Annotated in this window: 107 protein-coding genes, 1 tRNA gene and 1 pseudogene (2 of these 109 running past the window's edge); 61 read left to right on the forward strand and 48 right to left on the reverse strand. The window is 64.0% G+C overall.

Going from position 1 to position 114,071, the window contains the following annotated elements; all coding sequences use genetic code 11:
* Positions 1-97: the 3' end of a sensor histidine kinase gene (locus tag MC45_RS07160; protein ID WP_052075552.1), read on the forward strand. Its footprint begins 1,436 nt before the window's first position; 97 of the gene's 1,533 nt are visible here — the last part of the coding sequence; its start codon lies beyond the left edge, outside the window; the stop codon is at positions 95-97.
* Positions 94-471 (forward strand): response regulator, encoded by a 378-nt coding sequence (locus MC45_RS07165; protein WP_245640867.1) that lies wholly within the window; start codon positions 94-96, stop codon positions 469-471. Before MC45_RS07160 ends, MC45_RS07165 begins: the two co-directional genes overlap by 4 nt.
* A gap of 165 nt (positions 472-636) precedes the next feature.
* On the opposite strand, the gene MC45_RS07170 is transcribed toward MC45_RS07165, so the two are convergent.
* A complete protein-coding gene (locus MC45_RS07170; RefSeq protein ID WP_038661277.1) occupies positions 637-939 on the reverse strand; it encodes a hypothetical protein in 303 nt (100 codons plus the stop codon).
* Between the two features lie 124 nt (positions 940-1,063).
* Here MC45_RS07170 and MC45_RS19245 point away from each other — a divergent pair, with 124 nt between their 5' ends.
* Positions 1,064-1,213 carry a hypothetical protein gene (locus MC45_RS19245; protein WP_156143792.1) on the forward strand — a complete coding sequence of 50 codons (150 nt, stop codon included), beginning with the start codon at positions 1,064-1,066 and terminating at the stop codon, positions 1,211-1,213.
* A gap of 184 nt (positions 1,214-1,397) precedes the next feature.
* On the forward strand, positions 1,398-2,831 hold the full coding sequence (locus tag MC45_RS07175; RefSeq protein WP_038661280.1) for an NAD-dependent epimerase/dehydratase family protein: 1,434 nt from the start codon (positions 1,398-1,400) through the stop codon (positions 2,829-2,831).
* A 12-nt stretch (positions 2,832-2,843) separates the two neighbouring features.
* Here the strand turns inward: MC45_RS07175 and MC45_RS07180 are convergent, their stop codons facing one another.
* From MC45_RS07180 to rhmD (MC45_RS07220), 9 genes are all read right to left on the reverse strand, one after another.
* Positions 2,844-5,261: an alpha-L-rhamnosidase-related protein gene (locus tag MC45_RS07180; RefSeq protein WP_038661283.1), complete on the reverse strand. Its 2,418-nt coding sequence runs from the start codon at positions 5,259-5,261 to the stop codon at positions 2,844-2,846.
* A gap of 31 nt (positions 5,262-5,292) precedes the next feature.
* Positions 5,293-8,157, reverse strand: coding sequence for a glycosyl hydrolase (locus MC45_RS07185; RefSeq protein ID WP_038661285.1), 2,865 nt, complete (start codon positions 8,155-8,157; stop codon positions 5,293-5,295).
* Between the two features lie 17 nt (positions 8,158-8,174).
* Positions 8,175-10,385 (reverse strand): beta-glucosidase family protein, encoded by a 2,211-nt coding sequence (locus tag MC45_RS07190; RefSeq protein ID WP_038661288.1) that lies wholly within the window; start codon positions 10,383-10,385, stop codon positions 8,175-8,177.
* Complete coding sequence (locus tag MC45_RS07195; RefSeq protein WP_038661292.1) at positions 10,385-12,739, reverse strand: TonB-dependent receptor; 2,355 nt, start codon at positions 12,737-12,739, stop codon at positions 10,385-10,387. The genes MC45_RS07190 and MC45_RS07195 overlap by 1 nt, the downstream gene beginning before the upstream one ends.
* A gap of 134 nt (positions 12,740-12,873) precedes the next feature.
* Complete coding sequence (locus MC45_RS07200) at positions 12,874-14,103, reverse strand: sugar MFS transporter (RefSeq protein ID WP_052075553.1); 1,230 nt, start codon at positions 14,101-14,103, stop codon at positions 12,874-12,876.
* A complete protein-coding gene (locus MC45_RS07205) occupies positions 14,103-15,023 on the reverse strand; it encodes an amidohydrolase family protein (protein WP_038661295.1) in 921 nt (306 codons plus the stop codon). The genes MC45_RS07200 and MC45_RS07205 overlap by 1 nt, the downstream gene beginning before the upstream one ends.
* A 48-nt stretch (positions 15,024-15,071) precedes the next feature.
* Positions 15,072-15,821 carry an SDR family NAD(P)-dependent oxidoreductase gene (locus MC45_RS07210; RefSeq protein ID WP_038661297.1) on the reverse strand — a complete coding sequence of 250 codons (750 nt, stop codon included), beginning with the start codon at positions 15,819-15,821 and terminating at the stop codon, positions 15,072-15,074.
* Positions 15,818-16,675 carry a 2,4-didehydro-3-deoxy-L-rhamnonate hydrolase gene (locus MC45_RS07215; RefSeq protein ID WP_038661298.1) on the reverse strand — a complete coding sequence of 286 codons (858 nt, stop codon included), beginning with the start codon at positions 16,673-16,675 and terminating at the stop codon, positions 15,818-15,820. The genes MC45_RS07210 and MC45_RS07215 overlap by 4 nt, the downstream gene beginning before the upstream one ends.
* Positions 16,676-16,685: 10 nt before the next feature.
* A complete protein-coding gene (gene rhmD, locus MC45_RS07220; protein ID WP_081974368.1) occupies positions 16,686-17,867 on the reverse strand; it encodes an L-rhamnonate dehydratase in 1,182 nt (393 codons plus the stop codon).
* A 155-nt stretch (positions 17,868-18,022) separates the two neighbouring features.
* Between rhmD (MC45_RS07220) and MC45_RS07225 the strand changes: the two genes are divergently transcribed.
* The 7 genes from MC45_RS07225 to MC45_RS20005 all read left to right on the forward strand — a co-directional run bounded on the left by MC45_RS07225 (position 18,023) and on the right by MC45_RS20005 (position 23,831).
* The gene (locus MC45_RS07225; RefSeq protein WP_425423997.1) at positions 18,023-18,763 is read left to right on the forward strand and encodes an IclR family transcriptional regulator; all 741 of its coding nucleotides are present in this window, start codon (positions 18,023-18,025) and stop codon (positions 18,761-18,763) included.
* Entirely contained in the window at positions 18,753-19,514 is a 762-nt protein-coding gene (gene lra1 / locus MC45_RS07230) for an L-rhamnose 1-dehydrogenase Lra1 (RefSeq protein ID WP_038661300.1), read from the forward strand. The genes MC45_RS07225 and lra1 (MC45_RS07230) overlap by 11 nt, the downstream gene beginning before the upstream one ends.
* Positions 19,515-19,525: 11 nt before the next feature.
* Positions 19,526-20,431 (forward strand): alpha/beta hydrolase, encoded by a 906-nt coding sequence (locus MC45_RS07235; protein WP_156143901.1) that lies wholly within the window; start codon positions 19,526-19,528, stop codon positions 20,429-20,431.
* Positions 20,428-21,570 carry an FMN-dependent L-lactate dehydrogenase LldD gene (gene lldD, locus MC45_RS07240; RefSeq protein ID WP_038661302.1) on the forward strand — a complete coding sequence of 381 codons (1,143 nt, stop codon included), beginning with the start codon at positions 20,428-20,430 and terminating at the stop codon, positions 21,568-21,570. Before MC45_RS07235 ends, lldD (MC45_RS07240) begins: the two co-directional genes overlap by 4 nt.
* 40 nt (positions 21,571-21,610) lie before the next feature.
* On the forward strand, positions 21,611-22,255 hold the full coding sequence (locus tag MC45_RS07245) for a TetR/AcrR family transcriptional regulator (protein ID WP_169742527.1): 645 nt from the start codon (positions 21,611-21,613) through the stop codon (positions 22,253-22,255).
* A 92-nt stretch (positions 22,256-22,347) separates the two neighbouring features.
* Complete coding sequence (locus MC45_RS07250; RefSeq protein WP_245640869.1) at positions 22,348-22,677, forward strand: hypothetical protein; 330 nt, start codon at positions 22,348-22,350, stop codon at positions 22,675-22,677.
* A gap of 785 nt (positions 22,678-23,462) precedes the next feature.
* Positions 23,463-23,831 (forward strand): LysR substrate-binding domain-containing protein, encoded by a 369-nt coding sequence (locus MC45_RS20005; protein WP_169742528.1) that lies wholly within the window; start codon positions 23,463-23,465, stop codon positions 23,829-23,831.
* Between the two features lie 172 nt (positions 23,832-24,003).
* Here the strand turns inward: MC45_RS20005 and MC45_RS07260 are convergent, their stop codons facing one another.
* From MC45_RS07260 to MC45_RS07270, 3 genes are all read right to left on the reverse strand, one after another.
* Positions 24,004-24,900: a LysR family transcriptional regulator gene (locus MC45_RS07260; protein WP_245640870.1), complete on the reverse strand. Its 897-nt coding sequence runs from the start codon at positions 24,898-24,900 to the stop codon at positions 24,004-24,006.
* Between the two features lie 80 nt (positions 24,901-24,980).
* Complete coding sequence (locus tag MC45_RS07265; RefSeq protein ID WP_218916704.1) at positions 24,981-25,490, reverse strand: alpha/beta hydrolase family protein; 510 nt, start codon at positions 25,488-25,490, stop codon at positions 24,981-24,983.
* A gap of 92 nt (positions 25,491-25,582) precedes the next feature.
* Entirely contained in the window at positions 25,583-26,299 is a 717-nt protein-coding gene (locus MC45_RS07270; RefSeq protein WP_038661312.1) for an IS6 family transposase, read from the reverse strand.
* 187 nt (positions 26,300-26,486) lie between these two features.
* Between MC45_RS07270 and MC45_RS07275 the strand changes: the two genes are divergently transcribed.
* Positions 26,487-27,182 carry an aspartate/glutamate racemase family protein gene (locus MC45_RS07275; protein ID WP_038661314.1) on the forward strand — a complete coding sequence of 232 codons (696 nt, stop codon included), beginning with the start codon at positions 26,487-26,489 and terminating at the stop codon, positions 27,180-27,182.
* Between the two features lie 304 nt (positions 27,183-27,486).
* Here MC45_RS07275 and lldD (MC45_RS07280) read toward each other — a convergent pair whose 3' ends face one another.
* The 3 genes from lldD (MC45_RS07280) to MC45_RS07290 all read right to left on the reverse strand — a co-directional run bounded on the left by lldD (MC45_RS07280) (position 27,487) and on the right by MC45_RS07290 (position 30,302).
* Positions 27,487-28,641, reverse strand: a complete 1,155-nt coding sequence (gene lldD, locus MC45_RS07280) for an FMN-dependent L-lactate dehydrogenase LldD (protein WP_038661317.1) — start codon at positions 28,639-28,641, stop codon at positions 27,487-27,489.
* Between the two features lie 76 nt (positions 28,642-28,717).
* Positions 28,718-29,479: an L-rhamnose 1-dehydrogenase Lra1 gene (lra1, locus tag MC45_RS07285; RefSeq protein WP_038661319.1), complete on the reverse strand. Its 762-nt coding sequence runs from the start codon at positions 29,477-29,479 to the stop codon at positions 28,718-28,720.
* A gap of 10 nt (positions 29,480-29,489) precedes the next feature.
* Positions 29,490-30,302, reverse strand: coding sequence for an IclR family transcriptional regulator (locus MC45_RS07290; protein WP_081974370.1), 813 nt, complete (start codon positions 30,300-30,302; stop codon positions 29,490-29,492).
* A gap of 82 nt (positions 30,303-30,384) precedes the next feature.
* On the opposite strand from MC45_RS07290, the gene rhmD (MC45_RS07295) reads away from it, so the two are divergent.
* The 7 genes from rhmD (MC45_RS07295) to MC45_RS07325 all read left to right on the forward strand — a co-directional run bounded on the left by rhmD (MC45_RS07295) (position 30,385) and on the right by MC45_RS07325 (position 40,019).
* Positions 30,385-31,569, forward strand: a complete 1,185-nt coding sequence (gene rhmD / locus MC45_RS07295) for an L-rhamnonate dehydratase (protein WP_038661322.1) — start codon at positions 30,385-30,387, stop codon at positions 31,567-31,569.
* Positions 31,570-31,579: 10 nt separating this feature from the next.
* The gene (locus MC45_RS07300) at positions 31,580-32,437 is read left to right on the forward strand and encodes a 2,4-didehydro-3-deoxy-L-rhamnonate hydrolase (RefSeq protein WP_038661327.1); all 858 of its coding nucleotides are present in this window, start codon (positions 31,580-31,582) and stop codon (positions 32,435-32,437) included.
* Positions 32,434-33,183: an SDR family NAD(P)-dependent oxidoreductase gene (locus MC45_RS07305; RefSeq protein ID WP_038661329.1), complete on the forward strand. Its 750-nt coding sequence runs from the start codon at positions 32,434-32,436 to the stop codon at positions 33,181-33,183. The genes MC45_RS07300 and MC45_RS07305 overlap by 4 nt, the downstream gene beginning before the upstream one ends.
* Positions 33,184-33,267: 84 nt before the next feature.
* Positions 33,268-34,185, forward strand: coding sequence for an amidohydrolase family protein (locus MC45_RS07310; protein ID WP_038661331.1), 918 nt, complete (start codon positions 33,268-33,270; stop codon positions 34,183-34,185).
* Positions 34,178-35,266, forward strand: a complete 1,089-nt coding sequence (gene rhaT, locus MC45_RS07315; RefSeq protein WP_038661334.1) for an L-rhamnose/proton symporter RhaT — start codon at positions 34,178-34,180, stop codon at positions 35,264-35,266. The genes MC45_RS07310 and rhaT overlap by 8 nt, the downstream gene beginning before the upstream one ends.
* An 11-nt stretch (positions 35,267-35,277) precedes the next feature.
* Positions 35,278-38,703 (forward strand): glycosyl hydrolase, encoded by a 3,426-nt coding sequence (locus MC45_RS07320; protein WP_081974371.1) that lies wholly within the window; start codon positions 35,278-35,280, stop codon positions 38,701-38,703.
* Positions 38,700-40,019, forward strand: coding sequence for a glycoside hydrolase family 1 protein (locus MC45_RS07325; RefSeq protein WP_081974372.1), 1,320 nt, complete (start codon positions 38,700-38,702; stop codon positions 40,017-40,019). Before MC45_RS07320 ends, MC45_RS07325 begins: the two co-directional genes overlap by 4 nt.
* A gap of 31 nt (positions 40,020-40,050) precedes the next feature.
* Here the strand turns inward: MC45_RS07325 and MC45_RS07330 are convergent, their stop codons facing one another.
* From MC45_RS07330 to MC45_RS07340, 3 genes are all read right to left on the reverse strand, one after another.
* A complete protein-coding gene (locus MC45_RS07330) occupies positions 40,051-41,985 on the reverse strand; it encodes a glycoside hydrolase family 3 protein (RefSeq protein ID WP_052075557.1) in 1,935 nt (644 codons plus the stop codon).
* A 25-nt stretch (positions 41,986-42,010) separates the two neighbouring features.
* Positions 42,011-44,305, reverse strand: a complete 2,295-nt coding sequence (locus MC45_RS07335) for a glycoside hydrolase family 3 C-terminal domain-containing protein (RefSeq protein WP_038661337.1) — start codon at positions 44,303-44,305, stop codon at positions 42,011-42,013.
* A gap of 87 nt (positions 44,306-44,392) precedes the next feature.
* Positions 44,393-47,041 (reverse strand): TonB-dependent receptor plug domain-containing protein, encoded by a 2,649-nt coding sequence (locus MC45_RS07340; protein ID WP_169742529.1) that lies wholly within the window; start codon positions 47,039-47,041, stop codon positions 44,393-44,395.
* Positions 47,042-47,694: 653 nt separating this feature from the next.
* Here MC45_RS07340 and MC45_RS07345 point away from each other — a divergent pair.
* Together MC45_RS07345 and MC45_RS19915 are read left to right on the forward strand one after the other, a co-directional pair.
* Positions 47,695-49,884, forward strand: a complete 2,190-nt coding sequence (locus tag MC45_RS07345; RefSeq protein ID WP_081974374.1) for a xanthine dehydrogenase family protein molybdopterin-binding subunit — start codon at positions 47,695-47,697, stop codon at positions 49,882-49,884.
* A gap of 252 nt (positions 49,885-50,136) precedes the next feature.
* A complete protein-coding gene (locus tag MC45_RS19915; protein WP_281177491.1) occupies positions 50,137-51,333 on the forward strand; it encodes a GGDEF domain-containing protein in 1,197 nt (398 codons plus the stop codon).
* A gap of 687 nt (positions 51,334-52,020) precedes the next feature.
* On the opposite strand, the gene MC45_RS20050 is transcribed toward MC45_RS19915, so the two are convergent.
* Positions 52,021-52,278 (reverse strand): DUF6894 family protein, encoded by a 258-nt coding sequence (locus tag MC45_RS20050; protein WP_425423998.1) that lies wholly within the window; start codon positions 52,276-52,278, stop codon positions 52,021-52,023.
* A gap of 139 nt (positions 52,279-52,417) precedes the next feature.
* On the opposite strand from MC45_RS20050, the gene MC45_RS07360 reads away from it, so the two are divergent.
* Both MC45_RS07360 and MC45_RS07365 read left to right on the forward strand, forming a co-directional pair.
* Positions 52,418-52,660, forward strand: a complete 243-nt coding sequence (locus tag MC45_RS07360) for a hypothetical protein (protein ID WP_038661343.1) — start codon at positions 52,418-52,420, stop codon at positions 52,658-52,660.
* Positions 52,661-52,741: 81 nt separating this feature from the next.
* On the forward strand, positions 52,742-53,137 hold the full coding sequence (locus tag MC45_RS07365; protein ID WP_038661346.1) for a hypothetical protein: 396 nt from the start codon (positions 52,742-52,744) through the stop codon (positions 53,135-53,137).
* Between the two features lie 29 nt (positions 53,138-53,166).
* Here MC45_RS07365 and MC45_RS07370 read toward each other — a convergent pair.
* Positions 53,167-53,793: pseudogene (locus tag MC45_RS07370) on the reverse strand (SOS response-associated peptidase family protein).
* Positions 53,794-54,299: 506 nt separating this feature from the next.
* Between MC45_RS07370 and MC45_RS19920 the strand changes: the two are divergent.
* Together MC45_RS19920 and MC45_RS18585 are read left to right on the forward strand one after the other, a co-directional pair.
* The gene (locus MC45_RS19920; protein ID WP_038661352.1) at positions 54,300-55,337 is read left to right on the forward strand and encodes a methyl-accepting chemotaxis protein; all 1,038 of its coding nucleotides are present in this window, start codon (positions 54,300-54,302) and stop codon (positions 55,335-55,337) included.
* A 180-nt stretch (positions 55,338-55,517) separates the two neighbouring features.
* Positions 55,518-55,712 carry a hypothetical protein gene (locus MC45_RS18585; RefSeq protein WP_052075559.1) on the forward strand — a complete coding sequence of 65 codons (195 nt, stop codon included), beginning with the start codon at positions 55,518-55,520 and terminating at the stop codon, positions 55,710-55,712.
* A 198-nt stretch (positions 55,713-55,910) separates the two neighbouring features.
* Here MC45_RS18585 and MC45_RS18860 read toward each other — a convergent pair whose 3' ends face one another.
* From MC45_RS18860 to MC45_RS07400, 5 genes are all read right to left on the reverse strand, one after another.
* On the reverse strand, positions 55,911-56,528 hold the full coding sequence (locus MC45_RS18860; RefSeq protein WP_081974377.1) for an energy transducer TonB: 618 nt from the start codon (positions 56,526-56,528) through the stop codon (positions 55,911-55,913).
* Between the two features lie 307 nt (positions 56,529-56,835).
* A complete protein-coding gene (locus tag MC45_RS18865; RefSeq protein WP_081974378.1) occupies positions 56,836-58,389 on the reverse strand; it encodes a recombinase family protein in 1,554 nt (517 codons plus the stop codon).
* Between the two features lie 816 nt (positions 58,390-59,205).
* Positions 59,206-59,712: a hypothetical protein gene (locus tag MC45_RS07390; RefSeq protein ID WP_156143795.1), complete on the reverse strand. Its 507-nt coding sequence runs from the start codon at positions 59,710-59,712 to the stop codon at positions 59,206-59,208.
* The gene (locus tag MC45_RS07395) at positions 59,709-59,948 is read right to left on the reverse strand and encodes a helix-turn-helix transcriptional regulator (protein WP_038661358.1); all 240 of its coding nucleotides are present in this window, start codon (positions 59,946-59,948) and stop codon (positions 59,709-59,711) included. Before MC45_RS07395 ends, MC45_RS07390 begins: the two co-directional genes overlap by 4 nt.
* Positions 59,949-60,412: 464 nt before the next feature.
* Positions 60,413-61,573: an FAD-dependent monooxygenase gene (locus MC45_RS07400; RefSeq protein ID WP_038661360.1), complete on the reverse strand. Its 1,161-nt coding sequence runs from the start codon at positions 61,571-61,573 to the stop codon at positions 60,413-60,415.
* A gap of 51 nt (positions 61,574-61,624) precedes the next feature.
* On the opposite strand from MC45_RS07400, the gene MC45_RS07405 reads away from it, so the two are divergent.
* Both MC45_RS07405 and MC45_RS07410 read left to right on the forward strand, forming a co-directional pair.
* Positions 61,625-62,287 carry a TetR/AcrR family transcriptional regulator gene (locus MC45_RS07405; RefSeq protein WP_038661363.1) on the forward strand — a complete coding sequence of 221 codons (663 nt, stop codon included), beginning with the start codon at positions 61,625-61,627 and terminating at the stop codon, positions 62,285-62,287.
* A gap of 11 nt (positions 62,288-62,298) precedes the next feature.
* Positions 62,299-65,112 (forward strand): M1 family metallopeptidase, encoded by a 2,814-nt coding sequence (locus MC45_RS07410; RefSeq protein WP_245640871.1) that lies wholly within the window; start codon positions 62,299-62,301, stop codon positions 65,110-65,112.
* A gap of 103 nt (positions 65,113-65,215) precedes the next feature.
* Here MC45_RS07410 and MC45_RS07415 read toward each other — a convergent pair whose 3' ends face one another.
* Positions 65,216-65,791: a TetR/AcrR family transcriptional regulator gene (locus tag MC45_RS07415; RefSeq protein ID WP_245640872.1), complete on the reverse strand. Its 576-nt coding sequence runs from the start codon at positions 65,789-65,791 to the stop codon at positions 65,216-65,218.
* Between the two features lie 117 nt (positions 65,792-65,908).
* Here MC45_RS07415 and MC45_RS07420 point away from each other — a divergent pair, with 117 nt between their 5' ends.
* Positions 65,909-66,607: a glutathione S-transferase family protein gene (locus tag MC45_RS07420; RefSeq protein ID WP_038661370.1), complete on the forward strand. Its 699-nt coding sequence runs from the start codon at positions 65,909-65,911 to the stop codon at positions 66,605-66,607.
* 50 nt (positions 66,608-66,657) lie between these two features.
* Positions 66,658-67,056, forward strand: coding sequence for a VOC family protein (locus MC45_RS07425; RefSeq protein ID WP_038661373.1), 399 nt, complete (start codon positions 66,658-66,660; stop codon positions 67,054-67,056).
* Between the two features lie 268 nt (positions 67,057-67,324).
* Here MC45_RS07425 and MC45_RS18595 read toward each other — a convergent pair whose 3' ends face one another.
* Positions 67,325-68,554, reverse strand: coding sequence for a hypothetical protein (locus MC45_RS18595; protein WP_156143797.1), 1,230 nt, complete (start codon positions 68,552-68,554; stop codon positions 67,325-67,327).
* Positions 68,555-68,769: 215 nt separating this feature from the next.
* Here MC45_RS18595 and MC45_RS07435 point away from each other — a divergent pair, with 215 nt between their 5' ends.
* Together MC45_RS07435 and MC45_RS07440 are read left to right on the forward strand one after the other, a co-directional pair.
* Positions 68,770-69,651 carry an AraC family transcriptional regulator gene (locus tag MC45_RS07435; protein WP_038661376.1) on the forward strand — a complete coding sequence of 294 codons (882 nt, stop codon included), beginning with the start codon at positions 68,770-68,772 and terminating at the stop codon, positions 69,649-69,651.
* A gap of 69 nt (positions 69,652-69,720) precedes the next feature.
* Positions 69,721-70,287: a recombinase family protein gene (locus MC45_RS07440; RefSeq protein ID WP_038661380.1), complete on the forward strand. Its 567-nt coding sequence runs from the start codon at positions 69,721-69,723 to the stop codon at positions 70,285-70,287.
* Between the two features lie 26 nt (positions 70,288-70,313).
* Here MC45_RS07440 and MC45_RS07445 read toward each other — a convergent pair whose 3' ends face one another.
* Genes MC45_RS07445 through MC45_RS07455 form a run of 3 tightly spaced genes read right to left on the reverse strand, consistent with a single transcriptional unit; the run spans position 70,314 to position 71,567 of the window.
* Positions 70,314-70,844, reverse strand: a complete 531-nt coding sequence (locus MC45_RS07445) for a P-loop nucleotide/nucleoside kinase family protein (protein ID WP_038661383.1) — start codon at positions 70,842-70,844, stop codon at positions 70,314-70,316.
* The gene (locus MC45_RS07450) at positions 70,841-71,233 is read right to left on the reverse strand and encodes a glyoxalase superfamily protein (RefSeq protein ID WP_038661386.1); all 393 of its coding nucleotides are present in this window, start codon (positions 71,231-71,233) and stop codon (positions 70,841-70,843) included. Before MC45_RS07450 ends, MC45_RS07445 begins: the two co-directional genes overlap by 4 nt.
* Positions 71,226-71,567, reverse strand: a complete 342-nt coding sequence (locus MC45_RS07455) for a MarR family winged helix-turn-helix transcriptional regulator (RefSeq protein WP_245640873.1) — start codon at positions 71,565-71,567, stop codon at positions 71,226-71,228. Before MC45_RS07455 ends, MC45_RS07450 begins: the two co-directional genes overlap by 8 nt.
* Before the next feature lie 188 nt (positions 71,568-71,755).
* Here MC45_RS07455 and MC45_RS07460 point away from each other — a divergent pair, with 188 nt between their 5' ends.
* The 9 genes from MC45_RS07460 to MC45_RS18875 all read left to right on the forward strand — a co-directional run bounded on the left by MC45_RS07460 (position 71,756) and on the right by MC45_RS18875 (position 80,693).
* On the forward strand, positions 71,756-72,115 hold the full coding sequence (locus MC45_RS07460) for a VOC family protein (RefSeq protein WP_038661392.1): 360 nt from the start codon (positions 71,756-71,758) through the stop codon (positions 72,113-72,115).
* A gap of 513 nt (positions 72,116-72,628) precedes the next feature.
* A complete protein-coding gene (locus MC45_RS07465; RefSeq protein WP_052075562.1) occupies positions 72,629-74,953 on the forward strand; it encodes an AAA family ATPase in 2,325 nt (774 codons plus the stop codon).
* Between the two features lie 428 nt (positions 74,954-75,381).
* Entirely contained in the window at positions 75,382-75,795 is a 414-nt protein-coding gene (locus MC45_RS19805; protein WP_425424002.1) for a Tad domain-containing protein, read from the forward strand.
* Complete coding sequence (locus tag MC45_RS18870; RefSeq protein WP_245640874.1) at positions 75,678-77,318, forward strand: vWA domain-containing protein; 1,641 nt, start codon at positions 75,678-75,680, stop codon at positions 77,316-77,318. Before MC45_RS19805 ends, MC45_RS18870 begins: the two co-directional genes overlap by 118 nt.
* On the forward strand, positions 77,315-77,911 hold the full coding sequence (locus tag MC45_RS07475; RefSeq protein ID WP_038661398.1) for a TadE/TadG family type IV pilus assembly protein: 597 nt from the start codon (positions 77,315-77,317) through the stop codon (positions 77,909-77,911). The genes MC45_RS18870 and MC45_RS07475 overlap by 4 nt, the downstream gene beginning before the upstream one ends.
* 56 nt (positions 77,912-77,967) lie before the next feature.
* A complete protein-coding gene (locus MC45_RS07480) occupies positions 77,968-78,561 on the forward strand; it encodes a TadE/TadG family type IV pilus assembly protein (RefSeq protein WP_169742531.1) in 594 nt (197 codons plus the stop codon).
* Positions 78,562-79,033: 472 nt separating this feature from the next.
* The gene (locus MC45_RS07485; RefSeq protein WP_038661403.1) at positions 79,034-79,468 is read left to right on the forward strand and encodes a globin family protein; all 435 of its coding nucleotides are present in this window, start codon (positions 79,034-79,036) and stop codon (positions 79,466-79,468) included.
* The gene (locus MC45_RS19260) at positions 79,465-80,001 is read left to right on the forward strand and encodes a hypothetical protein (RefSeq protein WP_156143798.1); all 537 of its coding nucleotides are present in this window, start codon (positions 79,465-79,467) and stop codon (positions 79,999-80,001) included. The genes MC45_RS07485 and MC45_RS19260 overlap by 4 nt, the downstream gene beginning before the upstream one ends.
* 332 nt (positions 80,002-80,333) lie before the next feature.
* Positions 80,334-80,693, forward strand: a complete 360-nt coding sequence (locus MC45_RS18875) for a hypothetical protein (protein WP_245640875.1) — start codon at positions 80,334-80,336, stop codon at positions 80,691-80,693.
* 209 nt (positions 80,694-80,902) lie between these two features.
* Here the strand turns inward: MC45_RS18875 and MC45_RS07490 are convergent, their stop codons facing one another.
* Together MC45_RS07490 and MC45_RS07495 are read right to left on the reverse strand one after the other, a co-directional pair.
* Positions 80,903-81,415: a PAS domain S-box protein gene (locus tag MC45_RS07490; protein WP_245640876.1), complete on the reverse strand. Its 513-nt coding sequence runs from the start codon at positions 81,413-81,415 to the stop codon at positions 80,903-80,905.
* A 434-nt stretch (positions 81,416-81,849) separates the two neighbouring features.
* On the reverse strand, positions 81,850-82,353 hold the full coding sequence (locus MC45_RS07495) for a Ros/MucR family transcriptional regulator (protein ID WP_038661409.1): 504 nt from the start codon (positions 82,351-82,353) through the stop codon (positions 81,850-81,852).
* Between the two features lie 241 nt (positions 82,354-82,594).
* Here MC45_RS07495 and MC45_RS07500 point away from each other — a divergent pair, with 241 nt between their 5' ends.
* From MC45_RS07500 to MC45_RS19265, 7 genes are all read left to right on the forward strand, one after another.
* A complete protein-coding gene (locus MC45_RS07500; RefSeq protein ID WP_038661412.1) occupies positions 82,595-83,146 on the forward strand; it encodes a hypothetical protein in 552 nt (183 codons plus the stop codon).
* 43 nt (positions 83,147-83,189) lie between these two features.
* Entirely contained in the window at positions 83,190-83,897 is a 708-nt protein-coding gene (locus MC45_RS07505; RefSeq protein ID WP_038661415.1) for an NUDIX hydrolase, read from the forward strand.
* Positions 83,884-85,392 carry an ADP-ribosylglycohydrolase family protein gene (locus MC45_RS07510; protein ID WP_245640877.1) on the forward strand — a complete coding sequence of 503 codons (1,509 nt, stop codon included), beginning with the start codon at positions 83,884-83,886 and terminating at the stop codon, positions 85,390-85,392. Before MC45_RS07505 ends, MC45_RS07510 begins: the two co-directional genes overlap by 14 nt.
* A complete protein-coding gene (locus MC45_RS18880) occupies positions 85,389-86,006 on the forward strand; it encodes a DUF2924 domain-containing protein (RefSeq protein ID WP_081974379.1) in 618 nt (205 codons plus the stop codon). Before MC45_RS07510 ends, MC45_RS18880 begins: the two co-directional genes overlap by 4 nt.
* A complete protein-coding gene (locus MC45_RS07520; protein WP_038661421.1) occupies positions 85,999-87,612 on the forward strand; it encodes a recombinase family protein in 1,614 nt (537 codons plus the stop codon). The genes MC45_RS18880 and MC45_RS07520 overlap by 8 nt, the downstream gene beginning before the upstream one ends.
* A 288-nt stretch (positions 87,613-87,900) precedes the next feature.
* Complete coding sequence (locus tag MC45_RS07525; RefSeq protein WP_156143799.1) at positions 87,901-88,260, forward strand: hypothetical protein; 360 nt, start codon at positions 87,901-87,903, stop codon at positions 88,258-88,260.
* Positions 88,251-88,619, forward strand: coding sequence for a hypothetical protein (locus MC45_RS19265; RefSeq protein ID WP_156143800.1), 369 nt, complete (start codon positions 88,251-88,253; stop codon positions 88,617-88,619). Before MC45_RS07525 ends, MC45_RS19265 begins: the two co-directional genes overlap by 10 nt.
* A 34-nt stretch (positions 88,620-88,653) precedes the next feature.
* Here the strand turns inward: MC45_RS19265 and MC45_RS07535 are convergent, their stop codons facing one another.
* The 3 genes from MC45_RS07535 to MC45_RS07545 form a co-directional block, all read right to left on the reverse strand.
* On the reverse strand, positions 88,654-89,349 hold the full coding sequence (locus MC45_RS07535) for a hypothetical protein (RefSeq protein ID WP_038661429.1): 696 nt from the start codon (positions 89,347-89,349) through the stop codon (positions 88,654-88,656).
* A complete protein-coding gene (locus tag MC45_RS19270) occupies positions 89,336-89,797 on the reverse strand; it encodes a hypothetical protein (protein ID WP_156143801.1) in 462 nt (153 codons plus the stop codon). Before MC45_RS19270 ends, MC45_RS07535 begins: the two co-directional genes overlap by 14 nt.
* Positions 89,798-90,214: 417 nt before the next feature.
* A tRNA-Ser gene (locus MC45_RS07545) sits at positions 90,215-90,304 on the reverse strand.
* Positions 90,305-90,429: 125 nt separating this feature from the next.
* Between MC45_RS07545 and hspQ the strand changes: the two genes are divergently transcribed.
* From hspQ to MC45_RS07565, 4 genes are all read left to right on the forward strand, one after another.
* Positions 90,430-90,810 (forward strand): heat shock protein HspQ, encoded by a 381-nt coding sequence (gene hspQ / locus MC45_RS07550; RefSeq protein ID WP_038661436.1) that lies wholly within the window; start codon positions 90,430-90,432, stop codon positions 90,808-90,810.
* A gap of 137 nt (positions 90,811-90,947) precedes the next feature.
* The gene (rplU, locus tag MC45_RS07555; RefSeq protein WP_017979337.1) at positions 90,948-91,244 is read left to right on the forward strand and encodes a 50S ribosomal protein L21; all 297 of its coding nucleotides are present in this window, start codon (positions 90,948-90,950) and stop codon (positions 91,242-91,244) included.
* Between the two features lie 29 nt (positions 91,245-91,273).
* A complete protein-coding gene (gene rpmA / locus MC45_RS07560) occupies positions 91,274-91,543 on the forward strand; it encodes a 50S ribosomal protein L27 (RefSeq protein ID WP_037534549.1) in 270 nt (89 codons plus the stop codon).
* Between the two features lie 174 nt (positions 91,544-91,717).
* Positions 91,718-92,260, forward strand: a complete 543-nt coding sequence (locus tag MC45_RS07565; RefSeq protein WP_038661444.1) for a GNAT family N-acetyltransferase — start codon at positions 91,718-91,720, stop codon at positions 92,258-92,260.
* On the opposite strand, the gene MC45_RS07570 is transcribed toward MC45_RS07565, so the two are convergent.
* Both MC45_RS07570 and MC45_RS07575 read right to left on the reverse strand, forming a co-directional pair.
* Positions 92,257-92,913: a YoaK family protein gene (locus MC45_RS07570; RefSeq protein ID WP_038661447.1), complete on the reverse strand. Its 657-nt coding sequence runs from the start codon at positions 92,911-92,913 to the stop codon at positions 92,257-92,259. The genes MC45_RS07565 and MC45_RS07570 overlap by 4 nt on opposite strands.
* Before the next feature lie 51 nt (positions 92,914-92,964).
* Positions 92,965-93,816 (reverse strand): metal-dependent hydrolase, encoded by an 852-nt coding sequence (locus tag MC45_RS07575; RefSeq protein ID WP_038661449.1) that lies wholly within the window; start codon positions 93,814-93,816, stop codon positions 92,965-92,967.
* A 67-nt stretch (positions 93,817-93,883) separates the two neighbouring features.
* Here MC45_RS07575 and MC45_RS07580 point away from each other — a divergent pair, with 67 nt between their 5' ends.
* Positions 93,884-94,468, forward strand: a complete 585-nt coding sequence (locus MC45_RS07580) for a TetR family transcriptional regulator (RefSeq protein WP_038666803.1) — start codon at positions 93,884-93,886, stop codon at positions 94,466-94,468.
* A 439-nt stretch (positions 94,469-94,907) separates the two neighbouring features.
* Here the strand turns inward: MC45_RS07580 and MC45_RS07585 are convergent, their stop codons facing one another.
* Positions 94,908-95,894 (reverse strand): helix-turn-helix domain-containing protein, encoded by a 987-nt coding sequence (locus MC45_RS07585; protein WP_081974380.1) that lies wholly within the window; start codon positions 95,892-95,894, stop codon positions 94,908-94,910.
* Positions 95,895-96,016: 122 nt separating this feature from the next.
* Here MC45_RS07585 and obgE point away from each other — a divergent pair, with 122 nt between their 5' ends.
* The 8 genes from obgE to lptG all read left to right on the forward strand — a co-directional run bounded on the left by obgE (position 96,017) and on the right by lptG (position 105,480).
* Positions 96,017-97,063, forward strand: a complete 1,047-nt coding sequence (gene obgE, locus MC45_RS07590) for a GTPase ObgE (protein ID WP_038661452.1) — start codon at positions 96,017-96,019, stop codon at positions 97,061-97,063.
* Positions 97,064-97,342: 279 nt separating this feature from the next.
* Entirely contained in the window at positions 97,343-98,446 is a 1,104-nt protein-coding gene (gene proB, locus MC45_RS07595; RefSeq protein WP_038661455.1) for a glutamate 5-kinase, read from the forward strand.
* 190 nt (positions 98,447-98,636) lie between these two features.
* The gene (locus MC45_RS07600) at positions 98,637-99,539 is read left to right on the forward strand and encodes an NAD-dependent epimerase/dehydratase family protein (protein WP_038661458.1); all 903 of its coding nucleotides are present in this window, start codon (positions 98,637-98,639) and stop codon (positions 99,537-99,539) included.
* 43 nt (positions 99,540-99,582) lie between these two features.
* Entirely contained in the window at positions 99,583-99,831 is a 249-nt protein-coding gene (locus MC45_RS07605) for an acyl carrier protein (protein ID WP_038666809.1), read from the forward strand.
* Positions 99,828-101,090 carry a serine palmitoyltransferase gene (gene spt, locus MC45_RS07610; RefSeq protein ID WP_038661461.1) on the forward strand — a complete coding sequence of 421 codons (1,263 nt, stop codon included), beginning with the start codon at positions 99,828-99,830 and terminating at the stop codon, positions 101,088-101,090. The genes MC45_RS07605 and spt overlap by 4 nt, the downstream gene beginning before the upstream one ends.
* Before the next feature lie 144 nt (positions 101,091-101,234).
* Positions 101,235-103,115 (forward strand): ATP-binding protein, encoded by a 1,881-nt coding sequence (locus MC45_RS07615; protein ID WP_081974537.1) that lies wholly within the window; start codon positions 101,235-101,237, stop codon positions 103,113-103,115.
* 80 nt (positions 103,116-103,195) lie between these two features.
* Positions 103,196-104,392, forward strand: a complete 1,197-nt coding sequence (lptF, locus tag MC45_RS07620) for an LPS export ABC transporter permease LptF (RefSeq protein ID WP_171009336.1) — start codon at positions 103,196-103,198, stop codon at positions 104,390-104,392.
* Positions 104,389-105,480, forward strand: coding sequence for an LPS export ABC transporter permease LptG (gene lptG / locus MC45_RS07625; protein ID WP_038661466.1), 1,092 nt, complete (start codon positions 104,389-104,391; stop codon positions 105,478-105,480). The genes lptF and lptG overlap by 4 nt, the downstream gene beginning before the upstream one ends.
* A gap of 292 nt (positions 105,481-105,772) precedes the next feature.
* Here the strand turns inward: lptG and MC45_RS07630 are convergent, their stop codons facing one another.
* The gene (locus tag MC45_RS07630; RefSeq protein ID WP_052075565.1) at positions 105,773-106,309 is read right to left on the reverse strand and encodes a hypothetical protein; all 537 of its coding nucleotides are present in this window, start codon (positions 106,307-106,309) and stop codon (positions 105,773-105,775) included.
* Between the two features lie 55 nt (positions 106,310-106,364).
* The gene (locus MC45_RS07635; RefSeq protein WP_038661469.1) at positions 106,365-107,456 is read right to left on the reverse strand and encodes a fatty acid desaturase family protein; all 1,092 of its coding nucleotides are present in this window, start codon (positions 107,454-107,456) and stop codon (positions 106,365-106,367) included.
* A 155-nt stretch (positions 107,457-107,611) separates the two neighbouring features.
* Between MC45_RS07635 and MC45_RS07640 the strand changes: the two genes are divergently transcribed.
* Positions 107,612-108,763: a hypothetical protein gene (locus MC45_RS07640; RefSeq protein WP_038661472.1), complete on the forward strand. Its 1,152-nt coding sequence runs from the start codon at positions 107,612-107,614 to the stop codon at positions 108,761-108,763.
* Positions 108,764-108,809: 46 nt separating this feature from the next.
* On the opposite strand, the gene MC45_RS07645 is transcribed toward MC45_RS07640, so the two are convergent.
* From MC45_RS07645 to sufB, 7 genes are all read right to left on the reverse strand, one after another.
* On the reverse strand, positions 108,810-109,163 hold the full coding sequence (locus MC45_RS07645; RefSeq protein ID WP_038661475.1) for a HesB/IscA family protein: 354 nt from the start codon (positions 109,161-109,163) through the stop codon (positions 108,810-108,812).
* Positions 109,163-109,621, reverse strand: coding sequence for an SUF system Fe-S cluster assembly protein (locus MC45_RS07650; protein ID WP_038661478.1), 459 nt, complete (start codon positions 109,619-109,621; stop codon positions 109,163-109,165). The genes MC45_RS07645 and MC45_RS07650 overlap by 1 nt, the downstream gene beginning before the upstream one ends.
* Positions 109,618-110,820, reverse strand: a complete 1,203-nt coding sequence (locus MC45_RS07655; RefSeq protein ID WP_245640879.1) for an aminotransferase class V-fold PLP-dependent enzyme — start codon at positions 110,818-110,820, stop codon at positions 109,618-109,620. The genes MC45_RS07650 and MC45_RS07655 overlap by 4 nt, the downstream gene beginning before the upstream one ends.
* Positions 110,817-111,890, reverse strand: coding sequence for a SufB/SufD family protein (locus MC45_RS07660; protein WP_038661485.1), 1,074 nt, complete (start codon positions 111,888-111,890; stop codon positions 110,817-110,819). Before MC45_RS07660 ends, MC45_RS07655 begins: the two co-directional genes overlap by 4 nt.
* Positions 111,887-112,201, reverse strand: a complete 315-nt coding sequence (locus tag MC45_RS19275; RefSeq protein ID WP_156143802.1) for a hypothetical protein — start codon at positions 112,199-112,201, stop codon at positions 111,887-111,889. Before MC45_RS19275 ends, MC45_RS07660 begins: the two co-directional genes overlap by 4 nt.
* Positions 112,198-112,941: a Fe-S cluster assembly ATPase SufC gene (gene sufC / locus MC45_RS07665; protein ID WP_038661487.1), complete on the reverse strand. Its 744-nt coding sequence runs from the start codon at positions 112,939-112,941 to the stop codon at positions 112,198-112,200. Before sufC ends, MC45_RS19275 begins: the two co-directional genes overlap by 4 nt.
* 71 nt (positions 112,942-113,012) lie before the next feature.
* Positions 113,013-114,071, reverse strand: partial view of a Fe-S cluster assembly protein SufB gene (gene sufB / locus MC45_RS07670; protein WP_038661488.1) — the 3' portion only. It continues 426 nt past the right edge of the window; 1,059 of the gene's 1,485 nt are visible here — the last part of the coding sequence; its start codon lies beyond the right edge, outside the window; the stop codon is at positions 113,013-113,015.

Raw genomic sequence — 114,071 nt, forward strand, 5'->3', positions numbered from 1 at the left:
CGGCCTGGCGGGGACCGGCGGCGTCGACCTGCGCTTCGAACCCGACGGACTGCAAGCCGACCTGCGCGCGTCGGTCCGCCAGTTGGCGCAGACGTGATCGGGACAGCTATCATCGAACGTCCCGTCGTACTCGTCGTCGAAGACGAACCGCTTCTCCGCCTCTTCGCCACCGACATGATCGAGGATGCCGGCTTCGCGGTGATCGACGTCGGCAGCGCCAGCGCGGCGATCGCCGTGCTGGAGAGGCGCCCGGACATTCGCATCGTCTTCACCGACATCGACATGCCCGGCGGGATCGACGGCATCAAACTCGCCGCGTGCGTCCGCGACCGATGGCCGCCGATCAAGATCATCATCACCTCGGAAAAGCCGTGGCCGACCGGCGTCACGCTGCCGACCGATGCGATCTTCTTCTCCAAACCCTATCGTCAGGATCGCGTCATTAGCACGATCCAGCAGATGGCGGCCTGAGCCGCTCGACATCCATTATTGCAGCGGCTCTTGCTCTGGCGGTCCGTCACCCCGGACTTGATCCGGGGTCCCGCTACGTCCTTCACGGGTTCCCATCGGGAAAGCGGGAGCCCGGGGTGACGGCAGGGAAGGAGAAGTCGCGGCGCCGACGAGCGTCGATCCGGCCTATTCGACGGCGGTCAGGGCCTCTTCGTGATAGGCGTTCATCCGCTGCAACGCCGTCTCGCTCAGCGCCACGACATCATCGTCGACCTCGATCATGCCTTCCGCCCGCAGGTGCTTTATCCAGCGGTCGCCGATCATCTTGTTCTTCGACGTGAGATTGACGGCATTGTCGATGTACATCGTCTGTCGCCGCAGCGCGGCAATGTACATGTGAAGCATCATGTCCCACGCATATTCGTCGAAGATGTCGGCGGGAAAATGGCCGTAGCGCAAGGCCCTCAGCGCGACCTGCGTCTTGGCCATATCAAGACAGCTTTCGAATGACGCCATTGTTGACCCCTGATCCACCCGCATTTCGGTAGTCGCCACCGGGCTGGCGGTGTATCGATCGTCCGCGGCACGCGTCCAATGCCACAGGGAGACGCGAATGACGAGCCAAATGGATAACGGTCGGCTGCTTGCATTGCTGGATGCGGCCCTGGTCGAAGCCGATCTGATCGGACACACGCTCGCTGCCGCGCTGCTTACCGAATGCATTGCCACGGTGCAGCACAATGGCCGAATGCGCGGTCATTGACCTGAGCATCCACACTATCACGACCGGCATCCTGCCGTCAGAGCGGCAGCAGGACCCGCACCTGCCTCGCTGAACGCCTCTCCGCCTGCCGGCTCACGACACCACCGTACCGCTGCGAACGACCGGTTGATTAAGATACGATAGCGTACTAATCAAAAGCGAACGTAGAACGAGGGGCGTCAGGATGGTGTCGTTGTCGACGAAGGTCGTGTTTCTCACCGGGGCGACCGGCAATATGGGTCGCGAGGCGGTCAAGCGACTGACCGCGAAAGACGATATCACGCTCCGAGTCCTGCTCCGCGCGGAGGAGCGCGACGGAAAATTTGCGCGGCAGATGATGGGCATGAAGGGCGTCGAGATCGTCACCGGCGATCTGACCGATGCGCGCTCGATCGAGACCGGCGTCCGTGGGGCGGATGTCGTGCTGCACGTCGGGGGACTGGTCTCCCCGCTGGCGGATCATCTGCCGCCCGCGACGGTGAGCGCGGTGAACGTCGGGGGCGCGCGCAATATCGTCGCGGCAATCAAGCGTGTCGGCGATCCGGATCGTACCCGATTGGTCTATATCGGCACGGTCGCCCAGACCGGCAGCCGCAACGCGCCGATCCATTGGGGCCGGACCGGCGATCCGATCAAGATCAGCACCTACGATCATTATGCCGTGACCAAGACCCAGGCCGAAGCGATCGTGGCCGAAAGCGGCATCCGGCACTGGGTATCCCTGCGCCAGAGCGGCATGGCGCATTTCGACATGTGGCGGATGTTCGATCCGATCATGTTCCACAATCCGCTCAACGGCGTATTCGAATGGTCGACGGCCAACGACAGCGGCCGGCTGATGGCGGCGGTATGCGACGACGCGGTTCCCGACAGCTTCTGGCGCGGCTTCTACAATATCGGTGGCGGCGCCGCGTCGCGCGTCGTCAACCATGAATTCATGGCCGGCAGCATGGCCGGTTACCGTGACGTCCTGCGCCCGCACTGGTTCGCGACGCGCAATTTTCACGGCCAATGGTATGCCGATAGCGACCGGCTCGAGGCGCTGGTGCCGTTCCGCGAACAGTCGGTGCACGATTATCTGGCGGAAGCGCCCCGGCATATTCCGGCGCTCGCCCGGCTCGTGCCGAAGCTGCTGCCGAAGATGGTGCGCAAGCGCATTGAAAACCTCGCGGCCGCGCCGGGCGGATCGCTGCACTGGTTCGCAACCGACGACGCGGCGCACATCGCCGCCTATTTCGGCTCGCGCGCCGCGTGGGAAGCGATCCCGCGCGACTGGGCGGCGTTCGAACTGAAGCAGCCGTCGCGCACGCCGACGCTGCTCGACCACGGCTATGACGAGACGATCGCGCCCGCCGACTGGCGGCTCGCCGATCTGCAGGACGCGGCGCATTTCCGGGGCGGCCAGTGCCACGCGGAGAGCTGCGACGGACCGGATCGGCCGGTGGACTGGTCTTGCGCGCTCGGCCACCGCTTCGCGATGACGCCCAACCTGCTGCTGCGCGGCGGCCATTGGTGCCCGACCTGCCAGATCGACAGCATGTGCTACGATCGGGCCGCCGAGCGCAGCCCGTTCTTCCGGCAGGTCTGGACCGAACCGACCGCCGCCGCCGACGCATGACGGGGCGTCGGGTCAGCGCAGCGGCAGCGTAAGCCGCGTCGTCGGCCTGCTGAGCGAGTAATTGCGCCCGCGCCAAGCGAAGCTGCCCGGCAGGGACGCGGGCCGGGTGATCTCCGCCGTCATGCTGCTGCCCTTGACACGATAGCGGACACGCACCGGGCCGGCAGGCGTCGCCGCGGTCGCATCGACCCGCTTCAGATCGCCGAGCGCCGGCGCGATCCGGACGGACCGGTACCCGGCCTCGCCCGGCCCGATGCCGGCAACGATGCCGAGCAGGTCCGCGGTCGGATGCGCGCTCCAGGCGTGACTGTCCGAGCGCGTGTCGCCGCGTTCCTCCGGCCAAGTCGTATAGTTGAGCTTGAGCAGATCCCGCCACGTATCGAGCAGGCGCAGATACCGGTCCCCCTGCCCGGCGTGGACGAACGCCTGTGCGAGATACCAGGCGAAATAATAGCTGGTCGTGAACAGGCCGGCGGGCGCGTCGATCCCCTTCCCCGGCGCGACGATCCGGTCGAGGATCGCTCTCGCTTCCTCCGGCGTCGCGACATCGTACAGGATCGCCAGCGCGTTCATATGCTGGCTGAAGACCGTGCCGTCGGGATTGTCCGCGAACAGGCCGCGGGCGGGCACCCAGCAGCGGGTGCGGATCGCCTGCTTGACCGCTTCCGCCTTCGCCGCGTCCGCCTCGCCCCGCGCCCTGTCGCCCAACGCCGCTTCGATCCGCGCACCCTGTTGCAAGGCGCCCAGCCAGCTGACGCTCATCAGGCAGCTTTCATTGGTGCTGCCATAGGACGGGAAGATCTTGCGGTCGGTGGCGGGCTGGCCGACCCAGTCGATGAAATTCCATTGCGGGTTCTTGCCGAGCAGGCCGCTCGGCTGCTGCCACGGCTGGAACCAGTCGATCACCTGCCGCATCCGGTCCAGATGGCGGACGATCGGGGCCGTGTCGGGCTGCCGCATCCGCCAGTCGTCGAGCATCGCGACCCAGATCAGCGAAAACGGCGCGATGACGTTGCTGGTCCGCTGCGGATAGGCACCGTCCATCAGGCCGCCGTCGACGTTCGATCCGGCATAGGCATCGATCGCCTGTTCGGCGAGGCGGGGATCGCCGGCGACCGCGTAGGAGATCAGCATCTGCAACCGAGTATCGCCGGTATATTGCAGCTGCTCCCAATAGGCCGTGTCCATATAGGTTTCGTGCGCGTCGATCCGCGCCGTCCGCCAGCCGACGTCGAAGATGCGGGTCAGCGTCGGATCGTCGCTGGCGAAACGGCCGACCTGACGGAACGGATAGCCGGTCTCGAACGCGCGCAGCCCGGTCAGCACGAGCGGCTGCGCCTTGGTGGTCACCGCGATCTCGGCATAGCGCCACGTCCGCCACCACAAGGGTGCGAAGGTCCGCGGCCGGCCATCGGGCAGGAAGGTGTCGTGGATACCGAAGATGGCGCGATCGCCGATCAGGTTGCGGTCGCCCTTCTTGCGGTTGGCATCGTACAGCGCCTCCGACCAGGTCAGCGTGATCGTCGATCCCGCCCCGCCGCTCACGTCGAGTTCGGGATAGGCGGAGACCATCGCGTCGCGCTGGATCAGCAATTTGACGCTGCTGTTGGCGGGCACCGTCACGGCTTGCCGTGGAAAACGCGCGCCGCCGGCAAGGTCGGTGCGGACGACCGTACCGGGCGTGGTGGCGTCATAGGATTGCAGCGGCAAGCGGTCAGCGACGAGCGTGCGCCCGGCCGCCTCCGGCGCCGCCACGGTGTCCTGCCAGCCGGCGCCGCGCTCGACCGGGCCGGTCCAGTCGACATCCGCCTTGGCCGCGTCGATCGTTTCGGGATGACCGGCGACATAGAACCAGCCGCCCTTGATGATCTGTCGCCAGCCGTTCTCGAAGCCGTGCCCCGCATCGCGGCGCACCCGCCAGCCGGGACGGTCGGTCGACAGCGCCGCCGCCTCGCCATCGCCCGCCAGATGGAAGCCGGTCGCGACGCTCTGCTGGAAATTGGGCGCGGTCTGCGTGAAGAGCGCGGCCCCCTCGGCGTTCCGGACCTGTTGCGGTGTCGGGTCCGGCGGCAGCTTCAGCGGCTTGACGCCGTTCCATACGACCGCGGCGACGACGTTGCGGCCGCGCGTCAGATAGGGTGCGAGATCGACCGCCGTCTCGCGCCAATGTGCGACGTCGCCGGTCGATGGCCCTGCCGCCACCCGCCGGCCGTTGACGTAGAGGATGAAGCGATTGTCCGCGCTCACCCGCACCGGATAGCGGCGGGGCTGCACGGCAAGATCGACCGTGCGCCGGAAATGCAGAACCACCGGATTGGCGGCTGCGGGCAGATCCGCCTGGGTGATCCAGCCCTGCGCCGCCGGCTGGGCGATGGCTGCGCCACTGACGCCCGCGAGGATCAGCGCGATCGATGCCGAGGCTTTCATCATGGACTCTCCGTCGCGCACCATTGTGCCGGCATCATCGCCGGATCTCGATCGTCACCGGCCCGACGAGGCCGGCGGGTACCGGCTTCAACATCTTGTACCCCGCCAGCTTCGGGTCGATCATCGCATTCTGCGGCGTATTGGCGATCGCGATCGCCAGATCGTTCGGTCCGGCGCGGACCGCGTCGGTGATATCGACGCGGAACGGCGCGGTGATCGCCGGTTGCAGCGCACGGCCGTTGACCGACACAGTCGCCATGTCGTGCACCGCGCCGAGATCGAGGATGATCCGCGGCTTGCCCCCGGAAAGCCAGCCCGGCTCGACCTGCATCCGCCGCCGGTAGGTCCCCGTTCCCGAAAAGGATGAAAGGCCGTCGATCGAACGCCAGTCGCCGAGCGCGATGGCATCGATCGTGCGGTCGAACGGCTGTCGTCCGCTATGTCCGGCCGCGCCGAACGTCCAGCCCGAGGCGGGCAGCGCGATCCGCTCGACCGCGACCGGCGGGGTCATATCCCGTGGCCCGGTTGCCGGATCGGCCACCAGCAGGGCGCTTTCGCCCCCCGCCAGCGGCAGCGCGATGCGGACGCCGGCACCGCCGGGCTCGGCCGCGACGGGGGCGATCGACCCGTCCATCGCGTTCCAGCGCGACACGTCGCGCGCGCCGGGCAGGATCATGCCGGCATCGCGCGGGCTGTCGGCGAGATTGTGGACGAAGGTCACCGTGCGGTCGCCGACGCGCCGCTGGACATAGACGACATCCGCGACATCGCCGGCGGTGAAGGTCAGATTGGCCGGCACGCGCGCCGTGCGCAGCGCCGGCACGATCCCGCCGAGCGGCAGGACCCGGCCGCCGGCCTTCAGCGTCGCGGCGATCGCGGTTTTGACGCGACGGTCGCGCCGGACCGCATCCGCCAGGCCTTCGTCGCGATCCGGCGTGCGATCGGTGAAGATCACCGGCAATCCGGCCTTGGCGAACCGGGCGATTGCCTCGGCGGTTTCGGCGCGGATGCCCGCGATCGGCGGCAGCACCAGCGCAGGATAACGCGCGCCGCCGCGGGCGACGAGCTGGCGCCGCTCGACACGGGCATCGGCGATCGCATCGGGATTGATCCGGTCGAAATCGTAACCGCCCGCGATGAAGGCCTTTTCGGCGGCCTGCTTGCCCGCCCCCCCATCCTCGATCCCGACATAATAGCCGGTCTGCCCGTAGAAATAGGCGAGCGGCACGACGGGCTGCCCCTGCTGCAACACCGACTGCATGCGGCCGAGATAGCGCGCGAGCGTCGGCACGCCGGCCCAGATCGGATTGCTTTCGGTGAACATCGTGCTGAAGCCGAGCGCGAAGGGACTGGGCTGGAAGGCGTGCCAGCCCGGCCACGCGCCATCGGTCAGGCGATAATCATGGCCGTGCACGACCAGGCTGTTGACCCCGCCGGCGAAGATCAGGTCGGCGCGGCGGCGCAGTTGGTCCGGCGTCACGTCATACGGGTGATCCTTCCACACCAGACTTTCGGCGGAGACGATCCGGTGGCCGTAGAGGTCGGCACCGGAGCGCGCGAACCGCATGAAATAGGGATCGCCTTCGTGGACCAGATCCTCGGTCTCGGGAATATCGACGATGCCGTAACCGCGCACGATGTCGATCGCGCCGCCGTGCGCCTGGAACTTGGCTTGCAGGCCGTGCGCGTGGTTCCACGCGACATAGGGTTTGATGAAGCCGTCGAACATCAGGTCGGACACGGTCCGGCGATAATCGCTGCGGACGCGCTCGGCGGTGGCGTCGCCGGCCTTGAAATAGGGCGGCGAGAAATGCTCGTTCCACGCCTGCATCCAGCCCGGCTGCAAGGTCAGCGGCAGATATTGCGTCAGGTCGTAGCCGCGCCGCTTGCGGAACTCGGTGAGGAACTGACGCCCCCACGGCAGGTCCTGCATCAGCTCCAGACTGTCGACGAAGGTCGAGCGGATGCCGACGGGCTTCGTGCCGAGCGGATCGCCGACGCGCGCGGCATGCGCGGCGAAGGCGGCCGGGTCCATGTGATCGAGGATGAGCTGCGGCCCCTGCCCGGCCGAACCCAGCACGCCCATGTTCGAGGCATATTGCTTGAAGACGAAGACCTGCCATGTCCCCGCCGGCGCCTGCCAGTCGAGCGTGCCGTCGGTCCGGAGCTTGTCGGTCAGGATGACCGCGCTGGCCGTGTCGAGCGCACCCGAAGCGATGACGTCCTTCCACGGGGAAAGCTCCACCCCCATCATCGTGCTCGCATCGGTCTTCAGCTGCGGCGCGGTGCCGCGCATCGCCACGACCGCGACGATCCTCGCCTGCGCGTCCATCCGTGCCGGCCAGTCCGCCACGCGCGGGTCCTTCACGCGCGCGTCGAACATCGAAAGCGCGCCGAGCCGCTTGGTCCGCGCCGGCATGACCAGCTTGACCGGCGCCCCGGTGCCGCCGGTCACCTGCGTGCGCGCCATGGTCAGCTCGACGAACGCCTTTTCGGGCGGAATGGCGAACCCGCCGCCCGACGGCCATGCCGATCCGAGCGTATAGTCGAGCGTCAGCCCGCGCGCCGCTGCGGCCTTCGCCGCTGCGCGGACATGGCCGAAGAAAGCGGGTTCGGCATAATCGTTGACGCGCGCTTTTTCGTCGGGCGTCAGCGTCGCGAAATTGGGGGCCAGCGCCTGGATCTCCGCGCCGCCGAAGCCCGCCGCGTCGATGACGCCGATCTCGCGCTCGATCTCGGCATCGTTGACCGCCCCGCCCGGCCACCACCAGCGAAAGCGCGGGCGCGCTTCCTTGGGGGGATTACGGAACCCGTCCTCCAGCGACTGCGCCACCGCGGGCGCCCCCGTCAGCATCAATGCGGCGAGACACGCCCCGGTCATCATCGCGTGGAGCCGCATGGCGGTTCGATCCTCTATCAGGGCTTCAGGGTTTGTTTCGAGAGCCTGACCTGCGCACGCAGGCTGGTCTGCGTCGCCGAAGGCCCGACCTCGATGCCATAGGCTCCGGCCGGCACGATCCAGCGGCGCGCCTTGGCGTCGTAATCGCCGATCACGCGCGGGTCGGCGACCACCGACACCTCGCGGGTCTCGCCCGGCGCCAGCATCGGCTTGCCCCAGCCGATCAAGCGCTTGGCCTTGCCCGGCCGGGTCACATAGACCTGCGGCACGTCGGCGCCGGCGCGCTGCCCGGTGTTGGTGACGGAGAAGCGCACGGTCAACGCCTTGCCGCCGGTCGCGGCGAGCCGGTCGTAGCGGAAGCTGGTGTAGCTGAGCCCGTGCCCGAACGGATAGAGCGGCACGAGCCCCTTGGCCGCATACCAGCGATAGCCGGCGTCCGCGCCTTCGGGGAAGGTCACCGCGAACGGCTTGGTGCCGGCCATCAGGCCATAGGTCGCCCGCGTCGCCGCATCGGCCGGCACCGCATCGCTGCCCGGCAGCACCGGATTGGGCAGTTGCGCAAGCGACGCCGGGAAGGTGACGGGCAGATGCCCCGACGGGTTGACCGCGCCGGTGAGCACGCGCGCGATCGCTTCTCCGCCGCGCTGGCCGGGGAACCATGCCGCGACGATCGCCGGCACCCGGTCGCGCCACGGCATCGCGACGGGGTTGCCCGTCTCCAGCACCACGACGGTGCGGGGATTGGCCGCAGCCACCGCAGCGATCAGCGCGTCGCCGTTGCGGTCGAGCGACAGGTCCTTGTTGTCCGCGGCCTCGGTCGACCATTTCTCGCCGAAGACGATCGCGACATCCGCGCTTCTGGCGGCGGCCGCGGCGGCGGCCGGATCGCTGCCGTCGACGAAGGTGATCTGCGCGTCGGGCCGGATCGCCTTCAGGGCCGCGAGCGGCGCGGTGCCGCCGTAGCTGCGCTTGGCGAACGATGCCGCGCCGCCACCCGTCTGCCGTTCCTCCAGCGTGAAGCCGCCGACCGGGCGAACCTGACTGGACCCGCCGCCCGACAGCACGCCGATATCGGCATGGCCGCCGATCACCACGATCGTGCGCGCAGTCGCGGCGAGCGGCAGCACCCCGCCCTCGTTGCGCAGGAGGACGATCCCCGCCTCCGCCGCACGCAGCGCGACCGCGCCGTTCCTCGCATAGTCGATCGTCGCGCCGCCGGTCGCCGGATGGTCGACGACGCCGCTGGCGTACATCGTGCGCAGAATACGGCGCACCGAGGTGTCGATCGCGCCCTGCGGCACGCGGCCCTCGCTGACCGCGGTCTGCATCAAGTCGGAGAACCAGCGCTTGCCGTCGATCTGCTCGCCCGATTGCTGGTCGAGCCCTTTCAGGATCGCCTCGGACGAATGCACCGCCCCCCAATCCGACATGACGAAGCCCTTGAAGCCCCAGTCCCGCCGCAGCACGTCGTTGAGCAGGAACGGATTCTCGCAGGAGTACACGCCGTTCACGCGATTGTAGCCGCACATCACCGCATGGGGATCGCCCTTCTCCATGCCGATCTCGAAGGCGAGCAGGTCGCTCTCGCGCAACGGCGCCTCCGCCATGTCGACGGTATGGACGCTACGCCCGGTCTCGATCGCATTGGCGGCGAAATGCTTGATCGTCGCGATGATATGGTTGGACTGGACGCCGGCGATCTGCGCGCCGACCAGCGTACCGGCAAGCAACGGGTCCTCACCGAGATACTCGAAATTGCGGCCGGCGCGCGGGTCGCGGACGATATTGACCCCGCCGACCAGCATGACGTTGAAGCCCTTGTCGCGCGCCTCGCCGCCGATCATCGCGCCGCCCTCGCGCGCGACGACCGGGTCCCAGCTCGCCGCCAGCGCCATGCCCGAAGGCAGCGCGGTCGCGACGTCGCCCTTGCGCAGGTCGTTGAGGTTGGACACGCCGAGGCTGGCATCGGTCTCAGTGAGATCGGGGATGCCGAGCCTCGGCACCCCCATGATGATCCCCGCGCCGATCGGCACGCCGGCCGGACGTTTGGCGGCGGGGAGCAGCGACGGCATCGGGCCGTGCAGCAGCCGGATCTTCTCTTCCGGCGTCATCGCCTGCACCGTCGCGGCCGCCCGCGCCTCCGCAGACCGTGTGCGATCGACGGATTGCGCGGTGGCGATGGACGACGTCGCGAGCAGCGCCACACATGCGATCCGCCGCATCGTCATCAGTAGGTCACCCGGAAGTTGAGGCCGAATTCGCGGGGCCGCACCGCCGTGCCGACCGCATAGCCGGTCGGGAACGCGCTATAGTCGACCTGGGTCGACCCCCGCGTCGTCAGCACCGCGACGTTGGCGAGGTTCTTCGCGAATACCGAGAATTCATAGCTGTCGTTGGGTCCGCGCACGCCGAAGAAGACGCTGTTGTTGAGCAGGTCGCCATATTTGACGTTGATGAACGGATCCTCGCGCTTCGGTACGTAATTGGCGAGACCGCGCAGGAACAATTCGCGATTGCCGCTGACCGGCACGCGATATTCGGCGTTGACGCTCACGCCCCACGGCGCCTGATCGCTGAGGCGACCGTTCAAGCGGCAGAAGGCGACGTTCTGGCCGACCGGCACGCGCTGCGCACCGACCGAATCGGGGATGCCGTCACCGTTGAAGTCGTTGCAGGGCGCGGTCGCATTCTTGAACTTGGCATCGTTGTAGGTGGCGCTGAGCCCGAGCTGGAGCTGCGTGCCGATGCGCGTCGACAGCGTACCCTCGACGCCGCGCACGCGGGCATCGCCGTTGAAGGTGAGCGCGGCATTGTTGTCGACCACGCCGTCCTTGCCCGTCGATACGGCGAGGTAGGAGTTGGTATAGGCCAGGTAATTCTTGAAGTCCTGCTGGTAGAGCGCCAGCGTGAACTGCACCTTGCGGTCGGCGAACGCGCCCTTGATGCCGACTTCGTAATTGTTCGACGTTTCCGGCTTGGTGACCAGCAGGCTCTCGTCGAGCCGCGCCGTAGTCGTGTTCAGGCTACCGGGTCGATACGACCGCCCGTAGGTCGCATAGGCGGTCAGGTCGCGGCTGAATTCGTGCCGGAAGCTGGCGCCGCCGGTGAGCTGACGGAAGGTCCGGTTGCGATTGTCCGGGCTGACCCCGGAACTGACGATCGGCACCGGGCCGAGGATCGCGCCGCTCAGCGTCTGGACGAAATCGCTGCGGACCTTCGTCTCCTGATAGCGCAGACCGACCTGCAGCTGATCCTTGCCGGTCACCTGAAAACGGTGATCGGTGAAGACGGCATAGGTATCCGACTTGCTCGGCACGAGTACGCCGACGTCGAGCTTGGGAACGAATTGCGGCGGCGTCCCGGCCGGCACGAACTGGAACAGATACTGGTCCTGTGCCACCGTCGTGTTCGAGGTGCTGTGCTCGTAATAGCCGCCGACGAGGAAGTTCCAGAATCGATTGCCCTGCGAGGTCAGGCGCAGCTCTTGCGAGATCTGCTCGTTCTTGGTCTGGAACGACTGGTTCTGCGAGAAATTGGGCAGCGATCCGCCATAAGCGATGTCGTTGACCCGGCCCTGATCGATATTCTGATACCCGCCGATATAGTTCACGGCGACGCCGCCGAGATCGAGCCCCGCGGCGAGGCTGACGATATGCCCCTTGTAATTGTAGCGGCCCGGCTTGGTCACCAGCGCGCTGCGGTCGGACGGGGTGAGGACGGGGTTCGTGGTCTGGCCCGGCAGCGTGAACAGCATCGGGCTGGTGAGCGTCCGGTTGTTCAGATACTGATAGGTCAGATCGAAATTGAGCCGCGAGGTCGGCTGGAACGCGACGCTGAGACGGCCGCTCTCGGTCTTGTCGCGATCCTGATCGCCGGTGCGCAGATTGGTGACGCCCGTCCCGATGTTCCGGTCGAACAGGCCCGCGGCGCGAACGGCAAGAACGCCGGGGATCAGCGGTACGCTGACCGCGCCCTGCGAATTGATGCCTTGCTGCGTGGTCAGCGTCTGCTGGAAATAGCCGTCGATCTCGTTGAGGTCGGCGCGCCGCGTCGCGATCGTGATCGCGCCGGACGGCGACGTCCGGCCGCGCAGCGTCCCCTGCGGGCCGCGCAACACCTCGATCTGGCCGACGTCGTATAGCGCGCGGAAGGCGCTGCTCGCGTCGAGCGGGGTCTCGTTGAAATAGATGTCGACGGTGGGCGACGTGCCCGAATTCGGATCGAAGCCGACGCCGCGCAGGGTGACCGAATTCGTCGTCGGCTCCTTCGCCGTCAGGCTGAGGCCGGGCGCGAGCTGATCGATCTCGGCGAAGCTGCGCAGGTTGAGCTTCTGGATCGTATCGCCCTGCACGACGTCGACCGATTTGGGCACGTCCTGCAGCCGCTCGGCGCGCTTGTTGGCGGTGACGATGATGTCGCCGCTATCGCCCGGCGCGGGCGGCGTGGTCGCGGTATCGGTCGCCGACTGGGTCGCAGCAGGCGCCGGCGTGGTCGCGGAGTCCGCGGCCTGCTGCGCGAACGCAGGCGCCGTCATCAGCGCGATGCACGATACCGACAAGATCGAAACGGTTTTCAGACGCATGATCGTCCTCCCCTAAACGAATGGCCGCGCCTTACGTGGAACGTACCATATTGTGGGATCAGTTCTTACAGGCTGATCTATCGAGAGTCAATATATAGTTCGGTCTCGTATCATATTATCCCGTGACGATGGGCTCAGCGCTCGTTCTCGAGCTTCGAGAAGCGCCAGCCGTAGAGGGCGACGATCGCGAACGAGACGGCCGGCAGCACGAACGCCGCGGGTGCGCCGTAGCGCTCGGCAAGCAACCCCATCGGATAGGGCAAGGCGACGCCGCCGCCGATCGCCATCACCATCGCCGACGCGCCGCGTTTGGCGCCGCGGCCGAGATCGCGGACGCCGAGCGCGAAGATGGTCGGGAACATCGTCGACATGAAGAAGAAGACGCCGATCATCGCGATCAGCGACACGCGGTCGATACCCGCGGCGACGACGAGAGACAGGACGACGTTCGCCACCGCGAACACGGTCAGCAACTGGCGCGGTCCGACGCGGGCGAGCAACGCGGTCGAGGCGAACCGCCCGACCATATAGGTCATCAGCGCGAACGACAGGAGATAGGCTGCGCCGCGCGGTGTCAGCCCGTCCCAGGTCGTCACCGCGACGTTGATGAACAACGCGCCGATGCCGACCTGCGCGCCGATGTAGATCGCCTGTGTCGCGACGCCGAGCACGAAGTGACGGCGCGCGAGGATGCCGCCGCTGCGCCCGCCCTCGACGGCGTGGCTGTCTTCTGAAATCTCCGGCAGATGCGCGCGCGCCACGAAGAGCGCGAAGACGACGATCGCGACGCCGATGCCGGCATAGATCATCCGCACGCTGTCATGCGCGCCGCCCGCCGCGGCAGGACCGTCGGCGAAGAACAGCGTCCCGCCGATCAGCGGCCCGATGAACGTGCCGAGCCCGTTGAACGACTGGGCGAGGTTGAGCCGACGCGAGGCATCCTCGGGCGGGCCGAGCACCGCGACATAGCTGTCCGCGGCGGTTTCGAGACAGGCGAGGCCCGCGGCGAGCACGAACATCGACAGCACGAACGGCAGGAACGTACCCGACGCCGCCGCCGGGATGAACAGGAAGGCGCCGATCGCCGTCACCGCCAGCCCGGTGAGGATGCCGATCTTGTAGCCCGCCCGCGCCAGCCACAGCCCCGCGGGCAGGCTGACGACGAGATAGGCGCCGAAATAGGCGATCTGGAGCCACGTCGATTCGGCCGTGCCGACGTGCAGCGTGTCCTGGAAATGCTTGTTGAGCACGTCGAGCAGGCCGTAGGCCAGCCCCCAGATGAAGAAGAGGCTGATCGCGAAGGACAGCGCGACGCGCAGGGTGCGCCGCGGCACCTCCGCCGCATGGACGGGGACGGGAGGCATCACGGGCGGGTCTCCAGATCGAGATTGAGGCGGTAGAGGCGATTGGCGTTGCCGCCGAACAAGGCGCAGCGTTCGGCGCGGCTGAAATCGGCGACGATGGCATGATAGGCGGACAGATGCCGGTCGACCGTCCCGAACAATCGATCGGTCGGCAGGTCGCTGGCGAACATCACGCGGTCGGTGCCGAACAGCTCGATCGCCTCGCGGATGAGCGGGCGGACGCGATCCTCGGTCCAGTCGCGCCACGCAAAGCCCATGCCGGAGATCTTGATCGCGACGTGCGGCAGCGCCGCGAGCTGGCGCATGCCCTCCCGCCACCGGGCGAGGCCATCGACATCGGTCAGCACCGGCATCCCCATGTGGTTGAGGAACACCGGCACGTCGTCGTGCCGCGACAGGACGGGGACGAGGCCGGCGACCTGGCCGGGATAGCATTGCAGGTCGAACGACAGGCCATGTACCGCCAGTCGTGCGAAGCCGCGGCGCCATTCCGGCGTCAGCGTCATATCCTGCAACGTGTAGGTCCGCCGGGTCTCGGCATGCCAGTTGACGATCTGGCGGATGCCGCGGACGCGCCGCGACTGCGCCTGCTGGTGCAGCGCATCGTCGACGCAGGGCGCGGTCAGGTCGGCGAAAGCGACGATAGCCGTCGGCAGACCGCCCGCATCCGCCAGCCGGTCGAGCCAGGCGGTCTCCGCCAGATCCTCGTCCGGCCGCGCGCCGGCATCGATATGGACGACGCCGGCGACGGTCCACGCGGCGGTCTCCGCCCGGTAATCGGCGGGCAGATAGGTTCGCGCGATCGCCGAGACGTCGCCGTTCGGCCCGCCGTCGCCGAACGGCGGGGCGAGCCAATCGTAGCGCAGCTGCGCGAGGTCCCAGAAATGGACGTGCGCGTCGACGAAGGGGATGTCGTTCATAATCCTCTCCCCGGGGCGCCCGGCGTTCCGGGTCACCGCGATTTCGTATCAGAAGGTCGTGCGGCCGCCCGACGTGTCGAAGGTCGCCGCGGTGGTGAAGCTGCACTCTTCGGACGCCATGAAGCACACCATCGCGGCGCTCTCGTCGACCTCGCCGAGCCGTCCCATCGGGATCCTGGAGCGCATATAGTCGACCTGGCTTTGCGGCAGCTGCGCGAGGATCGGGCTTTCGAACGTCGCCGGCGTGATCGCATTGGCGACGACGCCCTTCCCCGCCAGTTCCTTGCCGAGGCTCTTGGTTAAGCCGATCACCGCCGCCTTCGATGCCGAATAGGCCGAGGCGTTGGGATTGCCTTCCTTGCCCGCGACCGAGGCGACGTTGACGATCCGGCCATAGCCCTGCGCCAGCATCGCCGGCACGATCGTGCGGTTGCAATAGAACAGCCCGTCGACGTTGACGCTCATCACGTTCAGCCAGCTCTGCACGGGATATTCGTGCACGGGCGCGGTGGCGCCGGTGATGCCGGCGGAGCAGACGAGCACGTCAACCCTGCCCAGCGCCGCATGGCTCTCGGCGAAGGCGCCCTCCACCTCGGACAGTTCGGCGACGTTGAGCGCGGCGACATGCGTCGCGCCCACCTCGGCCGCCGCGGCCTCGAGCATGCTGGCGTTGAGATCCCACAGCGCGACCGTGCCGCCCTCGGCGACGATCCGTTTGGCGACCGCCTTGCCGAGGCCGGAGGCGCCGCCGGTGACGATCGCGGCGCGGCCGGCGAAGCGGCCGGGGAAGATCGTCATGCCGCCTCTCCCGTGCGCGGGTGCCGCCAGGCGACGACGGTCTGCGTCTGCGTGCCCAGTTTCGCGATCGACAGCGTCATCGTGTCGCCGGCCGCGAGGTAGATCGCGTCGGGCTTCTTGCCCTCGCCGACGCCGGGCGGCGTGCCGGTGATGAGCAGATCGCCCGGCTCCAGCGTGACATATTCGCTGACGTAGGAGATCAGTTCGTCGACCGCGAAGATCATCGTCTTCGTATTGCCGGTCTGCATCCGCACGCCGTTGACGTCGAGCGACATGGCGAGGTCCTGCGGATCGCCGATCTCGTCCGGCGTCACCAGCCACGGGCCGACCGGACAGAAGGTGTCGTGCCCCTTCCCCTTCGACCATTGCGTGCCGCGCTGCTTCTGGTTGAACCGCTCCGACACGTCGTTGACCAGCACGTAGCCGGCGACGTGCTCCAGCGCCGCGGCGCGATCGACGTAGCGGCAGGTATTGCCGATCACCACGCCCAGCTCGACTTCCCAATCGCCGTGCGTCGCGCCTTTCGGCAGCATCACGTCGTCGTCCGGTCCGTTCAGGCTCGACAGCGCCTTCATGAACATCATCGGTTCGGTCGGGATCGGCAGGTTCGATTCGATCGCATGGTCGCGATAGTTCAGGCCGATCGCGACGATCTTGCCGATCCCGGCGAGCGGCACGCCGTAGCGCCGTTCGCCCCCGACCAGCGGCAGCGTCGCCGCGTCGACGCCGGCGAGCGTTCGCAGCGTCTCGACGGTGATGTCGGATACGATGCCGGACAGGTCACGGATGTGGCCGTCGGCGTCGACGATACCGGGCGTCTCGTCGCCCTTGGGGCCATAGCGGCAAAGCTTCATGGATCGATCCTCAATGGGTGTAGGGGCGGTGGAGCGGCACGGCGCGGTTGAGCTCGACGCCGAAGCCGGGTTTATCCAGGGCACTCGCCTTGAGGCGGCCGTTGACCGGCACCGGCTCGCCGAGCAGCTGCGGCGCGAACATCGGCACGACTTCGGTCGGGCCGGGATGCATCATCAGGAATTCGGCGAACGGCGAATTGTGGCGCGTGACGACGAAGTGATAGCTGTAGACCGACGAGCCGTGTGGCACGACCATCTTGCCCTTGGCGTCCGCCAGCGCGGAGATCTTGAGCAATTCGGTCACGCCACCGCACCAGCCGACATCGGGCTGGATGATGTCGCAACAATCCATCTCCAGCAGCATGCGGAAGCCCCAGCGGGTCGCCTCATGCTCGCCGGTGGTGACCAGCATCCCCTTGGGGACGTTGCGCTTCAGCTCGGCATAGCCCCAATAATCGTCGGGGCTGATCGCCTCCTCGATCCATTTGAGGCCATGGTCGTGGCAGGCGATGGCGAGGCGGGTGGCGTAATCGACGTCGAGCGCCATCCAGCAATCGTACATCAGCCAGAAATCGGGGCCGACCTTCTCCCGCATGTCGGCGAGCAGGGCGACGTTCTTGTGCAGTCCCTCCAGCCCCTCGGCCGGACCATGGTGCAGCGGCAGCTTGCCGCCGATGAAGCCCAGTTCCTTGGCGACATCGGGGCGCGCGCCGGTGGCGTAGAATTGCAGCTCGTCGCGCACCGCGCCGCCGAGCAGGTGATAGACCGGCTCCTGCCGCAGCTTGCCGAGCAGGTCCCACAGCGCGAGGTCGACGCCCGAGATGGCGTTGATGACCAGCCCCTTGCGCCCGTAATATTGGGTCGAGAAGTACATCTGGTCCCAGATCTTCTCGTAATCGGCCGGGTTGCGGCCCTCGAGAAAGCGCGCGAGATGCTTCTCGACGATATAGCAGGCGGGCTCGCCGCCGGTGGTCACCGCGAAGCCGATCGTGCCGTCGTCCGCCTCGATCTCGACCACCAGCGTGCCGAGCACGTTGATCCCGAAGCTCTGCCGCGACTGGCGGTATTCGGGATAGCGCGCCATCGGCGTCGCGATGTGATCGTCGATCCAGTGGCCCTCCTCCTGGTCGTGATAGTCCGCGCCACCGCCGCGTACGACGAACGCCCGCACGTGCTTGATCTTCGCCAGCATGATTCCTCTCCTGCGTTGCCCCTCGCATACCGAAAGGATACGACTACGTACAATAAATATTTTCCACATGATGAAACATGGTGTAAGCCCGTGGGATGGAACCGGAGAGAAACGCGGCCCAGCCCCAGACCGGGGCGGGCGGCAGCCAGACCCTGATGCGGGGCCTCGACGTGGTCGAGGCGGTCGCGCGCGGCGCGACGACGCTGACGCCGATGGCGGCGCAGCTCGGGCTCAGTCGCAGCACGACGCATCGCCTCGCCTCCTCGCTGGTGGAGCGCGGCTATCTCGCGTTCACGCCGCGTGCCGGCTATCGGCTCGGGCCGAAGCTGCTCGAACTGGGACAGCTTGCGCACGAGCAGGCGGACATCGTCCAGGTCGCGCGGCCGCATCTCGAGGAGCTGTCCGCCAGGACCGAGGATACGGTGCATTTCGGCGTGCTCGACGGCGACCGCGCGCTCTACCTCGACAAGATGCCCGGCCGGCGCCGCATCACGATCTCGTCGCGGATCGGCGACCGGCAGCCGCTCACCTCGACCGGGCTCGGCAAGGCGCTGATGATCGACCGGCCCGCCGCCTTCTGGATCGCGCAGCTCGACGCCGATGCGCGCGACGGCGGCCTGCCGGTCGATCGCGACCTGTGGCTGGCGCGGATGCGCGACTATGCCGCGACCGGCTGCGCCTTCGACCTCGAGGAGAACGAAGACCAGATCCGCTGCGTCGCCGCGCCGGTGCGCGATGCCGGCGGGGCGATCGTCGGCGCGCTCAGCGTGTCGAGCGCCGCACAATATATGAACGACGCGCGCATGCGGGATCTGGCCGATCTGGTCGTCACGACCGCGCACGACATCAGCCGGGACCTCGGATGGTCCGACAAGGAGAGCCCCATTGTTGCTTGAAGGGAAGACGGTCCTCATCACCGGCGGGTCGTCGGGGATCGGCGCCGCCGCCGCGGTCGAGGCGGCCCGTCAGGGTGCCGATGTCGCGATCAACTATATCGGCGCGGATGCAGGCGCGCACGACGTCGTCGCCCGCATCGAGGCGCTCGGGCGTCGCGGCGTCGCGTTGAAGGGCGACGTCGCCGAGCCCGATACCGCGACGGCGTTCGTCGGCCGGGCCGCGGATGCGCTGGGCCGGGTCGACGTCTTCGTGTCCAACGCCGGCATCTGTCCGTTCCATGCGTTTCTCGACATGCCGGCCGCGACGTTCGAGCGGACCATGGCGGTCAACCTGCACGGCGCCTTCTATATGGTGCAGGCCGCCGCCAACCGGATGGTCGCGCAGGGCGGTGGCGGCGCGATCGTCGCCGTTTCGTCGATATCGGCGCTGGTCGGGGGCGAATATCAGACGCATTACACGCCGACCAAGGCGGGCGTGCATTCGCTGATGCAATCCGCCGCGATCGCGCTCGGCCGGTACGGCATCCGCTGCAATTCGGTCCTGCCGGGCACGATCCTCACCGAGATCAACCGCGACGATCTGGCGGATACCGGCAAGCGCGAGCGGATGGCGGCGCGGGTTCCGCTCGGCCGGCTCGGCGAACCCGAGGATCTCGCCGGTCCGATCGTCTTCCTCGCTTCCGACATGGCGCGCTACGTCACCGGCGCGGCGCTGCTCGTCGACGGCGGCGCCTATGTGAACCTGCAATGATCGGCAGACCGATGCGCGCCGCCGCCCTTCTGGCCCTCCTCCTCGCGCCGCTCGCGGCTCCCGCGCAGACCGTGCCGCCGTCGCTGCCCGTCCCCGCGGAATTCGCGACCGCATTGCCGCTCCGCACCGGCGATGTGCCGAACGGCAACGGTCCCGAACAGTGGAACGGCAAGCCGGGGGCGATGTCGGTCCGGAACACCGTGTCGGCGAGTCTGGTGCCGGTGCTCCCCGATGTCGGCAAGCGCACCGGCGCCGCGGTGGTGATCGCCCCGGGCGGCGGCTTCATGACGCTGTCCTGGGACCACGAGGGGATGGAGGTCGCCCGGGTCATGGCCGATCATGGCATCGCCGCCTTCGTCCTGAAATACCGCGTCGACCCGACGCCGCGCGACCCGGCCGGCTTTGGTCGCGCGATGTCGGCGCGGATGACGAACTGGATCGGCAAGCCCGGCGAGGGACTGAAGATCACGACGCCGTCCTATGCCGTCGCCGACGGCATCGCCGCGCTGCGCCTGGTGCGCGCGCGCGCGGGCGAATGGGGAATAGATCCGACGCGGGTCGGCATGATCGGCTTCTCGGCCGGCGCGCGGACGACGCTGGGGGTCACGCTTCAGGCGGCGCCCGCCGATCGGCCCGCCTTCATCGCGCCGATCTACCCGCCGATGGAGCGGATCGCGGTACCCGCCGATGCGCCGCCGATGTTCGTGGCGATGGCGACCGACGATCCGCTGTCCGGTCGCGCCGGCTACGGTCTGCTCGAAAGCTGGGCCGCGGCACGCCGTCCGTTCGAATTCCATGCCTATCAACGCAGTGGACATGGCTTCGGATTGGGCGTCAAGGGCACCACGACGCAAGGCTGGATCGACGGGCTGTTGCGCTGGATCACGTTCAACGGCTTCCTGAAGGCAAGACCATGAAGGCTGCATCGGCTCTCGACTACCGCGACCTCGCGCGCCGCAAGCTCCCGCATTTCCTGTTCGAATATATCGACGGCGGCTCCTATGCCGAGGTGACGTTGCGGCGGAACATCGCGGATCTCGAGGCGATCGCCTTGCGGCAGCGGATCCTCACCGACGTTTCGGCGCTCGACCTGACGACCGAATTGTTCGGGCAGAATCTCGCCATGCCCATCGCGCTGGCGCCGATCGGCCTCGCGGGCCTCAACGCGCGACGGGGCGAGGTCCAGGCGGCGCGCGCGGCAAGCAAGGCGGGGATACCCTTCTGCCTGTCGACGGTCTCCGCCTGCCCGATCGCCGAGGTCGCGGCCGGCACCGATGCGCCCTTCTGGTTCCAGCTCTATATGATCCGCGATCGCGGCTTCATGCGCGACCTGATGGCACAGGCGAAGGAGGCGGGCTGCTCCGCGCTGATCTTCACCGTCGACATGCCCGTCCCCGGGTCGCGCTATCGCGACTATCGATCGGGGCTGGCGGGGGCGTCGGGGTTCATGGGGTCCGCCCGGCGCACCGTCCAGGCGATGCTGCGCCCGGCCTGGGCCTATGACGTCGGCGTCCGCGGGCGTCCGCATCAGCTCGGCAACGTCGCCCCCGTGCTCGGCAAGAACACCGGTCTCGAAGACTTCTTCGCCTGGATGCGCAACAATTTCGATCCGACGGTCTCGTGGCGCGACCTCGAGTTCATCCGGGAGAGCTGGGACGGGCCGCTCGTCATCAAGGGCATTCTCGACGTGGAGGATGCGCGCGCCGCGGCGACGCTCGGGGCGGACGGGATCGTCGTGTCCAATCATGGCGGGCGCCAGCTCGACGGCGTCCCCTCGACCGCCGCGGCCTTGCCGATCATCGCCGATGCGGTGCGGGATCGGCTCACGGTATTGGCGGATGGTGGCATCCGCTCCGGCCTGGACGTCGTCCGCATGCTCGCGCTCGGCGCGCACGGCGTACTGCTCGGCCGCGCCTGGGTCTACGCGCTGGCCGCGGCCGGCGAAAAGGGCGTCACCCACATGCTGCAGCTCATGGAAGCGGAGATGCGCGTGGCCATGGCGCTGACCGCGCGCACGACGATCGCCTCGCTCGACCGCAGCGCGCTGGTCCGCTGACGGCTTGGTATCGCGGGGCCAGTCTTATATGGGCGACGCCATGACCAAGGCTGCTCCGACATTCGTACCCCGCCGCGGCCGGCCGACGGCCAAGCAGGTCGAGGCGATCGACAATGCGCTGATCGCCACCGCGCGCCGCCATTTTCTGGAAAACGGCTTCGATGCGGTCGCGATGGAAGCGATCGCCTTCGAACTCGGCGTGTCCAAGACGACGCTATACGGTCGCTTCCCCTCGAAGGAGGCGCTGTTCCACGCGATCGTCGAGGATGCGGTCGCGCGATGGTCGGCGGAGGCGTCCGAGGCCGATAGCGAACTGACCGACGACATCGACCAGCGGCTGCGCCACCATGTCCGCGTCATCGCCCGGTCGCACGACAATCCCGAGGTGCAGGCGTTCCAGCGGATCATCGTTTCGACCGCCGGCCGCTTTCCGGAACTCGCCAAATCGATGCACGACGTCGGCTCGCTCTACATCATCAACCTGATCGCTCGGGACATCCGCGACGCCGCCGCAAGAGACGGCATTCCCGCGCGCGATCCGGAAAGCATCGCCACGCGCATCGTCGCGTCGATGACGGGCTGGTATCTCCAGCAAAGCCTGATCCGGACCGTCAGCAACGCGGAATTCGACGCTTACGGCGAGCGGACGGTGGACATCATCATGGCCGCCCGCGCGATCTGGTGACCGGGCGGTCATTGACATAGATACGGTACCGTACGATATAACTGTTGGCAGCCCCGACGCTGCGTGATGAGAGGATATCTATGCGTACGTTGATGGCAGCTGCCGCCCTTCTTCTGGCCCCCGCGACGCTCGTGAACGCGCAGGCCGCCAAGCCGCCCGCCGCGTCGGCGACCGCGACGACGGCCCATTATTCGACGTCGACGACCGAGATCGGTACGCTGCTCGACGATCCTGCCGCCAAGGCGGTGATCGAGAAGCACGTCCCGGGGATGACGACCAACGACCAGATCGACATGGCGCGGGCGATGACGCTGAAGGACATCCAGCAATATTCGCCCGATGCGGTGACCGACAAGGTGCTGGCAGCGATCGACGCCGACTTCGCGAAACTGCCCGCCAAACCGGCCGCAGCGGCGAAGTAACGCCTGACCCTTATCCGATGCCATGGGCTGCCGAGACATCATCGGCAGCCTTTTTTTTGGCGCCTGCTGATCCGCTCGGGCAGTATCGACCATCCGGTGGCCGATGCATTGACAGCGGCCGCGCAGCAGGCGTCATTGGCGATCTACGCGCAACGCCATCCGAAATGGGTGTTCCGGTATTTGCCCCGGTTAGCCGGGCAAGCCCCGTAGATCGGGAAATGTCGCGTATCATCGACGGTAAGTGGCGGGCCACGCCAGACCCCGATGAGCACTACGTCTACGCCATAGCCGTCTAAATCCCTCCCCAGGGCGTCGTTCCTGTTTCTAATGAGGTACGACGCCTCAACTCAGTCCCTCGGGCGGAGGACAAATCCGATAGGCGGGTTTCGAATTTTGAGCGTGCGATAGTAGCCGCTTGCCGCAGTGCTGCCATCGCGCAAATGATGGTTGATCGGGATGAGCATGGGCTGTCAGGTCCATCTCTCGCGAGTTCGGCCGCAAGATGCGGGAGGCCGGCGATCTTCGATCGTGGCAGGATCACACCGGGTCACGAACAGAAGCACCATGAATCCTGAAGCCGCCGTGTGACGCGCGCCTGCCAGCACGCCACCGGATATCTGGAAGGGCTGGACAGCCGCCCGGTCACAACGACTATCGGCCCTGCCGAACTGCCCCGCCGCCTCAACGTCGAGCTGGGGGCCGTCGGCACGCCTGCGATATCAGTCAGATTGTCGTCGACGGCGAGTTCTACGCGGACATGCGGGTGTTCGGCGAGGAAGGACCTCGTGGACCGCTTTTTCGACCGAGCCAACGGCGCCTTGGCTCTGCGGCACGATGCGCGCCTGCTTCATTCGAAGTCGCGCCCGGAAGCTTGGGAGACTTGGAGCACGTGCAACGGTGTGGCGCTCCCGGTTAGGCCATGGCAAATGTTGGAGCACGTCTATCTCATTCTGCAAGCGGCGGCCGCCGGCCTCGGCGTCGCGATGGGATGGTGGCACATGGCACGCGATGAGATCGCCAGCGGCGTGCTGGCAGCACCAATCGGCTTCGTGGCCGATGGATCGCGCTATCTGCTGCTGTCGTCGGAAGCTGCGTCACCGCGTGTAATTCGATCGCGCGAGGCGTTGCTGGATTGGATGCACCGCTTCGGCTGACAGTGGTATTGAGCGTACAATGCGAGCATTCAAGATCGACACTTTTATATGTCGACCTTCAAGTATATTCCTGAGGCAACCTATGCCCGATACGGATTTATATGTCCAAAACGCCGTCGGCAGATCAAATATTGGTTAGGAATTATGCCTCCATTAGAGTGATTTGGAATCATTAAAAGGCGGTAGCGTCAATTATGAACTGATCGTAGCTACTCATCCGTCCTGCAAGTTCGAGCAGATTTCGAAGTCCTAGACCTCGGTTGTGTGGAGACCAGACTACCGAGCAGGAGAGTGTTTCCGGCTCGTCGAAGATTGGCCGAAATATCACACCGGAAGTATGAAGAAGCGTTTTCGCCTCGCCGACAATGCTCAAACCATACCCCTGCGCGACCATCGTCATCAGTGTGATGTGCTCGACGTCGAAGCGCCGGATGGACATATCCACTGCCGCGCCGGCGAGGCGCATAATGATATGGTCGTGCACCTGCTGCCCGGCGCCTCTGTGCCGAACGATGAATGCTTCGTTGGCAAGTTCGGCCCATGTCACGCCCGCTTCATCCGCAAGTCTATGGTGTGCGGGCAGCGCGACGAGAAGCCGTTCGCTCCACAGTCTGCGTGCATGGCAGTCGGGAAACGCCGGTGAACCTGCCACGAAGGTCGCATCCAGCCTGTCCGCTCGAAGCCGCATCACGTTCTCGCGCGCGGCCCCCTCAATGATCTCTACCTCGATTCCTGAATGCTGCTCCCGGTAACGCTCGATCAAGGTGGCTAGGAAGCTCCCTTGGATGAGTGCGTGGACGCCGACGCGCAGGCGACCGTGCTCCCCGCGCGCCACCATGCTGGCGGTCCTGACTGCCTGGTCGAGTTGATCGATGCCGACACTCACCCGCTCGACGAAATGCCGGCCGGCTTCCGTCAGGCGGACACCTCGCGCATGACGCTCGAACAGGAGGATGCCCAGGGTTTCCTCCAGCGCTTTGATGCGTGCGCTGACGCTGGACTGGCTAACTCCTATTGCGCTCGCGGCGTGGCGGAAGTTGAGATACTCTGCAACGGCAAGCGTTTGCACGAGTGACGCAAGCGGGATGCGCGATCCAAGTAGCGCTGGGGCTCTCATGGGTGCGGTTGAACGGCGTCGCCGCATCGAAATCAGCGAGCCAGAAGGTCGGTTATGGCCTGCTCGATGAACTTGGTGTCCGCATCGTTAAGACCTTCGCCCGCGACATGGCCCCAAGCCGATTCCAAGACGCGCAATTCCGCCCGCGATATCCGCGCGGCCTCGGCGGCGGCATCCTCGACCGGAAAGTAAAGGTCGCTCGACGAAGGCATGACGATCGTGTCGGCACCGATCGCAGACAGCGCTTTGTCGAGATCGCCGTGATAGAGAGGATTGGCACCGACATCCGCGTGCTGCCCGGTCCAGAGCTGGGCGAGCAGATTGTTGGCGTCGCGCTTCAAGAACCAGCCTTCCCAGAAATCGACGAGGAAGTCGTCGATGGAGGCATAGCCCAGCGCACTTTCGTCCAGCCTTTCGCGGAAGAAGGCTGGCGAGAAGCCCCATGCTGCATAGATGCGGGCGGCCACCCGCAAACCGCGCTGGGGCTGCCGAACGTAGAAACCTTCCCGGAAGTCCGGGTCCAGCTCGATCGCGGCACGCACGCTGTCGAAGAACAGGTAGAAGTGGCGGGGGAGCTGTCAGTTTAATGCGGACGCGTCTCGGCAGGCTGGAGCTGGTCTTTTGAGGGCAAACCTTAGCTGACAAGCGCCTGCCACTCCGCCAGCGCGGCGGAGCGTCGCTCTCGATAGGCTTGTCGGTCGATGAGGTGTCGTTCCAGGCTGAAGTGGTTGTGGACGTTAGCGTGCACAGAGGCGAACTTTTGCAGCGTCTTCATCTGCCGGAACCTCAGCATCGCCCGCTCTCGTCGTCGGAACGCCAAGTGGCTGTTCTCAACCCGGTTGTTGGCCCAGCGACCCACCTCCTGCCGATCGCGGCAGCCCAGCTCATTCATCGCAGCGCCGTAGCTGCGCAGGCCGTCGGTGGTGATCTTATCTGGCGATCCATGACGCTTGAGCGCTTTCCTCATGAAGGTCAGCGCTGCCGCCTTGTCACGGGCCTTGGTGACGTAGCTTTCTAGCACCTCGCCTTCATGATCGACCGCCCGCCACAGGTAGACCATCTCGCCATTCAGCTTCACGTACATCTCGTCCAGGTGCCAACGCCAATGGCGAAAGCCGCGCATTCGGCTCACCCGCTGTTGGCGGATATCGCTGGCAAATATCGGCCCGAACCTGTTCCACCAGAGGCGCACTGTCTCGTGGCAGATGTCGATTCCCCGCTCGAACAGCAGGTCCTCTACGTTCCGTAGCGACAACGGAAAACGCACGTACATCAGCACCACCAACCGGATCACCTCAGGTGACGAGTTGAAGTAGCGAAACGGGCTGGCGGGCTTGCGCGGGCGGGGCATATGCCCGCCCTACCCGCTTTCAATTACCAGCCGGTGCATTTGCTTTGACGGAGCCTGTAGCCGGGATCAGCGCGGGCCGGGCGGTCGTTAGCTGTCTTAAGAACGATAATGGAAAGAGGACGTGACAGGGTTCTGAAAACTCATAGGTGTTGTCGAACAGGGGGATGAGAGCGGAGCATATTGAGGCATGAAGATGATCGGCCTGATCGGTGGCATGAGCTGGGAAAGTTCCGCCGCGTACTACCGCATCGTCAACGAGGGAGTGCGGGACCGGCTCGGCCCGACCGCATCTGCCCGGTGCCTCCTGTGGTCATTCAATTTCGCAGAAATCGAGGATTTGCAACATAAGGGCGATTGGCCGGGCCTGACGACGCGTATGGTCGACGCGGCACGGCGCCTTGAAGCGGGCGGTGCGGGCGTGCTGCTGATCTGCACTAATACCATGCACCGTATGGCGTCCGACGTGCAGGCGGCGGTGAGCGTGCCCCTGCTCCATATCGCCGATCCCACAGCCGAACGCATAAAAGCGGCCGGCTTCAGGAAGGTCGGACTACTCGGTACCGCGTTCACAATGGAACACGCCTTCTACAAGGGACGGCTCACCGATCAGCACGGTCTTGATGTCATCATTCCGAATGAAGAGGATCGTGCCATTGTACATCGCATCATCTATGAGGAACTGGTCGCGGGTAAGGTCCTGCCGTCATCCCGTGAGGATTACCGCGCGATCATTGCCAGACTGGTCGAGAATGGCGCGGAGGCGGTGATCTTGGGATGCACCGAAATCATGTTGCTGATCCAACCGGAAGACAGTCAGGTGCCGATCTTCGACACTACCGCTCTACATGCGGCAGCGGCGATCGAATTAGCGTTGTCCCGCTAATTGCTACGTTTCCAAACACGACTTCATAGGGGATTGAGCTCAAGCGTCCCCCGCCCCTACTGTTGCAACGACCCACTTGCGGACACTCGGGAGGCTTTGCAACGCCCCCACTTACGGACACTCGTTCAGGTTCACGCCGCAATCTCGGTTAACTGGTATTTACGAGCAACTGACGCTAAGATTGTAGATATTACCGCGATATTGCAGGTTGCTTTGTCAATTTGCGCGATCCTACCGAGCAAATACCGCGAGCTGGTTGACCGATCACTACTAGATCGATCCGAATAAATCCTAATTTATTTAGCTACCGACGAGTATCGACGACGAGTTTTTCTCTCGTTATGCGATCGATACTCGTCGAACTCGTCAATGCCATTGCAACGCGCATTTCGGCTTCGATCAGCTTCAACATGTGGTCGACGCCCTTTTCCCCTGCTGCTGCCAACGCATAGACCCACGCTCGCCCGAGCAACACGCCGTGCGCACCAAGCGCGAGCATTCGAACAACGTCCAGACCAGATCTAACGCCTCCATCGGCCAACACCGTCAACCGATCGCGCACCGCGTCAGCGATCGGCGGCAGCGCTCGAGCCGTCGACGGAACGCCGTCGAGCTGCCGGCCACCGTGATTTGAAACCACGATCCCGTCCGCGCCAAGATCAGCCGCAGCTCGCGCATCCTCGACGTCCAAGATGCCCTTGATGATCAACGGTCCGTCCCAGGTATCTCGAATGAACTCCAGATCTTTCCACGAGACAGTCGGGTCGAAGTTATTTCGCATCCAAGCGAAGAAATCTTCCAACCCGGTATTCTTGCCCAGGACGGGTGCGACGTTGCCTAGTTGATGTGGTCGTCCCCTTATACCGACGTCATAGGCCCAAGCAGGCCGAAGCATCGACTGCACTGCACGTCGGGCGCCACCCATGAAACCCGACGCTCCCGCCAATCCAGAGCGATAGTCGCGATAGCGGGAGCCTGGGACCGGCATGTCCACCGTGAACACCAACGCGGAACACTGGGCTGCTTTTGCCTGAGCTAACAAATCACGCATGAAGCCACGGTCGCGGATCATGTAAAGCTGGAACCAGAAGGGCTGCGACGTGGCAGCGGCAACCTCGTCTATCGGGCATGCTGAAACCGTAGAAAGGCAGAATGGCACGCCTGCCGTCTGCGCAGCACGAGCAGCTTGGACCTCACCCCGGCGCGCGTTCATCCCTGCCAACCCGATCGGCGCCAGGGCGATCGGCAGACGTTGGCTGCGTCCGAACAGCGTCGTCGACAGGTCCAGCGTCGAGACGTCGGTCAGCACGCGCTGTCGCAACGCAATGTCTTCCAGATCAGCGACATTCCGCCGCAACGTGACCTCTGCGTAGCTCCCCCCGTCGATGTACTCGAACAGAAAATGCGGCAGGCGGCGTCGCGCCAGTTCGCGATAATCGATCGCGGAAGCTGCCTTCATGACCGAGCCTGTTCAAAATCATGCGTTGAGGAAGACGGTGCGGACCGAAAAACGCCTCGAATGATACGCGGCCGGATCATTGCAGGTTCACAAATGCGCCGCCATCCACCAGCAACGCCGCGCCGGTGACGTAGCGGGCTAGGTCGGACGCAAGGAACACGATCGGACCTGCGATGTCGTCCGGTTCGCCAAGCCTCCCAAGCGGTATGCGCTGCGCCATCCGCGCGCGCTTCTCCGGATCGGCAAGATCTTCCTTGTTGATGTCGGTGAGGATCGTCCCCGGCAATACCGAGTTACACCGAATACCGTGACGACCAAGCGCGATTGCCGTCGACTGCATCAGCGAATGCACGCCCGCCTTGGTCGGCGTGTAATGGGTCTGATACTCGCCTCCGACGAGCGCGGAGATGGATGACACGGCGACGATGGCACCCCCCTGCCCCTGACGCATCATCTGGTTGGCCGCAGCCTGCACCATGAAATAGGCGCCGTGAAGATTTACGCGCATCGTTCGTTCGAACGTCTCCACGGGCATGTCGAGAAACGCATGGAACGGGCAGATGCCGGCATTGTTGACGAATACATCGACCCGCCCCAGCGCTTCGGCAGCGCGGGTCACGAAGTCGCTCGCGGTCGCCGGGTCGGCTACGTCGCCCGCCACCGCGATAGCCTTGCGCCCCAAGGCGGTAATCGCCGCCACGCACGATGCCGCCTCGTCCTCGCTGCCAAGAAAATTGATCGCAACGTCAGCACCGTGTCGTGCGGCGGCAATCGCGGTCGCCCGTCCGATCCCAGCCGATGCCCCGGTCACGAGTACGGTCTTTCCTACTAGCAGCATCTCTCTTTCCCTAATTCTTCGGTAGCGAGGCGGTCCAGCCAAGGTCGCGGCTGACGGCGTCGGCTGCATCGGATACCGTTTTCGATAGTTCGCCCATTCGCTCGTCGCTCATGTACTGCGCGGCACTCGATACGCTGATCGCCCCGACGATGACGCCCTTCGCATCGCGAACCGGCGCCGCAACGCAGCGGATCTGGTCCTCATTTTCTTCGAGATCGAACGCGCGGCCGGCATCCACATAGCTTCGCATCCGGCTCTCCCACACCGTCCAGTCGGCAGGGTGCGATCCCTCGGCCTGATCGGCATCGAAGCGAGCGCGCCAGTATTTAGGGGGATGATCGAGCATCAGCGCCTTGCCGAGCCCGGTCGATGTCAGCGGCTGTCGATCGCCCACTCGGCTAGAAATGGTTATCCGGCGCCGGCCCGGCATCTTGTCGAGATACAGCGCACGGTCGCCTTCGAGAACACCGAGATGGACGGTGTCCTCGGTCGATGCGGACAGAGCTTCCAGATGGAGTCGGGCAACCTGGATGATGTCAGCCTGGACATGGGCCAACGCGCCGAGTTCGAGCAGCTTCGGTCCAAGCCGATACCCGGCACGCGGCGTGAAGGCGAGATAGCCGCGCTCCACCAGCGCACTCGCCAACCGATGCGTCGTACTCTTGGTCAGCGCCAGACGGTCAGCCAGCTCAGGGAGCCCCAGGACCTCCTGTGCGATCGCCTCGATCACATCGAGACCGCGCATCAGGGTCTGGCTACCCGCCCCGACCGTGGTTTCCTTGTCCGTGTTCGTGAGCGGTTCTGTTGACGCCATGATTTTCATTCCCTAGGATACTATTCCATAATATGGCAATAGGTGCTGCGGTTCTTATAGGGAACAACGCAGAATAAGGGCAGGATGAACCGTGGCGCTACCAAAGATCAAATATGTGCGAGCCTTCACTGCGACCGGTGGCGGCGCTGACTATCACGACCAGACCGGGGCGCATTGGATCGACGATCATATCGCAACGCCGATGAGCCGGTATCCCGAATACCGGGAGTCACGACGCAGCTTCGGGATCAACGTGCTTGGCACTTTGGTCGTTGAGATCGAAGCTGACGACGGCACCATCGGGTTTGCGGTCACGACCGGCGGGGAGCCCGCCTGCTACATCGTTGAGAAGCACCTCGCGCGCTTTCTGGAGGGTCGAAATCCCGCCGACTACGAGAAGATCTGGGACCAGATGTACTTCTCGACGCAATATTACGGGCGCAAGGGGCTGGTCGTAAACGCGATCTCCGGAGTCGATCTGGCCCTATGGGACCTGCTGGGCAAATTGCGGGGCGAGCCGGTGCATCAACTGCTCGGCGGTCCCGTCCGCGACGAGCTGCAGTTCTACGCGACCGGCGCTCGCCCGGATGTTGCGAAGGAACTGGGCTTCATCGGCGGCAAGATGCCGCTGCACCACGGCCCGGCCGAGGGGTTGGAAGGACTGCACAAGAACGTCGCGATGCTGGCCGACATGCGGGCGAAGGTCGGCGACGACTTCTGGCTGATGTACGATTGCTGGATGGCGCTCGACGTAGATTATGCCACGCGTCTGGCGATCGCGTGCCACGAGCACGGCCTGAAATGGCTCGAGGAAGCAATCAGCCCGGATGACTATTGGGGCTATGCCGAATTGAAGCGCAACGTGCCCAAGGGCATGCTGGTCACGACCGGCGAACATGAGGCGACCCGCTGGGGCTTCCGCATGCTGCTCGAGATGGACTGTTGCGACATCATACAGCCCGATGTCGGCTGGTGCGGTGGCGTGACCGAGCTGCTCAAGATCAGCGCACTGGCCGATGCCAAGGGCAAGATGGTCGTGCCGCATGGCTCGTCGGTCTACAGCTATCATTTCGTCATCACGCGCCACAATTCACCGTTCGCCGAGTTCCTGATGATGCATCCGGGGCCGACCGAAGTGGTGCCGATGTTCGCACCGCAACTACTCGGCGAACCCGTACCCGTGAACGGTCGGATCAAGGCCAGCCAGCTCGACAAACCTGGGTTCGGTGTCGAGCTCAACCGCGACGTTCCTCTCAACCGTCCCTACACACACTGAGGTTCTTCCCATGAAATTCTGTCGTTACGGCGCCAAGGGCGACGAGAAGCCGGGTCTGGTCGACGATGAGGGCCAGATCCGTGATTTATCGGGGCATGTCGCCGACATCTCGATCGCCGCGCTTAATCAGCTGAGCTCCGTCGACGTCGCGTCGCTACCGATCGTCGATGGCACGCCTCGCTACGGCGTACCGATCGCCGGGATCGGCAAGATCGTCGCGATCGGTCTCAACTACCGTGACCATGCGATTGAATCGAACCTGCCGATCCCGACCGAACCGATGATGTTCATGAAGCCGCTGTCCAGCCTGACCGGCCCGAACGACGCCGTCATGCTGCCCAAGGCAGCAACGCATGGCGACTGGGAGGTCGAGCTCGGGGTGATCATCGGCAAGACTTGCCGCTATGTCGACAAGGTTGAAGCCCTCGACCATGTCGCCGGCTACGTTCTTGCGAACGACGTCTCGGAACGGTTCAACCAGAAGCAGCGCGGCACGCAGTGGTCGAAGGGCAAGGGACATGACACGTTCTGCCCGGTCGGCCCATGGCTGGTCACCCCCGACGAAGTCGGCAGTCCGCAGGATCTCGACATGACTCTCGAGGTCAATGGCGTACGGATGCAGACGGGCAACACCAGGACGATGATCTTCCCGGTCGACGAATTGATCGCCTATGTCAGCGAGTATGTGACGCTCGAACCCGGCGACCTGCTCATCACGGGCACGCCCCCCGGGGTCGGCGAGGGCAAGAAGCCCGAAGCGATCTTTCTGAAGCCCGGCGACACGATGCACCTGAAGATCGCCAGGCTCGGCGAGCAGACGCAGGATGTGGTCGCTTGGCAGCATCCCCGTACAGGCGCCGCGGCGTGACCGTCTTTGCGGGTCGGTTCGCAGGGCGGACCGCGATCGTCACGGGCGGTGCCTCGGGGCTGGGCAAGGCCGTCGCGGCACGCATCGTTGCGGAAGGCGGGACGGTCGCGCTGTGGGACCTGAATGCGGAGGCCCTGTCGGCGGTACGCGACGAAATCCAGGCAACGCATGTCGAGGCCGTGGACGTCGCCGACCTCGTTGCTGTCGAGGCGGCCGCACGCGCGACGCACGCGGCACTCGGGAAGATCGACATCCTCGTGTGTTCGGCTGGGATCACGGGCGCGACCGCTCCAGTGCACGAGTTTCCCATCGACAGCTGGCTTCAGGTCGTGGGCGTCAATCTTAATGGCCTGTTCTACTGCAACCGGACGATCGTGCCGATGATGCTCACGAACGGCTATGGCCGGATCGTCAATCTGTCGTCGGTCGCCGGCAAGGAAGGCAACCCCAACGCCAGCGCCTATTCGGCGACCAAGGCGGCGGTGATCGGCCTGACCAAGTCTCTTGGCAAGGAACTGGCTGGCAAGGGCGTGATTGCGAACGCGCTGACGCCCGCCACGTTCGAAAGCCCGATCCTTGCCCAGCTGCCGCAAAGTCAGGTCGATTACATGCGGTCGAAAATTCCGATGGGCCGCCTTGGCGAGATCGAGGAATCCGCTGCGATGGTCTGCTTCATGGCCAGCGAGGAATGCAGTTTCACCACCGCATCGACGTTCGATACGTCCGGAGGCCGCACAACTTTCTGAACGGCACCATTTCAAGGACGGCGCGGCCGTCCGAGCAAACGTATCGCGACCCGGCATACCGGGCGTTCCGGGAGAGGATACACCATGCACGACATTCCCTTCGTCGATGCCCATGTCCATTTCTGGGATCTGGCACGGCTTCGTTACCCCTGGCTGACACCGCCCTTTGCGGACGACGGCCCCAACGGCTCGGTCGAGGCGATTGCGCAGACCTACCTACCGGCTGATTATCGCCGCGACGCCGCCCGGTGGAACGTCGCTGGCGTCGTTCACGTCGAGGCGGGCGCCGACCCCGCACATGCCGCCGCGGAAACCACTTGGCTCGAGCAGCTCGACGACGGCCCTGCCGGTATCGTCGCCTATGCGGCGCTGAACGATCCCGACCTGGAACCGCTGCTCGAAGCCCATCGCACGCATGGCCGGGTCCGCGGCGTGCGCCATATCGTCAACTGGCACGCGAACCCGCAGCTCAGCTACACCGATCGCGAGATGACGGACGACCCGGCGTGGCAGCACGGGTTCGCCCTGCTCGCGAAATACGGTTTGTCGTTCGACCTTCAGGCGTACCCCGCACAGTTTGCCGGGCTGGCGCGTACCTTGGCAAGATCGCCCGACACGCAAGTCGTGATCAATCATCTGGGCATGCCCGTCACAAGCGATCCGGACGGACGCGCAGCCTGGGCAAATGGCTTGCGTCAGCTCGCCGATCTTCCAAACGTCGCGATCAAGATTTCCGGGTTCGGGTTCGTACAGCGACCCTGGACGACCGACGAGGCGCGTCCCTGGATCCTGGAGGCGCTCGACCTGTTCGGCACGGACCGCGCCTGCGTGGCCAGCGACTTTCCGACCGACGGGTTGTTCGGCACGTTCGACGCAACCCTGGGCGCCTATGCGGCAATCCTCGCGCCGTTTTCGGCGGACGAACGTCGCGCGCTGTGGGGCGGCAACGCCAATCGCATCTATCGCCTCGGACTCGAACTCAAGGATCGCGACAATGGGTAATCCACTCGTCGGCGTCGCCTATCACTGGCTTGGCGGACTTGCATCCGCGAGCTTCTATGTTCCCTATCGCGGCGTGCGCCGTTGGTCGTGGGAGATCTTCTGGCTCACTGGCGGACTGTTCTCATGGCTGTTCGCGCCCTGGCTTTTCGCAAGCGTGATGACCAATGACCTGCTCGGCGTCATCGCCGCGACGCCGCCCATGACGATCTTCTGGTGCGTCGCGTTCGGCGTGCTGTGGGGGTTCGGCGGACTGACCTACGGCCTCACGATGCGCTACCTCGGGCTCTCGCTCGGCATGGCGGTCGTGCTGGGACTGTCGACGGTCTTCGGCACACTCATCCCGCCGATCTTCGCAGGCGATCTCAGCGCGAAGCTGTTCGATACGGTATCCGGAAACGTCATCCTCGTCGGTTTGTTCGTGACGCTTGCGGGCATCATCGTCGTCGCGCTTGCCGGGGCGTGGAAGGACGCGTCGCTGCCCGCCGAACAGAAGGCCGCGACGATCGCGGAGTTCGCTTTCCACAAGGGCGTGGCGGTCGCCATCTTCTCAGGCATCATGTCGAGTTGCTTCGCCTTCGGGCTGGCGGCGGGTGAGCCTGTAAAGGCGCTGTCCGCTGCGGCCGGCACGGGGCCATTGTGGACGGGCCTGCCCACGCTGTGCCTCGTCATGTTCGGCGGCCTGCTGACCAACGCGGTATGGTGCACGATCCTGATCATCCGCAATCGTTCGGCGGGCCAATGGGTCGGCCGCTTCGGTGCAGCGCCGGACGATGCAACTGCCACCATCGAAGGCGCTCGACCTCCGTTGCTAGCCAACTTCCTGCTCTGTGCGCTGGGCGGGACTCTCTGGTACTTTCAGTTCTTCTTCTACACGATGGGCGAAAGCCAGATGGGGCGCTTCGGCTTCTCGTCATGGACGCTTCACATGGCCTCGATCATCATCTTCGGCACTTTGTGGGGCTTTGCCCTGCGTGAGTGGCGCGACGCGGCCACTCGAATTCGTGCCACCGTCTGGGCGGGCGTCGCCCTGCTCGTCCTCGCCACCGTCATCATCGGCTACGGCAACAGCCTCGCGTCCTGAAGGAACGAACCATGCGCCTGCGCTCCTCTCTTCCCGTGTTCCTGCTGCTCGCAGGGACGATATTGACCGGCACGGCGAGCGCGCAGGACGTGGCGTCGCCCACGCCCGTCGCCCTGCCCGCTTCCCCTACTCCTGCGGGCGACACGCTGCGGCAGGGCTTCCTTGCCCCTCCGGAGTCGGCGCGCCCTCGTGTCTGGTGGCATTGGTTGAGCGGCAACGTGTCGCGCGACGGGATCACGAAGGATCTCGAATGGATGAAGCGCATCGGCGTCGCCGGGGCCATGATGTTCGACGGGGACATGGGCGCGCCCAAGATCGTGCCCGAGCGTGTGACGGTGCTGAGCCCGCAATGGTTCGGCAATTTGCAGTTCGCAGCCTCGGAGGCCGACCGGCTGGGCCTGGAGTTCGCCATGGCTGCCGCGCCGGGGTGGAGCGAGACCGGTGGTCCCTGGGTCAAACCCGAATGGGGCATGAAGAAGTTCGTCTGGAGCGAGACGCGGATTGCCGGCGGCCGGCACCCCGGTAAGCTTGCCCCGCTTCCCGCCAATGCCGGACCGTTCCAGGCGATGGCAAAGCATGATTTCACGGGCAAAGCGCAGACGGGCGGGCCGGTGTTGGCGCGTGACGTCGCCGTCCTCGCCTTCCGCACACCAGGGGGCGACGTGTCGCTTGGCTCGCTTGCGCCCAGCATAACCACGAATGCCCCTGCGATCGAAACCGCGAAGCTGGTCGATGGTGATACCGAGCACGGCATCACCCTTCCCTCGCCCACGCCCGGCGCGCCGACCTGGGTGCGCTATGACTTTGCGGCGCCGGCGACGATCCGCGCGCTCACCTATGTCGGTTCGGTCGGTGGACGCTTTGCAGATGGGCCGCAAGGTCGGGTCGAGGCGAGCGACGACGGCACGACATGGCGTTCGATCCGCACCTTGGTCGGGCAGGCGCACAACCCCGCGCCGCAGCGTACCTTCGCGTTCCCTGCGACGACCGCCCGGCATTTCCGCGTCGTATTCGACCGCGCCGAAGTGTCGCGCAATCCCTGGCCGCAGGCTCCCGGCATCACGCTTGCCGAACTCGCACTCGTACCAGGCGCGCGTGTCGATCTCTTCGAGGATCGAGCTGGTTTCGGCGTGATCGCGGATGCCGATGCAGTGCGGACGCCCGACGTCGCGGCATCGGCAGCGATCCAATCGGCCGACATCCTCGATTTGACCAACCGACTGCGCCCAGACGGTACACTCGACTGGACGGCACCCGCCGGTAACTGGACGATATTGAGGGCCGGCTGGTCACTGACCGGCGAGGTCAACCATCCTGCCACGCCAGAGGGCACCGGGCTGGAAGTCGACAAGCTGAACGCCACCCATGTCCGGGCACATCTCGACGCGTACATGGCGCCCGTCATCAAGACCTTGGGACCACTTGTCGGTGACCGTGGCCTCCGGTATCTGCTGACCGACAGTTGGGAGGCCGGTCAGGAAAACTGGACCGAGCCGATGCCGGACGAGTTCATGCGTCGTCGCGGCTATACGCTGACCCGGATGCTACCGGTGCTGGCCGGTCATGTCGTCGACAGTGCGGAGCGCAGCGATGCCTTCCTGTGGGATTTCCGTCGCACGCTCGCGGACCTTGTCGCCGAGAACCATTATGGAACGATCACTCGCTTCGCCAAGGAGCACAAGCTCGGCTATTATGGCGAGGCGACAGGCGCCGCCTGGCCGACGGTTGCAGACGGCATGCTGGCTAAGAGCCTCACCGACATCCCGATGGGTGAGTTCTGGGCCATGCCGTTCGGCGGCAAGCCTGCCGCGTACCAGGGGGTGGTAGCCGATGAATTTCCGGCCGACATCATCGAGACCCGGTCGACGGCACACGTCTACGGCAAGCCGCTGGTCGCCGCGGAATCGCTGACCTCGTCGCTGCCGCAATGGACGTCGACTCCGTGGTCGTTAAAGTGGGTGGTCGACAAATACATGGCGATGGGTGTGAACCGGCTGGTCCTGCACACGTCGCCACATCAGCCCGACGACACGCACAAGCCTGGCTTGACCCTGGGGCCGTTCGGCCAGGTATTCACGCGTCATGAAACCTGGGGTGAATTGGCCAAGCCTTGGATCGATTACCTCTCGCGCAGCTCGTACATGCTGCAACAGGGGACGCCGGTGGCAGACGTGCTCTACTTCTACGGCGAAGGGGCGCCATCGGGGGTGCCGTATCGCGACGCGGGCGGCGCGCTCGATCTACCGGGGCACGGGTTCGACTATGTCAACGCCGATGCATTGCTACGGCTGGCAACGGTGGATCAGGGTCAGGTCGCGTTTCCTGGCGGTGCACGCTACCGCCTGCTCGTGCTTCCCGAAGCACTCGATCGGATGACGCTGCCGATGATCACGAAGCTGCGTGATATGGTCGCGGCGGGTGCGGTGCTGGTCGGCCCCAAGCCGACGGGCTCGCCGAGCCTCGGCTCCAGCGACGATGCCATTCGCACGATCGCCGACGATCTCTGGGGCCAGACCGATGGCGGCTCACTGACCGTCAATACATACGGCAAGGGGCGTGTCTATTGGCGACGCGATGTGCCGGCTGTGCTTGCCGCGGAACGGGTCGCACGCGACTTCGACTATGCGGCGGCCGATCCGACGATGGACCTGCGCTTTGCGCATCGTCGTCTTGGCGATGGCGAACTCTATTTCGTGACGAACCAGAGTGACAGGGCTGCCACCGTGCCGACGTGGTTCCGCACGTCCGGCCATGCGCCCGAGCTATGGCACGCAGATACGGGCAAGTCGGAACGCGTCAGCTATGCCGTCGAGGGCGAACGGACGCGAATCCCGCTGACGATCGGGGCGTATCAGTCGGTATTCGTCCTGTTCCGCACGCCGGCCGACGCCGCGGGCCTGACCTTGCCTCCCCCGCAAATGCGCACCGTCGGTACGTTGGCGAAGGACTGGAGCGTGCAATTCCCGACAGGCGCCCCGATCACCACCAGCGTTGGATCGTGGACCGCCAACGCCAATCCGGAGATCCGCTACTTTTCGGGTGTCGCTACCTATAGCCAATCCTTCACCGCTTCAGGCGGATGGTTTGCCAAGGGCGAGCGCCTGTATCTCGACCTGGGCCATATCGGCGATGTCGCGGAGGTCCGGATCAACGGCATCCTTTCGGGAACAGCGTGGGCGCCGCCCTATCGCCTCGATGTGACCGACCAGCTGCGACGGGGTCAAAACAGGCTGGACATCAAGGTCGCAAACACATGGCAGAACCGTTTCGTCGGTGATCTGCAGCCAGGCGCGACGCAGCATGCCTGGACCAATGCCGCATCGGGCGGCGGTTTCGCCATGCTCGGCAAGGGGTTGTCCGCTTCGACTGCACTGACCCCGTCCGGACTGCTCGATCCAGTCCGGATCATCGCGGTCCGGGACGAAGCAGCGCGATGACCGTCTCCAACTGGACCCGGCGCAATGTGATCGCGGGCGGCACCGCACTGGCCGTGACCGCCTCGATCACGGCGTCGATCAACGCTGCGATCGCCGGTGCGCCACGCCGATCGTTCCCCAAGGGCTTCATCTGGGGGACGGCGACTGCCGCGCATCAGGTCGAGGGGAACAACACGAACAGCGACTGGTGGCTGCTGGAGACCGTCCCCGGCACGATCATCAAGGAGCCATCCGGGGCCGCGTGCGATCATTATCATCGCTACCCTCAGGATATCGCAACGATCGCGAAATTGGGTTTGGGCAGCTATCGCTTCTCGATCGAATGGGCGCGCATCGAGCCGACCGCCGGGCACTACGACATCCGTCAGCTCGATCACTATCGCGACATGCTACGGGTTTGCCGCAGCCACGGCCTGCACACGGTGGTCACGTTGCATCACTTCACCTCGCCCGCGTGGCTGGCCGCGCGCGGTGGGTTCGAGGACCCGGCGACCGTGGCTGCGTTCACCGCCTATGCCGAGGCGGTGGTACGACACTGCGGGGACCTGATCGACACGCTCTGTACGTTTAACGAAGCCAATCTCAGCTTCTCGGACTTCATCCCGGCAACGGCGCTGGCGCCGATGCTGGACGCAGCGAAGCAGGCGAGCGGTTCCCCAGCCTACCGCTCCTATCTTTTCGATGACAGCGCACGGTCGAAGCCGATCGTGCGTGCGTGCCACGTGGCCGCACGCCGAGCGATAAAGACGATTAGGCCAAACCTGCCCGTCGGCCTGACACTCGCCATGTCCGACATCCAGGACGCGCCTGGCGCACCGGGAGCGGGCATTGCCGAGCGATCGAAACGCTATGACGTATGGCTGGAACTCGCGCGAGGTGACGATTTCGTGGGGGTGCAGAACTATACCCGCGAGCGCTTCGATACGAAGGGCTCGATCCCGCCGCCTGCGGGAACTGTGCGCACCCAACTCGACCAGGAATATTATCCGGCCGGGCTGGCTGGGGCGGTACGCTACGCCGCAAGCGTCGCACGGAGGCCAATCCTCGTTACCGAGAACGGCATTGGCACACAGGACGATACCTTGCGAGCCCGCTACATTGCCGAGGCGTTGTCCGGACTGCAGGGGTGCATAGCCGCCGGCATCGATGTGCGGGGATATTGGCACTGGTCGGCAATGGACAATTTCGAATGGCTTTTCGGCTACGGTCCAAAGTTCGGACTGATTGCCGTCGATCGCGTCAGCCAAGTCCGCACCGTCAAGCCGAGCGCTGCCGTATTTTCGGCCATCGCGCGGGCTAACGTCCTGCCAGTCTGACGCTACCGAAAACGGCGGTTGCGCGCCGCGCTTACTCGACGATTCCGGCTCCCGCTTTGAAGAGCGGCGAGACGGAATCGTCGGATCCCGCAGGGTTCTGCCGTGCCACCGCTGCCATCGAGGACGGCAGTTCGAACGGCAGTCTGCCTCGCGCCTTCGCCTTGCCCGTAACGACGTCCAACACCGCCGCATCGCTGGCACCGAACACCGCCAGCATAGCCGCAGCGCGATCGCGGATGTTGGTCAGGATCGCAGGACGGTCCATGTCTACCGCAACGATCGTAGGCACCACTGCTGTCGCCCTCAAGATGGCGACATAGCCGGGATCATCGGCACGGAAATCGAGCCTGCCCTCGTTCTGCCGGCTTCCGAAGAAGGCATAGGGATGGAGCTTCTCGGACGGTGTGCCCACTCGGACCAGCGCGAGCTCGGCCTTCGTCGGATCATCGACGACGATGAGCCCGGCTGCCCGTGCGGTCGCCGCAGCCACGCCGTACAACCAGACCCTGCGCCCCGATTGAACCGGGATGAGCGCATTCCTGTTCTGCAGCAGTACCTGAGCCGCTCTTTGAGCCGCTTCGGCCGCGGCGAGATCGGTGGCATTGCCGACCGTGGTCGCTGCGGCTCTCGCGTCAACATAGGGATTGTCGAAAAGCCCTTGTTCGAATTTCAACATCAGTATTCGCCGGACGGATTCGTCGAGACGTCCTGGCGTCACCTTGCCAGCAGCCACCGCGGCGACGAGCGGCGCGGGATCATCGACCCCACCGAATTGATCCATTCCAGCGTCCAATGCCTTGGCGAAGCGATCAACCTTGGTCATCGCCTCGACACCCCATGGCATTGCAATCGCGGCAGGCGTCTGCGGCCGCTCGCGCGTCGGTGCCGAACATGCGGTTGGGCAGTCGTTGGTGATCCCCCAGTCCGACAGGATCAGCCCGTTGAATCTCTTGTTGCCGCGCAGCAGTCCCGTGAGCAGTTGTCGGTTGAAACCTGCGCCGACCTGTTCCAGCGGCCGACCCTTCAGGGTGACACCGGCGATGATCGGATAGGTCGGCATGACGCCCGCGACGTGCGCGGCGAACGCGCCGTCGAACGCCGCGACGTGGCGGGCGAAACTGGCGTCGTCGTGCCGGACGATGCGGCCGTAGTAATTATGCGCGTCGAAGCCCTGCGGCTCCGCGCCGTAGCCAACCCAGTGTTTTACGACCGTCGCGACACCGTCCCTCGCAACACCCGCGCTGCCGTGTTGGAAGCCTTGAATATAGGCGCCCACGAGCGCGGAGACCTTGATCGGATCGGACCCGAAGGTCGCTGTGCCGCGCGGCCAGCGCGGTTCACTGGCGAGGTCGGCCTGCGGCGACAGAGCCATGTGTATGCCGACCGCGCGATATTCACGCCGCGCGACGTCGCCGAACCGCCGCACCACGCTGGGATCGCCGAGCGCGGCCAGGCCGAGCGTCTCGGGCCAGAGCGTGAACCCGCCCCCGCGGGTACTGGCGCCCAATACGGCCTGGAAATGGTTGCGCGGATCGGTGCTTATGGTGAGTGGTATGCCGAGCCGCGACTGCTCGGCGAGCCTCTGCAACCTGTTGTTCTGGTCGGCGAGGTTGGCAGGTGCCATCGACAGACGTGTGATTAGGCTCGTGACGCCGTTGTCGACGATGATCGCTCGTGCTTTCGCCAGGTCGTAGCCACCGTTCGAATGTCCGACCGCGTCCCCAATACCAGGTGCGGTGCCGTGCATCATCGTGCCTGCCTTCTCGGCCAGCGTCATACGCCCAAGCAGATCCTCGACCCGCCGCTCGGCTGGTAGCTTGGTGTCCTCATAAGGGTCGAGCCGGCCGTTGTGGTTGAGGTCACGATAGTCGCTCGGTGTAGTTCGTGCAGCAACACTGGCTGCGATCGCCAGCGCAGACGCGCCGCACAGGATGAGCAACGGCCGTGTGGCGCAGATGAAGGGCATATCGAACCTCGAACGAAAAAATGAGCTATTGAGTCCAGCGCCGATCCTTGATGCTGGCGGTGCCGTTCAGCGCGATGTCCGAGACGCTATGCCCGACCGATATCGGCATCGCGCCGGCACGAACATGCCAGCCTTTGCGAGCAGGATCATAGTCGGCGATCAGGCGCGGATCGACATCGACCTCGACGGTCCGGCTCTCGCCAGGAGCAAGCTTCACCTTCTCGAAGCCGACCAGACGGCGAACTTGCACGCCGTTGAAGCCGGGCCGTGTCGCATAGACCTGCGGCACGTCTGCACCCGCAACCCGACCCGTGTTGGTCACGGTGAACGTGACCCGCGGTGCGTCGCCACCCGTTACTCTAAGGCCGCGATAGGCGAACGTCGTATAGGAAAGGCCGTGGCCGAACGGAAACAGCGGTCTGGCACCCGTTGCCTGGAACCAGCGATAGCCCGCGTCGGCACCTTCGGGATACTCGACCGGAAAGCTCGGCACGCCTCCGGTGAGGTCGACCGTGCTGATGTCCGGGTTGACCGGCTTGCGCGCGGCCTCCGCGGCGGCGGCCTTGACCAGCTGCAGGCCAGGAATATCCGGACGCGGCGCCTGTGTGTCACTTGCCGGAAAGGTGATCGGCAGGCGCCCTGACGGGTTCACGTCGCCGAACACGACGCGGGCGATCGCCTGCCCGCCACGCTCGCCCGGATACCAGGCCGCCAGCACCGCGCCGACGCGGTCGATCCACGGCATCGACACAGCGCCGCCGGTCTCGAGTACGACGACCGTCTTCGGATTAGCCGCGGCCACCGCCGAGATAAGGGCGTCCTGTGCGTCGGGTAATGCGAGGCTTTCGACATCGACCGCTTCCGACCGCCATTGCTGCGCGAACACCAGGACCAGATCGGCGCGCTTCGCTGCAGCGGCGGTCGCGGCAACGTCTGAGCCGTCGAGATAGGTAACCTCGGCACCCGGTGCGCGGGCTCGTATCGCCGCGAGCGGTGATGACGCATGATAGGTGATCTTGATGAAGCCGCTGAGCGGGCCCCCTCCCGGCATCGGCAGTTCGAGCGCGACGCCGCTCGCCGGGCGGACCTGCGACGATCCGCCACCGGACAGCACCCCGATATCTGCGTGTGCGCCGACGAGCAGGATGTGCTTTGCGGTTGCCGCGAAAGGCAGGACGCTTCGGTCGTTCTTCAGCAGGACCATCCCGGCTTCGGCGGTTTTCTGCGCGACATCGGCATGCGCGCGATAATCGATCGGCTGCGGCGCGGCCGGTGTGGGGTTGTCGAGCAGACGATGGGCAATCATCGTGCGCAGGATCCGCCGGACCATGTCGTCAAGCCTTGCAGACGATACTTGTCCACTCATGACGGCAGCCTTGAGCGGCCCGCCGAAGAAGACCTGTTTGTCGAGCTCCTGTCCCGATTCCTGGTCGAGCCCCGCGTTCGCCGCCTTCGCCGTTGAATGCACCGCGCCCCAATCAGACATCACCCAGCCCGTGAAACCCCAATCGCGCTTGAGGACGTCGTTCAGCAGGACCGCGTTCTCGCAGGCATAATGGCCGTTGACCTGGTTGTAGCCACACATGACCGATCCCGGCCTGCCAACCTCCATCGCCATCTGGAACGCGAGCAGATCGCTCTCGCGCAGCGCCGCCTCGGACAACCGAGCATCGAGGACGTTGCGGCCAGTCTCCTGCGCGTTCAGCGCATAATGCTTGATCGTTGAGACGATGTCGTTCGATTGGATGCCGCGGACGCTTTCGCCCGCCATCCGTCCCGTCAACAGGACGTCCTCGCTGAGATATTCGAAATTGCGGCCGTTGCGCGGATCGCGCACCAGATTGGCGCCGCCAGCGAGGAGGACGTTGAAGCCCTTGGCCCGCGTTTCCGCCCCGATCATCGCGCCGCCAGCATAGGCTATTGGCGGATCGAACGTTGCCGCGGTCATCAGACTGGATGGCAGCGCCGTGGCGACGTCGCCCTTTCGCATCTGTCCGCCATTCGCGACGCCCAGGCTGGCATCGCTCTCGAACAGGTCCGGCACACCGAGCCGGGGCACACCGGGCACGTGCCCGGCGCCGGTGCGCTTCTCGGTCGGGCTCGTTCTCAGGATCGTAGAACCGAAAGTGCCGTGCACCATCGCAATTTTCTCATCGAGCGTCATCTGCCGTACGATGGCGTTCGCGCGAGCCTCGGAATCAGATGCGATAGTCGCGTCAGTATCCGTCGTCTTGGCTCGAGCGACCGCAGGCGCCGCGCCTCCGAGCATCAGCCCCAAGCCCGCCGTCCCGATGAGCAACTGTCTGGCGAAGCGGATCATACGGGTCTCCGGAAGGCAAAAATGTGTAGCGCCGGCTGCGCCGACGAAAAAAGGGTGGCGACACCGTCGCCACCCGAGGGGAGAGCTTTAGAATCTTCCGCGCAGCCCGACCGAAACGATGCGACCGAGCGCAGACGCATTCGCTGGGTCGAACCCGTAGGCAGACGTGCTGGCATCGTAGTAAAACGGTGGGTCCTTGTCGAAAAGGTTGGTCACGTCGACCGTGATCTGCGGGTCCTCGACGATGTTGCCCAGCGGCAGTTTCAGACCGAGATGAAGATCGACTGTCGTATTGGCCTTCACCCGGCTGTTGTCGACGACGTTGCGGTACTTGTTGATGTAGTTGACGAATATGGCGCCATCGACGGGGCCGTTTGCATAGGCGACCCGTCCGCGTGCCTTGAAGTTGATCGCATAGCCGGTCCGCAGGCGGCTCGTGACGACGTCGCTACCGTTGATCTGCTGATCGAAACCCCAAAGCCACGTGCCGGATGCGCCGACGTTGAAGTCTCCGGCCGACGTGCTGCGTGCATACCCGACATCGAAGTCGAGCCCGTCGATCTTCTGGCGGGCAAAGTTCTGGCGACGTAGATCGTAGATCGCGGTCGGCAACGCGGCGACGTCCGGATAGGATAGGCCGTCATGCCTGATCCCGCTGGTCGCAGCTAAAACCTGGGCAACGCTTGGTCCGTAGGTACGATAACGATCGTAGAGTGGGTTGTTGGGCTCGCTAACCGGATTGAAGCCCGGGAAGGTTATGACGTTCTTGTAGTCGATATTGAAATAGGTCGCAGTGAGCTTGAAGCCAGGAAGGAATACAGGCTTAAAATCCGCACCCAGCGACCATGTCGTAGCAGTCTCGGGCTCGAGCCTATTCCCGCCCGCTAGAATAATCGAATACGCGCCGGGCGCGGTCGAACCGGTGAAGTCCGCGAAGCGGATGACGCGGGTGTCGATAGCGGTTCCGGCGTCGGCGAGGCTCGGCGCATGGAAGGAAGTGCCGTAACTGCCATGCAACACCAGCCCGCGGACGGGCGTCCAATTCACGCCGATCTTGGGGTTCGTCGTTCCGCCAACATCGTTGTAATGGTCGTAGCGTGCCGAGAGCGAGACATCGAGCGCCTGGAACGCGGTCGTCGCGTTTGTTTCGCCGAAGATCGGCACGAACAATTCGCCATAAGCCGAATAGCTCTTACGCTTGCCGAGCGCTTCGGTTTGGATCGCGCCTCCATCGGGGCCGGTATCGGTATTAGCGTAGAAGCGCTCTTCACGCAGGCTGCCCCCGACCGCCGCCTTCACTGCGCCGCCTGGGAGGGAGAAAAGCGATCCATCGACTTTCGCGATGGCTTCCTTCACCTCCTGCTGGCCGAAGTAACGTGTGCGGTAGTTACCCACCCGCTGCACCAGCGCCCGATCGTTGGCGGTGCCAATACCGTACGGATTGTAGGTACCTGCATTCACGAGACTGGTGACCAACGCCTGATCGATTCCACGCTGAGTGATGTCGTCGCGTTCACGACCGTAGTTCAAATCGATCGCACCGCGCCAACCACCACCGAGATCCGCACCGATGCCTGCATTGGTCGACCAAGTCCGCGTCGAAATCTGGTTCTTCACGGAGGCGCCCAGATCGTTCGACGGGTTGTACGTCACTTGCTGAGGGCCTGCAGGTACGCCGGAAGCGACTACGGCATTATAGAAAGGTCCGCCCGTCACCGTCAGGTTAAGACCGCCACTTGCTACGTTACCGCCGGAGATCGCCTGGCGCGAGCGCAGTTCACGTGCTGAGTAGAGCGTGCGTGCATGCACTTCGATCCCGCTGCCCAGTTCTTGCCGGATGGAGACTAGGCCCTGATGACGATGCTGCTCGGGGTACAGGTCGTTCGCTTTGTTGATGTCGCACTGGTTCGGCACACCGGCACGAGCGCCTGTCGCAGACAGACCATAGATCACGCCGTTGACGGTCACGTTTGCCGGGCTGCACAGCGTCGACAAGGTCCTCATGCCGAAATAATCGCGTTCGGTGCCGTTGACCGACGTGTTCTGCGAATATTCGTAGTCGGCGAGGATCGAGCCCGTGTCCCACTTCTTGCCGGCAAGAATGCTGCCGTTGTAGGTGCGATAGCCGTCTCCGAAGCCGACCCGTCCTGCAGTCTCCACGCCGTCCACATTCTTGCGCAGGATGAAATTGACGACGCCCGCCACAGCATCCGAACCGTAGATCGATGAAGCACCGTCGGCCACAACCTCGACACGCTCGATCGCGGATGGCGGTATGGCACTGGGGTCAGGCGCGGTTTGATTGATGCCGGCACCCGGCAGTCGCAGTCCATCGACGAGAACGAGCGTCAGCCCGCCGCCACCGTTGCCCACGCCGACGCCGTGAATGGCAGGCTGATCGACGAAGTTAGCGGAGTTTTGGCCGTTGTTTGCGCCACTTCCCCCAAAGCTGCCAAGTTGGGGAACAGTGCGGAGCAGTTCGGTCGTCGTGCTGGCGCCGGTCGCGACGATGTCCGCACGTGTAACGCTGACCAACGACGAACCGGTGGGGGCGACACCGCGAATGCTGGACCCGGTGACGACGATGTCGGCAGCCTCTTCGGTCGGCGCAAGAGCCTCCTGGGGACCGACTTGCTGCGCATCCGCGGCCGAAGCCGATGGCGCCGCGTTGACCGACGGGCCGCTGACCGGGACATCCTGCTGAGCTTGTGCAAAAGCCGGTACGGCAATTGCCATACCGCTAGTCGCCAGTAACGTAGCCATGAGATTCCGGGTATTCATGTACATCCCCTCGTCTTCGGAACACGCGCAGATCCCTGCGTCGCGGAAGTATTTATTTTAAGCAGTGATGGAACTGGAAGTGCTCAGACCGCGCCGCGAGCCAACTTTTCTAGGTAATGCGTCTCATACAGCATCGCTCCCCGATATTTGGCTAAACGTGATTTAGCACGACAGTCTTTGCTATCTGAGCTTGGCCTAACCCGAGCATTCAGACTCTGCAAGCGTTTTTTTCATCACCTGCATTGGCATCCCGCATTGTGGAATTTGAAATGTGAGAACGCTGTTGTGGCGGGAAATGCGTATAAGGTTCGTTCGCTGCGTCTGGTGGGCGGCTCGCGCCTAAGTGCCCCTGATATCGCGGCCCGTCGCTGCAGAGATCACTGAATTAGCAGCCAGATAAACTGACGCGATGGCGCGGGTCGCGGGATCTGACCCAGAAGCAGTCATCCGAACCGCCCTGCCCGCTTCCTAACTCCAGACATTCATTAATTTCCGCGTATACGCATCAATCCATCGCGATAAATTGAGGACACCGCTGCTTCGCTACTCTCCGCGGAGCATCCGCGTGCTCCGGCACGTTGAACCCTCAGGCCAGACAAGGTGCTGAGATGGCAGCTAGAATACTCAACAACCCCACCACATCCGGCATTCGGCAACGGAGCGCTTCGGGTGTTACCCGGATCGGTGCGCCGCACACGCGCGTCGATGGGCCAGAAAAGGTCTGCGGGTTTGCCGAATTTCCTGGCGACGTATCGCTACCCGGCGTGGCGCATGCGGCATTAGCGGTAAGCGCCATCGCCCGTGGCCGCGTCACGTCGATTATACGCGACGCCGCGGAGGCAATGCCAGGTGTTCTCCTGATCCTGACTTACAAGGACGTAGGCGACGCCATTGGTCCCGTCGGCCATTTGATGGAAGGCGGCTATGCGAACAGCAGTTGGCGTCCGCTTGCCTCGCCTGAGATCCGCTACGCCGGCCAGATCGTCGCGATGGTCGTGGCGGAGACGTCCGAGGTCGCTATTGCGGCTGCGGCGGCCCTCCGCATCGGTTATGCGGGGCAATCACCGGTTGCGGCCTTAGCCGATCCGCGCTGTACAACCGAGCGGCTCGCGGATGTGAGCAATGAGCACCATGACCGCCGCAAGGGCGACCTTGATGCGGCCCTCGCCGGCGCAGCGGTCCGGGTGGAGGCGCGCTACTCGACGCCAGTCCAGCACCATAATCCGATCGAATTGCCGAGCACGACCTGTCGCTGGGACGGTGACCACCTTACGGTGTATGAGCCGACGCGGTATCTCGGCGCAGCACAGCACGGGCTTGCCGCACAGCTTGGCATCGCTCCTGATCAGGTGCGCGTCGTTTCCCGCTTCATCGGTGGCCATTTCGGCTCCAAGCTGGCCCTGTCGCAGCACACCGCAATTTGCGCCCTCGCCGCGCGCCGGCTCGACCGGCCGGTCAGGCTCGAAGTCAGCCGCCGTGATCAATTTACGGTCGCCAACCATCGCACGGAAACGCAGCACCGTATCCGCCTGGGCGCGGCGGCCGATGGCCGCCTGCTTGGTGTCGGGCACGAGGCCGCGACCGTCAGCTCGCGCTTCGACGATTTCGCGATGGAAGGGACGGATGTATCCACGGCGCTGTACGCGGCGGACGCGGTTGCAGCCGAGGAGCGGCTCGGGCGGGTGGACCGGAATACGCCCGGTCCGATGCGCGCCCCGCCGGAGGTGCCGTTCCTGTTCGCGCTGGAGAGCGCGATGGACGAACTGGCAGATGCGCTGCAGATGGACCCCATCGAGCTGCGACGCCGCAACGACACGGCGACCGATCCGGTCACGGGCAAGGCGTTCACGACGCGGCCGCTGATGCGCTGCTTCGACGCGGCGGCCGCCGCGTTCGGCTGGTCCGAGCGGTCGCCCCGGCCTCGCGCCACGTTACGGGACGGATGGTGGATCGGCCATGGCTGCGCAGCAGCAGCGCGACCGGTCAAGATCGGGCCGGCGTCGATCCGGGTCGCACAGGATAGCGAGGGCAACATCCGCGTTGAAACCGCGCATCACGAGATCGGCAACGGTCTGTACACGCTGCTGGCGACGATCGCGTCCGAGCGGCTGGACGTCCCGCTCGACCGCGTCACGGTCGTGCTCGGCGATACCGCATTGCCCGCGGCCGGGATATCGGGAGGCTCGGCTACCACCACCAGCCTGGCGAACGCTCTGGCCGAGGCTTGTGCGGCGCTGCTCCGCAAGCCTGAAGGCGCGCGAGAGGTCCGTCTGGATTATCTGCCGGCGGGTGCGAAGCCAGATGCGCTGGCGGCGCTGCAAGCCGGCCATATCAAGCTCCTGACGCTGCCGGAGGACGGACTTGCCTGGGCCTTCGGTACGCATATGGTCGAGGTTCGCGTACATGCCTTGACCGGCGAGGTGCGCGTGCCGCGCCACGTCGGGGCCTTCGCGGCGGGGCGCGTGCTCAATCCGATGACCGCCCGAAGCCAGTATCTCGGCGGCATGGCCTGGGGTCTGAGTTCGGCACTGCTCGAGAAGACCGAACTGGACCCGCGCACCGGCATCTACATGAACCGTGATCTCGCCGAATATCTCGTCCCGACCTCCGCCGATATTGCCGGACAGATGGCGATCATGGTGGCTGATGACGACGCCGCAGTGAATGCCGAGGGGATCAAGGGGCTGGGCGAGATCGGCATCATCGGTGTCGCCGCGGCCGTGGCCAATGCCGTTTTCAACGCGACCGGAGTGCGCCTGCGCGACCTGCCGATCCGACCTGAGGCGATGTTAGGCTGAACAACCAGGCGCATTTCTATCCGCAAGCGCGTGCCTTCCACGCCACTACGACCCGCTGCCCGCGCTGACGCAGAACCAGACACTAAGCCGCCACGTGCCGCTCGCCAAGTTTGGCCGTCCGTGTATCTCAGCCGCTCCACCGATGTGAGGCGCCCAGCGGCGCAGTAAACCTACTCGATTGACCAAAATTTAACCCCAGAACGGCATGCATTAGAGGCGCTCCCCGGGGGGGGATGCCTGGGAGGGATGTTGATGCCGCATGGTATTGGTGTGCTGCCACGTTGGGCTGTCACACGCTGGCTGGTTGAGTGCGCTGGAGAAGTTCCCGCTGAAATCCGCCCTTCACTCGTTCAGGGGCTCTATGGATCACTGCCGATCTTTATAGGCGGTGTGTTCAACACCATTCTGGTCTCATCGATTGTAGCTACTCGTCTCCCCAAGCCAGCGTTCCTGTTCTGGGCGCTGCTCGAAGTCGGCTTGGCGGCATTACGCCTGCCGCTGCTCATCAAAGGGACCCGCGCCACGAAGAGCGGAGGCCGCGCACATATAGATCTCTACATATTTGCTGCGGTATGTTGGGCTGCCTCGGTAGGCTATGGATGCTTCATTACGGTGCTCAGCGGTGACTGGCTCGCCGCGACGCTCGTCGTCCTTTCCGCAGCGGCTATGGCGGGCGGCGTGGCATTCCGGAATTTTGCGGCCCCTCGGCTCGTGACGATCATGATCTTTCTTAGCCTCGGGCCGTGCGCCATGGCCGGGGTCATATCCGGCGAGCTGATTATGCTCGCGACGGCCCTCCAAATTCCGATGTACATCTACGCCATGAGGCACGCCGCCTATCGTTTAAACGCCATGCTGGTCCAGACCATGCGGTCGGAGCGCGAGAACGGACGTCGCGCACGGCACGACACCTTAACAGGCTTGTTGAACCGCGCGGGTCTCGAAGAAGTCGTTGCTTGCCGCGCCGGCACGCCTACTGGCACCACGCTATTTTATATCGACCTCGACGGCTTCAAAGCAATCAACGACAGGCTCGGCCATGCGGCCGGCGATCAACTTCTAGTCGAAGTCAGCAAGCTGATGAGGCAGGTGACCCCTGCAATGGACGTCATCGCCCGGATGGGAGGCGACGAGTTTATTATTCTTGCCGAAGAGATGGACGCTGCCACCGCTGGTCGAACGGGACAGCGTCTCATCGACACGCTGTCTCGCACATCATTCGTGTTGAACGAAACCGCGGTGACGGTCGGTGCGAGCGTAGGCATCGCGATCGAAATGGGTGCCCAGTCGGACTTTCCGAACTTGCTGCTTGAGGCGGACAAAGCCCTGTACGATGCTAAGCTCAAAGGACGCTCTTGCGCTGTGCTCGCTCCCGTCAAGTCGCCGAGGCTATACCTCGCCTCCGATCAAGGCCTACAGGTGCAATCCAGCAGATCAGCGGCACACTGAAACGAAAATCTGCAACAACTTATCGACTATAAGTTCGCGCTTACAGAACCCGCACCTATTAGCGCGCGTCGAGGGCTTCGACCCACAAGTGGACATTCAGCCCACCCTTCCCGCTCCCAACTTCGGACGCTTGTTCATCGTCGCGAACGACCAGCTTGCTACCTCGGCCATCCACTGACGAATATCGTGATCTGGGGGGGGGGGTGGAACAGCCGCTTTCGGGTGTCGACCGACCGTAAGCGGTCGTATATTCAGGCGGGCGGGCCGATCTCAGACAATGGCGACCTCGTTCCACGAGATGATTCGGCAGTTCGGCCATACCGGAGCGTGGTCGGACGGCTTGGTTAGTCGCGGTGACGGCCTACCGATCCTACGCACGGCGATGATGGAAGCCGGGGAGCGCCGCAGCGACACGGCGCCCGTCCGCCTCGCGCTGCGCACGTTGTGGACGCATTGCTCCGAGCGGTGGCCGCTGGTGAGTTCGGGGACTCGTCGCAGCAGTCGAACGAGATAGGCCGATCACACGGTGTGACGGCGGCGTTCAACGGCATAATCCGGCAGCTTCGGCGATCGGGTGCATGAACCGACGAGGTACAGACATAACAAAGGGAGCGAGCCCCCCCTTTGCGATCACCGAGGCGTTCCCGTTCAGCCTAGCGGACGATGAGGGGAGCCGATGAACCCGGTCTAGTTGGTCTGGCCTTCTAGCCCCCTGCTAGCCGCCGTTGACTGCCCATCAAGATGGATCTCCCACATGATCAATCCTGTCTCGTCGGTGACGGTAACACTCCACGGGCGAGATCCCCAAAAGATCTCCGGCGCATCCTGCATCATCTGACCACAGGTTTGAATCGCTGCCTTTCGAGCCTCGGCATATGATCCATACTCGGCGCCGTCCGTGTCTGTGTGGCGAGCGTCGGTCTGTGTGTGGAAGAAAAAGCGCACTATCTGCTCCGTCGTGTGACGCGGTGGGAGTTGGAGAAGAAATCACTTCGTTACCCAGTTGATCCGACCCGATCTCCCGTATCGCCAGCACATGCGAGCTGGGATGCAATTATTAAGGTAGCGCGCGGATGCTGAAGCGATGGCGACTTACATCCACACGCCCGACGAACTTGGCGACCTGCTGACGACGCTGCTGGCTGGTGCTGCGGGAGGGACGAAGGAGGCATGGGCGGAAAAGGTCGGCGTCGTCGAGAAGCTACCTATTGCGATGAACGTTCGTTCGAATTGGCAGGTCGCGCCGTCGGGAAAAGCCGCCGACAAGAAGGCTATCGGCCAAGCGGTCGACATCGTCCGTGCGCAGCATCCTTACGTAGCGGGATAGTTAGCCCGGCCGGGTCCGATGTGGCTAGCAGACCGTTAAGCCTTCCCAGTGCGATCATGCGCGCGGACACGGAGCCAGGATATGTCACTGAAGGATCTCATTGATGGCGCTGCCAGCGCTGCTGGTTCCGTTGCTGCGGTCGCCGCTGATCCGGTCGATCCGGCCGCAGAGCGATCAGCGTTGCTCGACAAGCTCCATCAGGCTCGAACCGCGTTTGACATGAATCAGTCCACACAGTCCGGCGGGCAGTGGCTTGCCGCTGACGACGCAGGACGCGTGGCATTCACACCTACGCGTCCCGATTGCCAGCCCATGGTCATAGGTGGGCAGGCGGTGACGTTCTGGAAGGTTGAAGAGCTCCCGGAGGTGCTTGATGCGTTCGAAGCGGCGATCAACGCCGGTGAACTCGATCCGCAGCTTACAGGTTCGACGCCCGCGGGACATTCGCTTCCACTGGAGCGTCTTGCGCCGCGGTGAGCGATGCTTGTTCATCGCGTTTCTGAGCGTCAGCGTTGCGATCGCGTTGGAAACGCCGGTCCGCGAACAGTCATCTTCTCGGCCGGATATGGCCGCTGCAGCGCGAGGACATCCTCATAGCTGCCGCGCAGCCACCGATCCCAGTCCCCTTCATGTAGGATCGTTATCATCGCCTTGGGATGGATGGGGGAGATTAACTCGTTCGGATCTCAGGTCACCATCGTGAACCCCGATCCCTTCGCTGTCTGCTGCCAGAACCCGGCGACAGCAAACATCGGCTGGTCCGGCACATCGAACCACATCTCGCCCTTGATCACCGGCCCGTCGCCAACCTTGTGCTTGTCGGGCGTCCATTCGCAGAACTCCGTCAGCGGGATGAGGCAGCGATTATGCGGTTCCGCCGCTAAGCGGCGCCATTGTGGCAAGCCGAGGTTGCGGACGTTAGTCATCGGCCACGCAGCGCCCCCGCCAAGGACATCCCACAGCATGAGGTCTACGGCACGGCGGCCGCTCTCCTCGCGGATGATGAACGCCTTGCTCTTCGGAAACAGCTCGACCGGGTCCTTGTTCGGCCGGGTTACGTTCTGCGCCCAGCTCGCCCCGAAGCGCTCGAACAGCGTCTCTGGCTGGCTCGACAGGCGGGCGCGGTTGCACATGCAATCAGCCTATACCTTCACGCCTCGAGATCGTCATCGTCGTTGGCGAAAGTCTGACCTGCGCCACGAGCGACCAATATCGCGGTGAGCTGCTTCTTGATGCTCATCCCGGAGATATGGCTCAAGACGTTCGCATGTCCCTCCCGCAACAGCCGCTCGCGAATGTCGTTTACCGAATGGCAGGCACCCGCTCGGGCTAGCTGAAAGGCACGCTCGATTGTGCTGAGCTCAGAGCCTTCGCTCACTGAGTTCTGCCGTAATGTGAGTCGATCTTCGTTGTCATTTGCGCAGCGTGGCGATTCAGTGCCCCTCTGGCAAGCCGACCGCGCGAGAGGCGCGCCGCACTTTACAACCCGCTTTTGGATGGGCTCCGTCCGTGTCAGGCTGGAAACGCCCGCGGCTTCGTAGCCGGGCTATCGGCGTCTTCCCTGGCTAACCCAAGTTGCCGGCTAACGGTGATTTAACGATCAAGCAGTAGGTTCTTTCAGTCTTCCTGAAAGTCGATCATGCCCCGTCGGATCCGCTCATTGTTGCAGTCACTCAGCAACGAAGTCACTGCGCACGCGACGAAGGCAGAGGCAATAGCCGGACAAACCAACCTATTAGCACTTAACGCCACTATAGAGGCTGCGCGCGCGGGCGATGCAGGCCGGGGTTTCTCCGTTGTCGCTCAGGAAGTGAAAAGCCTGGCAGGCGTCGCCCGGTCATCGGCCACCAAGTTCCGCGACGAAGTCCTCGAATACCTTCATCACGGCTCCGCGATTGCGGATGAACTGGCGCGAGACATCGAGGGTGGGCGCCTAACAGATCTGGCACAATCGATAGCTGACACCCTTGCTCGGACGCTTTACGACCGATCAATTGATATTCGCATGCTTGCGACAGACTACAGCGTTTGCGAGGCCTTACTGCTCAATCGATCATCGGCGCGGGCGGAAGCGCGAGCATTGAGCAGGCTCCGCAAGTTGCTCGAATGCTCGCCCTATTTTCTAAATGCCTTTGTGGTGGACGCAGAGGGCGACGTTGCCGTGTGCGCACACGACAACGCCGCCGTCAAAGGTGTCAACTTCAAAGGGTACGTACAGTATCAGCGTGTCATGTCTGCCCCGCCAGAAGTCGACTGGATTACCGACGAGGTTTGGAAGAACCCTTGGTCTCACGGCCGTTGCGTCTTGGTGTATGTCGCACCTGTACGCGTTGACGGAAAGACGATTGGCGCGTGTTATTTGGAATATGACTTCGAAGGGCAAGCTGCCAGTATCATGAACGTCGTCAATCGAACCGCCCGCGACGCGATAGCGTCAATTGTAGATGCGCAGAACCGGGTAGTCGCGACGACAGGCGCATACCGTTATCATGCCCCCTATTCTTACAAAGCTGCCGATGGATCGGGAGAATTGATGGATGGGTTGAACTTGGCGCAGGCGGCGGTGAGAGCCGAGCATGAAATAAGCGGCCTTGATCTGCGCTGCGTCATCGAAGAGCATGTCGACACCGAGGAGCAGATCGCACGGACGCTTCAGGAGCGCGCACGGTCGAGTTGATGACTAAGCCAGCAGTGTATCACGTCGACACGGTAATCAGAAACAGGCGAGGTCCTGGCCGCAATAGAAATGGAATTGCTCCGTCCCCGTCACTAGAATGGAGTTTGGGCCAGACCCGATTGACGCAGCCTTGGCGCGGATGCAGCTTGAACGTCCCGATAATCGAATGGAGGATGTTTCATGCGCAAACATGTGTTCGCTGCGATCAGTGTCGGCCTTCTCGCTACCGCCGCACCATCGGTCGCGGCACCCTGCCGCGATGCCAAGGGGAAGTTCATCAAATGCCCGGACAAGGCCCCGACGAAAGCGATCCGTTGTAAATCCGCCAATGGTAAGTTCGCGAAGTGCGGCACAGCTGGTGCAAAGCCGGTCTGACGAATGGGTTGAGCTGATCGGTTTTCAGCGACGGGCATCAATTAGGATGAAGGGTGACATACCGTGGCGGTGCCCGTCGCGCCTATGGCTAAGGATCAGCGTGTTGGTTGACGCTGCGGAGCGGGGCGGCAGAACAGCGGCGTAGGCGACAGGCACCGCAGACTACCCGCCACCTGGCAAACGTCACCTCGGCAACGTTCAGCGTCGGTCTGTCGGGGGCGCGATGTCGAACGCCACGGTTTGAGTTCGCACCACACGCCAGGCGTTGCCTACTTTGTCGCGAGCGGGTGCAAATACGTATCGTGCGGACATCGCTTGGCATGCGGCAACGTCAAACGCGGGGAAGCCGCTGGATACTAGAGGCGCACATTTCTCAATGTAGCCTTTGACATCAACGATGTACCGCAGCGTCATCGATATGCTTTTCTGATTGCCTGGTAGCTTTGCCACATAGAGCGTTACGTCAGCGGGATATGTGTCCGGCTTTTTGCCGTGCAGCGTCCAGGCGACACCAAATCGATAAATCCCCGCGATCGGCGCGCCGGCCTCATCATTCGCGGCCTTGAACTTGCCACGATGCATCGCAGCAGCGCACGTCTGTCCGTCAAGATCTGGCGCTCCGCTGGAAACGACGACGTAGCAGGCTTTCGGCCGTCCAGATTTGTCGACGAATATGTCTGCTTGGGTCAGCCCTGACGCCTCTGCGAAAATCGCCACGTCAGGATACTCGACGCCGGTCAACCAGTCCGCCTGATTGACAGGACTGGGCGGAGCAAAGTCCAGCTCACTGGCAATGGCGACTAAAATCCAGAGCACAGATTAGCCCCCCCCAATTTCGCGATGTGATTGTGCCAAGGCAAGGGACTGACGGCAATATCCTGAAGCTCGGCCTACGACATGCACCGGATACGGCCTACCTACGCCAGAAACAAAAGAGCGACGACGAACGCGGCTGCGAACGGGAGGAAGACGGTAGATTTTGCTGGCACGCCGCGTCGGCTATCGGAACATCGCGCTCCGCGCAAAGCCTGCTGGCGTGAACTGCGAGCTATCGCCAACAAACCGGATCAGCTTCACCCCTTCAGGCCGACAAACGTTGTCACCGGTATAGGATGAGAGGTGCCTACCATGACAGGACTACGTCGCAGTCGGTATGGATTTGCCCTAGGCAGTTGCGTGTATCGACAACCGCTACGGAAAAAGTCTTTTTGAGCCACCTGTTGAGTTCACGCCTTTCGGCCGGCGACGAGATGCCATCATCAATCGCAGCTAGAATTTTGCTCTTTTGAGCCCTATCCAAGGTAAGCTTCGTTACACCATAATCTAAGAGGTAATCTAGCCGATCTTCTGCTTTCGCCAATACGAGATAGCGATTGTAGCTGATGCCTCCACCGCCGGTGATAGCGTTGGCCTGCACCGCTTTTTGCGCCTCATAAAGGTCTAAGATCGCAGCGAGTATCGCCTTCTTCTCGTGATGATAAACGGCTTTCGGCTCGATCGTGCGCAGCCAAACACGCAACGCTTTGAGGAATTTACCCTCATGCAGGCTGTAATCAACCTCTGGGGAGGTGCATTGATACTTTACTAACGCTGCTTGGCATCGAAGCACCGGCGTACCATTTGCACCGAAGGCTTGGTAACGAACCACGGCGCCGCATTCCGCGCAGCGCATTAGGTCGGCTAGGATGCTATTGCGAGCAACACTGCCACCTCGTCGACGCTTACGTAAAATCTCTTGTACCGCTAAAAACCTGTCTGGTTTTATCACTTGCGGGAAATATCCGGCGATCAACCTCGCTGGCCGTGCGTATCGAGCGTGCGTATCGTCATTCGCGACGAATAGGGGAAGCACACCGGTCACGCGGGGGTTTCGCAACAGGGTGGACACGGTAGGACCACTCCACTGGTGATCGCCCCGCCATCTCCGAACCCCACTTTCATTAAGCGCTTTTGCAATCTCGGCGGCAGATTGCCCTTTCAACGCTGCCGCAAATACCTGCTTCAGTAACGCTGCCCTGCCTTCATGCGGAGCGATCTTCTTTGTAGCAGCATCCACTACAAGCCAGTCAGGGACATGGCTGGTGATGAGGTCCCCTTTAGGCGTCTCGCGCTTCCTCTTCCACGCCTCGCAAGCACGCACCGACTTCATTGCGCTTTCTTCATTAGCTCGGGCGAAGACGATCAATGCATATAGAAGGGAGATAGGCTCTTTCGCCAACGTTTCCGTCGAATAAATGCGACGATCTACCAACGATACAACATTAATCCCGGCCAGTATCAATTGGGATAACAGACTTTGTGCCATAAGTATGTGGGCACGGCTTAGCCTATCAAGGCACTCTATAAGCAAAAAGCTACCACTTGGCACATGCTCGCTCCGCACAGCTTGTAGAAATTTGGCAAGCGCTCCGGTCTCAGCGTTCTTTCCACGAAAGCCAGACACGCCAAGATCTCGTATTGTGAGGCTTTCGTCGAGGTGCAGATCGTGCGCTTTAGCATACTCCGTAGCCATTAAATGCTGGCGGGTAATGCTATCGCCCGACCACTGCGCCGGACTGCTGAAGCGCTGATACGAATAGGCGATGGGACGCGCTGCGGTAGTTGGGTCGCCCATACGATCCTTCGATGCTGCAAAGGCATTATGCCGGATCACACCGTCATTCCCAAGCTCTTGCATTTTGTCCGTTTCGGACTATGCGGCATTTGTGAGACAGGATGATGATGCCCAGCTTGCTGTACGCAGAGCCGAGAGTGAACGACAGAAGCTGCAAAGGCGAGACGAAATCTTCCGTCAATTCCCGTTGGATCACGGTGCATGGAACATTCTCCTCTTTGCGTTCGTGACACAGGGTAGCCGGTTTTCGGTCGGGGATGCTTGCGCCCATAGCGGCTTGCCAAGAACTACCGCTCTACGGCGTATCAGTGAGCTAGAGGCCGCAGGTTTGATGAGTCGACAGACAAACGACTTTGACCGGCGCGTTGATTGGCCAGCCCTCACACCCTTGGCGTTAGATTTGCTAACGACGTATTTCAAAGCAGATTGAGAAAACCATCGGCCTGTCGCTATGCCTGATCTACGGCGTCCAACCTGTGGCAACATGACGAAGCTTACACACCGTTCCAGAAAGGCTTTGAGCCTCCTGCCGTCAATGCGCGACAGCTTCAACTGAAAGCGAATAGATGGTCCACAACCCAACTTTTTTGCCGTTCTATGGCACCTGAGCCAATAGCAGCTTCGAAGCGGGTACGAGCGCCTCCGGGTGGCCGGGTTTCGGCAAAGGATGACGCTCAAGCAACGACGCTAAATGTTTTGAGTTGGTTGAGAGCCGCCCTGCCCGAGCGGAGCTGACCCACAAGTGGACATTCAGCCCATTCTTCCCGCTTCCAAACTTCGAACGCTTGTTCATCGGCGCGACCGACCAGCTTACCCCGGCTATCCACCGACGAATGTCGTGATCTGGTGGGGAGAGCGGTCCAACGGCTTTTCGGAACGCTAGTCCTCGTCGTTGAGCGGCCGTGTGTGCCAGCTTGCGTGAAGCGTCGGCACGGCGCTGAACAGCGCCATCATGTAAAACGCGAATGCGGTAAGTTCTTGTTGAGCGACAAGGGCTGACCACACTTGCATCGCGAGGAGGCCTACGGTTAGCCATATGCCTGCGAATGCCGCCACCGCCACCGTCGCCAGTCCGACTAGGAACGAGTCGCGCCGCTGCTGCCGCTCGAATTCGTCTGCGCGCTCGCTAAAGCGGCGCAGCGGACCCCAGATTGGCATGAGGTTGGCGATGAAGAAGCCCACCATGATCAGCGCATAGCCGATCCAGTAGCTGCGGTCCGGATTCACAACGCACCAAAACAGTCCTGCACTCGCCACGACCAGCGCCACCACGGGCGGCCAGCGCAAATGCCGCTTGCGCTGCATGCCCGCAGCCATTGCAGGCACGCCGGTCCACATCACTGACTGATCTAGCCAAGCTAGAAAACGGTGCTGTCGGTTGCTCATTGTTCCACTCCGATCCGCCGCAAGCTGGCGCCGATTGCTTCGAACGGGGTCAGCGAAAAGAGCAGCTCTACCGGTACGGAGAACACCGCGGCGACCTTCAGCGCCAACTCGAGGCTTGGCTTGTAGTCGCCGCGCTCAAGGTAGCCGATCGTCTGCGGATTGACGTCCACCGCCTCTGCAAGCTGCCGGCGTGACAACCCATGCTCAGCGCGAAAGACAGCAATCCTGTTGTGCATAATCTCATTCGAGCCCCGAATCACTACGATTCGTTGTCTTTACACAACATTTTGTGAATGCCGTCAACACCGTTGGTGCGGTTGGGTACCGGTCAGGCCGCCTTCGCGTCGATGTGATGCAAAACGTTTGCCTTTAGGATCTGGAATGGCCGACATCGCTTCATCGTGATGAACGGACGTCCGCTTTCCAGGGTGCGAATTACCCACCGGAACGTCCGAAGATGGGCGCGAGCGGACGATAAGCTGAACTAAGTTCGTGCTTTCGAGTATATCATCCTCGGCATGATCCGGCGCTCTCATGACCCAATTGCGGTCGTTCCCGCCCCTGGCCGCCTCGCAGACCCCGGCTGTTTTTTAATTGTGAGGAGATGATCAGCGGCGCCAACCTCGTCCGTGGGCGGCGAGAGTTCGAGCCAATCACGCGCGCGATTGATCGGAGCGCTACACGCCGCCTGGCGAGCAGGCTACCAACCCATATCGCCTGCCGCGATCTCTCGATCACGCTCGGCAAGCTCTGCCTCGTCCGCCGGGCACATGGTCGACATGCCTTCGCTGGCCGCACGCTCCTGAATCTCTTCGACGAACGGCCGCAACCCGTCTTCATAATGACGGAACGCGGACGCATGATTGTCGGGATAGCGCTCCAGCGCGGATGCCAGACGACCGGCACCGATGATGGCCATCGAACCGCCGAGGCCCGCTAGCGGCGAGACGCAATACCCCGCATCCCCCACCAACACGACCCGCCCGCGAGACCAGCACGGCATCCGGATTTGATTGATCCGGTCAAAATAGAAATCGTCGTCCCCGGCGACGGATGCAAGCATGGCCGGCACCTTCCAACCCAGCTCGCCGAACTGTTCCTCGATCAACTGGTGCTGCTGCGCGCGATCGCGATAATCATATGCGATCTCGCTCTCCGTACGGAAACCGAAGCCGATGTCAGTACGATCATCATAGCCGTTAAGCATCGCCATCCGCCCGGGCGTCCGGAAAACCTCTGTCGTATCGGCGGGGAGCAACCCGGTGTCCGGTACGACCTTCAGGAAGAAGTACCCGCCCATGAAGTAGGTGAACTGATCGCCACCACCGAACACCAGCCGCCGCGTGTTCGACCGGTTGCCATCGCACCCGACGACCAGCGCGACGTCACGCCGCTCGCCATTGTCCAGGGTCACTTCTACCCCGTCGCCGCGCTCTTCAAGCCCCGTCATCGACCGGCCAAATAGCAGTTCGACATCGTCCGCCACCGCATCGAACAATATGTCCAGGAGGTCGTCGCGATGGATTTCATAGCGTACCTCGGAGGCTTGATCCCCGCTCACGCCCATGGAACCCAACGTGGAGTCATCCGCATTCTTGAACGCAAAGCGGCGAGACGGCAGCGCCCTGGCCCTGACACGGTCAACGAGGCCCATCCGCTTGAGGATATCGATCGTCTCACCCTCGATGTCGACGGGCGTTCCACCACGCCGTAATCCCTGCGCCGCCTCAATGAGGGTGACGCGATAGCCAAGCCGGTTCAACCCATAGGCGGTTGCAAGACCGGCAAAGCTTGCGCCGCTGATGAGGACGGCACCACGATCGGGAAGAAGCTCAAGCGTGTTGCGGGTTGACGGAACCATAAGGGCATCTCCAACATGGATATGTCACAGACATATACCGGGTATACTTAGATGAGCAATACAACGAATGATGCGCAGATGGACCGTCGGACCCGGAAGCGCCTGGCGACCCGCCAAGCCATATCCGACGCTGCGACGTGCCTCTTCATGGAGCGTGGTTTCGATCAGGTGACGATCGACGAGATCGCGAACGCTGCCGATGTCGGGCGCATGACGGTGTTCAATCACTTTCCCCGCAAGGAGGACATGTTCTTCGATCGAGAAGAGGAGGCACGCAATCTCGCGTTTGACACGATCCGTTCGCGCCCATCAGGAACCTCGCCGATCGAAGCCCTGGGCGCACTGGCCCACCAGATGATTGAACAGCCGTCTGAGGCCTTTCCTCTATTCGAACATACGCAGGCCTTCGTCGAGACGGCACTGGCCAGCGAGACGTTGAAGGCGCGCGGGCGCCAGATGCGCGACCATTTCGTTCAGGATTTGGCCGCCCTCTTTGAAAAAGAGCACCCCGATTGGGACGATGATATGCTCGCCTATTTGGCCGCCGGGCTGATCGCCTCGGCATGGAGCACGGCGTTCCTACGCGCGCACGCCGAGCTCAGCCGTACGGGCGATGTACAGGCAGCGAAGCGCGTGTTCCTCGCCATCATCGACCGAGGCATCGTTGGCACGCTTGCCGCGCTTGACGGCAGACCCCTGTTAGGCACGACCTGACCAAGTTGCGGATGTTCAAGCCGGATAAGGTAAAGCTCGATATCGGACATCGAAAAAATCGTGAAGCAGCGATGGGGTTGAGAAGAGACGGTTCGATCAATCGACACGCGGCGCGCTATGGCCTTAGGATCGCCGCTCCACCGCGACAGGGGGCCGAACTGCATTTCATCGACACGCGCCGCACACTTTTACGCTCGGCGATGCTCGCCCCAATAGGGTTTTGGACCCCAGGAAAAGCCCTCGCCGCCGGCATGGCGGCGGATGGCGACATCGGACGGGGCATTTCGATCGAACTCGCGCAGCGGCGCGCGGCGCAGATCTCAGCGATCCACTACGACTTGTCGCTCGACCTGACCGCGGCGGACACCGCAACGGGCACCGTCACGATACGCTTCGATCGTGTGCAGAACGGCAGTGATCTGGTCTTAGACTTTCGCGGACCGGTGTTGGCCGATTTGACCGTCAACGATCGCCCGCTGTCCACCACAGGGCGGGTCGACGGCCATCTCGTCCTGTCCGCAGCGCTCTTGAAGACCGGCGCCAACGTGGTCGCCGCGCGGTTTGCAACGCCGATTGCGGCATCGGGGGCGGCGATCATCCGCTATCACGACGACAAGGACGGCCAGACCTATCTCTATACGTTACTTGTCCCCTCCGACGCCAACCTGCTATTCCCGTGTTTCGACCAGCCCGATCTGAAGGCGCGGTTTCGCTGGACGCTGACAGCGCCACCAGCGTGGACGGTGATAGCCAACGGCCCGCTCGACACGCAACAGCCGACGACCGGCGTCACGCGTTGGCGCTTTGCTGAAACCGAGCCGATACCCACCTATCTGGCCGCCTTTGCCGCCGGGCCCTGGACGCACTGGACGTCGGCACCAGCGGGGGAGCGGCCGATCAACCTGTACGCGCGGACCTCGCGTCGTGCCGAGGTTGACGCCGAGGCGCAGATCGCGACCAACCGCGCTGCCGTACGCTGGCTCGGCGACTGGTTTGGCGTCCCCTTCCCCTTCGCCAAGCTCGACCTGCTGCTCGCGCCGGCCTTCCCGTTCGGCGGCATGGAGCATGTGGGCGCGGTCTTCTACAACGAGGATCGCTTCATCTTCCGCGAACCCCCGACGCTGCCGCAGCGGGTCGGCCGCGATGCCACCATCTATCACGAGATCAGCCATCAATGGTTCGGCGACGATGTCACGATGCGCTGGTTCGACGACCTGTGGCTGAAGGAGGGTTTCTCGACCTACATGGCCGCGCGCATCCAGGCCGAGCTTCAGCCCGACAGTAACGCCTGGACCACCTTCTTGCTGTCGACCAAGACGCCCGCCTATCGGGCCGATGCCACCAGCGGCACGCAGGCGCTGTGGCAGCCGCTAGACAATCTCGATGCCGCAAAGAGCAATTACGGTCCGATCGTCTACAACAAGGCACCAGCGGTCATCAAGCAGCTCGCTTTCCTAGTCGGCGAGACGGGGTTCCGCCGCGGCCTCAACCGCTTCCTGAGCGACCACGCTTATGGCAACGCGACCTGGCAGGACTTGCTTGGCGCGGTCGGTCGCGCGTCGGAGTTCGATCTGACCGCCTTCGGCAGCCAGTATATGCTGCGCGCCGGCCTTCCGCGCGTGGATACGCAGATCGAGGTGACCGGCGACAGGATTGGGTCGCTGACGCTCGTCCAGCGACCGGTGCGATCACTTCCCGGCGACCGCGGCGGCGCATGGCCGATGAAGGTGCGCGTGCGGCTGGGCTATCGGGACCGGGCGGACGTCGTGCTCGACGCAGCATTCGACGGCGGCAAGGCCATCGTCGCGGGGGCGGCGGGGCTCCCCGTCCCGGACTATGTCTGGCCGAATGACGACGATCAGGGATATGGCCTGTTTCTGCCCGACGACCGCACCGTCACCTGGATCGTCAAGAATGTGAGCACGGTGAAGGATTCCCTGCTGCGCGCGCTGCTGTGGAGCGCGGTGTGGGACACGGTCCGCGATGTCCGCTTCGCCCCGATGCGTTACATCGCCATGCTACTCGATCACCTGCCCGCCGAAATCGACGAGCAGATTTCGCGCACCATCCTGTCGCGTGGCGCGACTGCGCTCGACGTCTACCTGCCCGACGACGCGTCCGCACCGCTGCGGCCCCAGTGGGAACAGGCGCTGCTCGCCCGCATCGACGACCCCACCCTCGGCTACGGCCTGCGCAAGGATGCGCTCGATCGTTTGATCGCGACCGCGCGGACGCCACTTGCTCTCGCCCGGTTGCACGACCTTCTCGCCGGCCGCGCAACATTGTTCGGTGCCGCGGTCCGCCAGCCGACGCGCTGGGCGATCGTCCGCCGCCTTATCGCCGTTGGTGCGCCCGACGCCGCGGCGCTGTTCGCCGCCGAGCAGCGGCTCGATCGATCAAGCGAGGCGGTGAAGGACGCGTTCGTCGCCCGCGCCGCCACGCCTGACCGCTCGGTCAAAACGTCCTACTTCAGCCGTTACTTCGACGATGCCGCGCTCAACGAGGCATGGGCAAGCGAAAGCCTTGGCGCGTTCAACACGATCGAGGAGGCAGCTCTTACCCTGCCATTCCTCCGCCCTGCGCTCGACCGACTGGAGTGGATCCGCCAGAACCGGCGGATTTTCTTCCTGCCTGCCTGGATCGACGCATTCATCAGCGGCCAGCGCGATCCTGCGGCACTCCAGGTGGTTGACGGGTTTCTCGATGCGCACCCCGCCTTGCCGATCGACGTGCGCCGCAAAGTTCTGACCGCGCGCGACGAACTGGCCCTGACCGTCCGCATCAGAGCCGCGACATTCGAAGGGAGAGCCTCTTCAAGCGAATGAAGACCCATTTTCGGCCATTCAGCTCGTATCCCGCCCATCCCCGAACCGGCCACTCGTTCATGCCTGCGCGCGTGCTGCTGCGCGACGCAGGATAGCTAAGAAACTAGCTAGGAAGCGGCCCCGTCTCGCGATAGCTTTCGATCAGGGCATCGAAAACGGCGATGTCGGACCTGCTGCGTGCGATGATCTGTGCGCCGGCAACTGCCGCATAGATCGCGCTCGCCCGAGCCTCGACGTTTTCCGGCGATCCAATTCCCGCGGCAGCGAGCTGTTTGCTAAGCCATGCCTCGTTGACGTCGGCGAACGCCTGAACCTCCTTCAAAACCGGCTGGGGCAGCACTTCATGCTCAGTCGCCATGAAGCTGCTGAGACACATCCGATTGTCGCGCTCTAGGGACGCGCGAAAGATGTTAGGGTAGTGCCTTAACGCGTCCATGGCATCCTTCGCGTCGGTCGAGATCGCCTCGAGAACTCGGGCGATATCCTCCCAGTAACGACGCGCCACCGCCTCGCCGAGCAGAGCCTTGTTGGCAAAGTGGTAGTTGATGCTCGCCGCCTTGATGCCGACCGCCGCTGCAAGTTCGCGGAAGTTGATGCCGCCATAGCCGCGCGTCATCGCCGCCTCGCGTGCGGCCAGCAGGATCGCCTCCCGCGCGTTCTCCTTCATCGTCACTGCCATCGCGTCACCTCCACCTGCCATATGGCAGGCAGGGGTTGACACCGCAAGATCGCAGGCGCATTCAGGACCCTGCCATCTGGCAGACAGGTGACATGATTGACGAAAGCGAGATCTCCGATGGCCGACAAGCTGGCGCTCTTCACCTCCCCTTCCGCCTTCCCCAATCCGCAGCGTCTGCGCATCTTCCTGCACGAGAAGGGTATCGCCGACCGGTTCGCCGAAACGGTGTACGACATGTCGCCCGTCGGCGAGCAGCGCGGATGGCGGCACCTGAGGATGAATCCCTGGGGCGAAACGCCGACGCTGGCGCTGGCGGACGGGTCGTTCCTCAGCGAGACGTCCGCCATCGCGCGTTACCTCGACGACACTTTCGAGGGCCGCAAGATCATGGGCGAGACGGCGCACGAGCGTGGCCAGGACCAGATGTGGGACAACCGGGTCTGGGTCCACATCCTCTACCCCATCGTCACCGCGTTCCACGTCCTGCACCAGGGTCTCGGTCCCAAGCTGGAGCTGACGCACAACCCCGCATGGGGCGAGCATTCGCGCAAGGTGGCGCTGGCGCATGCGGCGCTGGTCGACCGGCATCTATCGGACGGGCGCGCGTGGCTGCTGGGCGGGGATCAGCCAACCTTCTCGGACATCACGCTGGCCACCGCGGTCGCGTTTTCCAAGTACCCCGTCAACGCCACCCCGCTCGACGAACGCTTCGAACATCTCGACGCGCTCTGGCGTCGGTGGCAGACCCGGCCGACCTTCCTGGCCGCCTATGCCGACAAGCAGAGCGGTGTTCCGGAACTGGATGATCGCCCGTAGCGCCGGCATCACGCGGTTCATCAGGTAACGTCCTACGCAGGAGAACGAATGTGCTGTTTCACACCATGGTCGGATCGAACGACATCGAACGGTCGAAGCACTTTTACGATACCGTGCTCGGCACGCTCGGCGTCGGCGAACCGACGCGTAATATCGCCAACAGCGGCCATACCCGGCTCATCTACAATGATGGCAACGGGACGAACTTCATCGTCAGCCAGCCGATCAACGATGAACCTGCGACCATTGCGAACGGCAGCACCGTCGCCTTTTCGTGCAAGTCACCCGAGCAGGTAAAGCAACTGCACGATACCGCAGTGGCCAATGGCGGCACCTCGATCGAAGCCCCGCCCGGCCCGCGCGAGACGGCGTCGATGGGTACGATCGAACTCGCCTATTTTCGCGATCCCGACGGCAACAAGCTTTGTGGGATTCACTTCCCGAACTAATCAGCATGATTGCCAGCTGGCTTGTAGGCGCCGCCCGTCTAAGACCTCGACGGGCGGCAGGCTCTGCACCAAGAAAGTACAGCAGACGATACCGTCCTCGACGACCCACATCCGGTCATTTGCGGCCTCTTTTCAGCTCTCAACCTTCTGCCATTCATTCATGTTGGCAGCGGAGGAGGTGCCGAGCCTCAGCACTGCCCGCTGCCCCGCCAGCTTTCCCAAAAAGGATCGTGTTTCGAGAAGCGCCTAAGCTGACACCTTGCCGATATTATGACACCCGCTTGCAGTTTGGCGTGTCGATGCTCGTCGCGCCCTTCGCGTCGAACCACACCGTTCCGTTCGACACCATCGCCAATCCGTCATGAACGAACATCTCATGCGGAACGGCCAGCTTCAAACGTGACAGGAGGCATGGGGTAAATATCTCATCCCAGCGTCGGAACAGCTCTTGCCTGGTGCGGACGAGACCCCGGCGGCTACCGATGTTCAAGGGAAATGAAGTCGCCGATGCCGCTTCAGTTTTGTTGCCGGAAAGCGCGCCGTCTATGAATTGTCGCGCTCTTGCCTCGAACACGTTCGCCGATTCCTTCGTCACATCCTCGTACCGGCTGGCCCCTTGCGGCCCACCAATGAGATTCATTCCGAGCGTTACCGGCAGCGTCGTTGTGCCCTTCGTCCATGTTCCCACAAGCGACGTAGAATTATAGAATGTCAGAGGCGGTTTTGATGCCGGGCTGACGGTCTCGAAGTGTAGATTAAACGTTGATCCGTCATCACCATGCAGGACAAGATGATCCCCATCCATCCCGCCGGTGAGTCCTATGTCGATGGGGTTCCGTGCGTAGAAGTAGTGGCCGGCGACGAACTCGGTGTGGTTCCTCACCGTCATGTGCGCGCCGACGCCATACGGGCCAATGGACCCGTCCAGGCCCTCCTCATCGACACCGGGGACCGCCGCGCCATGCTTGATCGCCGTGCTGGAAGTGTCGGTCATCTGACCGGCATCCTCCCCTATGATCTGTTTCCCGGCGATAGCTTGCAGCCTCACAGCCGGTGAAACAGTCGGATTATTCGGGTAGCCATGCCCGTCATAGCGCAAGCGCGCCTCATATCCGCGAACGATGCCTCCACCAGCGACCATTACTCCCAGATCACGCCACCCATGCGTAGTTGTCGGCAGAACGCGCACGGGGGGTCGGGCGACGGAGATATCGGTGATTTCCCGGTAGCCGGTCGGCGTCATGGCCAGCACGTAAAGGTCGCATCCCCCGCTGCCACAAAGGTCGGCTTGGCCGCCACCTTCGGACGTGGCCATTGCGTAGATCAGCGCCTCCGGCTTCTTGTCCCTGTCCAGGTCCGCCAACGCGACGGTGTAGCGCGTCAGCTTGTGATCCCGGATGAAGGCCGCGACCCCGGAAGGCGCTGTTGGAGCGGCCATCCCTGCGGCCGTAATCAGGCCGACGATTGTAGCTGCGGAATAAACGGCCAGACGCTTCAAGACAGCCTCCACTACGAAATGTCGCGACGCGTTCGTGCGCCAATCGTTTTACCCTGCCTCTGCGTTCCCGTAAACGAACGGCAAGCGAGACGGCTCGGGCGTTCTCAATTAGCAGCCTTTGCGAGAACGCATGGATCCGAACGCAGAACCGCAAAATCGGTCGAGCGCCTCCAATCCAAGTACGTCTAACTGGCGCCGCCACGGAGGACAGGACGATGAAGGCGGCGGTTCACAACTACCATGCCCGGATGCAGCGGGTGCTGGATCACATTGACCGGCATCTGGACGACGATGTAGACCTGGATGCGGTGAGCGGCGTCGCCGCCTTCTCGAAATATCACTTCCACCGGCAGTTCACGGCGACCTTCGGGCTTTCCGTGCATCGCTACGTCCAGCTCGCCCGCATGAAGCGGGCATCCTACCGGCTGGCCTACAGGGACGCGCAGAGCGTCACCGACATAGCGATAGATGCCGGCTACGACGCCCCGGATGCCTTCGCCCGTGCCTTTCGGCAACGGGTCGGGCAGTCGCCCTCGTCGTTCAGGAAGGCTCCCGATTGGGAGCCGTGGCTTGCGGCCTTAGGGCCTCTCGACAACGCGAGGAGCAAGCTCATGCAGACCACTTACACTACCAACGACGTAATGATCCGCGACGAAGCGCCGACATCCGTCGCGATCATGGAGCATCGCGGCGACCCGGCGACGATCGGCGCGACCATCCAGCGGTTCATCGCTTGGCGCAAAGCGACTGGGCTGTCACCCAGGGTCAGCCCGACCTTCAACGTCTTCCACTCCGATCCGCGCACGACGCCTCCAGCAGAATACCGCATGGACCTGTGCGTCGGCACCGATCGCCCCATCGAGGCGAACGGCGAGCGGATCGAGGCCGGCACCATCCCGGGCGGACGCTGTGCGGTGCTGCGCGTCGTTGGCAATACCGACAATCTGGAGCCTGCCGCCCTGTATCTCTATCGCGATTGGCTACCCGTAAGCGGTGAGGAGGCACGCGACTTTCCGCTCTACTGCCAGCGCATCGCCTTCTTCCCGGAGGTACCGGAGCATGATGCGGTCGCGGAGCTGTTCCTGCCGCTCAAATAGCCTGCCGGAGGGCGGCTCGCATCCTTGTCCTGGAGTCGAAGAGTCGCCCCTCTAACGTAGGATGCACCCATGCTGATCGGTTACGCCCGTGTTTCGACGACCGACCAAGATTTATCGCTGCAACTCGACGCATTGGCAAAGGCCGGTTGTGAGAGACTGTTCACCGACAAAGCGAGCGGCGTGAAAGTCGATCGACCGAGCTTGGCGGAAGCGCTCCATTTCGCACGCGCAGGAGACACCCTCGTGATTTGGAAGCTCGATCGGCTTGGCCGCTCGATCCGAGGTCTCATCGAGCTAGCGGCGGGCCTGTCCGCTCGCAACGTGGACTTCCGATCTCTCACCGATGGGTTCGACACGGCCACTCCTTCTGGGCGACTCCTTTTCCACATATTGGCTTCAGTCGCAGAGATGGAACGTGAGCTGGTGAAGGAGCGTACGATCGCGGGCTTGGCGGCAGCTCGCGCGAAGGGCGGCACCGGTGGTGGCCGAAAAGCAGCAATGACACCCGACAAGATCGACACTGCGCGCAAGCTCCTAGCAGCCGGGGACAAGCCTACCAAAATAGCGAAGCTGCTCCAAGTTGGCCTATCCACCTTCTATCGCCATTGCCCGGCCAGCGCCGGCCTTCCCGATTGAGGATGCTTTTTTGGGATTGGGCGGGTTTACCGAAATACGCGTAGAACCTGCTCTGCGACCAGCTCCAGATCGACGGTAACGCGGGTATCTACCCGGATAACATTTCCAATCCCGACTGGCCTATTATACTCCGCCAGCATCTCGGGCGGCATCTCCTTGAGCGGGTGAGCGGCATGATGGCCGGCGATGGCAGCCCGATCCCGGAAGCGCCTGGCGGCCTCGATCGGGCCACAATCGCAATAAACCTCAGCGATAGTCGCCTCCAACGCGCTAAGTTGGGCGCGCTCATAGTCGCTTCGCGGACGGAAATTGGCTTCGAGCACCGCCTGTGTCGTATGACGCGCCAGCATCCACAGTAATTCCATAGCGGCACCCCCGATCCGGCGTGATGTCGCAAGGTTGCCTGCACCAGCTCCCAGCGCGTCGGTAAGCGTCTCCTTTACAAGATCTTTGGAAAATAGCGCGAAGCCGAGCTGCTGCGCGAGCGGGACCGCCAACGTCGTCTTGCCGGCACCCGGAGCGCCCGAGACAATGACGATCCGACGCCGCAGGGTCATTCTTCCCGCCCTGCAAAGGCTATGAGATTGCCGCCGGGATCGCGGAGGATGAGCGTCCGTGCGCCCCATGCCTCGCGCTTGAGGCGTTGGTGCCATTCGACACCGGCGACATCGAAAGACTGCGCTAGCGCCTCTATGCCCTGGACGGTTACGGTAGCCGAAAGCGCATCGGCTTCCCGATCGCGGAAGCCGTCTGCAAACACGTTGCCGTTTGTATGCCGCAGGTTGAGGCAGGCCCCACCACGCCCGACCTGTACGTAGAAAGGCGGATCGCCGTACATGAACATGAGCGTGAAGCCGAGGCGATCGGTGTAAAAGGCAGTGGCGGCGATCAAATCCGGCACGAAAAGCTGGGGCTCGGCCGCGATCTGATTTGGCTCTTCACTCATGGTCGTCCTCCTGCGTCTCGCCGGCAAGCCGGAGCATCACGTCGGACGCGGCGAGCAGCGTCCGACGGTCGGCGTCATTCAGTTGGCTGGACATGGCATCTGCCAGCCATTGCCGGCGTCGAGCTATCGCCCGGTGCAAAGCCGTGGCACCGCCATCGGTCAGCGCAATTAGCTGACGACGGCGATCGGCAGGATCGGTCGGGCGCTCGATCAGCGCGGCATCCTCCAACCGGACCAGCAAGCGGCTCAGGGATTGAGGCTGCAAGCCTTCACCTCGCGCGAGCGTTACCGCACTCATCGGGCCTTGCCGGTGCAGCGACGCGAGCAGCGCCAAGCCGCTGCCGGTAACTTCCCCGTCCGACGCGGGCCGGCGCAACCGGCGCGCCATTCGAAGTACCGCTCGCACGATCCTGGCCTCATCGCTCTCTCGATCGTCTACGCTTGTCATTTCATACGCATTGCGTATTATCGGGAAGCAGTCAACCCGATGATCCGCGACGGCAGCACAGTGGAGACAGACCAATGCAGCAGCGTATGACAGCGATCCTCCCGTGCAACGATCTCGACGCGGCTCAGGGCTTTTTCGAGCGTCTGGGCTTTACGCGCGACAGCGGAAGTCCCGACGAGTACCGGATGCTGAGTGACGGGCATGGAGGAGATATTCACCTCAATCCTGCCGTTGCCGGCTGGCTGACGCCGGGGCGCAACCCATTCGGACTATACCTCTACCGCGAGGACGTATACGCCTTAGCCGCCGCCTTTGCAGGCGAGATCATTGAGCCGGGCGGGGTCAGCGATAAGCCTTGGGGAATGTACGAGTTCGCGCTGAACGGCCCTGACGAAACGCTCGTGCGTGTAGGTTGGCCCAGCCGACTTCGTTAGGCACGCCGCTGCCGCGAGTGCCTTCCCACGCAGGAACTTGTGAAGAGAATCCGGCTGCGCCTATCGCGCTGACGGACGCCTGCGAGTTGCAGTTACCCGAAATCTGTTCCTGAATGCGCTTTCCCGAGACGGACAGTTGGAGACGGAGAACCGGGAAGCCGGGAGCCTCCCAAAGCAATGAGTTTCGGGAAAGCCCCTGGCACCGGTGAGCGGGCAAGATTGGTCATGCGGCGGTCGACCGCTCAGCGGCTGCGGAGACCCAGAGTCGGCCACTCGCGAGCCCTTTTTGCATCCACAGCTTCCGCCACTCGTTCATGACGCCGAAACCCTCGCCGGCAGCCATCTGCGTCAGCGGCACGATCGTCTTGGCGGAGTGTGGAATAAAGATCGCCCGCGCGCATTATCGAACGCGTTTAATGCACAAGTATTTGATCCAGCGTGGTGTCGTCAGCTAGAGCTTAGGCGCGTGGGCGGTTAGATAGGAACCGGGGACACAAGCGTTTGGGGGCATAGGTGCTGACGTCGATAAGAATCGCTGGAGAGGCGTCGTATCCTGCCACAGGTGAGACGCTCACCGACCTGAAAAAGATCAACTACCTTTTCGGCCACAACGGCTGCGGAAAGACGACGGTCAGTCGCGCGATCCATGATCCCGCCAGCCGCGCCGGTTACGACGTGTCGTGGAAGGATGGCCGATCGATCCTCTCCCTGGTCTACAATCGCGACTTCGCCGAGGCGAGCTTCGGCGACCAGATGCAGGGCATTTTCACGCTGGGAGAGGATTCAACGCGGGCGGCTGCCGAGATCGAACGTCTGACGGGCGACATCGCGACGCTCGACGCCGACTTGGGGAACTTGCGGAGAAACTTGGTTGGAGAGGACGGCAACGGTGGACGTGAGGCCGAACTCGCTCAGGCCCGCGCCGCCCTTGTGGAGGCCTGCTGGAAATCCAAGGTCGACCACGACGGGGTCTTTCTCGAAGCCTTCACTGGCCTGCGCAACAGGAAGCCTGACTTCTGCAACAGAGTGGCCTCGGAGGCCGTGAGCAACACCGCCGACCTAAGGTCCCTGGAGGAACTGACCGCCGACGCCGCTACCGTCTTTCAGGACGCGGCCACGGTGGAAGCAGCGACCGCACCCGTATCCTTCGACGCGTTTTCCGGTTTTGAGGCCCACCCGATACTGGCGCGGCAGGTAGTCGGTCGCGACGACGTCGTCGTGGCGGAGCTCATCGGTCGGTTGGGCAGTAGCGATTGGGTGAAGCAGGGTGTCGACTTCCTGAGTAAGGCCGACGGTGCATGCCCGTTCTGCCAGCAGGCCGCGCCGACCGATCTTCTCGCCGACCTCAACGCCTTCTTCGACGAGCAGTACGAGGCGGATCTAGCAGTGATCGACACGCTCGCTGTCGCGCATCAGCGAGCGGTCAGTGAGACATGCTCGCGGATCGAAGCACTCATCGCGACGGCGCATAGGTTCGTCGATGCCTTGGTACTGGAGGAACGCTACAACGCGCTTAAGACCGCATTCGAGCTCAACCAGGAGCGGATCGCCACTAAGCGCAGGGAACCGAGCAGCGTGGTCTCGCTCGAGCCTATCTTGGAACTCACCGACGCAATCACGAGTCTGCTCGTTTCCGCTAACGAGGCGACTGAGGAATACAACGCAACTATTCGAAATCTCGATGGCGCCAAAGCGCGCCTGAAATCGCAGATCTGGCGGTTCGTCGTCGAGGAGCGCCGCACCGATCTCGACACCTACACGACCAACGCCGGTAACATTCAGCGCGCGATCGATGGCCTGAAAGGCGCGGTCACGAGCAAGACGGATCGACGCCGCCAGCTGCGCCGTGAGCTCACCGCGATCGAGGAGACTGTCACAAGCGTTAGACCGACGGTTGACTCCATCAATCGAATCCTTGGCCAATACGGCTTCTCGAACTTTGTCTTGAAGGTCGCGGGAGATCGCGGCGACATGTACCGGATCGTGCGCATGGATGGCACGGAGGCCGCGCACTCGCTCAGCGAGGGCGAGCGGTCCTTCATAACCTTCCTCTACTTCTACCACAAACTTGCGGGCAGCACCTCGAGCTCCGGCACAGCGGAAGAGAAGATCGTCGTTTTCGACGATCCAGTATCGAGCATGGATGCCGATGTTCTATTCGTGGTGAGTGCCCTAATCCGACAGGTAATCGCGGAGGTGCGCGAGAACCGCGGCAACATCCGCCAGGTGTTTGTGCTGACGCACAACATCTACTTCCACAAGGAGGTCAGCTTCGACCGCGATCGGCGCGGCAAGGCCCGGGCATTCGAGTCATTCTGGATCGTGCGGAAACGCGACAACGTCTCGTCCCTGCACAGGTACGACTACAATCCGGTCAAGACGTCCTACGAGATGCTCTGGGACGAGGTTCGCAATCCAGACCGCCCCAACCTCACGATCCAAAACACGCTGCGCCGGATCGTCGAGAACTATCTGACGGTGCTCGGTGGCCTGAAGGCTGACAAGATCGTTGAAAAATTCGAGGGCCGCGATGCCCTGATCTGCGCGTCTTTGTTCTCCTGGATCAACGACGGATCGCACAGCTCGCACGACGACGTCTACGTAGCCGTCGACGACAACGCGGTGCAGGGATACCTCCGGGTGTTCAAGCAGCTGTTCGAAAACACGGGGCATGGTGCGCACTACCGTATGATGATGAAGATCGCTGACGAGGACGAGGACGAGGACGAGGACGAGGACGAGGCGCAGGTCTCGGGAGCGGACCCTGCGGTCGCCGGAGCTCCAGCCGAAGAGCCGGCGAGTGCCGCACCTGAGGCAGCCGCAGCTCCTGCTGCCTGAAAGATGCAGAGCGCTTGTACCGTCTAGATGATTGGCGTTGATCGCAGGTGGTTGAAGCATCTCGCGCCGACGCCAATGCACAAGCTCCGGGGCGAGGTCGAGTGCCTGCTCCGCAACTGTTGCTAGACCGATTACGGCGCCCGCTGACTGTCAAGCGCTAGTCGCGCGTGTGAACGAAAGGCCGCTTACGCCGTCTCAGCGCCCGATAGCGGTCAGTCTGTAATCCACCAAAGCGATAAGTTCGTGAAGCGGACCCGGCGCCTCGTCGTATGATGAAGATCAAGCCGGTATGGCTTTATTATTAACCAATATGAGTTAGTTCCGTCTCGAGCCACACCGAGCAACTCCCGGGTGGTCAGCGGGGCACTATGTCGATTCGCTCATCAAACCTCTTCGGCCGTATCGCACGGGACGAACGCGGCAACGTTATGATCCTGTCAGCTTTAGGTATGTCATTGCTACTGGCAATGGGTGGCGGCGCGCTAGATCTAAGTCGGCTCTACCTGATCAAGACACGAATGCAGCAAGGCTGCGACGCGGGTGTGCTTGCCTATCGTAAGTCGATGCAGGGTACGAACGTCGTACCAACGACGTATCCGACGGCGCTGGCCTATTTTAATGCCAACTTTTCTCCGGGCCGATACGGATCGTTCAACACTCAGTTCCCGCAGCCCAGCGTCGATGCGAATGTCGTCGTTCATGGAACCGCCTCGACTTCCGTGCGATGGCGATCATGCAGATCTTCGGCGTCAGGCAGGTCAATCTCGTCAGCAAATGCGACGCGCAGCTACAATTACCCAATACCGACGTCATGTTCGTACTTGATACGACCGGATCGATGACGGACACAAATCCCGGCGACTCGGCCAGCAAGATAACCGGACTGCGCAATGCCGTCCTCAACTTCTACAACACGTTGGAGCAAGCGAAGATCGCTGGGACGCAAGTCCGGTATGGCTTTGTGCCGTATTCCAATACGGTCAACGTCGGCTTGCTTTTGCGGCGCGAGTGGATGGTGGACAATTGGACCTATCAGTCTCGCCAGTTCGATCGCCAACAGCAAACCCAGACGGGTACGCAGGGAGCGACGACCACAAACTATTCGGCTTGGTCTCCTTCGATCACGCCAACCACCTCCACTAGCTATGGTGACCCCGAAAACTGCACGGCCCCCGCCAATACAGCTACCAGCACCAATACCTCCAGCTCTGCATGGGACCCGTCCGCTTCCGCGGTTCCACGTTCACGAACCAATTACAGAACCTATGGGGGCGATACCTACTCGGCTTCGGTGAACAGTAGTGGGCAATGCGTCATCACGAAGAATAGCTATGCCAGCACACAGCAGCAACAGACCCAAACTGTCTCTAATAATCCAAACGCCGGCCAGCCAGTTTATACAACCTACAACTATTTCTGGTATCGCCCGGTTAGCTACAGCGTAGCCGCATTCAAGGGTTCAGCCAGCACCGGACTCATGGCAGGCGCCTCCAACGTGTCGATGGCTAACGTCAACGCACCGTCCGGAACAGACACCGTCGGCAGCGACCAGAAAGTGTCTTGGACTGCATCGAACGCCTGCATCGAAGAGCGAAAGACACTGCGGCCCTACGAAACCGGCACTGCCTGGGACATGGATGTCGACAGCATCCCTGATCCGTCAAACCCAGATACGCAGTGGCGCCCGTTCTTCCCCGCGCTCGTCTTCGCACGTCAGGTCTCGAACTATAACACCAGCACGCCGACAGGCTGGAACGTCAACGCGGTCAATACGACGACAGGCTACGTCCAGCTCTCCAGCTACACAACCAGTCGCGCCGCCTGCCCGAGCGCAGCGCGCAAGCTGCAGAGCAAGGAGGCGGGTCTCACCGCCAGTGTGGTGCAATCGTACTTGAACGCACTGCTGACGCGCGGCGATACCTACCACGACATCGGGTTCCTATGGGGACTACGGCTGATCTCCAAGGAAGGCATCTTCGGCAGCGAGAACACCGCCGCCCCCGATGGGAGCTCGATCGCTCGTAACATCATCTTCATGACCGACGGTGATACCGAAACGCACATTCAAGACTATGATGCCTACGGCCTGTCGGCGCTCGACCGACGCCGTACCGACACTGGCGCTCTACCGAGCGACAACGATCAGAATACGATCGTCGAGGACCGGCTGACCAAATATTGCGGCATCGCCAAGAATCAGAAGGGCATCACCGTCTGGGTGATCGCCTTCGGCACCACCCTCACCCCGCTGCTTAAGAATTGCGCATCGACGGGGCGGGCTTTCCAGGCCAACAACACTCAGCAACTCAACGACACCTTTGCTGAAATCGCGGCGAAGATCGCACAGCTGAGGCTGACCAAATGACGATACCGCTTCTGAAACGCCTGGCTCGGTCGACGCGCGGGGCAACCCTGGTCGAGTTCACGATCGTCACGCCCGTACTGCTTCTGCTGCTCCTCGGTGGCCTTGAGACGTGCCACACCATGTACGTCCGGTCGGCGCTGGTCGGATCACTGCAGAAGGCCGCGCGCGATTTAAGTCTTGAGGGCGCAAGTTCATCGGTACGGGTCAATGCGATAACGGCGAGCGTCACCAACGCAGTTCACCAGATCATGCCAGCGGCGAATGTCGGCCTCGTCGCCAAGAGCTATCATGACTATAGCAACGCGGCGAACCCTGCCGAAGAATACAATGATGCGGATCACGACGGCCGATGCGATCACGGCGAGGCATTTGTCGACAGCAACCGCAATGGCAACTGGGACGCCGACGGGTCTGTGAGCGGCAGGGGCGGCGCGCGTGACGTCGTCTTGTTGGTTGCTACGGCGAGGTATAACCGCCTCGGTCTAACAGCTCTTCTCCCGTCAGCATCGCAGACGGTGCTGACGGCGAAGACGCTTATCCGCAATCAGCCGAACGATCAGCAGGCCGATCCGCCTACAGGGCACTGCTCGTGACTGTTTCTTCAATGCTCCCGAAGCAAATTCGGCAAGACTCGCGCGGTCTCGCACTGATGGAATTTGCGCTTTGCCTGCCGCTGCTTATCATCGGGTCGTTGTGGCTGCTGGAGTTTGGTAATTACTGCATTGTTCGCCAGCAGATCAGCCAACTCGCGCTCCAGATCTCCGATAATGCCGCGCGCATCGGTACGCAGAACTCGGTGCAAACCGAGATCGACGAGAAGCAGATCAACGACCTTTTCGTTGGCGCCGGGCTGCAAAGCGGCCCCCTGAATCTGGCGAGAAATGGTCGGGTGATCCTGACCAGCCTGGAAGTCGACGCCGACCAACCGCACGGTCAATACCTACATTGGCAGCGCTGCTATGGGATGCTCACTTATCCCTCGACCTATGGCAAGCAGGGTGACGGAAAGGGCAATTCGACGGTTAGCGGCATGGGGCCTGCTAACGCCCGGATCGTGGCAGGATCGAGTGCTCCGGCTATGTTTGTCGAGATAGCCTACCAGTATCAGCCAATTATCTCTGCGCGCTTTGCGCCCCCACCTTTGATGCATGAAATCGCTGCGATGATGGTGCGCGACAATCGCGATACCTCCGATCCGGGCGTCAATCCGGTTAATGGAGTTAACGCTTCCACTTGCAACTAGCATTCATAACGACACGGGCAGTCAGGCCCCCTCCCCACCTTCAATTGAGCCTCCGCCTCTCATGATCGCCGCCCGGGAGCCGTCGGTCTGCCGTTCGTCACGCGCAAAAGATCGAACCACCTGCCCTGCCGCTGAACGAATATCCAATCGCGCCGGGCGCCAGCCGAAAGCAGACGAGCCGTTATCTACCACCGGCAAGCATTCGCCCCCCCTGCCCCAACGGATGAACGAACATCCACTTCTCACGATCGCCATCCCAAAGCGGACTGGCGGCATTCCACCATATTTTCATATAGCGCAGCGCAGATATTCTCACAGCTCGTACTATGCCTCTGGCAAACAGCGATGCTGCGCCCCTGCCGGTGCAACAGAAATGCGCCTGGATTGGCAGGGCTATCATCTTGGAACGGGATTAGCCCACGACCACCGCCGATTAAGAATTTGGTGAGAGTTCTGACCATAATGGGCATAGATGGCTAATCTCCGTCAGATCGAGCTCGTGCAGGAGAGCTTCGCACTTGTCCTGCCCGTCACGCAGCAAGCTGCCGAGGAATTTTATCGTAGGCTGTTCGTCATCGCGCCGCGAACTCAGGGCCTTTTTCGACATGATATGGTAGAGCAGGGCCGAAAGCTCTTCCTAACGCTTGCGACCGTTGTTGACGCGTTGGACAGGTTGGACGATATTTTGCCGGTCGCCTCTGCCTTGGCGATCAGGCATGTACCTTACGGTGTAAGTCCGAACGACTATGCAGCCGTTGGGGCTGCATTGATCGAAACCCTAGCTGCAATGTTGGGCGATCGCTTTGACGTGGAAACTGAGGCGGCATGGGTATCAGCGTATGACTTGCTTGCAGGTGCGATGATCACGGCGGCTTATGTCGCCAAGCCGGAACATGTTGAAGCATGACCCACCCGTACAATGAAACGAACCAAGCTGTATTGCGATTAGTAGAAAGCCGCGTGCCGCCCAACCCACTCGCTTTTTGTTCGTCGGCTCCATCGCTAAGCCAAGAAGCAGAGTATTTTGTCAGGCGCGCCCTGAGCATGATGTCGCGTGCCAGCATTTTGGTCAAGGCGGACCGTCAAGATGCAATCGCTTTGCTGTGCGCATCTCGTACCCGGCTTGCCAAGCATTTTCAGCGGTACCAAATATTTAAACACGGCCGCATCTTCAATCCGGTCATCGCTTCTGGCTCCGCCTCTAGCAAGGTCGTTGCAAGAGGAATGAAGGTAGATTGCATGCAGCTTGGCGAGATGTTCGGTGCCTACCATACGCGATGGCAGGGGCTTCGCTCCGAGGATTGGCTTAGCTATCGCCACGATATGCTAGCTACGGTCGAGGTTCTAAGGGTACATATTGAGTCAGAACTCCGTGCCATGCATCAGCTTTTAATGATTTCGGAACTATACGGCCGGCGTAGTGCTCATGAACACCACTGATAAGAACTAGCACTATCCGGCGGCGAGTTTCGGCCAGATAGTGCCATATGCAGCTGGCAGGCAACGCCATAAAGGCTCCGTCCGGCTGCCTACCCGGTGCCTGACCGAATCGCAGCTTACCACGCTTGGCCGCTCAAAAGCGGACTGGCGGCTTTCTGTTCGATGCGGACTATAAACTAGCGCAAGCTTCACTAACAGCATGACCGCTCTCTGATTGTCCAGCATCGTCCGACTTAGCCTTGCCTCGGCATATGTCAGATGATGCCGGAGCCTATCCCGGTTCATCATCTTCCGCCCCATGCCTAGACGCGATAATCGAGAACCAGTCAGGGATGACGTCGCATTTCGCCATAGAGATTGCGCACGCGGAGCAACCACAGCATCCTTGGCGGGTTCAGGCTCCTCATGCCGACCCAACCATGGTGAGGTATGCCCAAGAGAGGCAGAAAATGGCATCGGCTGACGAAATGACCAACGCGCTTGATGTGGCGCTCGCTACAGCGCGCGCAGAATACAAAGACGCCGTCATTGAGCTTGCGACACGTGAAGCAGCCAAGGACATGGGCCCCGCTCGTGTACCCGCAGATATCGATCGTATCCATCATGCGCGCACTCGTGTGATTGGACTGGATGCCGCCCGTGAGGAACTATCGCGCATCATTAACGAAGGCTTTTCCCTCCCCAGCACGTGAGCGCCTGCCCTGGCGACCTCACGAGCTATTCAGCCACTGCAGCGTAGAGCATGGCCTGGGTTATCTTTGGAGAAGAAGATGTATACAGTAGGTCGGGGCGTTGCTCCACTTAAAGCCGCCCTCGATCACTTGCGGCATGCCCTTACACATCTAGACGCGGCCGAACAGCATGCCGCTGCCGCCCAAGTTGACCACATCATTCACGATGTTCAGGCAACGATAAGTGCCGCGTCCGGCACTTGATAAACTGTCGCTAGCATGGCCTCCATTTTGTTAAGCCCCGCCTGTGTGAATTGGATGCTGCGCCCGAGATCACCGTCGAGCTGAACGACGCCGCGTTTCTGCAATACGATCATCCAACGTGCTGCGGTCGAACTGGATATCTTCGAATATGCCGCAACCTCGGCAAGGCTTATGTTACGGCCCTCTGCTTCGGCCAGATAGATGCCGACGAGTAGCGAACCAATTGGATCAGTGCTTAGCTCATCTCCAAAGAGCTTGATCCGCGCGGTATGAACATAGCGAATGCGCAGAGCGGCTTCCCACAGCCGCGCCGGCGGCAGAGCACGACCGTTGTCTTGCCAAAATAAGGTACTGATCAATCGGCCCGGATCGGCAAATCGGGTCACCAAAAGGTTTGCAGCAATCGAGCTTCCATCTGGTCGAATGTAACGCTTCTGCAGCCGTACCGGAGCAGCGCCGTCCTCCAGGGCTAGGAGCATGCGCGCGCTTCTCTCCAAATCCCTCGGATCCGTTATAGCTTTGTAGGAAAGCCCGATGACCGCATCTTCGCTTCGCTGTATGAGATCAAGAAACCCTTGATCCGCTTTAAGAATGACCCCCTCGAGTGTCGATATGCAATGACCCGATGGCATTGGACCTCAGCGTTCCTATGTTGCCTTTATAACATAGGTTAGAAAATGAGTATTGCCAAGGGATACAGTCCTAAGTGGAAGCGCGATGGCGGTTTAGGTGCGCACTGCGTGATAGATACGCCCTTATAAGAGCCATAACCTGACCGATCGTGACAGCGACTCCATTCGGTTAACCAATGATGAGATGCAGCATAATTTCACTATGGGCATCGGTCGCAGCCATCAAAGAAGCAGGCTGAACATCGTTCGTCAGCCCGCTTCTATAATGTGCGTCACGGTAGTTAATCGGTTGCGTCCGCCCCTTTTACCTTCCGAGCAGATTTGGCCTCCTTTTTAGGGGCATTCGGCTGCCCAGGCTTCCGGCCAAGACCGATTGTCTTTGCCATGGCGCTGCGGCTTTCACTGTAAGCAGGGGCCACCATCGGATAATCCGCCTTAAGACCATAGCGCGTCCGATATTCGTCCGGCGTCATGCCGTTGGTCGCGAGGTGACGACGCAGCGTCTTGTAAGGCTTGCCATCAATCATCGAGATGATGTGGTCGCGCGACGCGAGCGATTTACGTACCGAGACTGCAGCAGTGTATTCCTGCGCCGGAGCAGCGTCGCCGCTGTTCGACGCATTGCCTGCAGACAGACCCAAGACGGTATCATGCATCCGCTGCAGGAATGCAGGTACGTCATCAGCATTGACCCGATTGTTCGAGTTGCTCAGCCACGCAACCGTGAGCTCAGTTGCCAGCTCGACCGTGCTCAGGCCCGTATCGAAATCGTCTTGATCAGCCATTTTTGCTCCTTTGGCGGTGATGCTCCTTCTTTAGTAGCGGCGACTTCGTAAACAAGCATATTAGATAAAGCGGACGCGCCATGCCGGGCGCTAGAGGGCGATTATTTTGATAATCAACCTGCGTGCAGCGCGAATTGACTTGGCTGCATTGGCCGGGAGGCTCTGACCTAAAATGGTTTGGACAACCGCGGCCTTTACCGAAGCCTTGCGCTCGGGCTCGCCACACCCCCAAGATGACGGCATGAACGAAACTGGCACCGAGATTCTGGGAACGAGGCTGTTTGCAGACGGCAGGGCAATAGAGAAGACGCTCAAGCGTCTGCCGGCGGACATTAGGAAGCGCTTGCCGCAGCTTCGTCGCGAATGGCCGGAGGCGGAGGCGGAGCAGCTCAGAGACAGGCTTCATGCAGAATTCGCGGTTGAGCCGCTCGCCATCCATGAATTGCGGGCGATCAAGATTGAAACCACTACGCGCAACTTCCTCAATGAGTATCGCTGCTGGATGTCAGGCCACCTTCATGAGGCAGAAGTCCCGTTCACCGGTCATCCGATGTATTGGCGGGCACGGCTGACGATCCCTCCGTCCTTTAGCTATCGTGGTAAGATCGGACCAACGACGGTGCGCCTACGCATCTTCATAGATGTCGAAGATTATTACGAATTTAGAAATAGCGTCGAGAAGGAGTTGCATCACGCTCGACAGATCCTGGCTCACAATGAGGTCGTGTACAAAGTCTACGCGGACAAAGCTCGTGACATGGTTGATCAGGCTTGGGAGGAATTCAAAGGATAGGCGTCATTGACGTATATGCATCTGACGTCTAACCATTGTCAGCATGGATGATGCAACCTTCCTCGCCAGTTACGATCCTGCCGCCTTCCCGCCCCTTGCGGTTGCGGTGGACGTCGTCCCCCTCACCTTCACCAACGGTGCGCTTTGTGTCCTGCTGAACAAGCGCACAGAACTGCCGGCCCGCGGCCGTCTGGCTCTACCTGGCACGTTTGTACGTGCAGACGAAGAACTTGGCGCGGCGGCGCAGCGCGCGCTGCGTGACAAGGCTGGCCTCGATGCGCCGGTGCGCCAGTTCCATGCCTTTGGCGCTGTCGCGCGCGACCCGCGCATGCGCATCATCAGCATCGGCTACATGGCGGTTGTCGATGCTGAGGTCATGGGCCGCGCCTCCACGCCGCTCGGTACGTGCGAGCTGCTGCCGATAAGTGGCGGCATCCTCCGCACGGCGGCGGGTCGCCGCACATCACTGCCCTTCGACCATGATGCCATCCTTAGTCGCGCGCTGGCTGACCTGCGCCGCGATCTTGACCGTGACGATTGGGCGTTCGGCCTGCTGCCTGAGTGCTTCTCGCTGCGCGAGCTGCAGGCGCTGCATGAGGCGATTCGCGGCCAGACGCTGAACAAGCCTGCCTTCCGCAAGCGACTAATCGAAAGCGGCCGCCTTGAAGCCACCGGCGAAATGGAAACCGGCAAGGGCTTCCGCCCTGCTGAATTGTATCGCGCGAGGAGAATTGACCATGCAGCCGACTAAGCAGATCAATGGCCGCGCGATGCACGCACGTACCAGCGTGACCCATCCGCTCCAGATTGCCTCCGTCGCGGCAGGTGCCGGCCTTGGCAGCGTTGGAATCACGTTTTGCCCCGGCAAGCAGCAGCCTCATGCAGCAACTGGTGCATGGGCGCGCGATCTCGATCTCGACGTCGGCGTCATCGCCAATTGGGGCGCAGCCAGTGTCGTCACGCTGGTCGAGGACCACGAACTCGCCTCGCTTGGCGTCACCGGCCTCGGCGATGCGGTGCGTGCTGCCGCTATGGAGTGGCAACATCTTCCCATCCGCGATGTGTCTGTGCCCGACGCCGCGTTCGAGACCGCGTGGCAAAAGACAGGACCGATGCTACGCAACCAGCTTCGTGCAGGGTTCAACGTGCTCGTCCACTGCAAGGGCGGCCTTGGCCGCGCTGGAACAGTTGCTGCGCGGCTGCTCATCGATCTTGGCTGGACACCCGCAGAGGCCCTTGCCGCCGTACGTGAGGTACGACCTGGTGCGGTCGAGACCAGGGCACAGGAAGCGTATGTTCTGGCGCTAGTCACCACGCCCGAAGCAACGCTGGAACATTCACCTTCAGCAATCCACGATCGCAGTCGCGGCGCGCTGCTTGGCTTGGCCATTGGTGACGCCGTCGGCACCACCTTGGAGTTCACCCGGCGCGACAGCGGCGTTGCTGTGACGGATATGGTGGGCGGCGGCCCCTTTCGCCTGCAGCCGGGCGAATGGACCGATGATACCGCCATGGCGCTGGCGCTCGCCGACAGCCTCGCCGCTGAGCCAAAGCTTGACGCCCGTGACCTGATGGGTCGTTTCGTTAGCTGGTGGCGCAGCGGCGAGTATAGCTGCACCGGCCGCTGTTTCGATATCGGCGTGACCACACGGCAGGCACTTGCCCGCTTCGAGCGTGATCTCGAACCTTATGCCGGTAGCGATGATCCGATGAGCGCCGGCAATGGTTCGCTGATGCGCCTTGCCCCGGTCGCGATGCGTCACTGGCGCGACCGCGGAACGCTTGCCGCCATCGCAGCGCGGCAAAGCCGTACCACCCATGCCGCACCGGAAGCCGTCGCCGGCTGCGTCGCCTATGCCGAGATGCTGGCAGATGCGATCTCGGGGATGTCTGCGCATGAGGTGCTGACAGCAGCGCGCCGCAATGATGCGCCTGCCATCGATGCGATTGTGCGGGGTAGCTGGCGCGGCAAGCTGCGCCGAGACATCCGCTCGTCAGGCTATGTCGCGCACTCGCTCGAAGCGGCTTTATGGTGCGTTAGTCGCACCAGCAGCTTTGCTGCCGCGGTGCTGCTCGCTGCCAATCTTGGCGACGATGCCGACACGACGGCGGCCATCACCGGTCAACTGGCTGGCGCGCTATATGGCGCCGACGGCATCCCCGACGCTTGGCTGCAGCGCCTCGCCTGGCACGACCGGCTGCTGGCCGCGGCTGACCGCCTCATCAGTGCGAGCGATGCCGCATGAGCAAGCCAGCCCCGGCAAAGCTGCCGGCTGTGGGGAGCACCTCGGAGAGCGCCTCCCGCTGGCAAGCGCTTTTTGGTTGTCCGGTTCCGCACCGGCTCCCGAGCCTCGTTGAACAGGCCATCGCCTGGCGTGAGCAGGCCGTTCTGCATGGCGATGTTCCAGCAGCCATTGCGCACGATCTGCTGCTCGCGAATGAGCACGCGCTCCAGCGCCGCGGGGTTTGCCAGCCGCCGAGTGCGCCGCAGCCTGCTGATAGTCAAAGCAGCATCACCCCGGATGTCGCAGCCGTGGCTGACGTCCCCAACCAGACGTTGGTCGCTGGCAGTATGAATGCCACGCCCGCGCAGCGGCCGGCCGGTGGATCCAAGGCCCGCGCCGGCGTCCTGCCGCCGGCGGCAAGCCAGCTGCTGCCGGGCAGCCAGCTCATCAAGGCATACGGCGGCCGCAACCATGTCGTGGCGGTCGAGGCAGATGGCTTTCGCTACGAAGGTGCGCTGTTCAGCTCGCTATCGGCGATCGCCAAGCACATCACCGGCACCCATTGGAACGGCTTGCTCTTCTTTGGCCTGAGGAAGCGGCGCACCTATCCGCCAAAGCCCCGCCGTAATGGCTGAGCTCAAGATCCGCTGCGCGGTCTATACCCGCAAGTCGAGCGAGGAAGGGCTGGAGCAGTCGTTCAACTCGCTGCACGCCCAACGTGAGGCATGCGAGGCCTATATCGCCAGCCAGAAGCACGAAGGCTGGCAGCTCATCCCCACTGCCTATGATGATGGCGGCTTCTCTGGTGGCAGCATGGAGCGGCCAGGATTGAAGGCGCTGCTCGGCGACGTCGAAGCCGGGCTCATCGATACGGTCGTCGTCTACAAGGTCGACAGGCTTACGCGCGCATTGTCCGACTTTGCCCGCATGGTCGACCGGTTCGACGCGCGCAAAGTCTCGTTCGTCAGCGTGACCCAGGCGTTCAACACCACGACCAGCATGGGCCGGCTCACCCTCAACGTGCTGCTGAGCTTTGCCCAGTTCGAGCGCGAGGTGACCGGGGAGCGCATCCGCGACAAGATCGCCGCGTCCAAGGCCAAGGGCATGTGGATGGGAGGCGCGGTGCCGCTTGGCTATGATGTCGTTGAGCGATTGCTCATCGTCAACGAACCCGAGGCGGCCCAGGTGCGCGACCTCTTCCGGCTCTACCTCAAACACCGCAATGTCGATGCGCTCGTCGAGGCTGCCGACAAGGCCGGGATCCGGTCGAAGTGGCGCGTCTTTGCTGATGGCCGAACGTCCGGTGGCACCAAGCTTGGCCGCGGGTCGCTGTACAGCATTCTTGCCAACCCGATCTACGCTGGCGAGATTGGCCACAAGGACAAGCGCTATCCTGGCCAGCACGAGCGCATCGTGCCGGCCAGCCTCTATGATCCGGTACAGCAATTGCTTGAAGCCAATCGCCGCAAGGCGAAAGGATCCACGTCCGCAGGGTCCGGGCACATGCTCTCTGGGCTTGTACAGGATGCATCCGGCCAGCGGATGACGGCAACGCACACCGGTAAGGCGAACCGGCGCTACTGCTATTACGCTTCGCCTACGACGCGGGTGCCCGCGAGCGATCTCGACGCCCTTGTGCTCACAGCGCTTCAAGAGACGCTCGCCTCCCCTGCCCGGCTCGCCGTGACGCTACCCAGCCTCGATATGGTGTCTCCTGCCATCATCGCAGGCAGTGCCGCGCTGGGTCAGCGACTCGGGACGACAAACACCGATGCCAAACTCGCTCTCGTTCGGGATCTCGTAGCGCAAGTGAAGGTCACCGAGGCTGGTGTCACGGCCACGCTCCGGCTGGAAGCGCTGGGGCTTGCCGGCGAGATCGGCACGATTGTCACGCCAGCGAGCCTCGGCCGCGCCAAGGCGCGCCTGACCTTGGTGGTGCCCGGCCATGCCGCCCCGAATCCCGACACCAGCCTTATCGCAGTCGTCGCCCAGGCGCGCGGTTGGCTTGCGGATCTTACCAGCGGCAAGCACATTTCCATCCGGGCCATCGCTAGCGCCCATGGCATCACCTCGGCCTATATCCGCCAGTTCATTGGCGTGGCCTTCCTTGCGCCCGATCTGGTGACCCGCATCGTCGAGGGCCGCCAGCCTTCCTGGCTGACGGTGACGCGGCTCAGCGACATGCTGCCGCTGCCGGCCGACTGGTCTGCCCAGCGCAGCCTCTTTGCCATGCAGAACTGACGCTTTTGCGTCGTTTTCCCTTGCGTCTTCTCTGACGTCAGACGATCACCGCCTCGCTCCCGAGATACGCGGGAGCGGGGCGTGGAAACCCCGATGTACAGACTCGGTCGCGAAGCAATTCGGGGCCGGGTGGCATGCGCGCATGTCCAGCCGGCTTGCCGGTAAAGGCGCATGCGCCTGTGTGTACACCAGGTTTCCAACATCCGGCTTCGGCCGTCGCCCCGAGAGGAACATAGGGGCGACTATCGGCGAAGCTGCACGAGGCGCCCCGCAAGAGGGGAGCTTCACATGACGATTTCGAGGACGGTCGCTGCGCTCGTGCTGCCATTGGTGGCGAGTGCCTGTAACCCGGCAATGTCGGTCAACGGTATGCAGAAGCGCGAGCCGGTGTTTGTCGCCGACAGCGCGCGTGATGGCAACGCGGTCATCGCCTGCGTGTCTGCCGCCTGGCTGAAGCTCGGCGGCGCTACGCCGAAGTCCGTACCGCGCGAGAACGGCGCCATGCTGGTGCTTGGCGATACCTATCCAATACTGATGATCGAAACCACGCCCACCGCGACCGGCACCCACGTCATCATGCATCAGTTCAAGACCATGTGGGCGCTCAGTGACCGTAACCGGGTCGAGGAGGTGCGCGCGTGTCTGTGAACCACGGCCACGGCGGCCGTCGCCTACCCCGCCGTCCGCAGTCGTTCGACCCTTATGAGGTCACCGCCATCTACGAGAACCCGGCTACCGGGTGGCGCGAGAGCGTACCGCGCCGCGCCTGGCTTTGGATGCTGCTGTTCGGCCTGTTCTACATGGCCGCGCGCAACCTGTGGCGACCGTTCGCCTTCACGCTTGTCGTCCTGATCGGAACGCTCCTCGTTGCCTGGCCACTGCTCTTCATCGTGGCGCCGGCTTTTTGGATCCTAGCTGCCGTTCAGGCGCAGCGGATGTTCCGTGAGCATTACATGCGGCTTGGCTGGGACGAGATCGATCCGTGGCACCAGGACGATGAGGCGTGATGTGAAACTAGGCAATATGGATGCCTATTATCGCCTACGTGTTGAGGATAAACTCATCCAAGTCGACGCGAGAGCCATTTTTCCCGAAGATAACATCGTAGGCCAGCAATATGTCTCGCCTGTCGCGTTCGACCTGATCTTGAACAGATCGGACCGCGAATGTCCGCATCGTGCACAGCGCATCCCAGCGCTCGTCGACAAACGCACGCCATGCTTTTACGGCCTGCCGATTATGTTTCAGGATGAAATCCTGCTGCTCAGCTAGCATTTCCCGAATGGCAATGACTTCCGAGGCAATGGCATAGGGCACCATCGCCACGTCACATGCAAATGACGTGGCGGTGATGACGAGGCTGTTACCATCGATCGTGGCCTTTAGCTTCCTGCGAGCCGACCCGTGCCCCTTTGCTTGAAAAAGGTCGGGGTCACCCGTGAACGGTATCGCCGCCCTGAAGCGCGCGGCAGAGACCCGAGACACTTTTGTGACCCTGATCACATCGTCCAGCACTATGGGAGCATCAAAGGTCGCAGCTTCAATCAGCCGCCTGCGCACTTGAAGTTGAGAAAAGGGCTCTGCCGCTAGCGCGTGAGCCGATGCTTGCATCACGCGGGACGATGTCTTTTCATGAAGCATGTCCGCGATGGGGCGGTTGGCGAACAGCTCCGTTCCCAGCAGTCCAAAGCCGGAGTCCGGGATCTGCCACCGGTGTCGCTCATCAACGGCCTTCATGCCACTCGCCACCCAAATGGCCGATGACGAACGAAGAGCGCGGAAGCCATTCCGCATCGATCCTGGCCTGATAGTCCCGGCTAGCACCGCGGCGCGGCTTACCACGCAGTTGAGCTAGCAGATCATCATGGCGCTGCTGCAACATCTCAAAGCGGGTCACACGCATGCCGTTAGGCCGCCCCTCCCCGATGCTCTGCTCGATATCTTCCAGCTCTTCTGTGATCCTCACTACAGGGTCGATCAGCGTAGAGCGATTAGACAGACACAGACAAGTCTTGCAAAGCCACTCAGTTCCTGCAAATATTATCACATCTATGTGCCTGCAACATTCCTTACATACAGCAAAAGGACGCAAGTTGCTTTGCGTCGAGCCTTTGTACTCGACAGCAATTTCGACATCGCCATCGGCGCCATCTACATACGGTAAATCCTGGAGATGGAACGACATCACGATTGTATCAGGTTCTGGCGAGTCTAAGGTCGCGAAACCAACCGCGTGTCCCAGGCGATTACGCCAAAGGACATCCGGCTTGCCTACCTTTCGACCACGTAGCGCCTCGCCCATCGATACCCTGGGGAAGGCCTCGCTGTACCGCGGCGGGTGGGTTGTTCTTTGCACCATCAAATCGCCAAGGCCATGCCAGAGAGCATCACATCATAGCGGTATAGCATCAGATCACTCACGCTAGTGAGCCAAAAATGGGCGCACCACGCTGTCAGCGCCGCTGAGATCTGAACGTAGACGCGTTGGCTTTAAACCAGGATCTGCAGCGCCGTATACGCGTCTATAGACGCGCCCAGCATCAGCTAAGCCGCTGCATTCACATCATAATTTAAAAGGTATCGACCGTCCCATAGGACGTAGTGGCGGAGAGGGAGGGATTCGAACCCTCGGTGCCCGCAAAGGCACGCCGCATTTCGAGTGCGGTACAATCGACCACTCTGCCACCTCTCCGCAGAAGACGTTTCGAGGCGCGAGGGCCTGATCGGTCGGTCGAGGGCGCGCCTCTAACGGGTTCGTTTTGCGCTGGCAAGCACCCTTGCGCTTGTGCGGCGCAGAAAGCCCCCTAGATTGCGCTCATGCCTCGTCACGATCCTACCGGTGTGCTGCCCTTCGGCGACATCGATGTCCCCGCGATCGCCCATGCCCGCTTTTCGATCGGCGATGTGGTCCGTCACCGCCTGTTCGACTTCCGCGGCGTGATCTTCGACGTCGATCCGGTCTTTTCCAATACCGACGAATGGTATGAGGCGATTCCCGAGAGCGTGCGCCCGACCAAGGAGCAGCCGTTCTACCATCTGCTCGCCGAGAATATGGAATCGAGCTACATCGCTTATGTCAGCCAGCAGAATCTGGTCGCCGACGAAAGCGACGAGCCGATCGATCATCCGGCGATCGCCGGTCTGTTCACCGATTTCGCCGACGGCCGCTACGCCCTGCGCCGCGAACATCGCCACTGAGTCGAGCAGAATCGCCGGCGGACCGCAGAATCGCGGCGCCGGTGGTTGACAGCGCCCCGCGTTTTCCTTAGCTGCCACCGCTCATCCCGCCGGGCCTTCCCGAGTGGGCATATGTTTTTTGGGAAGTGACTAAAGCCATGTTCGCAGTCGTGCGCACGGGCGGCAAGCAGTATCGCGTCGCCGCCGGAGACAAGATCGTCGTCGAGAAGCTGGACGGCGAAGCCGGCGCATCGATCACGCTGGGTGACGTCCTGCTCGCGGGCGAAGGCTCGGAGCTGAAGAGCGTCGAGGGCCTCACCGTCGCCGCCGAGATCGTCGCGCAGGCGAAGGGCGAGAAGGTCATCGTCTTCAAGAAGCGCCGCCGTCACAATTATCGCCGCAAGAACGGCCATCGCCAGAACCACACGATCCTCAAGATCGTCTCGGTCGGCTGAGCCACAAGCGCGAACAGGAGTAGAGCAGCATGGCACATAAGAAAGCAGGCGGTTCGTCGCGCAACGGTCGCGATTCGGCCGGTCGTCGCCTCGGCGTGAAGAAGTTCGGTGGTCAGGAAGCGATCGCCGGCAACATCCTCGTGCGTCAGCGCGGCACCAAATTCTATCCGGGCGCCAATGTCGGCATCGGCAAGGATCACACCCTTTTCGCGCTCGTCGACGGCCGCGTGGCATTCCACGAGGGCAAGCTCGGCCGTAAATTCTGCTCGGTGCAGATTATGGCGGAAGCCGCCGAATAACATCGGGTGACCAGCCGGGTTGCCCACCAGGGTGACCCGGTCGCACCGCCCAGGCGGTGCCAACCAAATCAGGGAGGCGGGTCACCCCGGCTCCCTTTTTTCTTGCTCCCCAACCTTTTGTCCCTGCCGCGTCACAGGCGCGTGGCATGGGCGCGGCCGAGGAGAGAGCGAGAAATGTTCGCCAGGACCAAGAGATTGACGCTGCGGCCGGCATGGCCGGAGGATGCCGCGGCGCTGGCGCAGGCGATCGGGCATGACGCGGTCATCCGGATGCTGCTGCGCGTCCCCCACCCCTATCGCCTCGCCGATGCCGAGGCGTTCTGCGCCGCGCCGCTTGCGCATGACGAGGCGCGCTTCGTGATCGTCGCGCATGACCGCGGCGCGCCGGCGCTGATCGGCGGGATCGGCATCTCGGAGCATGAAGGCGCGCCCAACCTCGGCTATTGGCTGACGCCGTCGGCCTGGGGACGCGGCTATGCGACAGAGGCGGGGCGTGCGGTGATCGACATGGCGCGCCATGCGCTGCCGCTGCGCCGCCTCGACGCCTGGCATTTCGCCGACAATCCCGCTTCGGGCGCGGTGCTGCGCAAGCTCGGATTCCGCGCCACCGGCCGGACCGCGACGCGGCACTCGCCGGCCCGCACCGAGGCGGCGGCGACGCTCAGCTACGAGCTCGACCTCGTCGACCGATGCGAGCCGATGCCGATCGCCGCTTAGGCTCTCACCGCGACGCGATCGGCCGGACCGAGCAGCGCCGCATAGACCGTCAGCAGCGCCGCGACCCCGGCCGCCGCGGTGATGCTGACGGTACCGAGTCGCGGATAGACGAGCGCGCCGAGCACCGCGCCCCCGACGAGGCCGCACCACAGCAACAGATAGGGCAGCCACGCCCAGCGCGGGCCGCCCATCATTGCCGCCGCCAGCCGCTGCGCGAACTTGACCAGCGCCCCGGTCATATAGGTGACGCCGACGCTGACCTCGCCATCGTGCTGGAACAAGGTGTTGGCCATTCCCATCGCCGCGGCGAGCAAAGCGGTGGTGGCGCCGACCGACACCCGGCCGTCGGTCGCCGCGGCACCGGCGAGCAGCAGGGTGACGCCGACCAATGCCGCCGGCTTGCGGCGCGCGCCGGCGGCGACGGTGACGATCGTGCCCGCCACCACCCCGCCGACGAAAGCGGCGATCAGCCCCGCCGCGACTCCGGCGACGGGCAGTCCCAACGCCAGCCCGACCGCGAGTCGCGTCGAATTGCCGCTCATGAACGAGACGAACAGCCCGCCCAGTTTGAGAAATCCGATCGCATCGACATAACCGGCGAGCCCGGCCATCGCCGCACCCAGGAGCCAGAACCTTTTGCCGTATCGCGTCATGCCGCGACCCTAGCGCGTTTCACGGCAGCGTTTGAAGCCCGTCGCGGCGCGTCACGCCGGACGCGGCAGCACCGCCGCCTCGTAATCGCTTTCCGCCAGCCCGATCAACGCGCGGTCGTCATGCTGCCACGGATGGAAACCGGGCAGGAAATAGGCCGCCCAGACCCCGGCGACCTTGCGCGCCATGCCGGGGTTGCCGAACGCATACCAGAACAGCCGCGCCCACACCTTCGGCCCGGTCATCCCGTCCTGCCGCAGCAATTCGAGCATCCCGCGCGTCCGCCCGGTGAAGAAGCGCCATGTCGTGATCAGCATCACCGTCGACTTGACCCGCCAGCGCGTGAAGCGCGGCCAGTCCTTGGTCGCATGCAGCCAGGTGTCGTAGGCGACGCCCTTATGCTCGATCTCCTCGGCGGCATGCCACAGCCACAGCGCCTTGGCCTGTTCCTCGCCGCCGGCGAGATGCCGGGGATTGGCGATCAGCTCGTGCGCCAGCATCGCGGTGAAATGTTCGAGCGCGGTGGTCGCGGCGAGGCTGGCGATCGGTGGCCGCCCTTTGGTCAGCGCGAGCGCGTCGTCGACGTCCTTGTCGAGCCGGCGCACGTCATAGCCCTGATCGGTGACATGGCGGTTGAAGGCGACATGCTCGCGCGTGTGCATCACCTCCTGCTTGATGAAGGCGTTGATCTCGCCGGTCAGCTTCGGCGGGGTGCCGTCGCGGAACTTGCGCACGCTGTCGACGAAATAGCCCTCGCCCTTGGGAAAGGTGACCGAGAGCGCATTGTAGAAGGCGGTCGCGACCGGATCGTCGTTGAGCCACCAGCGGCCCATGCGCGTGCCCCGGCCGAAGCGGCGGTCGCGCGGGGTGATGACCAGATCGTCGGGCGTGGTTGCTTTCGCCATGGAAACCTTCAACACAGGACTCGCGTCCTCATACTGACATTCATGTAAATAGGCCTCCGCTGTGTCGATCGCAACCCTCCGCAAACGCCTGTCCCCCGCCGACGCCCGCGAGGCGGCGCTCGCCGCCGCGCAGGCGCTGCTGATCGAGGCCGGCCCGCAGGCGGTGACGCTCAAGGCGGTCGGCGGCCGGATCGGGCGGACCCACGCCAATCTGCTCCACCATTTCGGCTCGGCCGAGGGGCTGCAGCTGGCGCTGATCGCGCGGATGACGAGCGACATCACCGCGACGATCCGCGATGCGCTGCTCCTCGATCGGCCGGCGGAGCCCGACCCGCGTCGGATCGTCGATCTGGTGTTCGACGCCTTCGACGGCGGTGGCGCCGGCGCGCTGGCGAGCTGGATGATCCTCACCGGCAACCGCGACGCGCTCGATCCCATCCTCTCCGCGGTGCGCGCGCTGGTCGAGGACCTCACCGCCGGGGTCGAACCCGCCTGCCGCCCGATCCAGGACGAAACGCTGCATCTGGTGCTGATGGCGCTGGGCGATGCTTTGCTCGGGGCGCCGATGGCGCGCGCATTGGGCCTGCCGCGTGACCGGGCGCGTGCGCTTGCCGCGACGATGCTCGCCGCGCCGCTCGCGGCGGACGGCTGAGCCATCGCCAATGTCGCGTGGCACGGCGTCAATGCCGCCGCCCCTGCACCGCCGCGGCACGAGCCGGTAGGACGGCGGCACGAGGGGCCGGCGGCCGCGATCGCGTGATATATCGCGCGATGGATCGCCGATCGCCCGCACGACGCCGCGGCCGGTCGGACGGCCAATGGCGCCGACTCGGACAAGCGAAGGCGGCGGCCGCAGCAAGGCACGCTGCCACGGGTGGAGGATGCACGGATAGGCGGATGCTCCAGGCATCTGCCTGACGGTGCCGTCGATCGGTATCGCGATGGGGGTCGCGACGCCGGTCGGCGGTTACCAAGCCTACCCCGTCACCCCGGATCTGATCCGGGGTCCCGCTTCGTCCTCTTGCGCGTGCCGATCAGAAGAAGCGGGACCCCGGGTCGAGCCCGGGGTGACGGACGAACGTCGTTTCCGTCTAGCCCCCCGTATGCCGCGCGCGATAGTCGCCCGGCGTGATGCCATAGACCTCGCGGAATGCCCGGCCGAGATAGGCGGCATCGCAAAAGCCCCACCGCTCCGCAAGCATCGCGATCGTCTGCCGGTCCCCCGCCGTGCGCAGGCTTTCGGCGATCCGCGCCAGCCGGCGGGTGCGGATATAGGCCTGCACCCCGCCCTCCTCCTGCAACAGCCGGTACAACGTCGAGCGCGACACGCCGAGCGCGCGGCTGAGCCGCGTCGTGTTGAGCGACGGCGAGCCCAGGTGCCGCTCGATCGTCTCGCGCAGTTCGAACGACAGGCCGCGCTCATGCTGTTCGGTATCGGCCGGTGCGGTGCCGAGGCTGGCGGAGAGCGCGATGGTGAACAGATCGAGCACGGTCTGCGCCAGCGCCGGGCCGCTGGTCACCGGCAGATGATGCGCGGTGTCGCGCAACGTCGCGAGATGCGAGACGAGCAGCGCCGCCTGCTCCGGCGCGATGACATGGCCGTGCAGGCTGCGCACCGTCGCCGGCAGCAGCCGCTCCGCCACCGCGCGTGGCAGCGTGAAGCCGGTGCTGACCGATGCCTCCGATCCATGCGCCTGCGTCTGCGCGAGGTCGGCCAGCACGATCGATCCGCCCGGCGCGACGAGATCGCGGCCGGCCATGTCGCCGCGCGCGCCGCCGTGGTGCCGAACGTTGACGACCAGATCGTCGCTTCGGTCGCGCGCGATCGTGTCGCTCCGCCGCACCCAGTCCTGCGCGGTGATCCGCGCCTGCCCGATGCCGATCGTGCCGAGATCGAGCCAGTCCATCGCGACGGTGAAGGGTTCGTGCGGCGTCGTGTCGAACCGCGTCGACAGGCCGGCGATATCGGCGTCGCGCCAGCAGGCATAGCGCTCGCTCGCGGGCAGCCCGTCCGCACTGAAGACACGCTGCCACGCCAGTCGTTCGGCAGCCGGATCGGCCTGGGAATCGCGCGGCATCGTCACCCGCCGGATCTTAGCGCCCGCCGAAATGGCCGTACACTGCTCTTGTCGCGCACGATCGGCGATGGCGCCGCCGCCGCGGGGGTGGCCGTTCGCGCGGGGCACGCTAAAGAGGCGCCATGCATTTTCTCGACCAAGCCAAGATCTACGTCCGCTCCGGCTCGGGCGGCCCCGGCGCCGTCAGCTTCCGACGTGAAAAATTCATCGAATATGGCGGCCCCGACGGCGGCAACGGCGGCAAGGGCGGCGACATCATCTTCGAGGCGGTGGCCGGCCTCAATACGCTGATCGACTTCCGCTACACCCAGCATTTCCGCGCGCCGCGCGGCTCGGGCGGCTCGGGCAGCAACCGCACCGGCGGCGGCGGCGACGACCTCGTCATCAAGGTTCCGGTCGGCACCCAGGTGCTGTCCGAGGACAAGGACGAGGTGCTGCTCGACTTCACCCATGTCGGCCAGCGCGAGATGTTCCTGCGCGGCGGCGACGGCGGCCGCGGCAACGCCAGCTACAAGACCTCGACCAACCGCGCGCCGCGCCAGCACGGCACCGGCTGGCCCGAGCAGGAGGCGTGGGTGTGGCTGCGGCTCAAGTTGCTCGCCGACGCCGGGCTCGTCGGCCTGCCCAATGCCGGCAAGTCGACCTTCATCAACGCGGTGACCAATGCGCAGGCGAAGGTCGGCGCCTATGCCTTCACCACGACGCGGCCGCAGCTCGGCGTCGTCCGCCATCATGGCCGCGAGTTCGTCGTCGCCGACATTCCCGGCCTGATCGAAGGCGCCGCCGACGGTGCGGGGATCGGCGACCGGTTCCTCGGCCATATCGAACGCTGCCGCGTGCTGCTGCATCTGGTCGACGCCAATGACGACGACGTCGCCGAAAGCTATCGCATCGTCCGCGACGAGCTGGAGGCCTATGGCGGCGGTCTGATCGACAAGCCGCATATCGTCGCGCTCAACAAGATCGACATGCTCGACGAAGAACTGATCGAGGCGCTGTCCGCCGAACTGGCGGAGGAAAGCGGCACCGACGTCATCCCGCTGTCGGGCGCCGCCGGCACTGGCGTCGACTGGGTGCTCGACAAGTTGCTCGAGGCGATCGACCCGGCGCCCGATACGGTGCCGGACAGCGACGAGGGCGAGGACGAGATCACCTGGTCGCCGGTGTGAGCCGATGCGCCCGTTCGTCTGAATAGTTACAGCGATGGGGCTCGATCGATAGCACCCCGGGACCGTCACCCCGGACTCGTTCCGGGGTCCACCGTACCGCATGCGTGCGCTCTCGCCTCGAGCCCCCCTCCTCGCCGCGGAGTGGACCCCGGCACGAGTCCGGGGTGACGAGGGAGTGTGGAAAGGGCGACGACAACCAAGCGGCCATATCCATCGGCCCTGCGTCGACAGGCAACCGAGGACTTATGCTGTCGGTCATCCCTCGCTAGACCCCACCCCATGCCCCTCTTCCCGCCCGCCTCCTGCCCGCGCCTGATCGTCAAGGTCGGCTCCGCCCTGCTCGTCGCACCCGATGGCGCGGTGCGGCGGGACTGGCTCGCGACGCTGGTCGCCGACATCGCCGCGCGCGTCCGCGACGGCCAGCAGGTCGCGATCGTCTCGTCGGGTGCGATCGCGCTCGGCGCGCGGCGACTCGGGCTCGCCAAGGGCGGCCGCGCCAGCCTCGAGGACGCGCAGGCCGCCGCCGCGACCGGCCAGATCGCGCTCAGCCAGACCTGGGCGGAGCTGCTCGGCGACCACGGCCTCACCGCCGCGCAGATGCTGGTGACGCTCGACGATCTCGAAGACCGCCGCCGCTATCTCAACGCCGCGGCGACGCTGGGCCGGCTGCTCGGGCTCGGCGTGGTGCCGGTCATCAACGAGAACGACAGCGTCGCCACCGAGGAGATCCGCTTCGGCGACAACGACCGGCTCGCCGCGCGCGTCGCGCAGGCGGCGGGGGCGCAGGGCGTCGTGCTGCTGTCCGACGTCGACGGCCTCTACGACGCCAACCCGCACACCAATCCGGCGGCACGGCATATCGCACGGGTCGAGCGGATCGACGCGGTCGCCGGCATGGCCGATGCCGGATCGGCGTCGGGCATGGGTTCGGGCGGCATGGTGTCGAAGATCGCGGCGGCACGGATTGCCACCGGCGCGGGTGCGCATCTCGCCATCGCCAGCGGTCGACTGGATCACCCGCTCGCCGGGGCGCAGCGGCATACTTTGTTCGTCGCCGAACGCGCCGCACCGGCGCGCAAGGCGTGGCTGGCGGGCGGGCTGACCGCGCGCGGCCGCATCCACGTTGACGCGGGCGCGGCGCGCGCGCTGGCAGCGGGCGGCAGCCTGCTCGCCGCCGGCGCGACGCGGATCGAGGGCGCATTCGGCCGCGGCGATCTGGTGACGATCGAGGGGCCGGACGGCACGATCGCGCGCGGCCTGTCGGAATATGCGGCGGACGAGGCGCTGCGGCTGCTCGGCACGCGCTCGGAGGAGCAGGCGGCGATATTGGGGTACGCGCCCCGCGCCGCACTGGTCCACCGCAACCATCTGGCGCTGCTGTGAGATCGCCAGCCTCTTCGAGAGGCCGACCGGCACCCCGTCCGTTCCAGCGTTCCTGCGAAAGCAGGAACCCAGGGCCAAGCAGACGACCGCTGTCCGTCTGCGAAACCCCTGGGCTCCTGCTTTCGCAGGAGCACAAATCGTCCTTTGTAGAGGTCGCGAGCATTACCGGCGCGATCGCAGGAGCCGCTTCATGACCACCCTCGCCATCACCGGCGCGACGGGGTTCGTCGGCGGCGCGCTGCTCAATCAGGCGCTCGCCGCCGGCCATCACGTCCGCGCGCTCACCCGCCGGCCGCAACCCGGCCGCAATGACGTCATCTGGATCGAAGGCGCGCTCGACCGTCCCGACAGCCTCGTCGCACTCGCCGATGGCGCGGACGCGATCGTCCATGTCGCCGGCGTGGTGAACGCGCCCGACCGCGTCGGCTTCGTCGCCGGCAATATCGACGGCACGCGTGCGATGCTCGCCGCCGCGACCGCCGCCGGCGTCGGCCGCTTCGTCCACGTCTCGTCGCTCTCCGCACGCGAACCCGCGCTGTCCAACTACGGCTGGTCCAAGGCGGAGGCCGAATCGCTGGTCGAGGCCAGCCCCCTCGCGTGGAGCATCGTCCGCCCGAGCGGCGTATACGGCCCCGGCGACATGGAGATGCGCGACCTGTTCCGCGCCGCGAAGCTCGGCCTCGCGCTGCTGCCGCCGCGCGGCAAGGTATCGCTGGTCGCGGTCGACGATCTCGCCCGCCTGTTGCTGACGCTCGCCACGCACGACCTGCCGCCCGCGCTCTACGAGGTCGACGACGGCCACGTCCTCACCCATGACGAGATGGCGCAGGCGATCGGCCGCGCGGTCGGCCGCCGGCACGTCCTCGCGCTGCACCTGCCCAAGGCGATCCTCCATCTCGGCGCGAAGCTCGACAAGCGCCTGCGCGGATCGGGCGCCAAACTCACCGCCGATCGCGCGAATTATCTCGCCCATTCGGACTGGACCGCCCGCCCCGCGCTGCGCCCGCCGGCCGATCTGTGGACGCCGTCCGTCGCCCCGGAGGCAGGCCTCGCCGCAACCGCGCGATGGTATCGTGCCAACGGATTGCTATAGCGCCGCAACCCTGCCGTATTTGGCCGCCATCCAGGATAGTATGATGACCGACCGCACCCAGATCCTCGACACGATCAAGGCCCAGATCGAACCGTTCAACAAGAAAGGCGTCGCGCTGACCGAGGCGACCACCTTCCAGGGCGATCTGGAGTGGGACAGCCTGACCGTGATGGACTTCGTCGCGGCGATCGAGGACGAGTTCGAGATCATCATCACGATGAACATGCAGGCGGAGATCGAGACGGTCGGCCAGCTCGCCGATGCCGTCGCCAAGCTGAAGGGCGACGCATGACCGAGACCGGCCTGCAGTCCGAAACGCTCGATCTCGATCCCGCCCCGGTCGCGCCCGAGCGCGACCTGATGAGCAAGTTCGATTCGCTGATCGCCGAGCGCAAGGCGCTGATCGACACCGGCGTCACCGATCCCTTCGCGATCGTCATGGAGCAGGTGAAGAGCCCGACCGAGGCGGTGATCGCCGGCCGCGACACGATCCTGCTGGGCACCTACAATTACATGGGGATGACGTTCGACCCCGACGTCATCGCCGCCGGCCATGCCGCGCTCGACCGGTTCGGCTCGGGCACCAACGGCAGCCGCATGCTCAACGGCACCTTCCGCGACCATATGGAAGCGGAACAGGCGCTGCGCGACTTCTACGGCACCAGCGGCGCGATCGTCTTCTCGACCGGCTATATGGCCAATCTCGGCATGATCTCGACGCTCGTCGGCAAGGGTGAATATGTCATCCTCGACGCCGACAGCCACGCCTCGATCTACGACGGCTGCAAGCAGGGCAATGCCGAGATCGTCCGCTTCCGCCACAACAGCGTCGAGGATCTCGACAAAAGGCTCGGCCGCCTGCCCAAGGAGGCGGGCAAGCTCGTCGTGCTGGAAGGCGTCTACTCGATGCTCGGCGACGTCGCGCCGCTGCGCGAGATGGTCGCGGTCGCCAAGAAGCACGATGCGATGGTGCTGAGCGACGAGGCGCATTCGATGGGCTTCTACGGCCCCAACGGCCGCGGCGTGTATGAGGATCAGGGGCTGGAGGCGGACGTCGATTTCGTCGTCGGCACCTTCTCCAAATCGGTCGGCACCGTCGGCGGGTTCTGCGTGTCGAACCACCCGAAGTTCGAGGCGATCCGCCTCGCCTGCCGCGCCTATATCTTCACCGCCTCGCTGCCGCCGTCGGTGGTCGCGACCGCGGCGGCTTCGATCCGCAAGCTGATGACCGCGCACGACAAGCGCGCGCAGCTCTGGGCGAACGCGCGCCAGCTCCACGGCGGCCTCAAGGCGATGGGCTTCAGGCTCGGCACCGAGGCGCCCGACAGCGCGATCGTCGCGGTGATCCTCGACGACCAGGAACAGGCGGTGACGATGTGGCAGGGGCTGCTGCACGGCGGCGTCTACGTCAACATGGCGCGCCCGCCGGCGACGCCGGCCGGCACCTTCCTGCTGCGCTGCTCGCTGTGCGCCGAACATAGCGCAGCGCAGCTCGACGCGGTGCTCGCCGCCTTCCGCGCCGCGGGGCAGGCCGTGGGCGCGATCGGCTGAGCCTGCCGCGGCGCACGCCGCGGCGGCTTTCCACGCGGCGGGAAACGGACTAGCCTCACGCCCGTGACTCGCAACGACGCCGAAACGGTCTCCGTAGGGACCCTGGAGGGCGACGCGACCTGGCGGACGATCACGCTCGTCGTGATGGGTCTGCTCGGCGCGGCGGTGCTCGTCGCGCTCATCGTGACGCTGGGCGAGGCCAACCGCCAGCGCGACCGCGCGTTGCAGGCGCAGGCGCACAGCTACGACGTGATGATCCTCGCCCGCACCGTGTCGGGCACGATCGCCCGCTCCGAGGCGTCGCTCGGCCGCTACGTCATCAGCGGCAAGGCCGAGAAGGAGCTCGGCCAGCTCTATTATGACCAATGGCGCCTCGCCGGAACGCAGCTCGGCCGGCTCGAACGGCTGACCGTCGACACGCCGGAGCAAAGCGCCCGCGTCCGCCGCCTGCGCGCCGCCTACGAACGGCGCGGCGAGGAGCTGTCGCTGACCGCGCTCAGCACCACCTACGGCCAGAACAGCCAGGCGCTCGCCCGTTATTACAAGGCGCGCCAGTCGCCGACGCTGACCGCGATCGACACGACGCTCGACCAGATCATCACCCGCGAACGCGCCCTGCTCGACCAGCGCACCGCCGATGCGATGCGCACCGTCGACCGGTCGAGCCGCATCGCGACGGTGCTGGCGATCTTCGGCGTGCTGATCGTCGTCGGCGCGCTGGTGCTCGGCTGGTTTACGCTGCACGCGGTCGGCGAGCGCGCCCTCGCCCGCGCCGAGGCGGAGGAGGAACGCGAACGCGCCGAGGAACTCGCCGCCGCAGTGACCAAGGCGACCGACGAATTGCGCGTGCAGGAGGCGAAGGTCCGCCAGATCCACAAGATGGACGCGGTCGGCCAGCTCACCGGCGGCATCGCCCACGATTTCAATAACATGCTCGCGGTCGTCCTCGGCGGGCTCGAACTCGCGCGGCGCGCGGTCGGCCATGATCCGGCGACGGTGGCGCGGCATCTCGACAATGCGACCGACGGCGCCAATCGCGCCGCGGCGCTGACCCGGCGGCTGCTCGCCTTCAGCCGCGAGGAATCGCTCAAGCCCGAACCGATCGCCGCGGCGGCGCTGGTGTCGGGGATGTCCGAGCTGATCGACCGCACCCTCGGCGATGCGATCACCGTCGTCGTCCGCGACGACGCGCGCGGCTGGCAGGTCCATGCCGATCGCGTGCAGCTCGAAAATGCGGTGCTCAACCTCGCGGTCAATGCGCGCGACGCGATGAACGGTCGTGGCCGGCTGGTCATCGCGACCGGTGCGACGACGCTCGCCGACGATCATGTCGACGATTGCTGCGCCGGCGATTACGTCACGCTCGCGGTCACCGACACGGGCACCGGGATGACGCCCGAGGTGCTCGAACGCGTCTACGAACCCTTCTTCACCACCAAGGCGGCGGGCAAGGGCACCGGCCTCGGCCTCAGCCAGATCTTCGGCCTCGTGCGGCAGTTGCGCGGCGGCATCGCGATCGAGACCGCGCCCGGATGCGGCACCACCGTCACCCTCTATCTGCCGCGCGACACCAGCGCCGGCACCGCCGCGCCCGCCGCGGTCGTCGCGCCGGTCACCGTCGCGCCGCTCGCCGAGGCGCTGCGCGTGCTCGTCGTCGAGGACGATCCGCGCGTGCTCGCCGCGACGATGATGGCGCTGGAGGAACTGGGCCATCGCGCCATCGCCTGCGACGCGCCGCTCAAGGCGCCGGCGCTGCTCGCCGGCAACGACGACATCGATCTCATCATCTCGGACGTGCTGATGCCGGGGCAGACCGGGCCGGAGATGATCGCCGCCCTCGCCCCGCATTACCCGCATATCGCCGTGCTGTTCGTCACCGGCTTCGCCGGCGAGGCGAATGCGAGCGAGTTCGGCCGTCATCCGGTGCTGCGCAAGCCGTTCACGCTCAGCGGGCTGGAGCGCGCGATCGGCAAGGCGATGGCGACCGAACGCCCCGCCCCGCCGCAGCAGATAGCCGCCGAATGAGCCACGGGAATTTTAGCTGACGTTGCCGACACCCGCGCCTATACCGGCCGCTCCCCGCCCCGGCCCGAGCCCCTGACCGCATGACCTCCCTCGACCGCTACATGGCCCGGCTGATCGCGTTGCCGCTATTCTCGACGCTGACCATCGCCGCCATGCTGCTGGTGCTCGACCGTATCCAGCGCCTGTTCGTCTTCGTCGCCACCGAGGGTGGGCCGGTCAGCGTCGTGTGGCGGATGCTCGCCAATCTGCTGCCCGAATATCTCGGCCTTGGCATACCGATCGGGCTGCTGCTCGGCATCCTGCTCGCCTTCCGCCGCCTCGCCGCCAATTCGGAACTCGACGTGCTGCGCGCCGTGGGGGTGAGCTACACGCGGATGCTGCGCGTGCCGTTCATGTACGCGCTGATCCTCGCGGCGCTCAACATCGCGATCGTCGGCTTCGTCCAGCCAAAGGCGCGCTATTATTACGAGCAGTTGCGCTTCGAGCTGCGCACCGGCGCGCTGGGCGCGTCGATCAAGGTCGGCGAGTTCACCCATTTCGGCGACCGCATGACGCTGCGCATCGAGCAGAGCCATGACAAGGGCCGCAAGCTCGACGGCATCTTCGTCTATTACAACGACAAGGGTACCAGCTATTCGGTCACCGCCCAGTCGGGCCAGTTCCTCGCCACCGACGATCCCAACACGATCATCTTCCGCCTGACGAAGGGCACTTTGGTGCACAAGGCGCCCAATTTCACCGTGCCGCGGGTGCTGACCTTCACCTCGCACGATCTGCCGATCCCGCTGCCGCGCTACGAGAATTTCCGCCAGCGCGGCGGCCGCAACCTCGAATTCACGTTGCCCGAACTCGCAAAGCTCGGCCATCGCGCGCAGAGCGAGGAGCAGCGCGACAGCAGCCGCTCCGAATTCCACTTCCGCCTGGTCGAGGTGGCGACGATGTTCCTGTTGCCGCTGCTCGCGATCGCGCTCGGCGTGCCGCCCAAACGCTCCAATTCGGGCTTCGGCGTGTTCCTCGCGATCGTGATGATCGTCGCCTATCACAAGGTGAACGAATATGCCGCCTCGATCGGCGAGCTCGGCCGGATCGATCCGCTGATCGCGCTCTGGGTCCCCTTCTGCATCTTCGCCGGGATCATCCTCTGGATGTATTATCAGATCGCCTATGTCCCCGGCGGGCAACCGATCGGCGCGCTCGAACGCGCCTTCTCGAAGCTCGCCAAGCTCGTCACCCGCTATCTGCCCGGCCGCGGCCGCAAGAAGGAGCAGGCGGCATGAGCAGCTTCTTCCCGTCGCGCACCGTCGCGATCTACATGGGGCGGATGTTCCTGGTGCGCACCTTCGGGCTGCTCGCCGCGCTGCTGCTGATCCTGCAGACGCTCGACCTGCTCAGCGAATCGGGCCAGATCCTCGCCCATCCCGGCAATACGCAGGAACAGGTGTGGCAATATGTCGGGCTGCGCGCGCCGCAGATCGCCGCCTTCCTGCTGCCCTTCTCTGTCCTGCTCGGCACCATCCTGACGCTCATCACGATGAACCAGAACAGCGAGGTCATTGCGTTGAAGGCCGGCGGCCTGTCGGCGCATCAGGTGCTGGCGCCGCTGCTCGTCGCCAGCCTCGGCGTCGCCGGGCTCAGCTTCGCCTTCAACGAACGGATCGTCAGCCGCGCCACCGCGACGCTGGACCAGTGGAAGGACGCCGATTATGGCGCGCTGCCGATCGACCGCGGCGACCGGACCAACGTCTGGGTGCGCGACGGCGACGACCTGATCGCGGTGCAGCAGGTGCGCGGGCGCGGCGAGCAGGTGCGGCTCGGCAACGTCACCGTCTACGACCGCACCGGCGGCGAGCTGGTCGCGATCATCAAGGCGCCGACCGGCCGCCATGCCGGCAACGGCTGGGCGATCAGCCCGGCGACGCGCTTCGACGTCGCCACCGGCAAATTGAGCAACCTCGGCACGGTCAAGGTCGCGCCGGGCGTCCGCCCCGACCAGTTCACTCTGGGTGCGGTCAACCCCGACGGGCTCGACTTCGCCGCGCTCCACGCGGCGATCGGCGACCTGCGCGACGCCGGCCGGCCGACGAAGTCGCTCGAAGGCACGCTCTGGCACAAATTCTCCAGCCCGCTGTCGGCGGTGCTGATGCCGCTGCTCGGCGCGGTCGCGGCGTTCGGCATCGCCCGGTCGGGGCAATTGTTCGTGCGCGCGGTGATCGGCATGGCGCTGGGCTTCGCCTATTTCGTCGCCGACAATTTCGCACTCGCAATGGGCAATCTCGGCGCCTACCCGCCCTTCCTCGCCGCCTGGGCGCCGTTCCTGCTGTTCCTGCTGATCGGCGAAGCGGTCCTGATCCGCACCGAGGAATAGGACACGAGCGGAGACTTAATTCCGACCGTTCGCCCTGAGCCTGTCGAAGCCTGTCCTGAGCGACGCCGCAGGCGGCGTCGAAGGGGGCAGGTGAGTCTCACGGTGCTTCGACAGGCTCAGCACCAACGGGGTGATGTTATCGATTCACGCGGAGGCGCGGAGAGGTGTCGCGTGGGGCGGACGTGGTCCTGTAACTGCGAGACCTTGGTAGGAAGAGCCGCTGACACGGCGAACGCAACACCTCCGCGCCTCCGCGCCTCTGCGCGAACCAACCTTCTTCCGTCCGACCACCTTACGGCACCGACAAAGGCCCCTCGAGCACCGCCGGCATCCGCGACACCAGAGCACCCGCCAGCTTCGCACCGACCACCGCCGGCGCGTTCGCCTGCGTGCCGCCAACCTGCGCGGTCACCGCGCTGCCCGTCCACAAGGTCCGCCCGTCGCGCCACGCGGTAAGCGTGATCGTCATCCGCGTCACGATCAACGCGCGCAGATCCTGCTTCTGAGTCGGCAGCGCGAGTTGCACGCCCCCGCCCCAATTGGCGACGCTGGCGGCAGGCGCCTTGGTTCCGGAAGGCGCCCCGACCAGACCGCGCTGCTCATGGTCGATCGCGACCCGCGCACGATAGCGGCTCGGACCGGTGGCCGGCAGGACGAGATAATTGGCGGAATTGAAGGCATCGCCGACCGCATCGGCGATCGCGGGGATCTCGGGTCCGTCGGTCTTGCCGTCATCGACGACGGTGAGGGTGACCGTCCCCGGCGGCAGGGTTTCGGCGGCGACCGACGGAACGGCCAGCAGGGCGACGATGCCGGACCAAATGATCATTTTCCGACCCCCACCTTCGGCAACCGTCCTGCCCTATTATAGCGCAATCCTCTGGTTACCGAGGGTGGAACGTGCTCCGCACGATCTTGTTCACCAATCCCGGCAGACCGGCATAGCTCGCTTTATGATAGGGCGATCCCTGCTCGACCGCCGCGGTGATCCGGCGATGCGCCTCGCCGAGCGCGTGATACGGCAGGCTCGGCAGCAGATGGTGGAGCGCGTGATAGCGCAGGCCGACCGGTGCCCACAGTGCCGGCAACAACGCCGGCGGCGGCACGTTGACCGAATCAAGATATTGCGCGGTCACCGACATCGGCTCGCCGTCATTCTCCCACAGATGCGCAACCAAAGTGCGAACCTGATTGACCACCGCGACGCCCGACCCGATCGCCAACGCGATTGCGACGCTGCGCAGCGGGAAGACCCCCGTCGCGGTCAGCACCACGACCGCGATCGCCCACAGGCTCGCCGCGGTCTCGACGCGATCCCACATCGTCCGCGCCTCGCCTTCCGGGGCGCGACGGCGGAACGACGGATTGATCGCCAGCGCCGAATAGCGCTCCATCACGATCGTGCGGAACTTGGGGGACAGCAGCGACAGCGGCGACAGGATCGCATAACGGATCAGCAGCCCGAGCGGCGCCAGTGCGGAGATCACCACGAACGCCGGCAGCGTCCACGGCTTCATCAGCGCGAGCGGCAGATATTCCGGGTCCTCCGACGTGCCGTAACGCGTCTTCGCATGGTGGAGGTTGTGCACGCCCTCGTACATGAAGCTCGGCACCAGCATCGGCACGCCGACCAGCGCATTCCAAGCACCGCGGAAGCGGGGCACGGCACTATGCTTCATGTGACTGATTTCGTGGATAAAACTAAGCGCGCGATACAGCGCCAACGCCGACACGACGGCAGCGAGCACCACCCAGCCGGTCTGCCGGACGGTCACCGCCGCAGCCAGCGCGCCATAGCCGACCGCCACCGACCCGATCAGGTCGGCCCAATAGATGCCGGGCCGCGGCGCGATCAGGTCGCGGGTCGCCTCCGCCGCCGCACGCAGCATCGCCTTGTCGTCGGCGATCCGCACGCGCGGCGTGCGTCCGGCCGGCTCGGCGACGGGGGCGCGGGGGAGGGTCAGCGAGCGTTCCATGGCTTGGTCCATTGCGTGAAGATAGTGGCGATAGCGTGGCATTTACAGGCGCCCCGGCCGCTGCGGCGCCGCAACATATCGATCAGTGATGACGGAAACGTCACTCGCCTTGTCGTGCCGCCGTGCTAGATCGCGGGCCAAAATGGGAGGCCCGAATGAGCGACCTGACGATCACCCCCGTCATCACCAAGAGCGAACGCAAGGCGTTCGTCGACCTGCCGTTCCGGCTGTACAAGGACGATCCCGCCTGGGTCCCGCCGCTGAAGGGCGAGGCGCTGGGCCTGATCACGCCCGAGAAGAACGGCTGGTACAGCCACGCCAAGGTGCAATTGTTCCTCGCCCGCGAGAACGGTCGGGTGGTCGGGCGTATCTCGGCGCATATCGACACGCTGGCGCTGACGATGCCGGCCGAACAGGGGTTCGGTCCCGGTGTCGGTCAATGGGGGTCGATGGAAGCCGAGCGCGAAGACGTGTTCGCCGCGCTCCTCGCCAAGGCGGAGGGCTGGCTGCGCGAGCAGGGCATGACCCGCGCTCTCGGTCCGATCTCGCAATCCGTGTGGGAGGAGCCGGGCCTTCTCGTGCAGGGCTTCGATCATTCGCCGACGATCATGATGGGCCACGCCAAGCCGGAATATCAGGGCTGGATCGAGCGTGCGGGCTACCAGCAGGTCAAGCAGCTCTTCACCTACGAGCTCGACATCACCCAGGAATTTCCGCCGATCGTCAAGCGGATCATCCGCTCCGGCGAGAACAACCCGCGCATCGTCGTGCGCGAGGTCGACAAGCGCAAGTTCGAGGAGGAGGCGGCGATCATCCTGTCGATCCTCAACGATGCGTGGAGCGACAATTGGGGCTTCGTCCCCCTCACCCCGCCCGAGATCAAGGACGTCGGCGTCAAGCTCAAGCCGATCGTGTTCAACGACCTGATCCGCATCGCCGAACTCGACGGCAAGCCGGTCGCGTTCATGATCACGCTTCCGGACCTCAACGAGCCGCTCAAGCCGCTCAACGGCTCGCTGCTGCCGTTCGGCTGGGCGAAGCTGCTGCTGTGGCTGCGCAAGCCGAAGGTGCGGACGATGCGCGTGCCCTTGATGGGCGTCGTCAAGGAATTGCAGGCATCGCGGATGGCGAGTCAGCTCGCCTTCATGATGATCGAATATATCCGCGTCGCCTCGGTCCAGCATTACGGCGCGAGCCGCGGCGAGATCGGCTGGATCCTCGACGACAACCAAGGCATGCGCTCGATCGCCGAGACGATCGATAGCCGCGTCAACAAGGTCTACAACATCTACGGGCGGGACCTTTAGACCCGGCGGGCTCCTCCCCCGCCACGCGAGGGAGGAGCCGATCGGATCAGACCGTGAAGCTTTCCCCGCAGCCGCATGCGCCCTTGGCATTGGGGTTGTTGAACACGAAGCCGGCGGTGAAATCGTCCTCGACCCAGTCCATCGTCGAGCCGACGAGATACAGGATCGAGCCGCCGTCGACGAACAGAGTGCCGCCGGGTGTCTCGATCCGCTCGTCGAACGGCTTGGCCTCGGTGACGTAATCGACCGAATAAGCGAGCCCCGAACAGCCGCGGCGCGGCGTCGAGAGCTTGACACCGATCGCGCCGTCCGGCGCGCGCGCCATCAGGTCGGCGATGCGCGCGTCGGCATTGGCGGTGAGGATCAGCGGCGCCGGCCGCTGGCGCAGGGTTGTCGCCATCACAGCATCCCCAGTTCGAGCTTGGCGTCGTCGGACATCTTCTGCGGGTCCCATGGCGGGTCCCAGACCAGATTGACGTCGGCGAAGGCGATCCCCGGCACCGCGGCGACGCGCATCTCGACCTCGGCCGGCATCGATTCAGCGACCGGGCAATGCGGCGTGGTGAGCGTCATCGTCACCACCGCCTGACCGTGGTCCGCCACCTCGACGCCGTAGATCAGCCCGAGATCGTAGATGTTCACCGGAATCTCGGGATCGTAGATCTCTTTCAGCGCGTCGATCACCGCCTCGTACAGCGCACCGCCGGGCTCACCCGGTGCATCGCCCTGCGGCTGCTGCTGGAGAAAGCCGGTCAGATAGTCGCGTTCGCGCGGTGCATTGTCCGCAACGTCCTCGACGCGCGCACGCGGCGCCGGCGTTACCGCCTCCACTTCCTCGATACGGATCGCATCGCTCATCCGAATATCCTCGTCACTCGTTCGACGCCCTTCACCAGCGCCTCGATGTCCTGCGGACCGTTGTAGACCGCGAAGCTCGCCCGCGCGGTCGCATCCACGCCCAGCACCTCCATCAGCGGCTGCGCGCAATGATGGCCGGCACGGATCGCCACCCGGCCCTCGTCCAAGATGGTGCCGACGTCGTGCGGATGCACCCCCTCGACCGCGAAACTGACGATGCCGGCGCTGTCCTCCGGCCCGAACAGGCGGACCGAGTTGAGCGACGCCAGCGCCGCGCGTGCGTCGCGGACCAGAGCGGTTTCGTGCGCATGGATGCGGTCAAGCCCGATCCCCTCGACATAGTCGATCGCCGCGGCAAGGCCGAGCGCGCCGACGATATGCGGCGTCCCTGCCTCGAACCGGCCCGGCGGCGGGGCATAGGTCGTCTTCGCGAAGGTGACGCGGTCGATCATCGAGCCGCCACCCTGATAGGGCGGCATCTGCGCCAAGAACTCGCCGCGACCCCACAACACGCCTATCCCGGTCGGACCGTACAGCTTGTGACCGGAGAAAACGTAGAAATCGCAACCGATCGCCGCGACGTCCACCGCGATCCGCGGCACCGCCTGACAGCCGTCGAGCAGGATCTTCGCGCCGACGCCATGCGCCAGATCGGTCGCGCGCTTCGCGTCGAGCACCGAGCCGAGCACGTTCGAGACGTGCGCAAGCGCGACCAGTTTGTGCTGCGGCGTGAGGATCCGCTCCATCGCATCGAGATCGATGCGATGATCCGCGGTCAGCGGCAGCACGTCGATCGCCGCGCCGACGCGCTCGGCGGCCATCTGCCAAGGCACGATATTGCTGTGATGCTCCAGCATCGACAGCAGGATGCGGTCGCCCGACTTGAGCTGCGTCGCCGCCCAGCATTGCGCGACGAGGTTGATCCCCTCGGTCGCGCCGCGGACGAAGACGATCTCGTCGGACGTCGTCGCGCCGATGAAGCGTGCGACCTTGGCGCGCGCCGCCTCATAGGCGACGGTCATGTCGGCCGAGCGCTGATAGACGCCGCGATGCACCGTCGCATAGGTCTCGCCATAGGCCCGCGCGATCGCGTCGATCACGACCTGCGGCTTCTGCGCGGTGGCCGCGGTATCGAGATAGGCCCATCCCGCGGGAATCGCCGGAAAGTCGGCGACGCGGTCCAGGGGGGATTCGCTCACAGCGTCTGCTCCAGCCACGCGTCGGCGTCCGCAGCGAAGACGTCGCGCACGGTCTCGTCCGCGATACGATCGAGCGCATCCGCGACGAACGCACGCGTCAGCAGCGCCTTGGCGCGGGGCGCAGGAATGCCGCGGCTCTGCATGTAGAAGAGCGCGCGCGCGTCGAGTTCGCCGACCGTCGCGCCATGCGCGCATTTCACGTCGTCGGCGAAGATCTCCAGCTCGGGCTTGAGGTTGACCGTCGCGGTGCGCTGGAGCAGCAGACCGCGCAGGCTCTGTTCGCCGTCGGTCTTCTGCGCATCGCGCGCCACCTCGACCGCGGCGGCGAGGCTCACCGTCGAGCGATCCGCGGCGACCGCGCGCCAGAGCTGGTGCGACTGGCCGTTGGGCTTGGCATGGCGGACGCGCACCGCGCATTCCTGCCGCTGGTCATCGCAGGTGAGCAGCGCACCGCCGAGCTCGGCATAGGCACCGTCGCCATTCAGCGTCAGCGCCGCGTCGAGCCGCGTCCCCGCCGCGGTGGCGCCGAGCGCGACCGAGACGAAGCTGGCGGCCTCGGCGAGCGTCACCTCGTCGCGGGTCGAGACGAAGCCGGCGTCCTGCACGACGCGCACCGCACGCATCACCCGCGCGCCCTGTCCCAATTCGAACCGGGTCAGTGTGTTGGTCCAGCCGGCACCGGAGAAACTCTCGACTAGCGTCAGTACGGCATCCTCGCCGAGCGTGATGACGAGCGGCGTCTGGCTGTCCCCGCCGGCGTTGACACGGGCGATCTCGATCGTGGTGACGGTGCGCGGCGCGAGCGTGATCCGGTGGCCGTCGCCCGCAGCATGGCGGGCAAGCGGGTGATCGCTAGCAAGGGCTTCCGGAACGATGGCAAGGTCGCCGGGACGGCTGACATCGGTATCGAGATAGCCGTCGACGAACACCAGTCGCGCCGCGTCGGGCAGGATCGCGTCGGGCACCGACGCCGACTGCGGCGTCAGCGCGCGGGCGGCTTGCAGCGCGGGCATGTCGGCCCAGCGGAACGCTTCCTCGCGCGTGGTGGGCAATTCGAGAACGGCGGTCATGCGGCGGCTCGCTGAATGGTGTCACGCGAAGGCGCGAAGACGCGAAGAGAAGAAAGGTTTTTTGCGCGCAGAGGCGCAGAGGCGCGGAGAAGAAGAGAAGAAGACGCGACGCCGCCTGCAGCGCGAGCCTTCTTGCGCGTCAGCACAATATCAAAATCGTTGGGGATGATCGACGGGAGCACGCCTCCGGCGACGCGCTCTCCGCGCCTCCGCGCCTCTGCGCGAACAAAAACCATATCGAGGACACCCGACGGCATGCCAAGCGACACGCCCTCTTCGCGCCTTCGCGCCTTCGCGTGAATGAAAATCACGCCGTCACCCCCGCATAGCCCTCACGCTCCAGCTCGTGCGCGAGGTCAGCGCCACCGGTGCGGACGATACGCCCGTCGGCGAGCACGTGGACGACGTCGGGTCGCACGTAATCGAGCAGCCGCTGATAATGGGTGATCAGCAGCACCGCCTTGTCGGGCGCGCGCATGATGCGGTTGATGCCGTCGCCGACGATGCGCAGCGCGTCGATGTCGAGGCCGCTGTCGGTCTCGTCGAGGATCGCGAACTTGGGGTTGACGACGCCCATCTGCACCATCTCGTTGCGCTTCTTCTCGCCGCCGGAGAAACCGACGTTGACCGGCCGCTTGAGCATTTCGGCATCCATGTCGAGCTTGCGCGCCTCCTCTCGCGCGAGCTTGAGGAACTCCGCCCCGGACAGCGGCTTCTCACCGCGCACGCCGCGCTGCGCGTTAAGCGCCTCGCGCAGGAACTGGACGTTGCTGACGCCGGGGATCTCGACCGGATATTGGAAGCCGAGGAACACGCCCGCCGCAGCGCGCTCGTTGGGAGCAAGCTCCAGCAGGTCCTGCCCGTCGAAGGTGATCGACCCCTCGGTCACCTCATACCCAGGACGCCCGCCGAGGACATAGCCGAGCGTCGATTTGCCCGCACCGTTCGGCCCCATGATCGCATGGATCTCGCCGGCGTTCACCGCGAGGGTGAGCCCCTTGAGGATCGGCTTGCCGTCGATCTCGGCGTGCAGGTTTTCAATCTTGAGCATTGATCTGATCTTCTTCCTTTGGGGGTGGGGGGAGTCTCACCGAGACCGTCACCCGCATCCCCCACCCAATCTTACCCTACCGAGCCTTCGAGGCTGATCCCGAGCAGCTTTTGCGCCTCGACGGCGAATTCCATCGGCAATTGCTGCAGCACCTCGCGCGCGAAGCCGTTGACGATCAGCGCCACCGCCGCCTCCTGATCGAGACCACGGCTCATCGCGTAGAAGAGCTGGTCCTCGCTGATCTTCGAGGTCGTCGCCTCATGCTCGATCTGCGCCGAGGGGTTCTTCACCTCGATGTACGGCACGGTATGCGCCCCGCATTGGTCGCCGAGCAGCAGCGAATCGCATTGCGTGAAGTTGCGGACGTTCTCCGCGGTCGGCCCGACCCGGACCAGCCCGCGATAGGTATTGTCCGACCGCCCCGCCGAAATCCCCTTCGACACGATCGTCGAGCGCGATCCCTTGCCGAGGTGGATCATCTTGGTGCCGGTATCGGCCTGCTGGCGGTTGTTGGTCACCGCGACCGAATAGAATTCGCCGACGCTGTTCTCGCCGGCGAGCACGCAGCTCGGATATTTCCAGGTGATCGCCGATCCGGTCTCGACCTGCGTCCACGACACCTTGCTGTTCCGGCCCTGACACAGCGCGCGCTTGGTGACGAAATTGTAGATGCCGCCGACGCCATTCTCGTCGCCGGGATACCAGTTCTGCACGGTCGAATATTTGATCTCGGCATCGTCGAGCGCGACCAGTTCCACCACTGCGGCATGGAGCTGGTTCTCGTCGCGCATCGGCGCAGTGCAGCCTTCGAGATAGGAGACGTAGCTACCCTTGTCGGCGACGATCAGCGTCCGCTCGAACTGGCCGGTATTCTCGGCATTGATGCGGAAATAGGTCGACAGCTCCATCGGGCAGCGCACGCCTTCCGGGATGTAGACGAACGTACCGTCGGAGAAGACCGCCGAGTTGAGTGTCGCGAAATAATTGTCGCGCTGCGGCACGACCTTGCCCAGCCATTTGCGGACGAGATCGGGATATTCGCGGATCGCCTCGCTGATCGAGCGGAAGATGACCCCCGCAGCCTCCAGCTCCTTGCGGAAGGTGGTGGCGACCGAGACGCTGTCGAACAC

It is taken from the genome of Sphingomonas taxi (assembly GCF_000764535.1).
GTDB lineage: Bacteria > Pseudomonadota > Alphaproteobacteria > Sphingomonadales > Sphingomonadaceae > Sphingomonas > Sphingomonas taxi.

What these genes read in the sequence shown, in the direction of transcription:
- MC45_RS07640 (WP_038661472.1), top strand. Translation starts at nt 107,612, where the DNA reads ATGAGCGACCTGACGATCACCCCCGTCATCACCAAGAGCGAACGCAAG.
- MC45_RS07435 (WP_038661376.1), top strand. Translation starts at nt 68,770, where the DNA reads ATGAAGGCGGCGGTTCACAACTACCATGCCCGGATGCAGCGGGTGCTG.
- MC45_RS19915 (WP_281177491.1), top strand. Translation starts at nt 50,137, where the DNA reads ATGCCGCATGGTATTGGTGTGCTGCCACGTTGGGCTGTCACACGCTGG.
- MC45_RS07335 (WP_038661337.1), bottom strand. Translation starts at nt 44,305, where the DNA reads ATGATCCGCTTCGCCAGACAGTTGCTCATCGGGACGGCGGGCTTGGGG.
- lptF (WP_171009336.1), top strand. Translation starts at nt 103,196, where the DNA reads ATGACCTCCCTCGACCGCTACATGGCCCGGCTGATCGCGTTGCCGCTA.
- MC45_RS07225 (WP_425423997.1), top strand. Translation starts at nt 18,023, where the DNA reads ATGCGGGGCCTCGACGTGGTCGAGGCGGTCGCGCGCGGCGCGACGACG.
- MC45_RS18865 (WP_081974378.1), bottom strand. Translation starts at nt 58,389, where the DNA reads ATGCAAGAGCTTGGGAATGACGGTGTGATCCGGCATAATGCCTTTGCA.
- hspQ (WP_038661436.1), top strand. Translation starts at nt 90,430, where the DNA reads ATGCCTCGTCACGATCCTACCGGTGTGCTGCCCTTCGGCGACATCGAT.
- MC45_RS07400 (WP_038661360.1), bottom strand. Translation starts at nt 61,573, where the DNA reads ATGGTTCCGTCAACCCGCAACACGCTTGAGCTTCTTCCCGATCGTGGT.
- MC45_RS07270 (WP_038661312.1), bottom strand. Translation starts at nt 26,299, where the DNA reads ATGCCCCGCCCGCGCAAGCCCGCCAGCCCGTTTCGCTACTTCAACTCG.
- lra1 (WP_038661319.1), bottom strand. Translation starts at nt 29,479, where the DNA reads ATGCTGCTAGTAGGAAAGACCGTACTCGTGACCGGGGCATCGGCTGGG.
- MC45_RS07420 (WP_038661370.1), top strand. Translation starts at nt 65,909, where the DNA reads ATGGCCGACAAGCTGGCGCTCTTCACCTCCCCTTCCGCCTTCCCCAAT.
- MC45_RS07415 (WP_245640872.1), bottom strand. Translation starts at nt 65,791, where the DNA reads ATGGCAGTGACGATGAAGGAGAACGCGCGGGAGGCGATCCTGCTGGCC.
- MC45_RS07500 (WP_038661412.1), top strand. Translation starts at nt 82,595, where the DNA reads ATGAACGAAACTGGCACCGAGATTCTGGGAACGAGGCTGTTTGCAGAC.
- MC45_RS07195 (WP_038661292.1), bottom strand. Translation starts at nt 12,739, where the DNA reads ATGCGTCTGAAAACCGTTTCGATCTTGTCGGTATCGTGCATCGCGCTG.
- MC45_RS07495 (WP_038661409.1), bottom strand. Translation starts at nt 82,353, where the DNA reads ATGGCTGATCAAGACGATTTCGATACGGGCCTGAGCACGGTCGAGCTG.
- MC45_RS07290 (WP_081974370.1), bottom strand. Translation starts at nt 30,302, where the DNA reads ATGAAAATCATGGCGTCAACAGAACCGCTCACGAACACGGACAAGGAA.
- MC45_RS07650 (WP_038661478.1), bottom strand. Translation starts at nt 109,621, where the DNA reads ATGAGCGATGCGATCCGTATCGAGGAAGTGGAGGCGGTAACGCCGGCG.
- MC45_RS07490 (WP_245640876.1), bottom strand. Translation starts at nt 81,415, where the DNA reads ATGCTCCTAGCCCTGGAGGACGGCGCTGCTCCGGTACGGCTGCAGAAG.
- MC45_RS07480 (WP_169742531.1), top strand. Translation starts at nt 77,968, where the DNA reads ATGGAATTTGCGCTTTGCCTGCCGCTGCTTATCATCGGGTCGTTGTGG.
- MC45_RS07475 (WP_038661398.1), top strand. Translation starts at nt 77,315, where the DNA reads ATGACGATACCGCTTCTGAAACGCCTGGCTCGGTCGACGCGCGGGGCA.
- MC45_RS07185 (WP_038661285.1), bottom strand. Translation starts at nt 8,157, where the DNA reads ATGCGGCTCCACGCGATGATGACCGGGGCGTGTCTCGCCGCATTGATG.
- MC45_RS18585 (WP_052075559.1), top strand. Translation starts at nt 55,518, where the DNA reads ATGCGCAAACATGTGTTCGCTGCGATCAGTGTCGGCCTTCTCGCTACC.
- sufC (WP_038661487.1), bottom strand. Translation starts at nt 112,941, where the DNA reads ATGCTCAAGATTGAAAACCTGCACGCCGAGATCGACGGCAAGCCGATC.
- MC45_RS07585 (WP_081974380.1), bottom strand. Translation starts at nt 95,894, where the DNA reads ATGCCGCGCGATTCCCAGGCCGATCCGGCTGCCGAACGACTGGCGTGG.
- MC45_RS19245 (WP_156143792.1), top strand. Translation starts at nt 1,064, where the DNA reads ATGACGAGCCAAATGGATAACGGTCGGCTGCTTGCATTGCTGGATGCG.
- MC45_RS07600 (WP_038661458.1), top strand. Translation starts at nt 98,637, where the DNA reads ATGACCACCCTCGCCATCACCGGCGCGACGGGGTTCGTCGGCGGCGCG.
- MC45_RS19260 (WP_156143798.1), top strand. Translation starts at nt 79,465, where the DNA reads ATGACCCACCCGTACAATGAAACGAACCAAGCTGTATTGCGATTAGTA.
- MC45_RS07445 (WP_038661383.1), bottom strand. Translation starts at nt 70,844, where the DNA reads ATGACCCTGCGGCGTCGGATCGTCATTGTCTCGGGCGCTCCGGGTGCC.
- MC45_RS07390 (WP_156143795.1), bottom strand. Translation starts at nt 59,712, where the DNA reads ATGAGCAACCGACAGCACCGTTTTCTAGCTTGGCTAGATCAGTCAGTG.
- rhaT (WP_038661334.1), top strand. Translation starts at nt 34,178, where the DNA reads ATGGGTAATCCACTCGTCGGCGTCGCCTATCACTGGCTTGGCGGACTT.
- MC45_RS07300 (WP_038661327.1), top strand. Translation starts at nt 31,580, where the DNA reads ATGAAATTCTGTCGTTACGGCGCCAAGGGCGACGAGAAGCCGGGTCTG.
- MC45_RS07505 (WP_038661415.1), top strand. Translation starts at nt 83,190, where the DNA reads ATGGATGATGCAACCTTCCTCGCCAGTTACGATCCTGCCGCCTTCCCG.
- proB (WP_038661455.1), top strand. Translation starts at nt 97,343, where the DNA reads ATGCCCCTCTTCCCGCCCGCCTCCTGCCCGCGCCTGATCGTCAAGGTC.
- MC45_RS07235 (WP_156143901.1), top strand. Translation starts at nt 19,526, where the DNA reads ATGCGCGCCGCCGCCCTTCTGGCCCTCCTCCTCGCGCCGCTCGCGGCT.
- MC45_RS19270 (WP_156143801.1), bottom strand. Translation starts at nt 89,797, where the DNA reads ATGTCGTTCCATCTCCAGGATTTACCGTATGTAGATGGCGCCGATGGC.
- MC45_RS07330 (WP_052075557.1), bottom strand. Translation starts at nt 41,985, where the DNA reads ATGCCCTTCATCTGCGCCACACGGCCGTTGCTCATCCTGTGCGGCGCG.
- lldD (WP_038661302.1), top strand. Translation starts at nt 20,428, where the DNA reads ATGAAGGCTGCATCGGCTCTCGACTACCGCGACCTCGCGCGCCGCAAG.
- lldD (WP_038661317.1), bottom strand. Translation starts at nt 28,641, where the DNA reads ATGAAGGCAGCTTCCGCGATCGATTATCGCGAACTGGCGCGACGCCGC.
- MC45_RS07450 (WP_038661386.1), bottom strand. Translation starts at nt 71,233, where the DNA reads ATGAGTGAAGAGCCAAATCAGATCGCGGCCGAGCCCCAGCTTTTCGTG.
- MC45_RS07200 (WP_052075553.1), bottom strand. Translation starts at nt 14,103, where the DNA reads ATGCCTCCCGTCCCCGTCCATGCGGCGGAGGTGCCGCGGCGCACCCTG.
- MC45_RS07660 (WP_038661485.1), bottom strand. Translation starts at nt 111,890, where the DNA reads ATGACCGCCGTTCTCGAATTGCCCACCACGCGCGAGGAAGCGTTCCGC.
- MC45_RS18870 (WP_245640874.1), top strand. Translation starts at nt 75,678, where the DNA reads ATGGCGATCATGCAGATCTTCGGCGTCAGGCAGGTCAATCTCGTCAGC.
- spt (WP_038661461.1), top strand. Translation starts at nt 99,828, where the DNA reads ATGACCGAGACCGGCCTGCAGTCCGAAACGCTCGATCTCGATCCCGCC.
- MC45_RS07405 (WP_038661363.1), top strand. Translation starts at nt 61,625, where the DNA reads ATGAGCAATACAACGAATGATGCGCAGATGGACCGTCGGACCCGGAAG.
- MC45_RS07605 (WP_038666809.1), top strand. Translation starts at nt 99,583, where the DNA reads ATGACCGACCGCACCCAGATCCTCGACACGATCAAGGCCCAGATCGAA.
- obgE (WP_038661452.1), top strand. Translation starts at nt 96,017, where the DNA reads ATGCATTTTCTCGACCAAGCCAAGATCTACGTCCGCTCCGGCTCGGGC.
- MC45_RS07440 (WP_038661380.1), top strand. Translation starts at nt 69,721, where the DNA reads ATGCTGATCGGTTACGCCCGTGTTTCGACGACCGACCAAGATTTATCG.
- MC45_RS07275 (WP_038661314.1), top strand. Translation starts at nt 26,487, where the DNA reads ATGAAGATGATCGGCCTGATCGGTGGCATGAGCTGGGAAAGTTCCGCC.
- MC45_RS07570 (WP_038661447.1), bottom strand. Translation starts at nt 92,913, where the DNA reads ATGACGCGATACGGCAAAAGGTTCTGGCTCCTGGGTGCGGCGATGGCC.
- MC45_RS07410 (WP_245640871.1), top strand. Translation starts at nt 62,299, where the DNA reads ATGTTCAAGCCGGATAAGGTAAAGCTCGATATCGGACATCGAAAAAAT.
- MC45_RS07325 (WP_081974372.1), top strand. Translation starts at nt 38,700, where the DNA reads ATGACCGTCTCCAACTGGACCCGGCGCAATGTGATCGCGGGCGGCACC.
- MC45_RS07215 (WP_038661298.1), bottom strand. Translation starts at nt 16,675, where the DNA reads ATGAAGCTTTGCCGCTATGGCCCCAAGGGCGACGAGACGCCCGGTATC.
- MC45_RS07575 (WP_038661449.1), bottom strand. Translation starts at nt 93,816, where the DNA reads ATGGCGAAAGCAACCACGCCCGACGATCTGGTCATCACCCCGCGCGAC.
- rhmD (WP_081974368.1), bottom strand. Translation starts at nt 17,867, where the DNA reads ATGCTGGCGAAGATCAAGCACGTGCGGGCGTTCGTCGTACGCGGCGGT.
- MC45_RS07170 (WP_038661277.1), bottom strand. Translation starts at nt 939, where the DNA reads ATGGCCAAGACGCAGGTCGCGCTGAGGGCCTTGCGCTACGGCCATTTT.
- MC45_RS07395 (WP_038661358.1), bottom strand. Translation starts at nt 59,948, where the DNA reads ATGCACAACAGGATTGCTGTCTTTCGCGCTGAGCATGGGTTGTCACGC.
- MC45_RS18875 (WP_245640875.1), top strand. Translation starts at nt 80,334, where the DNA reads ATGACGTCGCATTTCGCCATAGAGATTGCGCACGCGGAGCAACCACAG.
- MC45_RS07485 (WP_038661403.1), top strand. Translation starts at nt 79,034, where the DNA reads ATGGCTAATCTCCGTCAGATCGAGCTCGTGCAGGAGAGCTTCGCACTT.
- MC45_RS07190 (WP_038661288.1), bottom strand. Translation starts at nt 10,385, where the DNA reads ATGACGATGCGGCGGATCGCATGTGTGGCGCTGCTCGCGACGTCGTCC.
- MC45_RS07630 (WP_052075565.1), bottom strand. Translation starts at nt 106,309, where the DNA reads ATGATCATTTGGTCCGGCATCGTCGCCCTGCTGGCCGTTCCGTCGGTC.
- MC45_RS07250 (WP_245640869.1), top strand. Translation starts at nt 22,348, where the DNA reads ATGGCAGCTGCCGCCCTTCTTCTGGCCCCCGCGACGCTCGTGAACGCG.
- MC45_RS07615 (WP_081974537.1), top strand. Translation starts at nt 101,235, where the DNA reads ATGGGTCTGCTCGGCGCGGCGGTGCTCGTCGCGCTCATCGTGACGCTG.
- MC45_RS07535 (WP_038661429.1), bottom strand. Translation starts at nt 89,349, where the DNA reads ATGAAGGCCGTTGATGAGCGACACCGGTGGCAGATCCCGGACTCCGGC.
- MC45_RS07245 (WP_169742527.1), top strand. Translation starts at nt 21,611, where the DNA reads ATGACCAAGGCTGCTCCGACATTCGTACCCCGCCGCGGCCGGCCGACG.
- MC45_RS07645 (WP_038661475.1), bottom strand. Translation starts at nt 109,163, where the DNA reads ATGGCGACAACCCTGCGCCAGCGGCCGGCGCCGCTGATCCTCACCGCC.
- MC45_RS07210 (WP_038661297.1), bottom strand. Translation starts at nt 15,821, where the DNA reads ATGACGATCTTCCCCGGCCGCTTCGCCGGCCGCGCCGCGATCGTCACC.
- MC45_RS07635 (WP_038661469.1), bottom strand. Translation starts at nt 107,456, where the DNA reads ATGGAACGCTCGCTGACCCTCCCCCGCGCCCCCGTCGCCGAGCCGGCC.
- MC45_RS07180 (WP_038661283.1), bottom strand. Translation starts at nt 5,261, where the DNA reads ATGATGAAAGCCTCGGCATCGATCGCGCTGATCCTCGCGGGCGTCAGT.
- MC45_RS07340 (WP_169742529.1), bottom strand. Translation starts at nt 47,041, where the DNA reads ATGGCAATTGCCGTACCGGCTTTTGCACAAGCTCAGCAGGATGTCCCG.
- rplU (WP_017979337.1), top strand. Translation starts at nt 90,948, where the DNA reads ATGTTCGCAGTCGTGCGCACGGGCGGCAAGCAGTATCGCGTCGCCGCC.
- MC45_RS18880 (WP_081974379.1), top strand. Translation starts at nt 85,389, where the DNA reads ATGAGCAAGCCAGCCCCGGCAAAGCTGCCGGCTGTGGGGAGCACCTCG.
- lptG (WP_038661466.1), top strand. Translation starts at nt 104,389, where the DNA reads ATGAGCAGCTTCTTCCCGTCGCGCACCGTCGCGATCTACATGGGGCGG.
- MC45_RS07345 (WP_081974374.1), top strand. Translation starts at nt 47,695, where the DNA reads ATGGCAGCTAGAATACTCAACAACCCCACCACATCCGGCATTCGGCAA.
- MC45_RS07360 (WP_038661343.1), top strand. Translation starts at nt 52,418, where the DNA reads ATGGCGACTTACATCCACACGCCCGACGAACTTGGCGACCTGCTGACG.
- MC45_RS07365 (WP_038661346.1), top strand. Translation starts at nt 52,742, where the DNA reads ATGTCACTGAAGGATCTCATTGATGGCGCTGCCAGCGCTGCTGGTTCC.
- MC45_RS07460 (WP_038661392.1), top strand. Translation starts at nt 71,756, where the DNA reads ATGCAGCAGCGTATGACAGCGATCCTCCCGTGCAACGATCTCGACGCG.
- MC45_RS07525 (WP_156143799.1), top strand. Translation starts at nt 87,901, where the DNA reads ATGACGATTTCGAGGACGGTCGCTGCGCTCGTGCTGCCATTGGTGGCG.
- MC45_RS07175 (WP_038661280.1), top strand. Translation starts at nt 1,398, where the DNA reads ATGGTGTCGTTGTCGACGAAGGTCGTGTTTCTCACCGGGGCGACCGGC.
- MC45_RS07565 (WP_038661444.1), top strand. Translation starts at nt 91,718, where the DNA reads ATGTTCGCCAGGACCAAGAGATTGACGCTGCGGCCGGCATGGCCGGAG.
- MC45_RS07510 (WP_245640877.1), top strand. Translation starts at nt 83,884, where the DNA reads ATGCAGCCGACTAAGCAGATCAATGGCCGCGCGATGCACGCACGTACC.
- MC45_RS19920 (WP_038661352.1), top strand. Translation starts at nt 54,300, where the DNA reads ATGCCCCGTCGGATCCGCTCATTGTTGCAGTCACTCAGCAACGAAGTC.
- MC45_RS07320 (WP_081974371.1), top strand. Translation starts at nt 35,278, where the DNA reads ATGCGCCTGCGCTCCTCTCTTCCCGTGTTCCTGCTGCTCGCAGGGACG.
- rpmA (WP_037534549.1), top strand. Translation starts at nt 91,274, where the DNA reads ATGGCACATAAGAAAGCAGGCGGTTCGTCGCGCAACGGTCGCGATTCG.
- MC45_RS07310 (WP_038661331.1), top strand. Translation starts at nt 33,268, where the DNA reads ATGCACGACATTCCCTTCGTCGATGCCCATGTCCATTTCTGGGATCTG.
- MC45_RS07520 (WP_038661421.1), top strand. Translation starts at nt 85,999, where the DNA reads ATGGCTGAGCTCAAGATCCGCTGCGCGGTCTATACCCGCAAGTCGAGC.
- MC45_RS19805 (WP_425424002.1), top strand. Translation starts at nt 75,382, where the DNA reads ATGATCCTGTCAGCTTTAGGTATGTCATTGCTACTGGCAATGGGTGGC.
- MC45_RS07205 (WP_038661295.1), bottom strand. Translation starts at nt 15,023, where the DNA reads ATGAACGACATCCCCTTCGTCGACGCGCACGTCCATTTCTGGGACCTC.